106 protein-coding genes, 1 tRNA gene and 3 pseudogenes (1 of these 110 running past the window's edge) are annotated in these 115,343 nt (G+C 42.4%); 48 read left to right on the forward strand and 62 right to left on the reverse strand.

Annotated elements, in window-relative coordinates; genetic code table 11:
* Window positions 1–48: 48 nt before the first annotated feature.
* Window positions 49–291 carry a type II toxin-antitoxin system HicB family antitoxin gene (locus tag HWQ36_RS05500; protein WP_292698912.1) on the reverse strand — a complete coding sequence of 81 codons (243 nt, stop codon included), beginning with the start codon at window positions 289–291 and terminating at the stop codon, window positions 49–51.
* A gap of 39 nt (window positions 292–330) precedes the next feature.
* Between HWQ36_RS05500 and HWQ36_RS05505 the strand changes: the two are divergent.
* Window positions 331–396: pseudogene (locus HWQ36_RS05505) on the forward strand (GUN4 domain-containing protein); the annotation flags it as partial.
* Window positions 397–416: 20 nt separating this feature from the next.
* On the opposite strand, the gene HWQ36_RS05510 reads toward HWQ36_RS05505, so the two are convergent.
* The 3 genes from HWQ36_RS05510 to HWQ36_RS05520 form a co-directional block, all read right to left on the reverse strand.
* Window positions 417–629 (reverse strand): hypothetical protein, encoded by a 213-nt coding sequence (locus HWQ36_RS05510; RefSeq protein WP_292698914.1) that lies wholly within the window; start codon window positions 627–629, stop codon window positions 417–419.
* A 329-nt stretch (window positions 630–958) separates the two neighbouring features.
* On the reverse strand, window positions 959–1,915 hold the full coding sequence (locus HWQ36_RS05515; protein ID WP_292698916.1) for a heme o synthase: 957 nt from the start codon (window positions 1,913–1,915) through the stop codon (window positions 959–961).
* Between the two features lie 207 nt (window positions 1,916–2,122).
* Entirely contained in the window at window positions 2,123–3,052 is a 930-nt protein-coding gene (locus HWQ36_RS05520; protein WP_292698918.1) for a heme A synthase, read from the reverse strand.
* A 404-nt stretch (window positions 3,053–3,456) separates the two neighbouring features.
* On the opposite strand from HWQ36_RS05520, the gene HWQ36_RS05525 reads away from it, so the two are divergent.
* The 5 genes from HWQ36_RS05525 (at window position 3,457) to HWQ36_RS05545 (ending at window position 10,522) form a co-directional block, all read left to right on the forward strand.
* Window positions 3,457–4,539, forward strand: a complete 1,083-nt coding sequence (locus HWQ36_RS05525) for a cytochrome c oxidase subunit II (protein ID WP_292698920.1) — start codon at window positions 3,457–3,459, stop codon at window positions 4,537–4,539.
* Between the two features lie 67 nt (window positions 4,540–4,606).
* On the forward strand, window positions 4,607–6,343 hold the full coding sequence (ctaD, locus tag HWQ36_RS05530) for a cytochrome c oxidase subunit I (RefSeq protein WP_292699340.1): 1,737 nt from the start codon (window positions 4,607–4,609) through the stop codon (window positions 6,341–6,343).
* A 184-nt stretch (window positions 6,344–6,527) separates the two neighbouring features.
* Window positions 6,528–7,154, forward strand: coding sequence for a heme-copper oxidase subunit III (locus tag HWQ36_RS05535; protein WP_292698922.1), 627 nt, complete (start codon window positions 6,528–6,530; stop codon window positions 7,152–7,154).
* 729 nt (window positions 7,155–7,883) lie between these two features.
* Complete coding sequence (locus HWQ36_RS05540) at window positions 7,884–9,167, forward strand: serine/threonine-protein kinase (RefSeq protein ID WP_292698924.1); 1,284 nt, start codon at window positions 7,884–7,886, stop codon at window positions 9,165–9,167.
* Window positions 9,168–9,445: 278 nt separating this feature from the next.
* Entirely contained in the window at window positions 9,446–10,522 is a 1,077-nt protein-coding gene (locus tag HWQ36_RS05545; RefSeq protein WP_292698926.1) for a substrate-binding domain-containing protein, read from the forward strand.
* A gap of 339 nt (window positions 10,523–10,861) precedes the next feature.
* Here the strand turns inward: HWQ36_RS05545 and HWQ36_RS05550 are convergent, their stop codons facing one another.
* The 3 genes from HWQ36_RS05550 to treZ form a co-directional block, all read right to left on the reverse strand.
* Window positions 10,862–12,379, reverse strand: a complete 1,518-nt coding sequence (locus tag HWQ36_RS05550) for a trehalase family glycosidase (protein ID WP_292698928.1) — start codon at window positions 12,377–12,379, stop codon at window positions 10,862–10,864.
* 96 nt (window positions 12,380–12,475) lie between these two features.
* A complete protein-coding gene (gene treY, locus HWQ36_RS05555) occupies window positions 12,476–15,274 on the reverse strand; it encodes a malto-oligosyltrehalose synthase (RefSeq protein WP_292698929.1) in 2,799 nt (932 codons plus the stop codon).
* 671 nt (window positions 15,275–15,945) lie between these two features.
* Window positions 15,946–17,793, reverse strand: a complete 1,848-nt coding sequence (treZ, locus tag HWQ36_RS05560; protein WP_292698931.1) for a malto-oligosyltrehalose trehalohydrolase — start codon at window positions 17,791–17,793, stop codon at window positions 15,946–15,948.
* Window positions 17,794–17,822: 29 nt separating this feature from the next.
* Here treZ and HWQ36_RS05565 point away from each other — a divergent pair, with 29 nt between their 5' ends.
* Window positions 17,823–17,984, forward strand: a complete 162-nt coding sequence (locus HWQ36_RS05565) for a hypothetical protein (RefSeq protein ID WP_292698933.1) — start codon at window positions 17,823–17,825, stop codon at window positions 17,982–17,984.
* A 126-nt stretch (window positions 17,985–18,110) separates the two neighbouring features.
* On the opposite strand, the gene HWQ36_RS05570 is transcribed toward HWQ36_RS05565, so the two are convergent.
* The 3 genes from HWQ36_RS05570 to HWQ36_RS05580 all read right to left on the reverse strand — a co-directional run bounded on the left by HWQ36_RS05570 (window position 18,111) and on the right by HWQ36_RS05580 (window position 19,616).
* Window positions 18,111–18,518 carry a DCC1-like thiol-disulfide oxidoreductase family protein gene (locus HWQ36_RS05570; protein WP_292698935.1) on the reverse strand — a complete coding sequence of 136 codons (408 nt, stop codon included), beginning with the start codon at window positions 18,516–18,518 and terminating at the stop codon, window positions 18,111–18,113.
* A 93-nt stretch (window positions 18,519–18,611) separates the two neighbouring features.
* Window positions 18,612–19,217, reverse strand: a complete 606-nt coding sequence (locus HWQ36_RS05575) for a Uma2 family endonuclease (protein WP_292698937.1) — start codon at window positions 19,215–19,217, stop codon at window positions 18,612–18,614.
* A 255-nt stretch (window positions 19,218–19,472) separates the two neighbouring features.
* Window positions 19,473–19,616, reverse strand: a complete 144-nt coding sequence (locus HWQ36_RS05580) for a hypothetical protein (protein WP_292698939.1) — start codon at window positions 19,614–19,616, stop codon at window positions 19,473–19,475.
* Window positions 19,617–19,740: 124 nt separating this feature from the next.
* Here HWQ36_RS05580 and HWQ36_RS05585 point away from each other — a divergent pair, with 124 nt between their 5' ends.
* From HWQ36_RS05585 to HWQ36_RS05595, 3 genes are all read left to right on the forward strand, one after another.
* Window positions 19,741–20,793, forward strand: a complete 1,053-nt coding sequence (locus HWQ36_RS05585) for an aldo/keto reductase (protein ID WP_292698941.1) — start codon at window positions 19,741–19,743, stop codon at window positions 20,791–20,793.
* Between the two features lie 193 nt (window positions 20,794–20,986).
* Window positions 20,987–21,559 (forward strand): DNA starvation/stationary phase protection protein Dps, encoded by a 573-nt coding sequence (gene dps, locus HWQ36_RS05590; protein WP_292698943.1) that lies wholly within the window; start codon window positions 20,987–20,989, stop codon window positions 21,557–21,559.
* A 599-nt stretch (window positions 21,560–22,158) separates the two neighbouring features.
* The gene (locus HWQ36_RS05595) at window positions 22,159–22,875 is read left to right on the forward strand and encodes a pirin family protein (protein ID WP_292698945.1); all 717 of its coding nucleotides are present in this window, start codon (window positions 22,159–22,161) and stop codon (window positions 22,873–22,875) included.
* A 498-nt stretch (window positions 22,876–23,373) separates the two neighbouring features.
* Here HWQ36_RS05595 and HWQ36_RS05600 read toward each other — a convergent pair whose 3' ends face one another.
* Window positions 23,374–23,550 carry a hypothetical protein gene (locus HWQ36_RS05600; RefSeq protein ID WP_292698947.1) on the reverse strand — a complete coding sequence of 59 codons (177 nt, stop codon included), beginning with the start codon at window positions 23,548–23,550 and terminating at the stop codon, window positions 23,374–23,376.
* Between the two features lie 373 nt (window positions 23,551–23,923).
* Between HWQ36_RS05600 and HWQ36_RS05605 the strand changes: the two genes are divergently transcribed.
* Both HWQ36_RS05605 and HWQ36_RS05610 read left to right on the forward strand, forming a co-directional pair.
* On the forward strand, window positions 23,924–24,628 hold the full coding sequence (locus HWQ36_RS05605; RefSeq protein WP_292698949.1) for a mobilization protein: 705 nt from the start codon (window positions 23,924–23,926) through the stop codon (window positions 24,626–24,628).
* 366 nt (window positions 24,629–24,994) lie between these two features.
* Complete coding sequence (locus HWQ36_RS05610; RefSeq protein ID WP_292699342.1) at window positions 24,995–25,717, forward strand: class I SAM-dependent methyltransferase; 723 nt, start codon at window positions 24,995–24,997, stop codon at window positions 25,715–25,717.
* Between the two features lie 41 nt (window positions 25,718–25,758).
* On the opposite strand, the gene HWQ36_RS05615 is transcribed toward HWQ36_RS05610, so the two are convergent.
* A complete protein-coding gene (locus tag HWQ36_RS05615; protein ID WP_292698951.1) occupies window positions 25,759–26,187 on the reverse strand; it encodes a DUF202 domain-containing protein in 429 nt (142 codons plus the stop codon).
* A gap of 382 nt (window positions 26,188–26,569) precedes the next feature.
* On the reverse strand, window positions 26,570–26,929 hold the full coding sequence (locus HWQ36_RS05620; protein ID WP_292698953.1) for a hypothetical protein: 360 nt from the start codon (window positions 26,927–26,929) through the stop codon (window positions 26,570–26,572).
* A gap of 305 nt (window positions 26,930–27,234) precedes the next feature.
* On the opposite strand from HWQ36_RS05620, the gene HWQ36_RS05625 reads away from it, so the two are divergent.
* Window positions 27,235–27,366, forward strand: coding sequence for a hypothetical protein (locus HWQ36_RS05625; protein ID WP_292698955.1), 132 nt, complete (start codon window positions 27,235–27,237; stop codon window positions 27,364–27,366).
* Window positions 27,367–27,477: 111 nt separating this feature from the next.
* Here the strand turns inward: HWQ36_RS05625 and HWQ36_RS05630 are convergent, their stop codons facing one another.
* The 4 genes from HWQ36_RS05630 to HWQ36_RS05645 all read right to left on the reverse strand — a co-directional run bounded on the left by HWQ36_RS05630 (window position 27,478) and on the right by HWQ36_RS05645 (window position 31,600).
* Complete coding sequence (locus HWQ36_RS05630) at window positions 27,478–27,882, reverse strand: GIY-YIG nuclease family protein (protein ID WP_292698956.1); 405 nt, start codon at window positions 27,880–27,882, stop codon at window positions 27,478–27,480.
* Window positions 27,883–27,975: 93 nt separating this feature from the next.
* The gene (locus tag HWQ36_RS05635) at window positions 27,976–28,137 is read right to left on the reverse strand and encodes a hypothetical protein (RefSeq protein WP_292698958.1); all 162 of its coding nucleotides are present in this window, start codon (window positions 28,135–28,137) and stop codon (window positions 27,976–27,978) included.
* 214 nt (window positions 28,138–28,351) lie between these two features.
* On the reverse strand, window positions 28,352–28,513 hold the full coding sequence (locus HWQ36_RS05640) for a hypothetical protein (protein ID WP_292698958.1): 162 nt from the start codon (window positions 28,511–28,513) through the stop codon (window positions 28,352–28,354).
* Between the two features lie 99 nt (window positions 28,514–28,612).
* Window positions 28,613–31,600: a caspase family protein gene (locus HWQ36_RS05645; RefSeq protein WP_292698960.1), complete on the reverse strand. Its 2,988-nt coding sequence runs from the start codon at window positions 31,598–31,600 to the stop codon at window positions 28,613–28,615.
* A 239-nt stretch (window positions 31,601–31,839) separates the two neighbouring features.
* Here HWQ36_RS05645 and HWQ36_RS05650 point away from each other — a divergent pair, with 239 nt between their 5' ends.
* A complete protein-coding gene (locus HWQ36_RS05650) occupies window positions 31,840–32,310 on the forward strand; it encodes a hypothetical protein (RefSeq protein ID WP_292698962.1) in 471 nt (156 codons plus the stop codon).
* Window positions 32,311–32,323: 13 nt separating this feature from the next.
* On the forward strand, window positions 32,324–33,658 hold the full coding sequence (locus HWQ36_RS05655; RefSeq protein ID WP_292698964.1) for a hypothetical protein: 1,335 nt from the start codon (window positions 32,324–32,326) through the stop codon (window positions 33,656–33,658).
* 234 nt (window positions 33,659–33,892) lie between these two features.
* On the opposite strand, the pseudogene HWQ36_RS05660 reads toward HWQ36_RS05655, so the two are convergent.
* From HWQ36_RS05660 to HWQ36_RS05675, 4 genes and pseudogenes are all read right to left on the reverse strand, one after another.
* Window positions 33,893–34,569: pseudogene (locus HWQ36_RS05660) on the reverse strand (Uma2 family endonuclease).
* 88 nt (window positions 34,570–34,657) lie between these two features.
* Window positions 34,658–36,538 (reverse strand): glutamine--fructose-6-phosphate transaminase (isomerizing), encoded by a 1,881-nt coding sequence (gene glmS / locus HWQ36_RS05665; protein ID WP_292698966.1) that lies wholly within the window; start codon window positions 36,536–36,538, stop codon window positions 34,658–34,660.
* Window positions 36,539–36,931: 393 nt separating this feature from the next.
* A complete protein-coding gene (gene psaC / locus HWQ36_RS05670) occupies window positions 36,932–37,177 on the reverse strand; it encodes a photosystem I iron-sulfur center protein PsaC (protein ID WP_015175986.1) in 246 nt (81 codons plus the stop codon).
* Window positions 37,178–37,772: 595 nt separating this feature from the next.
* Window positions 37,773–38,396, reverse strand: coding sequence for a hypothetical protein (locus tag HWQ36_RS05675; RefSeq protein WP_292698985.1), 624 nt, complete (start codon window positions 38,394–38,396; stop codon window positions 37,773–37,775).
* Between the two features lie 541 nt (window positions 38,397–38,937).
* On the opposite strand from HWQ36_RS05675, the gene HWQ36_RS05680 reads away from it, so the two are divergent.
* Window positions 38,938–39,270 (forward strand): DUF565 domain-containing protein, encoded by a 333-nt coding sequence (locus HWQ36_RS05680; RefSeq protein ID WP_292698987.1) that lies wholly within the window; start codon window positions 38,938–38,940, stop codon window positions 39,268–39,270.
* Window positions 39,271–39,285: 15 nt separating this feature from the next.
* A complete protein-coding gene (locus tag HWQ36_RS05685; protein WP_292698989.1) occupies window positions 39,286–40,338 on the forward strand; it encodes a glycerate kinase in 1,053 nt (350 codons plus the stop codon).
* Window positions 40,339–40,500: 162 nt separating this feature from the next.
* On the opposite strand, the gene HWQ36_RS05690 is transcribed toward HWQ36_RS05685, so the two are convergent.
* The 4 genes from HWQ36_RS05690 to HWQ36_RS05705 all read right to left on the reverse strand — a co-directional run bounded on the left by HWQ36_RS05690 (window position 40,501) and on the right by HWQ36_RS05705 (window position 44,584).
* Entirely contained in the window at window positions 40,501–40,728 is a 228-nt protein-coding gene (locus tag HWQ36_RS05690) for a DUF2839 domain-containing protein (protein WP_292698991.1), read from the reverse strand.
* 53 nt (window positions 40,729–40,781) lie between these two features.
* Window positions 40,782–42,356 (reverse strand): reverse transcriptase domain-containing protein, encoded by a 1,575-nt coding sequence (locus HWQ36_RS05695; RefSeq protein WP_292698993.1) that lies wholly within the window; start codon window positions 42,354–42,356, stop codon window positions 40,782–40,784.
* 123 nt (window positions 42,357–42,479) lie between these two features.
* Window positions 42,480–42,662: a hypothetical protein gene (locus tag HWQ36_RS05700; protein WP_292698995.1), complete on the reverse strand. Its 183-nt coding sequence runs from the start codon at window positions 42,660–42,662 to the stop codon at window positions 42,480–42,482.
* Window positions 42,663–43,024: 362 nt separating this feature from the next.
* Entirely contained in the window at window positions 43,025–44,584 is a 1,560-nt protein-coding gene (locus HWQ36_RS05705) for an ATP-dependent DNA helicase (RefSeq protein WP_292698997.1), read from the reverse strand.
* A 133-nt stretch (window positions 44,585–44,717) separates the two neighbouring features.
* On the opposite strand from HWQ36_RS05705, the gene HWQ36_RS05710 reads away from it, so the two are divergent.
* Entirely contained in the window at window positions 44,718–45,680 is a 963-nt protein-coding gene (locus HWQ36_RS05710; RefSeq protein WP_292698999.1) for a M48 family metallopeptidase, read from the forward strand.
* Window positions 45,681–45,912: 232 nt separating this feature from the next.
* On the opposite strand, the gene HWQ36_RS05715 is transcribed toward HWQ36_RS05710, so the two are convergent.
* Together HWQ36_RS05715 and HWQ36_RS05720 are read right to left on the reverse strand one after the other, a co-directional pair.
* Window positions 45,913–47,697 carry a diguanylate cyclase gene (locus HWQ36_RS05715; protein ID WP_292699001.1) on the reverse strand — a complete coding sequence of 595 codons (1,785 nt, stop codon included), beginning with the start codon at window positions 47,695–47,697 and terminating at the stop codon, window positions 45,913–45,915.
* A 9-nt stretch (window positions 47,698–47,706) separates the two neighbouring features.
* On the reverse strand, window positions 47,707–48,687 hold the full coding sequence (locus HWQ36_RS05720; protein WP_292699003.1) for an ABC transporter substrate-binding protein: 981 nt from the start codon (window positions 48,685–48,687) through the stop codon (window positions 47,707–47,709).
* Between the two features lie 205 nt (window positions 48,688–48,892).
* On the opposite strand from HWQ36_RS05720, the gene HWQ36_RS05725 reads away from it, so the two are divergent.
* A complete protein-coding gene (locus tag HWQ36_RS05725; RefSeq protein WP_366828460.1) occupies window positions 48,893–49,288 on the forward strand; it encodes a hypothetical protein in 396 nt (131 codons plus the stop codon).
* 698 nt (window positions 49,289–49,986) lie between these two features.
* Here HWQ36_RS05725 and HWQ36_RS05730 read toward each other — a convergent pair.
* On the reverse strand, window positions 49,987–51,639 hold the full coding sequence (locus HWQ36_RS05730) for an adenylate/guanylate cyclase domain-containing protein (RefSeq protein WP_292699007.1): 1,653 nt from the start codon (window positions 51,637–51,639) through the stop codon (window positions 49,987–49,989).
* Between the two features lie 989 nt (window positions 51,640–52,628).
* Between HWQ36_RS05730 and HWQ36_RS05735 the strand changes: the two genes are divergently transcribed.
* Window positions 52,629–52,997, forward strand: coding sequence for a hypothetical protein (locus HWQ36_RS05735; protein ID WP_292699009.1), 369 nt, complete (start codon window positions 52,629–52,631; stop codon window positions 52,995–52,997).
* Between the two features lie 95 nt (window positions 52,998–53,092).
* On the opposite strand, the gene HWQ36_RS05740 is transcribed toward HWQ36_RS05735, so the two are convergent.
* The 10 genes from HWQ36_RS05740 to HWQ36_RS05785 all read right to left on the reverse strand — a co-directional run bounded on the left by HWQ36_RS05740 (window position 53,093) and on the right by HWQ36_RS05785 (window position 62,151).
* Window positions 53,093–53,551, reverse strand: a complete 459-nt coding sequence (locus HWQ36_RS05740; RefSeq protein ID WP_292699011.1) for a hypothetical protein — start codon at window positions 53,549–53,551, stop codon at window positions 53,093–53,095.
* A gap of 54 nt (window positions 53,552–53,605) precedes the next feature.
* A complete protein-coding gene (locus tag HWQ36_RS05745) occupies window positions 53,606–54,091 on the reverse strand; it encodes a hypothetical protein (RefSeq protein ID WP_292699012.1) in 486 nt (161 codons plus the stop codon).
* Between the two features lie 7 nt (window positions 54,092–54,098).
* On the reverse strand, window positions 54,099–54,350 hold the full coding sequence (locus HWQ36_RS05750; RefSeq protein WP_292699014.1) for a hypothetical protein: 252 nt from the start codon (window positions 54,348–54,350) through the stop codon (window positions 54,099–54,101).
* Between the two features lie 3 nt (window positions 54,351–54,353).
* A complete protein-coding gene (locus HWQ36_RS05755; RefSeq protein WP_292699016.1) occupies window positions 54,354–55,052 on the reverse strand; it encodes a hypothetical protein in 699 nt (232 codons plus the stop codon).
* A gap of 202 nt (window positions 55,053–55,254) precedes the next feature.
* Window positions 55,255–57,561 (reverse strand): hypothetical protein, encoded by a 2,307-nt coding sequence (locus HWQ36_RS05760; protein ID WP_292699017.1) that lies wholly within the window; start codon window positions 57,559–57,561, stop codon window positions 55,255–55,257.
* Complete coding sequence (locus HWQ36_RS05765) at window positions 57,562–58,062, reverse strand: hypothetical protein (protein WP_292699019.1); 501 nt, start codon at window positions 58,060–58,062, stop codon at window positions 57,562–57,564.
* 6 nt (window positions 58,063–58,068) lie between these two features.
* Window positions 58,069–58,386: a hypothetical protein gene (locus HWQ36_RS05770; protein WP_292699021.1), complete on the reverse strand. Its 318-nt coding sequence runs from the start codon at window positions 58,384–58,386 to the stop codon at window positions 58,069–58,071.
* Between the two features lie 392 nt (window positions 58,387–58,778).
* Window positions 58,779–61,415 (reverse strand): VapE domain-containing protein, encoded by a 2,637-nt coding sequence (locus tag HWQ36_RS05775; protein ID WP_292699023.1) that lies wholly within the window; start codon window positions 61,413–61,415, stop codon window positions 58,779–58,781.
* 131 nt (window positions 61,416–61,546) lie between these two features.
* A complete protein-coding gene (locus HWQ36_RS05780; RefSeq protein WP_292699025.1) occupies window positions 61,547–61,885 on the reverse strand; it encodes a hypothetical protein in 339 nt (112 codons plus the stop codon).
* A gap of 41 nt (window positions 61,886–61,926) precedes the next feature.
* Window positions 61,927–62,151, reverse strand: a complete 225-nt coding sequence (locus HWQ36_RS05785) for a hypothetical protein (RefSeq protein WP_292699027.1) — start codon at window positions 62,149–62,151, stop codon at window positions 61,927–61,929.
* 97 nt (window positions 62,152–62,248) lie between these two features.
* Here HWQ36_RS05785 and HWQ36_RS05790 point away from each other — a divergent pair, with 97 nt between their 5' ends.
* Window positions 62,249–62,602, forward strand: coding sequence for a KGK domain-containing protein (locus tag HWQ36_RS05790; RefSeq protein ID WP_292699028.1), 354 nt, complete (start codon window positions 62,249–62,251; stop codon window positions 62,600–62,602).
* 88 nt (window positions 62,603–62,690) lie between these two features.
* Here the strand turns inward: HWQ36_RS05790 and HWQ36_RS05795 are convergent, their stop codons facing one another.
* Window positions 62,691–63,059 (reverse strand): hypothetical protein, encoded by a 369-nt coding sequence (locus HWQ36_RS05795; protein WP_292699030.1) that lies wholly within the window; start codon window positions 63,057–63,059, stop codon window positions 62,691–62,693.
* Window positions 63,060–63,452: 393 nt separating this feature from the next.
* On the opposite strand from HWQ36_RS05795, the gene HWQ36_RS05800 reads away from it, so the two are divergent.
* From HWQ36_RS05800 to HWQ36_RS05840, 9 genes are all read left to right on the forward strand, one after another.
* Window positions 63,453–63,656: a hypothetical protein gene (locus HWQ36_RS05800; protein ID WP_292699032.1), complete on the forward strand. Its 204-nt coding sequence runs from the start codon at window positions 63,453–63,455 to the stop codon at window positions 63,654–63,656.
* Window positions 63,656–64,696 carry a ParM/StbA family protein gene (locus tag HWQ36_RS05805; RefSeq protein ID WP_292699034.1) on the forward strand — a complete coding sequence of 347 codons (1,041 nt, stop codon included), beginning with the start codon at window positions 63,656–63,658 and terminating at the stop codon, window positions 64,694–64,696. The genes HWQ36_RS05800 and HWQ36_RS05805 overlap by 1 nt, the downstream gene beginning before the upstream one ends.
* Window positions 64,696–64,944 carry a hypothetical protein gene (locus HWQ36_RS05810; RefSeq protein WP_292699036.1) on the forward strand — a complete coding sequence of 83 codons (249 nt, stop codon included), beginning with the start codon at window positions 64,696–64,698 and terminating at the stop codon, window positions 64,942–64,944. Before HWQ36_RS05805 ends, HWQ36_RS05810 begins: the two co-directional genes overlap by 1 nt.
* 93 nt (window positions 64,945–65,037) lie before the next feature.
* The gene (locus tag HWQ36_RS05815) at window positions 65,038–65,229 is read left to right on the forward strand and encodes a hypothetical protein (protein ID WP_292699038.1); all 192 of its coding nucleotides are present in this window, start codon (window positions 65,038–65,040) and stop codon (window positions 65,227–65,229) included.
* Window positions 65,219–65,683 (forward strand): hypothetical protein, encoded by a 465-nt coding sequence (locus HWQ36_RS05820; RefSeq protein ID WP_292699040.1) that lies wholly within the window; start codon window positions 65,219–65,221, stop codon window positions 65,681–65,683. The genes HWQ36_RS05815 and HWQ36_RS05820 overlap by 11 nt, the downstream gene beginning before the upstream one ends.
* Window positions 65,680–66,351, forward strand: coding sequence for a hypothetical protein (locus HWQ36_RS05825; RefSeq protein ID WP_292699041.1), 672 nt, complete (start codon window positions 65,680–65,682; stop codon window positions 66,349–66,351). The genes HWQ36_RS05820 and HWQ36_RS05825 overlap by 4 nt, the downstream gene beginning before the upstream one ends.
* Before the next feature lie 42 nt (window positions 66,352–66,393).
* Window positions 66,394–67,875 carry a hypothetical protein gene (locus HWQ36_RS05830; protein ID WP_292699042.1) on the forward strand — a complete coding sequence of 494 codons (1,482 nt, stop codon included), beginning with the start codon at window positions 66,394–66,396 and terminating at the stop codon, window positions 67,873–67,875.
* A complete protein-coding gene (locus HWQ36_RS05835; protein ID WP_292699043.1) occupies window positions 67,872–68,102 on the forward strand; it encodes a hypothetical protein in 231 nt (76 codons plus the stop codon). Before HWQ36_RS05830 ends, HWQ36_RS05835 begins: the two co-directional genes overlap by 4 nt.
* Complete coding sequence (locus tag HWQ36_RS05840; RefSeq protein WP_292699045.1) at window positions 68,093–69,244, forward strand: tyrosine-type recombinase/integrase; 1,152 nt, start codon at window positions 68,093–68,095, stop codon at window positions 69,242–69,244. The genes HWQ36_RS05835 and HWQ36_RS05840 overlap by 10 nt, the downstream gene beginning before the upstream one ends.
* Window positions 69,245–69,290: 46 nt before the next feature.
* On the opposite strand, the gene ylqF is transcribed toward HWQ36_RS05840, so the two are convergent.
* From ylqF to HWQ36_RS05860, 4 genes are all read right to left on the reverse strand, one after another.
* The gene (gene ylqF / locus HWQ36_RS05845) at window positions 69,291–70,172 is read right to left on the reverse strand and encodes a ribosome biogenesis GTPase YlqF (protein ID WP_292699047.1); all 882 of its coding nucleotides are present in this window, start codon (window positions 70,170–70,172) and stop codon (window positions 69,291–69,293) included.
* 124 nt (window positions 70,173–70,296) lie between these two features.
* Window positions 70,297–70,707: a VOC family protein gene (locus tag HWQ36_RS05850; RefSeq protein ID WP_292699049.1), complete on the reverse strand. Its 411-nt coding sequence runs from the start codon at window positions 70,705–70,707 to the stop codon at window positions 70,297–70,299.
* A gap of 160 nt (window positions 70,708–70,867) precedes the next feature.
* Complete coding sequence (locus tag HWQ36_RS05855) at window positions 70,868–72,532, reverse strand: NAD(P)H-hydrate dehydratase (RefSeq protein WP_292699345.1); 1,665 nt, start codon at window positions 72,530–72,532, stop codon at window positions 70,868–70,870.
* Between the two features lie 35 nt (window positions 72,533–72,567).
* Entirely contained in the window at window positions 72,568–73,302 is a 735-nt protein-coding gene (locus HWQ36_RS05860) for a DUF429 domain-containing protein (protein WP_292699346.1), read from the reverse strand.
* Between the two features lie 151 nt (window positions 73,303–73,453).
* Here HWQ36_RS05860 and HWQ36_RS05865 point away from each other — a divergent pair, with 151 nt between their 5' ends.
* A complete protein-coding gene (locus HWQ36_RS05865) occupies window positions 73,454–74,722 on the forward strand; it encodes a glycosyltransferase family 4 protein (protein WP_292699051.1) in 1,269 nt (422 codons plus the stop codon).
* Between the two features lie 150 nt (window positions 74,723–74,872).
* A complete protein-coding gene (locus HWQ36_RS05870) occupies window positions 74,873–75,739 on the forward strand; it encodes a calcium-binding protein (protein WP_292699053.1) in 867 nt (288 codons plus the stop codon).
* Between the two features lie 120 nt (window positions 75,740–75,859).
* Here the strand turns inward: HWQ36_RS05870 and HWQ36_RS05875 are convergent, their stop codons facing one another.
* Complete coding sequence (locus HWQ36_RS05875) at window positions 75,860–77,050, reverse strand: DNA cytosine methyltransferase (protein WP_292699055.1); 1,191 nt, start codon at window positions 77,048–77,050, stop codon at window positions 75,860–75,862.
* A gap of 724 nt (window positions 77,051–77,774) precedes the next feature.
* On the opposite strand from HWQ36_RS05875, the gene HWQ36_RS05880 reads away from it, so the two are divergent.
* Entirely contained in the window at window positions 77,775–78,539 is a 765-nt protein-coding gene (locus HWQ36_RS05880; RefSeq protein ID WP_292699057.1) for an ABC transporter ATP-binding protein, read from the forward strand.
* 1,082 nt (window positions 78,540–79,621) lie between these two features.
* Complete coding sequence (locus HWQ36_RS05885; protein ID WP_292699059.1) at window positions 79,622–80,818, forward strand: glycosyltransferase family 4 protein; 1,197 nt, start codon at window positions 79,622–79,624, stop codon at window positions 80,816–80,818.
* A 482-nt stretch (window positions 80,819–81,300) separates the two neighbouring features.
* Here HWQ36_RS05885 and HWQ36_RS05890 read toward each other — a convergent pair whose 3' ends face one another.
* Entirely contained in the window at window positions 81,301–81,831 is a 531-nt protein-coding gene (locus HWQ36_RS05890) for an orange carotenoid protein N-terminal domain-containing protein (RefSeq protein WP_292699061.1), read from the reverse strand.
* Window positions 81,832–82,053: 222 nt separating this feature from the next.
* Here HWQ36_RS05890 and HWQ36_RS05895 point away from each other — a divergent pair, with 222 nt between their 5' ends.
* The gene (locus HWQ36_RS05895) at window positions 82,054–82,431 is read left to right on the forward strand and encodes a hypothetical protein (RefSeq protein ID WP_292699063.1); all 378 of its coding nucleotides are present in this window, start codon (window positions 82,054–82,056) and stop codon (window positions 82,429–82,431) included.
* 335 nt (window positions 82,432–82,766) lie between these two features.
* Here HWQ36_RS05895 and HWQ36_RS05900 read toward each other — a convergent pair whose 3' ends face one another.
* Both HWQ36_RS05900 and queG read right to left on the reverse strand, forming a co-directional pair.
* Window positions 82,767–83,402: an HAD-IA family hydrolase gene (locus HWQ36_RS05900; RefSeq protein WP_292699065.1), complete on the reverse strand. Its 636-nt coding sequence runs from the start codon at window positions 83,400–83,402 to the stop codon at window positions 82,767–82,769.
* A pseudogene (queG, locus tag HWQ36_RS05905) lies at window positions 83,377–84,350 on the reverse strand (tRNA epoxyqueuosine(34) reductase QueG). The gene HWQ36_RS05900 and the pseudogene queG overlap by 26 nt, the downstream one beginning before the upstream one ends.
* Before the next feature lie 260 nt (window positions 84,351–84,610).
* On the opposite strand from queG, the gene HWQ36_RS05910 reads away from it, so the two are divergent.
* Window positions 84,611–85,042, forward strand: coding sequence for a ketosteroid isomerase family protein (locus HWQ36_RS05910; protein ID WP_292699067.1), 432 nt, complete (start codon window positions 84,611–84,613; stop codon window positions 85,040–85,042).
* An 84-nt stretch (window positions 85,043–85,126) separates the two neighbouring features.
* Here HWQ36_RS05910 and HWQ36_RS05915 read toward each other — a convergent pair whose 3' ends face one another.
* From HWQ36_RS05915 to HWQ36_RS05925, 3 genes are all read right to left on the reverse strand, one after another.
* Window positions 85,127–85,552: an anti-sigma regulatory factor gene (locus tag HWQ36_RS05915; protein ID WP_292699348.1), complete on the reverse strand. Its 426-nt coding sequence runs from the start codon at window positions 85,550–85,552 to the stop codon at window positions 85,127–85,129.
* 3 nt (window positions 85,553–85,555) lie between these two features.
* Window positions 85,556–87,229 (reverse strand): SpoIIE family protein phosphatase, encoded by a 1,674-nt coding sequence (locus HWQ36_RS05920; RefSeq protein ID WP_292699069.1) that lies wholly within the window; start codon window positions 87,227–87,229, stop codon window positions 85,556–85,558.
* 165 nt (window positions 87,230–87,394) lie between these two features.
* Window positions 87,395–88,114: a response regulator transcription factor gene (locus HWQ36_RS05925; RefSeq protein ID WP_292699071.1), complete on the reverse strand. Its 720-nt coding sequence runs from the start codon at window positions 88,112–88,114 to the stop codon at window positions 87,395–87,397.
* A gap of 635 nt (window positions 88,115–88,749) precedes the next feature.
* On the opposite strand from HWQ36_RS05925, the gene HWQ36_RS05930 reads away from it, so the two are divergent.
* Together HWQ36_RS05930 and ftsE are read left to right on the forward strand one after the other, a co-directional pair.
* Complete coding sequence (locus HWQ36_RS05930; RefSeq protein ID WP_292699073.1) at window positions 88,750–89,505, forward strand: WecB/TagA/CpsF family glycosyltransferase; 756 nt, start codon at window positions 88,750–88,752, stop codon at window positions 89,503–89,505.
* A 346-nt stretch (window positions 89,506–89,851) separates the two neighbouring features.
* Window positions 89,852–90,598: a cell division ATP-binding protein FtsE gene (gene ftsE / locus HWQ36_RS05935; protein ID WP_292699075.1), complete on the forward strand. Its 747-nt coding sequence runs from the start codon at window positions 89,852–89,854 to the stop codon at window positions 90,596–90,598.
* A gap of 70 nt (window positions 90,599–90,668) precedes the next feature.
* Here the strand turns inward: ftsE and HWQ36_RS05940 are convergent, their stop codons facing one another.
* Entirely contained in the window at window positions 90,669–91,466 is a 798-nt protein-coding gene (locus tag HWQ36_RS05940) for an armadillo-type fold-containing protein (protein WP_292699077.1), read from the reverse strand.
* A gap of 179 nt (window positions 91,467–91,645) precedes the next feature.
* Entirely contained in the window at window positions 91,646–92,230 is a 585-nt protein-coding gene (locus HWQ36_RS05945) for a hypothetical protein (protein ID WP_292699079.1), read from the reverse strand.
* A 513-nt stretch (window positions 92,231–92,743) separates the two neighbouring features.
* On the opposite strand from HWQ36_RS05945, the gene HWQ36_RS05950 reads away from it, so the two are divergent.
* Window positions 92,744–93,640, forward strand: a complete 897-nt coding sequence (locus HWQ36_RS05950; protein WP_292699081.1) for an alpha/beta hydrolase — start codon at window positions 92,744–92,746, stop codon at window positions 93,638–93,640.
* A 199-nt stretch (window positions 93,641–93,839) separates the two neighbouring features.
* Here HWQ36_RS05950 and HWQ36_RS05955 read toward each other — a convergent pair whose 3' ends face one another.
* The 3 genes from HWQ36_RS05955 to HWQ36_RS05965 form a co-directional block, all read right to left on the reverse strand.
* On the reverse strand, window positions 93,840–94,427 hold the full coding sequence (locus HWQ36_RS05955) for a Uma2 family endonuclease (RefSeq protein WP_292699083.1): 588 nt from the start codon (window positions 94,425–94,427) through the stop codon (window positions 93,840–93,842).
* Between the two features lie 67 nt (window positions 94,428–94,494).
* Window positions 94,495–94,716, reverse strand: a complete 222-nt coding sequence (locus HWQ36_RS05960; RefSeq protein ID WP_292699085.1) for a pentapeptide repeat-containing protein — start codon at window positions 94,714–94,716, stop codon at window positions 94,495–94,497.
* 378 nt (window positions 94,717–95,094) lie between these two features.
* Window positions 95,095–96,057, reverse strand: coding sequence for an orange carotenoid protein N-terminal domain-containing protein (locus tag HWQ36_RS05965; protein ID WP_292699087.1), 963 nt, complete (start codon window positions 96,055–96,057; stop codon window positions 95,095–95,097).
* 748 nt (window positions 96,058–96,805) lie between these two features.
* Between HWQ36_RS05965 and HWQ36_RS05970 the strand changes: the two genes are divergently transcribed.
* The 3 genes from HWQ36_RS05970 (at window position 96,806) to HWQ36_RS05980 (ending at window position 97,634) form a co-directional block, all read left to right on the forward strand.
* Entirely contained in the window at window positions 96,806–96,982 is a 177-nt protein-coding gene (locus HWQ36_RS05970) for a high light inducible protein (protein ID WP_292699350.1), read from the forward strand.
* A gap of 79 nt (window positions 96,983–97,061) precedes the next feature.
* Entirely contained in the window at window positions 97,062–97,301 is a 240-nt protein-coding gene (locus HWQ36_RS05975) for a hypothetical protein (protein ID WP_292699089.1), read from the forward strand.
* Between the two features lie 72 nt (window positions 97,302–97,373).
* Window positions 97,374–97,634, forward strand: coding sequence for a hypothetical protein (locus HWQ36_RS05980; protein WP_292699091.1), 261 nt, complete (start codon window positions 97,374–97,376; stop codon window positions 97,632–97,634).
* A gap of 457 nt (window positions 97,635–98,091) precedes the next feature.
* Here the strand turns inward: HWQ36_RS05980 and trpE are convergent, their stop codons facing one another.
* From trpE to HWQ36_RS05995, 3 genes are all read right to left on the reverse strand, one after another.
* The gene (gene trpE / locus HWQ36_RS05985) at window positions 98,092–99,621 is read right to left on the reverse strand and encodes an anthranilate synthase component I (protein WP_292699093.1); all 1,530 of its coding nucleotides are present in this window, start codon (window positions 99,619–99,621) and stop codon (window positions 98,092–98,094) included.
* 129 nt (window positions 99,622–99,750) lie between these two features.
* On the reverse strand, window positions 99,751–100,173 hold the full coding sequence (locus HWQ36_RS05990) for a photosystem I reaction center subunit II PsaD (protein ID WP_292699095.1): 423 nt from the start codon (window positions 100,171–100,173) through the stop codon (window positions 99,751–99,753).
* A 152-nt stretch (window positions 100,174–100,325) separates the two neighbouring features.
* A complete protein-coding gene (locus HWQ36_RS05995; protein ID WP_292699097.1) occupies window positions 100,326–102,335 on the reverse strand; it encodes a DICT sensory domain-containing protein in 2,010 nt (669 codons plus the stop codon).
* 834 nt (window positions 102,336–103,169) lie between these two features.
* On the opposite strand from HWQ36_RS05995, the gene HWQ36_RS06000 reads away from it, so the two are divergent.
* The gene (locus tag HWQ36_RS06000) at window positions 103,170–105,452 is read left to right on the forward strand and encodes an amylo-alpha-1,6-glucosidase (protein WP_292699099.1); all 2,283 of its coding nucleotides are present in this window, start codon (window positions 103,170–103,172) and stop codon (window positions 105,450–105,452) included.
* A gap of 379 nt (window positions 105,453–105,831) precedes the next feature.
* Here HWQ36_RS06000 and HWQ36_RS06005 read toward each other — a convergent pair.
* Window positions 105,832–105,904: transfer RNA gene (locus HWQ36_RS06005), tRNA-Arg, on the reverse strand.
* 65 nt (window positions 105,905–105,969) lie between these two features.
* Entirely contained in the window at window positions 105,970–107,175 is a 1,206-nt protein-coding gene (locus HWQ36_RS06010) for a murein hydrolase activator EnvC (RefSeq protein ID WP_292699101.1), read from the reverse strand.
* A 155-nt stretch (window positions 107,176–107,330) separates the two neighbouring features.
* Between HWQ36_RS06010 and HWQ36_RS06015 the strand changes: the two genes are divergently transcribed.
* A complete protein-coding gene (locus HWQ36_RS06015) occupies window positions 107,331–107,681 on the forward strand; it encodes a hypothetical protein (RefSeq protein WP_292699103.1) in 351 nt (116 codons plus the stop codon).
* A 436-nt stretch (window positions 107,682–108,117) separates the two neighbouring features.
* Here HWQ36_RS06015 and glgP read toward each other — a convergent pair whose 3' ends face one another.
* Together glgP and HWQ36_RS06025 are read right to left on the reverse strand one after the other, a co-directional pair.
* Window positions 108,118–110,682, reverse strand: a complete 2,565-nt coding sequence (gene glgP / locus HWQ36_RS06020) for an alpha-glucan family phosphorylase (RefSeq protein ID WP_292699105.1) — start codon at window positions 110,680–110,682, stop codon at window positions 108,118–108,120.
* A gap of 570 nt (window positions 110,683–111,252) precedes the next feature.
* The gene (locus tag HWQ36_RS06025) at window positions 111,253–111,576 is read right to left on the reverse strand and encodes a hypothetical protein (protein ID WP_292699107.1); all 324 of its coding nucleotides are present in this window, start codon (window positions 111,574–111,576) and stop codon (window positions 111,253–111,255) included.
* Window positions 111,577–112,124: 548 nt separating this feature from the next.
* On the opposite strand from HWQ36_RS06025, the gene HWQ36_RS06030 reads away from it, so the two are divergent.
* The 4 genes from HWQ36_RS06030 to HWQ36_RS06045 all read left to right on the forward strand — a co-directional run.
* Window positions 112,125–112,289 (forward strand): hypothetical protein, encoded by a 165-nt coding sequence (locus HWQ36_RS06030; RefSeq protein WP_159402498.1) that lies wholly within the window; start codon window positions 112,125–112,127, stop codon window positions 112,287–112,289.
* A 651-nt stretch (window positions 112,290–112,940) separates the two neighbouring features.
* Complete coding sequence (locus HWQ36_RS06035; protein WP_292699109.1) at window positions 112,941–113,642, forward strand: acyltransferase; 702 nt, start codon at window positions 112,941–112,943, stop codon at window positions 113,640–113,642.
* A gap of 458 nt (window positions 113,643–114,100) precedes the next feature.
* On the forward strand, window positions 114,101–114,217 hold the full coding sequence (locus HWQ36_RS06040; protein WP_041566417.1) for a photosystem II reaction center protein I: 117 nt from the start codon (window positions 114,101–114,103) through the stop codon (window positions 114,215–114,217).
* 196 nt (window positions 114,218–114,413) lie between these two features.
* Window positions 114,414–115,343 carry the beginning of a DUF3769 domain-containing protein gene (locus HWQ36_RS06045; protein ID WP_292699111.1) on the forward strand. Its footprint extends 2,007 nt past the window's final position, so the window shows 930 of its 2,937 coding nt (coding positions 1–930); it begins with the start codon at window positions 114,414–114,416; its stop codon lies beyond the right edge, outside the window.

The following is a 115,343-nucleotide window of genomic DNA, read 5'->3' on the forward strand; positions in this document are numbered from 1 at the left end:
TCAACCCAACCTACGAATATTTTATTTTTTCGGAGTAATAAAAGAGCGTTAGGCAACCTCTTTGGTAAAATTCAGGTCAACACCATCGAGTATTGGTAGAGTATGACCCAAACGCAATCCTAAAATAATCCATCCCTCAAGAGTATCTTGCAAATCCTCTCGACAAGCCTCTAATGTTGCAGCATTTGCCCACACTCCTTGACACTCTGGAATTTCGCCATAGAAAGTTCCATCGTCAAGCAACTCATAAGTTGCTTTGTGCATTGCTGTACGAATGTAATTTGTCAACATTGCCAAGATATCAGCAAGATTAATGAACTTTAGCTAAAGTATAGCAACGGGCGTTTTGGCTTTAGTGTTCAAAGACAAATTTGGTTAAAATTAGGCTGTGATTAAATTAAAGTAGGCGATCGCGCTTATACTTGACCTTCACCGTCCTTACCGATTTTATCAATAAACTCAGGATAATTATCAAAGTCATCCATTGAATTCAAAGGTGGCATTGTTGCCCAATTTCCTTCTGTCTTTGACTTATCCATATAAGCATAGAAAGCTTCATTATCATCTTGATGAGCCAGCACGTAAACTCGTAATTCTTTGAGGCTCATTTCATGAAAATTTGGTTTCATATTTTAAATGTCTATTTCCCATTACGCTGAATCGCTATCTCGGTTTCTTCACCAGCTATGATGACTATTTCGCCTGTGCGTTCATCTAAACGTACTAAATAAACAGGTCGATACATCATAGTTAATCTTCGGCAAACAAGAAAGCACTGTAGAGTTTGTTCTGCTGTCGGAATAATCAGTAGTCCTCAATATGTTGTATTTATGAGTCTAAAACTTTAGAAGTAGTATAACAAGTGCGATGCCTACGGCGGGCTATTTGGCATCGCATCTTTGAGAAACCGGGTTTTTCCCAAACCCGATTTCTTTTGGCTTAAATCCCCAGCTAAGAATTAGCCAATTATGAGATGCAGCTGGTTACTCACCGCACTAATTAAATTATGGGTAACAGGAAGACTATCAACTACCATCCCCAGACACAACAGCATCATGTAGGAGATGGAATAGAGAAACAACTCTTTAGCTACAGCGCGATCCTCTGGATTTTGCAACAAACGCCAAGATTTGTGGATAAATAATCCTCCCAGAATTACAGCGATCGCACCATAAAGAATTCCACTCGCGCCCAAGGGATAAACCAATAACACGGTTGCAACTACTGTCACCAGCGTATAGTACCAAATCTGCTTCACCGTTGCCGTATCACCTTCAATCACAGGTAGCATTGGTATGCCCACCTTTGCGTAATCATCCCGGATCATCAGAGCTAAAGCCCAGAAATGGGGTGGTGTCCACAAAAAGACGATGGCAAAAATTAACCACGCTGACCAGCTTAAAGTGCCCGTGACAGCAGCCCAACCCACTAAAGCCGGAATTGCCCCAGCCGCTCCACCAACAACGATATTTTGGGTGGTGTGGCGTTTTAGCCAGTGGGTATAGACCAAAATATAAAAGACAATGCCAGAGAAGGCTAGCAGGGCGGCTAACAGATTGGCAAATACTGCTAGGAGTGTAAAGGAAATCGTCGCCAGTGCGATCGCAAAAATTAGAGCATCGCGTGGCTGCACCTTACCCGAAGGTATCGGACGATGGCGCGTCCGCTCCATGTCATAATCAATATCCCGGTCATAGACACAGTTAATCGTCTGGGCGCTTGCAGCAGCCAAAGTGCCACCAGTGAGAGTTACTAGCAACAGCAATGGGTCTACTTCTCCCTTAGCAGCAATCCACATACTCCCAGCTGTGGTAATCAAAAGCAACGGAATAATCCGAGGCTTGGTTAGCTGGTAATAACTTTGAACTACCTGTAAAAATGTTTCGTGGTGGCGAGAGACATTAGTCTCAATCATTTTGGCTCTGGTTCCTTATTTTTCAACAACTTATATACAGCCCCTGCTCAAGCTGGCTCTTTCAGGCAAATGAAAACACAGATTTTCTTCTGCACCTGCGTGAGTCGCAATACTCGCCGTTGCGCCTCTCACTGATGAGTGGGGAGTGAAGAAGGGAATAGGGTACAGGTTACAGGGTACAGATTATTCCCTATTACCTGTAACCTGTCACCTCTCCCCTAATTCCACAGCACTAACTGAGTCACGTAGTGATAAAACCGTGAAAGCCACCAAAGTACCCAGCAAAGCTGCTCCTATAGCTTGGTGAGAGACGGTGAGAGGCTCGACTTGGAGGTGTAATTTGAAGGTGGCGAATCCCAACAAGATTTGTAATGTCAACAACCCACCAGCCATATTTGCCAGTCGCCGCAAGGCTGGATGTAGTGCTGGTGTCCGCCAACAGATAAATACCATTGCCAAGGTTGCCACTGTTGGCGGCACCAAACCAGCAATATGGCTGTACATTACAGTACAAAGTTGAGAACCGCCGAGGCATTGGTGTAGCGCCCAGCGAGAGCCTACCAAAGCACCCAAGAGACTTTGCAGGTAAACCAGAATAGCAGCAGTTAAACCGACCCAAGGCAACTTACCGACGGTTCCATTTCCCTGATAGGGGGTGAGTGCTGTGCCAATAATCAAGAGGGTGCTAAAAAATAACAGCGCCGTACCTAAATGAGCGGTAACGATATCAAACCGCAACAGTTCGGTAACGGTGAGTCCCCCCAATACGCCTTGGAAGACGATTAAAAACAGGGCAAATGTGGATGCCCAAGGTAGCCAAGAGGGTAAAAAACTACGACGCCACCAGGACAAACCAAAAAGTGCGATCGCGCTTAAACCAATTAAAGCCGCATCCAATCTGTGAAACCACTCCAGAAACACCTGGAGATTCATTTGCTTGGCTGGCACAAGTTCGCCATAGCATAAAGGCCAGTCTGGGCAAGCAAGTCCAGCATTCATCACGCGGGTGGCACTGCCTATTGCCATCAAAATTAAGGTGGCTATGCACATTTTCCACACCAAGCGCCGAATCATTTCCTTGGGCTTTTGCTGCTGAAGAGCCGCTTCATTTTGTTGTTGTAGGACAAATTCGCTCATGAATGATACCTTCTGCCCGCTCTTGGTGGCTCTCTTAAAATTTTCAATTTTCTTTTAGCGTCCTATCTCCACCCTAGCGTATAGGCTAAGGGTTTATAGATTAGCACTCACTTATACTTTGAATCACTCCAGAAAGGTTTTGCCTGAAGCTTTAGGTATTTTTCAAGATGTGAGAAATTGATTAATCACAATTAATTTAAACATTCTAAATTTTTCCTTAAATTTTTTCACTGATTTACATCTATTTTTGGCGCTATATGATATTAGACTCATACTCAAGATTAGTAAAATAGTCAAAAAAATTAATAAAAATTTCAGACCTTTGTCCCCCATGCCTTCCAGCCTAGACTACCTTAGTAAGTGAGTAGCTTCGAGATAACATAGTAAATTCAATTAAGTAAGCCGTGAAGATTCCAAGTTCAATCTGGACATTACTCATTGGCATCGTGCTAACGCTAGCCAGCCTTTGGTACGGTCAAAATCACGGTCTGTTGCCAGCAGCAGCCACTGATGAAGCCGTCTTGGTGGATGGTCTGTTCAACGCGATGATGATCGTTTCTACAGGTATATTCCTGTTAGTTGAAGGTATTTTGATTTACTCCGCATTTAAATACCGTCGGCGTGCAGGTGACAATGAAGACGGCCCACCAGTTGAGGGCAATATACCTCTAGAAATCCTCTGGACGGCGATCCCAGCAATTATCGTTATCGGCATTTCTGTTTACAGCTTTGATGTTTACAACGAAATCGGTGGCTTTGATCCCCATGCGATCCATCAAGCGCCGATGAATCAGGAATCGATGGCAATGCCTGGAAGTGCTATGGCTGCAACTTTAAGCGATACTCCTCCCAGCACCGAACCCAACCTCAATCAAGAAAAATCTGATGAGGCAATGCAAGACCCAGCTACGGCAGAAGTTCGTAATGCCGATCAAATTCCTCAACTGCGGAATGCCCCAGGTGTAGGTAGTGTTGCTCCAACAATTGGGGGAACTCCTGATAAAGCAGGGCAACCAGCAGAATTACAGGTCAACGTCACTGGTTTACAATATGCCTGGATTTTCACCTATCCTGAAACTGGGATAACTACAGGTGAAATGCACGTCCCCATTGGGCGAGAAGTGCAAATCAATATGACCGCCAACGATGTCATCCATGCTTTTTGGGTGCCAGAGTTCCGCCTGAAACAAGATGCGATCCCCGGTAGGCAAAGCGAGATTCGCTTCACCCCCAAAAAAGCAGGAGATTATGTTCTAATCTGTGCTGAACTTTGTGGCCCCTACCACGGTGCAATGAGAGCGCCAGTAGTTGTAGAGTCAGAAGAAGCCTTTGATAAATGGGTACAAGAACAGCTAGTTGCCAGCAAAGAAACACTAAATCAAGCCGTTGCTGTTAACCCAGCCGATCTATCCCCAAATGAATTTCTTGCTCCTTACACCAAGGACATGGGAATTAAACCAGAAATCCTTCATCAAGTTCACCATTAATCAATATGTTATTTAGTCAAAATCCAATGACTAATGACTAATGACTAATGACCAATGACTAATGACTATGACACAAGCTCAGTTGCAAGAAACGGCCAATATCCCCGCCCTTCTTGAGGAACCAGGGGTCAGAAAATGGCAAGACTTCTTTGGCTTTCAAACCGACCATAAGGTGATTGGGATTCAATATCTCGTCACTTCGTTCATTTTCTACTGCATTGGCGGCGTAATGGCTGACTTGGTTCGCACGGAACTGCGAACCCCAGAGGTAGATTTTGTCACCCCGGAAGTCTACAACAGTCTGTTTACGCTGCACGCCACGATCATGATTTTCTTGTGGATTGTGCCAACCGGGGCAGGGTTTGCTAACTATCTAATTCCCCTGATGATTGGGGCAAAAGATATGGCATTTCCTCGGCTGAATGCTGTTGCCTTTTGGATGATTCCCCCTGCGGGTGTGTTGCTGATCGCCAGTTTAGCGGTAGGCGATGCACCGGATGCAGGTTGGACTTCCTACCCTCCCCTGAGTTTGGTAACAGGACAAGTGGGGCAAGGCATTTGGATTATGAGTGTCTTGCTGCTGGGTACGTCCTCAATTTTGGGGTCGATAAATTTCCTAGTAACATTGCTGAAAATGCGTATCCCCGGCATGGGCGTTCATCAAATGCCCTTGTTCTGCTGGGCAATGTTCGCCACTTCGGCGCTCGTTTTGGTATCAACCCCAGTCCTTGCAGCAGGTTTGATTCTGCTTGCCTTTGACTTAATTGCTGGGACAACATTTTTTAACCCAACTGGCGGTGGCGACCCTGTAGTATACCAGCACATGTTCTGGTTTTACTCCCACCCAGCCGTTTACATTATGATTTTGCCCTTCTTTGGAGCAATTTCAGAAATTATCCCCATTCATTCCCGCAAGCCGATTTTTGGCTATAAAGCGATCGCTTATTCGTCTCTTGCTATTAGCTTTTTGGGGCTAATTGTTTGGGCGCACCACATGTTTACCAGTGGTATCCCCGGCTGGTTACGGATGTTCTTTATGATCACCACCATGATCATTGCCGTACCCACGGGGATTAAAATATTTAGCTGGTTAGCAACCATGTGGGGTGGAAAAATCCAGCTTAACAGTGCGATGCTGTTCGCCATCGGCTTTGTCGGCACTTTTGTAATCGGCGGGATCAGTGGCGTGATGTTGGCAGCAGTGCCTTTTGACATTCACGTTCACGACACCTATTTTGTGGTGGCCCACTTGCACTATGTACTATTTGGTGGTAGCGTTCTAGGAATTTTTGCCGCCATTTACCACTGGTTCCCGAAAATGACGGGACGCATGGTAAACGAATTTTGGGGTAAGGTTCACTTTGCCTTGACTATTGTCGGTCTAAACATGACCTTCTTACCCATGCACAAACTGGGTTTAATGGGTATGAATCGCCGGATTGCCCAATACGATCCCAAATTCACCACATTGAACGAAATTTGTACGTATGGTTCTTACATACTGGCAATTTCGACATTCCCCTTCATCATCAATGCCATTTGGAGTTGGTTATACGGCGAGAAAGCTGGTAATAATCCCTGGAGGGCACTTACCTTAGAGTGGATGACAACCTCACCACCTGCGATCGAAAATTTTGATCAAACCCCAGTACTGGCTACAGGCCCCTACGACTACGGTTTGGAAAGGGCTAATGAAGATGTACCTTTATCTGATCCTAATCCAATCTTGTCTGGCGGGCCGAACTCAGTATTAAGAGCAGAACCCGATCCAGCCTTTGCTGCTAATCCCGAAGACCGACAATAAACAGGTATAGGGAATTGGGCATGGATAAAGAGGACAAGGGGCGGGGGGCAGGGGACAGGGGGAAAACTCTTTTCCCTTGCTCCCTGCTCCCTTGCTCCCTGCTCCCTTGCTCCCTCATCCCCCCACTCCCCATACTTCGACTGCGCTCAGTACAAGTTCCCCATTCCCCACTCATCAAAATTCTATGCAAAGTCAAATCATTGACCCAGCTAAAACCGAACTCAATCATCACCATGCGGCGGAAGCGTCCGTCGGTCATCACGAAGAACATCCAGACCATCGTCTGTTTGGACTATATGTTTTCCTGATTGCTGAAGGGATGATTTTTATGGGACTGTTCGGAGCTTACTTAGCTTTCCGCGCTACCTTACCCGTGTGGCCGCCAGCAGGGACTCCAGAATTAGAACTATTGTTACCTGGAGTCAACACCATCAATCTAATTTCTAGTAGTTTTGTCATGCACAATGCTGACACTGCTATCAAAAAGAACGATGCGCGGGGTGCGCGAATCTGGTTAGCAATTACTGCTGCGATGGGTGCTACTTTCTTAGTGGGTCAAGTATATGAATATACCCATTTAGAATTTGGTTTAACTACCAATTTATTTGCCAGTGCATTTTACGTTTTGACTGGTTTCCACGGATTGCACGTTACCATCGGCGTTTTGGCTATTGTTGCGGTGTTGTGGCGATCGCGCCTTCCGGGTCACTACAGTAACGAAAAGCACTTTGGCATTGAAGCAGCCGAAATCTACTGGCACTTCGTTGACGTGATTTGGATTATTTTATTCGGATTACTCTATCTCCTGTGAGTATTAATTATTTAGTTGTTTACTCCACGCGAACAACTTAATCGGCCCCCAATAGGGGGCTTTTTTAATTAATAGTTTTATTTTTTACCTAGCAAGGTTTATAAAACAGAATTCTGAATTCTGAATTTAGAATACTCTACGCCACTTGCGGGATAGAGTTTTGATTACGAAAAATATTTATTTTACTTTCGCTTAACTTCGGGCGTTAGCGTAGCGGGACGAAGTACGGTTTTAACCAATATTCATCACCCACTCGTACAGAATTCATGCTGTTAGCGGATAGCTAAGGTTTAGCCCATTCTGACTCCTGAGTTCTGAATTCTTCTTATAAAAAATATACTACAACAAGCTTAAACTATTTCCACTATTACTTTTGCTAGATGCAACTGTGTTATTGCAAGTGATACAGACGCAACTAGAAGGTGGGAAAAGTCAGGATATTCTGTGAAAACTATTGAATAAGCAGTTAATATGCTGTGATTTGACATGCAACGGATGGAATAAATTAAAGTTTACAAATTTATTGAACTATTCCAAAAATAAATTTTATATTAAAATACTTACAATAGTATTAAATTAACCAAATCAAAGAGCTAGCTATAAAAATGCTCCAAAGCATAGGTTTGCTTGATAAGCTGACTGCCTCAAATACCTAGAATCTAGCGGTAGGTATTCATCACCTTACCTAAGCTCTGAATGGTCAGTAAATTAACAAGTAGTATATGCCACATGAGCCAGAACCCTCTAGTTAGAAAAAAACTTCGGAGTCGCTTTGAGACTGTCAAACTGCTGGAAAGCGGAGGTTCTGGTAATACTTACTTATTAGCAGGTGCTGGACGTAATAGGCATCAACACTCTCTCACCAGAAAAACACTTCGGAATCGCTTTGAAATTATCAAACACTTAGGAAGCGGCGGCTCTGGTGATACATACTTAGCTGTAGACCTAGATTTACCAGGACAACCTTATTGTGTCGTAAAACATTTTCAACCAAAAGATTCCAATCCTGCTGTTCTACCCATCGCTAAAAAGCTATTTGATCGAGAAGCGGAAGTTTTATACCAGCTAGGCAATGACCACGATCAAATTCCTAGACTGTTTGCCCATTTTGATGAAGATGGAGATTTCTATTTAGTTCAGGAATTTATTGATGGTCATGCGTTAACCCAAGAAATTGTATCAGGTCAGCATCTTAGCGAAAATGCAGTCTTAAGTTTATTAAAAGATATCTTGGAAGTGCTGGCATTCGTCCACCAAAATAACATTATTCATCGGGATATTAAGCCCCAAAATTTGATGCGGCGGCACTCCGATCAGAAGATTGTGTTAATTGACTTTGGGAGTATTAAGAAAATTGGTGCTTTGGGAGCAGGTTTAACAATTGGTGTTGGGACTCTTGGTTATATGCCAAGCGAACAAGCTAAGGGAAAGCCAAAACTTTGCAGCGATATCTATGCAGTAGGGATAATAGGCATTCAAGCTTTGACAGGTTTAATCCCTGAGCAAATAAAAGAAGATCCCAATACAGGAGAAGTTCTGTGGCGCGATCAGGCACAGGTAAGTGATGCTCTTGCAAAGATTTTAGATACAATGGTTTGCGATCGCTACAACCAGCGTTATCAGTCTGCCGCAGACGCTTTGCAAGCGCTTAATTCTGCTCTACCGTTGTCACAGTCCTCACAATCTGCTGGCATCAGCCAAAATGTTGATGATACTTATTTGCTAAATTATAGAAACTTTCTTTTGCTTCTAGGAATAGGGCTTGGTGCTATCACTAGTTTTACAGTATTAATTCTAATCTATACATTTATTAATACAGGTACATCGTCTCCAAACCAACCTACTCAATTCAATAATTTTATAGAAAAATTGCTTAACCCACGGTTGACTAATACTAATGTGAATAGTCCAATAACCAAATCATCAGCTAAAAAAGGAGTCTGTAAAAAAAATTGCATCATTGCAAATACTACTAAAAAGCAAATTGAATTTCATGATGGCAGTCCACTTTGATTTCTGTTCGCACATGGCGTAGCCATATTTGTTTGTGTGGTGCGCGAAGCGCAATAGGTAGGCAAGAGAAAAGAAGCCTATTTTTGTTGTTCCTGGCTTCGCAAAAATCAAATATGAGTCCATCAATTAGAAAAAGTTAATAATCTAATAGCAATCATAAAAATAGCTATTAACTAGCTATTACATATTTGATTTAAATCTAAATATTCTAAAAATTATTCTAGGATAAATACTTAGAGATTCCTGTAAGATAAATACAATAAACAATATTTAAAAATATGGGCAATACAAATCAAAAAAAAGCTTTAATTAACAGCGAAATGGCTCTCTTTCTTAGAGGTTTGATTATTGGTAAAGTGCTGACAGTTATCGTTATTGGCGGGCTGCTTTGGTGGTTACTAAAGCCGAATTTATTGTCCCGTAACAGCGTTAACTCTTCTTCTAATCAAAATTTCAAGACAGTCTCTAATACCGCATCTAGTTTTCAGACAGTTGCAGATGTCCCTACTGCCTCATTTAACTACGGAGGAAGTACAGCTTGGGCATCTATCCGGCAATTAGTAGATTCTCAGATCCAGAGCGATCGCCCGGAAGTACAATTACGTTATGTAGACCCTGTTAATGCTAGCCCTGGTTCTAGCTCAGGCATTAGGATGTTACTTGATGGGAAATTAGACTTTGCTCAGTCTTCTCGCCCCCTTACAGATGAAGAACAAGCTATGGCAAAAGAGCGAGGCTTCACCCTTGAGCAACGTCAGGTAGGTATGGATGGAATAGCAGTGGTAGTCAACCCATCCCTGAAAGTCTCAGGTTTAACTGTTGACCAATTGCAGCAGATTTATTTGGGGAAAATTACTAACTGGAATCAAGTAGGTGGCCCAAATCTACCCATCACACCTTTATCTCAACGACCAGAGGACGCAGATACAGTAATATTCTCTAGCAACAGCGACTTGAAGGGGCAAGCACTTGGCTCGAATGTGCAATATGTCTATTCCACTACAGAGGCAGTGCGCCAACTCAGTAAAATACCTGGTGGTGTATATTACGGTTCTGCTCGTTCAGTAGTGCCTCAATGTAGTGTGAAGGCTTTGCCATTAGGTCAGACTGCTGGTCAGCTAATTCCCCCCTATCGGGAACCGATAGTGTCACCTGAGCAATGTCCACGTCAGCGTAACCAGCTAAATACTGAGGCTATCAAAAATGGTAGTTATCCCATAATTGCTAATTTGTTTGTGATTATTAAGCAAAATAAAGGTCGGGAACAGCAGATTGGGGATGCATACACCAAACTTTTATTAACCGACCAGGGACAAAGGGCAATTGAGCAAGCTGGTTTCGTCGCGGTTAACTAGTACCGCTTCGCGTAATTCGTAATTCGTAATTCGTAATTCGTAATTACCGTTGCGTAAGGATTTTAGACATTTCAAATGGTCTGTTTATTTCCGCCGTACTGTACTAGTAGATTTGGATGACTATTTATGTTAGGTAACACTGTGTGCAAGTTTCTCTCGAACCTAACCCATTTTCTAGATGTTTCCGTACCGTACTGATGTTGATATTCATTGAAAGCGACGAGAAACTCCATCCCTATAGGAATCCTAAATCATTCATGAAAAATTAGATCCCCGACTTCTTCGATAAGTCGGGGATCTGGACACTGCGCAGTTCCACAACTGAACCATTATGATTATTTAAACTTTTTTCCCACCGCCTGCTAGGAGTTCCAGAATAACTCCATTTGTCCAGCCGAAACCAACTTCGTTAGAGCTATATCCAAAGCAGATTTCGTCGGAAACGTTGGCAGAACAGCGTTCAACATCATATTTTTCAACTAGGGTGTTGTGACGCTCGAATTCTTTAACTACCATCGCTAAAAATTTGTTGGCAATGCGATCGCCTTCTGTATGATACCCATAGCGGTGAAGTCCCTGGACAGCAATTAATGTCAATGGTGCCCAACCAAAGGGGGCATCCCATTGGTTGCCGGTGACACGAGTACTGGTAAAAATTCCGCCTGGGGCTTCAAACAAAGAGAGATTTTCAACGACGCGCTGGGCTTGGGCTTGAGAAGCAATTCCTAACCATAGAGGATAGAATGCGGTGGCAAATTCGTAGCGGCGACGTTCTCCACTCTGAAAGTGATAGTCTAAATATAATCCCTGGTCTTCATCCCAGAGACACTGATCGATGCGATCGCGGCGGATATCTGCACGATCGCGCCATTGCTGCTCTAATTCTTCGTTCCCCAAAATCGCGTTAATTTGGGCTAAGTCGTGTTCCACCTGATACAGCAAACTGTTGAGGCACACAGGAGCGTAGTGGAGGATATCAGCACTGAACGGGCCAAAGCGGTTGGTGATATCAAAACCGGACTCGCGCATGGTGCGATCGCCCTTGTAAAATAAATTGGTCAGTTCGTCATTTTCGCGATCGTAATAGAGATTAACGTCATAATCTTCAACCTCAAAGGTTTGATAATATTCCTTGACGCGATCGTAGTGGCTTTTTCCCTGCTCATCTCGCTCGGAAAACAAAACTTCTGGCGCGGGGCCTTCCCCAAGGGCGTAAAATCTAGATAAGCCTGTTGCAGCATTGAGATGGGGCGGTACTACCCAGTAATAGTAAAATTGCTCTAAAAGTGGGACGGTTGCTCTTAACCACTCTTCATCCTTGGTGTGCTGGAATAGCGCCAAAACCATCATGCTGAGAACGGGAGGTTGCGATCGCGACAGCATGTAAGTCCGGTTGGAGTTCAGGATAGTGCCGTAATGCTGGACTTGGTACAATAGTTGGTCAACTTGGCTTTGTGCTAGTTCCCATTCTTCATCGTGCAACAGTCCCAATAGTATAAAATAGCTGTCCCAGCCATACATTTCGTTGAAGCGCCCACCTGGTACTACATAAGGGCCTGGTAGGTATAATAATCCATGTTCTTGAATCCCTTCCACTTCTGATGGTAAAGTGCGAATTTCAATTCTTTGCATATCTTTTGCAGATAGCGATCGCTCTAACACAGCCTGAATATTAGGACAATCTTCTGAGGGGGAAATGTAGACGATCCAGGGAGTTTCGGTTTCGTGGTCTAGTTTGGTATCCTTGGCGGATTGTAATAGGTGTTCGTGCGATCGCGTTAGGGTTTTCCACGTTTTTTTGATATGGGCCCGCACGGTGTCAATTTGGGCGGTGGTGAGTTGTGGGGGAGTGGTCATATTTTCAATGATTTTTTAAACGCAAAGGGACGCGGAGGGAAGCGCAGAGGTACGCAGAGGTTTTATGGGGTTTTCTCTGCGTTTCTGGGTTATATTTTATTCGGCACTACTAACTAATAGGGCGACTGGAAAATGGGCTAGGGCTGATGCAATTGATAGGGTGTCTGTGGCCTGTAAGGGTTGCTCTGTGAGGACGTTTTTCCAGGTGAGGGGAGTTCCTGGGGGTAGTTGTAGGTGTGTGTCTTGCCAAACTGACTCGTTTAAGGGGTTGTCTCCTGGTTGGATGAGGCTGGTTAAGAAGCGTGGGGCGATCGCGATCGCTGTTTGATTTGCTTCTCGCCGCGCAAAGGCGATAATGTGATTGGCGTAGGTTCCCTGAATTTCTAATGGGAGATAATCGCCGTCCTGGAATAATGAGACATAGTTGGTTCTGGCTTTGAGTAGTTGAGCCGTTAAAAACAGTTTGATTCTACCGTCTGTTTTGTCGTTTAATAATTCCTGAATGAGTCCGAGAATATCTGTTTTGGCTTGCTCACGGATGGCGTTTAAGTAAGTCCGTCGCTGTTCAAAATCCACGGGACGGCGATTATCTGGATCGACTAGGCTGAGTTCCCAAAGTTCTGTTCCTTGGTATAAATCGGGTACGCCGGGTGCGGTAATCTTCAGCAGTGTTTGAGAAAGGGAATTGAAGATACCATACTCTGCAATTCGCTGTTGAAAGGGACGAAAGGCTTCTAGAAATTCTTTGGAGATGGAAGGGTCGAGTACCTTTTCAATGAAGGAAGTACAGGCTTCTTCATACTCGCTATCAGGTCGTAGCCATGCTGTATGCACTTTCGCTTCTCGAATTGCTTTAATTATATAATCTTTCACCCGTTCCACGAAGGATGCCTGTTCCTGTTCTGTAAAGGGAAACGCCCCTACAAGGGTTTGATAGAGAAAATACTCATCGTTGCGATCGGGCATAGCAAACCCGTGGCGATGAATGCGACTTCCTCGATTAATGGCACTCCAGGTATTTACCTGCTGATCCCATTCATCGGGGATTTCGGACAACACATTTAACCTAGCCCTCACATCTTCGCCGCGTTTGGTGTCGTGGGTAGCTGTGGTGTTCATTGTATGAGGCCAGGTTACTTGGTGCTGTTTGTTAAAGGCATGAAATTTGGCTAATTCTATACCAAAATGACCGGGATTTCCGCCGACTTCATTCAGCGATAACAAGCGATTGTAAACATATAATGTGGTGTCTTCTACGCCTTTGGCCATTAGCGGACCACTATATTGCTGCATCCGCAAGACAAAATATATCCACTGCTCCCGTTCTGTTTGAGTCAGAGAGTTATCAAACTCTAGTAGCATTAACTTTTCAATAAAGGTCAGTTCGTGCTGCAATAGAGGCGTTTGTTCTTTGGCTTGGTAAATTACTTTTTCAATGGTAGTGCGATCGCTATCCCCAATTCCATCTGGTGTAATATAGGTGCGGTAAATCGGGAACAGGGTCAAAACTTCTGCGATCGCTCTTTTCAAGCCATTCAGTGTAAAATCATTGCCATAACGATATTTGCTGGAAATGTTCTTTAACAAAAGAGCCAAATTGTCAATATCACCGGCTAAATTCTTTTCGAGTATCAGGTGCTTTTTATCTTTTACAACTGATGCATAATCTACTCTTGAACCGATAAAGTTCTGGTAAATTTTATCGAAGGATGATTCATTTTCAGTTTGACAAAATACACCATTTACGTAGTTAAGAAAGTCATATCCCGATGTCCCTTCAATTTCCCAGTTTTCCGGCAGGTCTTCGGTGAGTTCTAAAATCTTTTCGACCGTAATATAAACATCTCCCGTCTTTTCCCGCAACCTTTCTAGATACTGGATTGGGTTATAGAGTCCATCAATATGATCGATGCGTAAGCCTGTAAATTTGCCCTCTTCAACCAGCTTTTGAATTAGGCTATGGGTGTTATTAAAAACCCGTACTTCTTCAACTTTAACGGAAATAAGTTCGTTGACAGTAAAGAAGCGGCGATAGTTCATCTCTTCCGCCCCAACTTTCCAGAAGGCGAGACGGTAAAACTGATCGTTGAGTAATTCATCTAGCAAGTTAAAGCTTTCTGAATTACCTGGTTCTCCGTTGAAGGTTTGGATATTTTCGTCAATGAACTCACGGATAGCATCGTTTGTGGTATAAAGTTCCCAAACCAATCCTTTAATAAATGCAATTTGGTCTTGTCGCTGTTTTCCCGCAACTTCTGAGGGCACACTTTTGAGAATATACAAAATACCCAATAGTTTAATAAAGTCGGGGTGATTGCGTCCGAGTGTGCGTGTGAGTTTGCCCAGATTATGGGTAATAAATTTTGTATAAGACTCTAATCGTAGCGGCAGTTTTAAGCTGTAATAGTTTACGGTTATACCGTTTTGTTCGTATTTTAGTTGAATGTGTCCGTTTTCTAGGGATTCACCATAAAAATCTCCTAGTAGAGGAGCGAGAATTCGCTCTTGGCGATCGCCAAAGGGAGCATTCCAAGAAAGGTCGAAGTAGTCAGTATAGCTGGAATCTGGGCCGTGTTCCAAGATGTCCATTAAGTAATCGTTTTCGCTGCTATAGGCCATGTGGTTGGGCACTATATCTTGTAACCATCCCATATTAAGGGATTGGACTTCCGCAATTAATGCATCAAAGGATTCATTAGTTCCCAATTCTGGGTTAAGTTGAGTGGCATCTACTATATCGTAACCGTGGGTACTCCCAGAGCGAGCTTTGAAAATGGGTGAGGCATATAAATCAGAAATACCTAAATCTGCTAGATAAGCTGCGATCGCTTTAGCATTGTCAAAGCCAAACTGGGGTGTAAACTGAATTCGATAAGTTGCGGTAGGAATTCGCATGAGTTTGTTGTAATAAGAGATGGGGCGATACGCTTCGGTTAACGTGTTTGTCTCTGGAAGATCCCCCCAACCCCCATTAAAAAGGGGGGCTTTTTGTGATATTTACCCCCTTAAGAAGGGGGTCGCCGCAGGCGGGGGGATCTTATCTGAAACCTATTGAGATGTGGGGGAGTTTGAGCCTTTTTACTTGAACGTTGAGCCTTTTAGCTCGAACGTTGAACCTTTTTGCCTGAACGTTGAGCCTTTTTACTCGAACGTTGAGCCTTTTAGCTTGAACGTTGAACCTTTTAGCTTGAACGTTGAGCCTTTTAGCTCGAAACTTTAAGTTTTAACAAATCTTACTCCCCTTCCCTTGCAGGGAAGGGGCTGGGGGTTAGGTCTGTATTGCACTCAACTCAGAAACGCTGTATCTCAATATGGTTCAATTAAGGGCTAATCGTACAAACAAAATTGTGGGTTTTTGAGACGCGATAAATCGCCGTCTCTACAAGTGTTTTGGTTTTACCTGAACTGTATTGCTCTATATCTCCTTTATTTTTGAATTGTTAACGAACTTTGGGGGTTTAAGTCCCCTGTCTCTACAGACAGCGCGTTTTGGGTCGGGGTCTAAATCCCCGTCACAAAACTTAATTACGAATTACGAATTACGAATTACGAATTATTTAACTTCCTCATCCTTTTTCATACAGTACTAAACTAGTAGGTTGCAACTTCACTTCTTTTCCCGCAGACAGATGTTCATCTGCTTCAGAACCAGGCCCAGACCATGAGGTATCAGCAGAGTCTAACAATTTATGAGCATTATGCTGAATTGGCAGAGTTGCTGTGACTGGAGACGAATTGAAATTCATCACAAATATTAGTTCACTTGATTCACACCAACGACGCACGATAACCAAGTGCTTGTCTTCATCGCTAGTCGCTTCGATGAAATTGCGGTCTTGATTTAAAAGTGCTGGATGCGTTTTGCGTAAATTAATTAACTGACGATACCAATTCCACAGAACTTTGTGCTTACCTTCATTGCGTAATTCCCAATTGAGTTTAGACTTTAGGAAAGTTTCTGCTGATTCGGGATCTGGGGGATCGTCTGCATAGTGAAATGCTTCAAATTCTTGTTTGCGTCCGGCTCGAACTGCTTGAATCAAATCAGGATCGGAGTGACTAACAAAATAAATGAAGGGTGCTGTTTCTCCATATTCTTCTCCCATAAATAACAAGGGTAAGTAGGGCGATAGCAACACAGCGCCAGCAGCTAACTTTAATCCTTCAAAAGAGATCCTCTGAGTGAGGCGTTCTCCTTTCATTTGATTGCCGATTTGATCGTGATTCTGAATGCAGACTGTAAACTGTGATAAATTGCGATCGCGGCAACTTATGCCATGAAATCGCTTGCGATCGGGCGAGTGCTTCCAATCGTAGACAAAACTATCATTGTAAGCTTTGGCCAAATCAGCAAGTTGCCCAAAATCTTGATAATATCCTTGGCGATCGCCTGTCAACAGTGTATGCAAGGCATGGTGAAAATCATCACACCATTGGGCATCAAGACCATATCCACCCAATTCTACCGGACGAATGATTTGTGGATTATTCAAGTCACTTTCGGCTATTAAATGGCGTTTCCATTTTTGCCCTTGTTGTGAAAAATGATGAACTGCTTCCGCCAGTTCCCATAAAAAATGCTTCGCCCCCAAGTCGTAAATTGCTTGAATAGCATCCAGCCGCAATGCATCAATGTGGAACTCACGCAACCAGTAAAGCGCATTTTGGATAAAATAATTTCGCACACCCTGACTATGGGCATCGTCGAAATTTAGCGCTTCGCCCCACGGCGTTTTATAGGTTTTAGTAAAGTAGGGCGCGAACTGACTCATATAATTGCCTTCTGGCCCAAAGTGGTTATACACCACATCCAACACCACGGCGATATTATTTTCATGGCAAGCATTCACCAGTTGCTTGAGTTCGGCTGGACTACCGTAAGAATTTTGCACAGCATAAGGATAAACGCCATCATAGCCCCAGTTGCGATATGCAAGAGTTGCTTCAATATGGGTGTCTCCCGGAAACTGGGCAATAGGCATGATTTCAATAGCATTAATTCCCAGTTCCCTGAGTTCTGGTAGACGAGAAATGATACCAGTGAAAGTTCCTTCAGGTGTGAAAGTCCCAACGTGGAGTTCATAAAAAATCATCGACTCCACAGGAATGCCAGTCCATCCTTCATCTGTCCACTCAAACTGATGATCGACAATTTGAGACGGGCCATGCACTCCTTCCGGTTGATACTGCGACGCAGGATCGGCAAAAGCGTCTTGACCATTCAATACATAGCGATAAAGCGTGCCTGGATACACATCGTTCGCTTTCGCGTGCCAGTATCCCTCAGACTGAGGCTTGAGGGGAATAACCTGCTCCTGTGGTGTCAAAGTTTTTACAGTGACGCTATCTAATAACGGCGACCAAACTGTAAATTCACATTCTCCATTACCCAAGTAGTTAGCACCAATTCTCACGCAGTATCCCTCCCGTCAGATTCAATGTTGTGCCGAATTGTCGTGCGATGGCGTACCCGCCCGCCATAGGCGATCGCAATGTCATTGATTGCACAATGTTTACAAACACGCCAGATAGCATAATGGTTCGTCTACCAGGCTTTTTGCTAGCACCCGGAGGCGGATTTTTTACCAGAACAAATTCTGTCTAATGACAAATTTAGTTGCAAAGGAGGCAGAATCATCACAAAACAAAGACGCGATGAATCGCCGATTATTGTAGAGACGGCGATTTATCGCGTCTCTTGCTGGGGATTTATCGCGTCTTGCTTGCCGAATTAAGTTGGTTTGCAAGTACCATCTACACAGTAAGACGATTCATAAGTATTAGAACGCTTACCAAATATGGTGTAACGGTTATCGCGGATTTGTTCGTAAAAGCGATCGCCTGCCCATTTCATCCCCGGTAAAGCTCGATAAGCGTCTACAAATATACTTCCTGCTGGCAATAACCGCCCAATTTCTTCAATTGCGTCACTACCTTGCCAACGTCTTTGAGGTTCATTGCCATCAATTAAAATCACTCCCTGTTCACAACCTTGGGCTGTAATTCCCCACTGTAAAAGTGTCTGCTCATCTTGCATGGGAGCATAACGAAATAGCTTTCCCTTGTCTAAGGTTTCTAGCGATCGCACTAAAGTAACGCAGAGATTACAATTTCCGTCGTAGATTACGTAGTAGTTCATAAAAATAATTATTCTAGCGTAGAAAACTGTAGCGATCGCTCTTACTGAGGTAAGGTAATGGGATTCACTTCAGCCAAAACAAAATTTAAGTTGTTAAATAGGCATGATATCGTCAAGTTTAAGTTGTAAATTTGGCAATAGTTCAGAAGAAATAGTATCTCCTAAATGATATTGTTGTTGCTGGTACACACCGTTAACTAACTGACAAACAGTGAACGTGGGTTGTTTGGGATTGCCAATAAATTGCAAGCCACCCAAGCCCCGGAAATCCACAATCCAATATTCTGGGATATTAAGAAAAGCGTATTCTTCAACTTTTCTGGCATAATCATCTTGCCAATTAGTACTCACAACTTCAGCAACAAGTTTGATTGTGCTGCCGTTACAAATAATAGGTTCTTTTGACCATAGAGGTTCTTTACTAAGTTCAGCTTTATCTAAAACAATTACGTCAGGACGCAGTGCTGTGGCTTCAGCAGCAGGTGCTTTAATCAGACAAGTTTTTGGGATTAGCCAGTTAAAATTAGAATTAAAAATTTCGACATAGATTCTACCAGCAATACTACCTGCAACAGCTTCGTGCGGCCCTGTAGGTTCCATGTCTCTTAGTTGTCCGTCGATTAGTTCGTAGCGTGTATTATCACCATATTGGACTATAAATTCTTCAAAAGTAAGTAATTTGGGTGAAGTGTAGGTCATACATAGGTCTTGTTTTGACTTAACTTAGGCTTATTGTAGCGGCTACCGTTACAAAGTACATTGCATTCACAATGTAGACCTTTCAAGATGACTCGTAAAATCTCTTTTCTTCTCTCTGCGCTGCGCCAGTTGCTTCAAGTCGGGGAACCCGCCCAACGCACTGGCTTCTCTGTGCCTCTGCGGTTTAAAAGTAATTTATCTAACCACTCCAGACGCAGAGAACACAGAGAAAATAGGAATTATTGTCCAAAAATTTCACCACCTTGAAAAGGCTACATTCACAATGCAAGCGATCGCATTCATCAAGCGGGCTAGCGCATTCACAATGCCAGCGATCGCATTTACAATGCAAGCGATCGCTCTTACCTCGCTAAAGTAAGTTGGCGCGAAAAAACCCAATTATGTTACGAAACGTAAAGAAGCTGAAAGCCCTTACTAATGACCAATGACAAAGGACAAATGACAGCCTATCATGCCTTTGGAATGGTATTCGCATTGTTTTTTCGTTAAAGAGAAAATATTCATGAGATACAAACTCTTGGGCAAAAGCGGATTAAGAGTCTCTGAACTCTCCTTGGGAACCATGACTTTTGGTGAAGATTGGGGTTGGGGTGCATCTGTTGACGAAAGTCGTAAAATCTTTGACACATATACAGAAGCAGGGGGAAATTTCATTGACACCGCCAACGGTTATACCGATGGTAGCAGTGAAAAAATTGTCGGTGAGTTGATTGCAAAAGAACGGGAACGCTTTGTAGTTGCGACAAAATATTCCTTTCCTTTGGAGATGAATAACAAAAAGGGCGACCCTAACGCCAGTGGAAACCATCGTAAGAATTTAATTCAGTCTTTGGAAGGTAGCCTGAAACGGCTGAATACCGATTACATTGATTTATTTTGGTTGCACGCTTGGGATTTTACAACACCCATTGAAGAAGTATTGCGATCGCTTGATGATGTAGTCCGTCAAGGTAAAGTACTTTACATCGGGATTTCTGATACACCCGCATGGATCGTTTCTCAAGCAAATACCATCGCCCAGTTCCACGGATGGACGCAGTTTGTGGCGCTGCAAATTGAGTATAGTTTAATTCAGCGAACACCAGAACGTGATTTGCTACCGATGGCGAAAGCTTTTGATTTGGCTATAACACCTTGGTCGCCTTTGGGTGGTGGTGTGCTAACAGGTAAGTATAATCAGCCTCCTCAAGCAGGCGATGAACAAGGACGATTAGCAAATCCAGGCTTAGGAACTATTTCAGAACGGAATTTAGCCATCGCTCAAGTTGTGAGTGAAGTTGCAGCAGAAATTGGCCACACACCCTCACAGGTAGCATTAGCTTGGTTACTAGCTCAAAGTGGTGTGATTATTCCCATCATTGGGGCACGTAAATTAACGCAGTTTCAAGATAACTTAGCTTCTTTAAATGTCAGCCTCTCGCCAGAACATCTGCAACGCTTAGATGAAGTTAGCAAAATTGAATTAGGTTTCCCCCATGACTTTTTGCAGAATGATGTAATTCGCGATCGCCTTTTCGGTGGTACATTTAATACCATAGAAAACCATCGCATCTAAACGTCATTTTTAACTTGACCAATCCAAAATCTAAAACTTGTACTGAGCGAAGTCGAAGTATCTAAAATCTAAAATGGTATAAGCCTTATACAGTAACACATTCAGGCGTTAATACAATCCATCGTCAGAGAGTTTCGCACAGCCAGCCAATATCTGTAAAGTTGGATTTAAAAGGCATTAACAACGTAGACCCATGAGCGACAACAGCATTACATCACGTCTGTACCCTACCCGCATCGACATTCCCGCCGAAGCGCGAGTTCAAATCGTGGTACTTCTCAACCAAACCTTGGCAGCTACTTCGGATTTAAAAACCCAAGCAAAGCAAGCGCATTGGAATGTTAAAGGAACTGACTTCTACCAGCTACACCTATTATTTGATGAACTTGCTGAGGAATTGGAAGGATACATCGATTTAGTAGCTGAACGCATTACAGCTTTAGGCGGATACGCTTTTGGAACAGCCCGCGCCGCAGCTAGTAATTCAATTCTGCCAGAATATCCCTTAGATATTTTGGATGGTAAAGACCATGTGACAGCCTTAGCAGATCGCTTTGGATTCTATGCTAAACATCTTAGAGATGCGATCGCAAAAACTGATGAATTAGACGACCTCGATACCGCCGATCTTTACACCGAAGTTTCTCGTACCATTGACAAACGCCTCTGGTTCTTAGAAGCTCATTTGCAAATAGCAGAAATCAAAGAAGAGAATGGCAAAGCGGGTACTACTAAAACTCAAAAGATCCCTGCTGGTGTAAAATAAGCACTTCTGAGAAAAGTAGTCTTTCTTGAATCTAATATAGAGGTTCTCAGTTGAGTGCAATACAGACCTAACCCCCAGCCCCTTCCCTACAAGGGAAGGGGAGTAAGATTCAAAGCCTCTCTCCTTTTAGGAGAGAGGTTTGGAGAGAGGTCAAACTGTATTGCATCCAATCGAGAACTGCTATAGTATCTTTTTGGTAAGTACGTCACTTTTAAGTGCGTACTTTTCATTTATATGTATATACTTTACTATTGAAATAGTTCAAAACGAAGTCAAGAAATTCACAAATATCTTCAACAAGTAAGCCATCAAAATTAATCCTTAAACTTGAAGAAGTTATCGAACACAATTCAGTTAAGAAGATTTGTAGGTTGGGTTGAACAGAGTGAAACCCAACAAAGCCTTGAGAATGTAGGATTTTGTTCCTCAACCCAACCTACCGTGGAGTGGTTTTTTAGGCAAAACCTACGCAGTATTAAATTCCATTTTGATTCCAACCTCCGCCAAATTTAGATTTTTCCTGCAATCCAAAATCTAAAATCTAAAATCCAAAATTGAGTCGTTTCTAACTAAATACTCATTAACAAAGAGGTAAAATTATGTCTCAAAATACAATTACCCACTTAATTCACGATCGCAATGCCCGTGGTCACGCTAAAATGGGCTGGCTCGACAGCTATCACACATTTTCCTTCGGTAGTTTTTACGATCCCAACCGGATGGGATTTCGTTCTCTGCGCGTGATTAACGACGATCGCATCGCCCCTGGTGCTGGATTCCCTACCCACAGTCATCGTGACATGGAAATCCTCACTTATGTCTTAGAAGGTGCTGTAGAGCATAAAGACAGCTTGGGGACTGGTTCGGTAATTCGCCCCGGTGATGCCCAAATTATGAGCGCTGGAACTGGAATCAGCCACAGCGAATTTAATCCTTCACCAACTGAACCACTACACTTGTTGCAAATCTGGATTCTTCCCGATAGAGAAGGAATAACGCCAAGATATGAACAAAAAGCTTTTCCCCTAGAAGAAAAGCGCGGTAAACTCCGCTTAATTGCTTCTAAGGATGGGCGCGATGGTGCTGTGACAATTCACCAAGATGTTGATTTATATACATCTGTTTTAGAGTCAGGTGATGTTGTTAATTATCAAGTAAAAGGCGATCGCTATGCCTGGTTACAAGTAGCCCAAGGTATAGTTAATCTGAATGGTGAAGAACTCAGAGCAGGCGATGGTGTGCAAATCAATGGCGAAGAACAGCTAGAAATTAGCACTAACATCGGCGGTGAAATATTGCTTTTTGATTTAGGCTAATATCTTCTTTCTCTATTAAAAGGCTCATCTAAATGAGCCTTTTACTCAGAATATTACGTTTACTAATTAACGCTCTTTTATGACTCTCGTCGGATAAAAATCATCCACTCTTATTTTTAAGGACTTTGATGAATTTAGGTGTAGGTTGGGTTGAGGAACGAAACCCAACACCAACAATCCCTGGTTTTGTTGGGTTTCACTAAAGTTCAAACGCCACTTGCTTCAAGCCGGGAAACCCGGACAACGCAGTGGCTCCCCAACCTACGAATATTTTATTTTTTCGGAGTAATAAAAGAGGGTTAAGTATGTTTGCGGCTTCCATGAAGGTAAAGAAAATCACTGGAAATGCTAGCAGAACGTCTCAGAGCGCTTGGTGTAGATCCAGATTCTTTGGTTTAGGATGTGCTTTTGGGTGAATCATGGCGATCGCAATCTCCGACAATCAAGCCACAAATCTAAAAAACTGGTGAACGAGTATCAAAGACTCGCCTACGAGTATCAAAGACTCTCGCACGAAGGATCTACTGCTAACCGATTCAAAATTGCCACCACATCAACAGTTGTATTTTGCAGAATCTTATCCAACCATTCCAGCAAGCGGGGATTACCATCTGCATCTGCAAGTAATACCAATTCACAAAAATCCTGATACATATAGATTTCTCGTAGGGGCATGGCAATGCCTGCCCCTACCAGTGTATTTGTATCATTATTAAAGTGAAATGGTATAACTCCAGGCTTATTTTAAACAACACCCCAAAGCAGTTTCTTCTAAAAATTCCTAATTCTTGTCGTCAAGAATGTCTGAAAACCTAAATTTTCGGTTTTTAGTTCTCAATCAACTTATAACAAGGGGCTTAAGCCCCTTATTTTGTCTTAGTCCGCACAGACGGACTTTGTATGTGTAAAATGAGACTGTTAGAAAACTATATCCAAATCACGGTTATACTTTTTCATAAAACCACCAAAATACTTGGGGGCAATGGCCAAAAAGTTCTTAGTTTGGGAAAGATATATCAGACTTAAATAACTATTAGAGGTGGCTGTAATGCCGACGATTCATTTTGTGGATGGTGAAAAAGGCGGGGTAGGAAAATCTCTCTTTGCCAGGACAATGATTCAGTATTGTCTGGATAAGAGAATCCCATTTGTACCAGTGGAGACAGATAGATCGAATCCAGATGTAGCAGGGGTATATAAGGAAATATGTAAGTATGCTGTGTTTAGTGAGAATGAACGACAGGCAAATAAGGCAGATAGAATATTTGAGTGGGCGATAGAGAGGCCAGTAATTGTGAATTTAGCCGCACAATCCCATAGAGCAGTCCAAGGCTGGATTGACTCTAATCAATTACTTGAACTAGGCAGTTCTCAGGGAGTTCTGTTTTGCAAATGGTTTGTATCGACAGGAGGATACGACAGCATCAACCTGTTTACTCAGTCAGTGAATACTTACGGTGAGAAAATCCCTCATATTCTGGTGAGGAATTTAGGGCTATGTGATGATTGGGAGCATCTAGAGTCAGACTCAAATTATCAGAACATAGTAAATAAATATCAGATAAAAGTTATAGATTTTCCGAAGTTAGCATACAGAGAAAGAAACATAATTGACCAAAATCGGCTGACTTTTGCAGAGGCTAGAGAGTATAAAGAATTTGGGATAATTGGTAAACAGAGAGTAGTGAATTTTCTGAAGCTTGCTTATGGTGCTTTTGAGAAAGTAGGTATCTGGTATGAAAAAGTTGAATAGCAGTCATTAGTCATTGGTCATTGGTCATTGGTACTAATGACTTAGAGGTTGTTTGAAAAGTGGTTGGCTGTGATTTTAGGCACTTATTGATCCCCCCTAGCCCCCCTTAAAAAGTGGGGAAACTTCTTAAAGTCCCCCAATTTATCGGGGAGCCACTGCGGTCTTGGGGTCTCCCCCGCCGCAGGATGCGCGAAGCGCTGTAGTGAAGCAAGTGGCGTGGATTTAGGGGGATCTAAAACGTTTTGCTACCGAGAAGAAGACTTTTCAAACATCCTCTTAGGACAAACCTCAGCAGGAGATTGGATGGGGGTACGCGATCGCAAAGCGAATTTGACTACAATTCTTAGAAAGAGTAGCAAAAACCTAATGTCCAAAAAGTCTGATTCACAGTTCCAAAATCTCTTTAGTTCACCCAAATCAACCAACTGGGACGAAAGATTAGCCCAAATAGCCTATCGCTTTAACCGAGAATATCAACGTGAAACCTTTGAACTCCCAAGCGAAGTCCAGGCGATGCCGATATTCCGCGAGTGGATTGGAGGTAGTTTTTCAGGGAGAATTGCTTCTCCTTTCTGGGAAATTGCTCAACCTCAAAAAAACCAGCACTGTCTAGATATTGGCTGTGGAATCAGCTTTTTAATCTATCCTTGGCGGGATTGGCAAGCATTTTTTCATGGGCAAGAAATCAGTAATGTGGCACGCGATACCCTTAATTCTCGTGGGCCACAGTTGAATTCTAAGCTATTCAAAGGTGTTGAATTAGGAGCAGCCCATCAGTTAAACTATTCACCAGAGCAGTTTGATTTAGCGATCGCAACCGGATTTAGCTGCTATTTTCCACTCGAATACTGGAATGCAGTCCTCGCAGAAGTTAAGCGAGTGTTAAAACCAGGTGGACATTTTGTATTTGATATTCTTAATCCAGAACAGCCTTTAGCAGAAGATTGGGCAGTTTTAGAAACTTATTTGGGGGCTGAGGTGTTTTTAGAGCCTGTAACTGAGTGGGAAAAAGCTATTAAAGCGGCTGGCGCTAAAGTAATATCGCAAAAATCAGGGGAATTATTTCAAGTGTACAAAGTGCGGTTTTGAAAATAAGTAGCTAGGCGTTAATTCTGCCTACCTACCTATCATCACTCAGGGATAAGTGGACTTAATGGATCTAAAGAAGTTGTAAAAACAAAATAGATTACTCCAGTTCCGAGAATCATCACAGCCAGACTGAACAGCAACACCCAACGATCTGTTGGTTCATAAGTATCTTCTTCGATATGACGACGGACAGCGAAATAGTGACTGGTTGAGAGCCACACCGTAATCAAACCTACTAGCGAGAAGACTAAACCTAACTTCCAGCCGTTGCCAGGACGGGGCATCAAAGGTACTTGGAAAGCACGCAAACGCACAATAACGACACCAAAACCTAAAAGGGCGATCCCTGTCCGCATCCAAGCCAGGTAGGTCCGCTCATTTGCCAAGTGATCTCGGATTCGAGAAGGATTGAGTCGTCCTGGCTTTTTTTGATTTTTATCTTCTTCTGTGGATTTCAATTTTAACTGCATCAATAACACCCTTATCCCCAAAGCGGCTCTTATCAAAAAAATGCGAAGGTAGTAGGAAATCTCTTTCCAGATGACTTGCACCCCGCGCAATAATTGCGCTACTGAAATATTGCTTATTGTGATTGTACATTTTTTTCAAAATATATCTTAATGCAGATATATCAATAAAACAAGCCTGACCGAAGAATTCTTAATTCGTATGGTTTTGATTCTTTAATGAGAGAACTAGAAAAGGACAAAACCAGTACTGCGATCTCAAAAAATCAAAATCAATAATTCTAGACCTTGATGGTATCGTTAATTGAATGCGATCGCATCCCAAGTGTAAAGCTGAATCAACAGCTTGAGTTTGCGAGGGATGCGATCGCAGTAATGTGCCTACTTACTTCGACAAAACCACGCTTTGACGCACAGTACGCTTGCGATCGCTTTTCCGAGTACCTCCAGCCATCTGATACTCATGGCTATTATTACCAATTTTATAAGCAATCCCACTTAAGATTTTTTCAGAATAGTCTGCTAAATCTTGTTCATTTTCAATGATTTGGGTTCGTAAGACATCAATAGTAGAGAGAATGGTGTTGTATGCTTCTAAAGATTTTCTCAGACTTGCAATTTTTTCAGTATAATCTTTGACTGTTAATCCTTCTCCAACATCAAGAGTTGGACTAATAGATTTAATGCTTGCTAAACGTACTTCAGCTTTGCCAAGAGTACGTGAGTTGCGTTTTAGTCTCGACATATTTAATACTCATTTTCCAATTTACTGATAACTCTATAGTGGACAATTTTGGAAAGGATTGTCATACGTAAAATTGTTGATTTTTGAGAAAAAGCCTCAGTTAAAGCAGAAATTATACCAATTTAAAAAAAGAATACGACAAATAGACCATTTGTAGAGACGCGATTCATCGCGTCTTTACCCAAGGATATGTTGCTACAAGGTACGCAAAACACGGAAACGTGAAGACGAAAGTTGCTACAAGGTACGCAAAACACGGAAACGTGAAGACGGAAGTTGCTACAAGGTATGCGAAACACGGAAACGTGAAGACAGAAGTTGCTCCAGGGTACGCAAAACACGGAAACGCGAAGACGGAAGTTGCTGCAACGATCGCGGAAGTTGCTCCCTTCGACTTCGCTCAGGGAGCGTTGTTGTGTGAGGGAGCGTTGTTGTGATAATATTTGAGCGAAGAGATGCACTGAGCAGCTGGTTAGCATCTCGGCTTCGGCTGCATCGAGTGAAGTCGAGATGCTCGGTACAAGTCGCTCGATGGAGCCGGGGTGGAACTATGCCGAAGTGTCGAAGCTAGTTAATCTACTGTAATGAGTTTCATTTTGACATTCGGCTAACTTATGCAACAAATTTGTATCCCCTGAAATTAGAGCTTGCTTCTTTTTTCGATTCCAACCTTGCACTTGCTTCTCACGCTCAAAAGCATCTACCACGGACTGATAATACTCGCAGAAAACTAGCTTTACAGGCAACCGTTTTGCCGTGTGATTTGCGCCCTCACCTTGTTGATGTTGCCACAGCCGCCGCTCAAGATCCGTTGTACTTCCGGTGTAGTAACTACCATCAGCACATTCAAGAATGTAGATATAAGCCATAAGTTGATCTGCGCGATCGCTTTCTATTAAAAAAAGTGTTCCCTGAGCGAAGTCGAAGGGAACACTCTCATGCTGAATTTTCATAATTCTTGTAAAATTTGAACAGCAGTTAATGTTTAGATCGGCAAATACCAGTGAAGCGATGCTTGGGTTGGTCTGCGCCTATGCGTATTTTAATCAGTGCATTGTTTGAGTTTTAGAAGCGATCGCACTTTCGGGGCGATCGCAGTAGCAGTAATTAATTTCCCTAAGGGACTGACAAATAAAAAAACATCCCAAATTTTCTTGTGGGATGGGTGTCCGCACCCGTCCCATATTCAGGGCGGGCAGGATGCCCACCCCACAAGATGGAATAATTTATTTCTTGTCAGTCCCTAAGTTGATCTGCGCGATCGCTTTCTATTAAAAAAAGTGTTCCCTGAGCGAAGTCGAAGGGAACACTCTCATGCTGAATTTTCATAATTCTTGTAAAATTTGAACAGCAGTTAATGTTTAGATCGGCAAATACCAGTGAAGCGATGCTTGGGTTGGTCTGCGCCTATGCGTATTTTAATCAGTGCATTGTTTGAGTTTTAGAAGCGATCGCACTTTCGGGGCGATCGCAGTAGCAGTAATTAATTTCCCTAAGGGACTGACAAATAAAAAAACATCCCAAATTTTCTTGTGGGATGGGTGTCCGCACCCGTCCCATATTCAGGGCGGGCAGGATGCCCACCCCACAAGATGGAATAATTTATTTCTTGTCAGTCCCTAAGCAAAACGTTCCCTGAGCGGACTTGTGCTGAACGTAGCCGAAGTAGTCGAAGGGAACATTCTAATTGCTCTTTGTACCAACGCCATCGCAGAGAGTGCGATCGCTCACATTGGGATTTGATTGTAAATAAACACGTAGCCTAGCGCAACTGTAGACAATTAAATCATTTAGATTATTTGAGTACACTTTCCAGAGTTTGACGGTTTTGTCAACACTAGCAGAAGCGATGGTCTTGCCATCGGGGCTAAATGCTACGCTAGAGACCCCGTCGCTATGCCCCTTGAGGGTGGTGATTTCTTTACCTGTAGCCGCATCCCAGAGTTTGACGGTGTTGTCATAACTAGCAGAAGCGATGGTCTTGCCATCGGGGCTAAATGCTACGCTATAGACCGCTTCGCTATGCCCTTCCAAGCGGTTTCGTTCTGGCAAGTAAATTGCTCGCTTGAGTGCTACTACAGCTTGCTGGTTAGCCGTTTGTTCTAAATTGGCATTTTTAATTGGTCTACCTGAAATTTGTCTACCTGACTGTAGAGCTGCAATCACAGCCTCAAGTTGCCTGTCAGACAGTAAGGAGACTTCAAAACTTTGCGCCAGAGCGATCGCACTTTGTTGTGCTGCTTCTTTGGCTTTATTTGTTGCCTCTTCAGCTTTATTGTGGGCATCATACCATTGATAACCCGCAAATATAGCTACTCCAGCTAACCCCATACTAAACATGATGACAACTCTATTTTGCCGCCGTGCTGCTGCTAACTTTTCTTGTTGGCGTTCTTTCTCTCCTTGCTCAAGCCTATTTCTTAATTCTTGACTCTCCCGAATGTACTCTTCGGCTACCCCATTCAGCATTTGCCAATCACTAAATCTAGCTAAATATGCTTCTGCTACTGCTAATCTGTCATCTTTTCTGAGGAACCCTGGTTTATTCTCATTCCTCCCCCATTCTTCCGCCTCCGCTTCAATCTGTCGCTCAATGGCTATTCCCAACTTATATTCCTCTTTCCACTCCCGCAACATTTGCCAGTGGCGGATTAAGGCTTCGTGGACAACATCTAAAATTACATCCTGGGAATCCGGCTCATCTGTCTTTGTAATTAATCGTGCATCTTTATCGGCTAACTTCTCGCTCACCTGTTGCAACAGTTCCAAAGAATGATGGGAATTCACCAACTCGCCCAAACGCACGCGCCGCCGGACATCTGTGGTTTCTCCCATTTGCGTTAATTCTAGAAAAATCCGCCGCGCCACAGTTTTTTCTGTTGCTGAAAGACTTTCATAAACTGCATCGGCGCGTTTTTGTAGCGTTCCTTCCACCCCGCCTAAATCCTCATAAGTTTTCAGGCTGAGAACCTCATCACCTTGATTTCTCGACTCACGCCACAACTCTGTCAGGGTATATTGCAACAAGGGCAAACTTCCGGGGTAATCTTCAACATCATTAATTAGTTGCTGTTTTAACCTTCCCTCTATGCCTAATCCTACCCAATCAGCCGGTTTAGTAATCGCTTCTTCAATTTCCTCACGGCTTAAGTGTTCGACGTTGATGTAAGGTTTATTGATTTTGCCCGCAAATTTGGGATATTCTCGCCATCTCCCCCGAAAATCCGATCGCATCCCAATGAAAATATAGAGGTTATCTGTACAGTCAATTAATTCCCGCAAACAGTCAAAGAATTCTTGGCGCTGGTTGTCATTGCACATAGTAAAGCATTCTTCAAACTGGTCAATAATCAAGATGACTGGTGTGTTTAATGCTTTTAACTCCTCGCCGATAACCTGACAATTCAGGTCATGTGGAAAAGCTAACGCGGAACCTAACCCCCCAGCCCCCAACCCTTGTAGGGAAGGGGGAGAATTCAAAGCCTCTCTCCTCGCAGGAGAGAGGTTTGGAGAGAGGTTTTCCAGATCCCTAACATGGGCAATATCTGGCGTTGTCCTTGGATGGGAAAGATTGGGTAAAGAAAGTGCAAAAGCCTCCTGTAAACTTTTAACAGGAGATTCTTTAGGCGTAAAGGTCGTAATATAAGTCCAGCGATCGCTTTCTGGAATCTCTTGTCCTAATTTCAGCTGGTAAAGTAACCCAGCCCGTAACATAGATGATTTTCCACTACCGGAAGCTCCTAATACAGCAATTAGGCGATGCTCATCTCTTACCTGTTGAATCAACTCTTGAGTCAGCGCACTCCGCCCATAAAAAACCTCAGCATCTTCCTTTGTCTCGGTAAAATACGACAGGGAACGGTAAGGACACTTATCCTGAAAGCTTTTTTGAGAAAACTTAGTTGTCAGCAGAATTGCTCGTGGCGAATTGGCAATTAACGGACGCTGGACTGTATTCGGCATTTGGCTGATAATAAAATCTGCCAATTTGTGGCTATTGATGATCCCATCTGGGTCATTTTCGGGGTTCAATCCTGCAAGTAACGCCTCCGTCAACAACCCCTGCGTGTGGGGAATTTCGACACCAGTTTCGTAAGAACGGGTTGCAGTAATTAAACAGTAGTCCTTATCTGTGGGAATAAATTTCAACAATTCACCGCTATAGCAGCAATCTAGCCAAACAATGACTCGTTTAGCCTCACTTCTTTGCAACTGCTCACCCAACCAACTTAAGGAGATACCATAGATTTCTGCTTCCGGTAGGGCATCACTGGTAGCTAGAAATACTTCTTCTTTGCCCGCCACAGTTTTGCACCATCCATGTCCTGAAAAGAAGAATAACGCTGTTTCTGGGCTGGGGTTTGGATCGGGAGGATTGAAAAGATTAGCGATCGCTTCTCTCAATTCTTGCATCTTTACCGCCCCTTGGCGATCGATTTTACTTTCTCCCTTCTGGTTTAAAGTTTTAGGTAAACACTGAGCGCGAAAAGGTCTATAACCGTATTGTTCTAATTGTTGGGCAATTTTCTCTGCATCCTCTGCTGCTGCTGTTAGCGGCTTTAGAGTAGTGTACTCTGGGTAATAATTAATGCCAATAACTTGAGCCGCCCATTCCGATGCCATTTTTCTTACCTGACTAACCATTAGAACTTTTTGTTGAACTGTAGACACAATCTGTCTATAGCTTCAATACCTAATCCACACCATTCTTTAGTTTCTACGGAAAATAACTAAAAAACGGTGCAATAAAATATCTTCATTTACGCAACTAAAGGTATAATAAAAAACATTTTATTTAAAAAATATTCTTTCTAGACATAGAAAATCAAAACTGAACATCAAATATCTGCTGTAATTATCTCACTGAAATTATGTCTATACTAGTCGTAGTGAGTTTGGTATAAAAACCTATGAAGACCAAGGCTGACAATACGCTCATCGCTTTTCTGTTGGCGTTTCAAGACTTAAAAACCGCCCTCAAAGAACAAGAGAAACAGAACTTAAAAGAAGTTGCCAAACAATTAGATACTCAACCCAAAGCTTGGGAAGACTATATTAAAGGACGTTTATTAGAAATAATAACCCCTAATGCTGACTTAAATCAGTCTTATCAATTTTATAAATCTCAATTAGATAAAGTAGAAAAAATCCCTGATGATTTACTTCCTACTGAAGCTGAAATTACTAGGCTCATTTCTCGTGACAAGGCTCTAATAGCTAAAGGCTTTAAACCCAAATCTGAAGCTACAGGCTACGAAAGCCAACTCAATAATGTTGTAGTCATTGTTGGTAGTTCTGAAAAACCAGAAGAAACAGTTAAACAAGCCACCTTTTTAGGAAAGTTGAAACAATTTTTATCTCACTCCAATTCATCAAATTAGTTTTTCTCTTGTCATGAGCGATTTAATCTATCCTACCCTCGATTTATTTTTATATGCTTTAAAAACATCTTTAAACACAACTGACGCAGAAACAAAAAAAAACAAAGCAGCTTTTTTAGCACAATTCCCCTCTGATACTCAATTCAACGATCCTGACATTGAAACCGAGTATTTAGAGCTTACCCATCCTGCTCAAATTAACTTTCTTTCTCACAATAAAGCTGTAGAAGGATACTATTATCCCGTTAGGTTAAATGATACTTATGGCTTACAAATTGATTGTTCTATTAATAATCAAACCGAAACTCAACCAGCTAAGTTTTTTACAATTTTAAAAACTGAAATTGAACAAAAAATCAATCAAGAACTGGCAACAATTGGACAAACCTGGTTACTGTCTGGTTGGCTACCAGAAAACTCATCTCAGAATTATGAGGATATTGCTAAAGATTGCTACTATACTTTATTTAAAGATACTTATTGGCAACCAGAAAAAGGTAGTTTTTTAGACGGAAAAGTTTTTGAAATATGGCAATCACAAAATATAAATCAGCGCCCAGAAGAAGTAACTACTTCTCTAAAGATTAATGAACGTCATGTAATTATTGCTATTTATAGTAATCGAGAGAGTGCAGAAAAAGCTGCGGAATTTTATAAAGATTGGATGGGATTATTTTGTTATCGAAGTAAGATTTTGTGGGCTTATTGGCAAAGTCGTTTAGTTAAAGAATCTCTGCTCAATCATTATAAACAGATTGAAGAAAATAGAAAAATTACCAACTTAAACAATTCTTGGCAAGAAAAGCAGAGTATTACCAATTCTCGCAAGATTTTAAACAATATTGATAACATTCTCCAGCAATACACAATCGATTTACTCAACCTCTCTTTTCAAAAACAAATCATTGAAATTAATTTATCTAATTATCAACTTCGCTTGGCTTTGATTCAAGAAAAAGCAGGTCAAAATAATCAGTTAGATTTTTTAGAAAAATTTAGCGAACTAGCAAACAAAAAATATTTACCACAAATTACCAAAGATATCGAAAATATGCAGCTTGGGTTGCAACTTTTAGAAGATACAATTAACGCTACTCGCAGTCGCATAGATGTTGAGAAAGCAGAACGCGATCGCAATTTTCAAGAATTAGTCGCTGTCGCCGGTTCAGTAATAGCAACAACATCTCTACTACAATCACCCGCCAAAGATTTTTGTAGTAAAGAAAGTATGAAAGATATTTTTCCTAAAATTCCTTATTTTTGCGACTACCCTTTCAGTTCTAGTCTGATGGTTGGAATCGTTGTTGGTTTTGTGGTTTGGTGGCTGAGAAAACGATGGCGATCGTGAGAGGATATAATATCCTCAGCATTTGAATACTATTTATCTATATAAAAATAATTAAGCCGATGGTAATGTTGCGATAAACCTCGTATTAGGCATCGTTATTTTTTAACCCAATACGGTTCAGTTAAGGCTAGCACTCTTTGTCAAAGTCTTTTTTTTTTACGAACCGCCAAGACGCAGAGGACACAGAGAGAAGAAAGAGAAGGAAAAAATTGCTTAACTGAACTGTATTGTTTTTTAACCAACATTACCCGCAGCTAATACTTGTTCAACTGTAAGCACAATTTCCGGAAAAGTTGCAGACACAATTTGCTGAGTGCTGCTAAACTCTTTTTCCTCGTATAATCCTTCTAACAATAATAAAATCGTAATTTTTGACTCTATTGGGTCTACAATCCAATATTCAGGAATCTCTAACGCTGCATATTCAGAACGTTTATATCGATAATCGCGTTTTACTGAATCAGGACTAACAACTTCCACTACTAACATCGGCGCAGACTGACAAACAGCAGACTCATCAAGGAATTCCATCACCTGTTCAGCCATGACAACATAAACATCAGGCAATCTTGACTTTCGCCACCCCGTTCTCACCCCCGCCTCTCTAAAGCATAACCAAGGTAAACTCAAGCGATTAATTTCTACCTTACAGCGCTTCCGGCTATTATGCAATACAGTTTTTTTCCTTGCCCTCTCCTATCAAAGCTTTCAGATTTGGGAATGTACCTCATAGCTGCCGTAAGTGCTGTAAAGTTATCCTGAATAAAGTCAGAAATCAGTAAATGTCTAAAAGTTGGTGGATTCATGCGTTCTAATTTCCCATCCACCAGTTCATAACGGCTATCAGTACCATCGTCGTAAGTAACATATTCTTCAAAAGAGTATAGACGTTCTGTAGTTGTTTGTGTCATCGCGCTACTTTTAAATAAAGGGTTTTTTTGAGGACTACCTCAAAAAATCATGTAGTAGCGCTTAAACGCTACTACCTCTATAAATAGACTATTCTACCGTTACAGACTTGGCCAAATTTCTTGGCTGATCGACATCCAAACCGCGACGAGCAGCAATATGATAAGCCAATAATTGCAAAGGAACTACTGTCAGAATCGGAGAAAGTAATTCGTCTACATGAGAGACGGGGAGAAGCTCGTTAAAGATTTCCGCAGCTTCGCCATCGTTGACGGGTGTCACACCAATTAACCGCGAATCTCTGGCTTTGGCTTCTTGGGCATTTGAAAGAACTTTTTCGTAAACACTACCAGGAATTGCGATCGCAACTACTGGTACTTTCGCATCTAAAAGTGCGATCGGGCCATGTTTCATCTCTCCAGCCGGATACCCTTCGGCGTGAATATAGCTGATTTCTTTTAGTTTCAACGCCCCTTCTAAAGCAATGGGGAAGTTAATTCCTCTTCCTATAAAAATGAAATCTTGGGTTTCGGCGAATTCGTGGGCTAGCTGTTCTGTTAAACGTTCCTGACTTTCTAAAGTTGCCTCAATTTCTTTAGGAATCTGCCGCAACCCATTAATAATTTTATCTAATGTGTCTTTTGAAACAGTCTGACGACGAGCGGCTAAATCCAATGCCAAAGCATAAAACGCCATCAATTGGGCGGTAAAAGTTTTTGTCGCCGCTACCCCAATTTCAATTCCCGCTAGGGTACTGATGACATGCGGCACTAGATGACCGAGGCTGCTTTCAGGTTGATTAGTAATACCCAGTAGTCGCGCTTGATATTTAGATTCTTTCCCTTGGCGACGTTCTTTTTCCATTGTCAAAGCTGCTAAGGTATCGGCAGTTTCGCCTGATTGGGTAACACCGATAATCAAGGTGTTAGCCGTCACGGGTGATGGTGCATAGCGATACTCAGAAGCGTAATGGACTTGAGTGGAAATTCCTGCTAGTTGTTCAAGTAAATATTTGCCGATTAATGCTGCGTGCCAACTGGTACCACAGGCGAGGATCTGAATTTGTTCTAAATCAGTGTATAAATCCGCAGGTAAGCCAAGATTGATTGGCGATTCGGTAGATTCGGCTGGATTAAAGTAAGCGTCTAAACTCGCTCTGACTACTCCTGGTTGCTCATGGATTTCTTTGAGCATGAAGTGTTTGAATCCCTGCTTTTCTACCATTGCCGGATTGAAGTTGAGTAGCCGGGGTTGTTTTTTCAACCTGTCGCCAGCAAAATTGTAAATCTCAACGCCCAAAGGTGTAAGGCGGGCAATTTCGCCATTTTCTAAAGGTAGCACCGCACGGGTGTAGGCAACGATCGCAGGCGTATCAGATGCACAAAAGAACTCCCCTTGCCCAAAACCAATTACCAAAGGCGCTTGTTGGCGGACAACAATCAATTCATCGGGGTAGTCAGCAGAAATAACTGCGATCGCAAATGCCCCTTGTAAGTGGTTAACGGCTTGGCGAATTGCTTCTAAGAAGGGGGATGAGGGGGATGAGGGGGAAAGATTCTTTAAAAATTCAGCTATGAGATGAGGAATTACTTCAGTATCAGTTTCAGAAACAAACTGGTGTCCTTTTGCTTTGAGTTCTTCGCGTAAGTCGCGGTAATTTTCAATAATGCCATTTTGCACCACCGCCACTCGCTTTGCCGTATCCAAATGGGGATGGGCGTTGTATTCTTCTGGTTTACCATGAGTTGCCCAGCGAGTGTGACCAATACCAATCTGGGCGGGGGTTTCTATCTGTTCTAATTTAGAACGCAGGTTATGCAGTTTGCCCTTTGCCCGCACACAATTAACCTCACCTTCCCAAACAGTGGCGATTCCAGCAGAATCGTAGCCCCTGTACTCTAGTTTTTCCAGCCCAGCCAGTAAAATGTCTGTCGCCGCTTGAGTGCCTATATATCCAACGATTCCGCACATTGTTCACACCACTTTTTTTCAGGATGATTAAATCCAGTATAGTGTTTACCACAAACTCGACGTTTTGCAAAGAAAAAAGGGAGTAATATTACTCCCTCTACCACTAGGTCTTGTTATGGATTTTGGGCTTTTAAAGCAGATTCACCGTCAGCTTTTAACCTGACGGTACAAATACGGCTTCTAGGATTTAAGTACCCAGAGATTTTTATCCCCAATCTAAAATTAAAATTTCGTAAAGCAGGTAGTATCCACTCTACGATGCTAAAGGTGCTTGATATTGACACACTTCAAAGTCTTAAGTTCCGAGTTCCGAGTTCTGAGAGAAGAATCAAGAAATTAGTTTTTTTGATTTACTTCTTTTTGTCTCAGCACTCAGCACTCGGCACCAGCTTTTTAGTAAGCCAGACCCATACTGCGAGTTGTTTCAGCGCCCAGGTAGACCCGGATGCTCAAAAAGTCGGTGGGACAAGCGGTTTCGCAGCGCTTACAGCCCACGCAGTCTTCTGTACGGGGTGAAGAGGCGATTTGAGCAGCTTTACAGCCATCCCAGGGAACCATCTCCAGTACATCAGTAGGGCAAGCGCGGACGCATTGGGTGCAGCCAATGCAGGTATCGTAGATTTTAACGGAATGAGACATTGAAAAAACGGCTCCTTTCGAGTGTTCTTCTCTGCGAAAGAATCATAATCAACGCATAGTTTACCGCAGTGTTTGATAGGCTGTAATCAAAAGGCTACATAACTTCAAACAATGTAATGAGGACGCTTAATAAGTTGTTTTTCCGAGATTGCCCCTATTGCTCTATTTATTAGCAACATCAGATGAGCGTATTTACTCTAGCCCTATACCATAATGGGGTTTAATAGTAAAAATAAATGAAACAAAAGTCAATCTAGAAGACTAAATGCAGAAGTTATCTATGGTAACTATTTAGCAATCCTCATACCGATTCTATGTGAAGCTGTGCTTGATTCACATCCGGGCAATACATAAATTGCCTCTACAGCTTGTAGGTTTTCATAACTCTTAATAAGCGCATTTTCAAACAGAAAATTTAATTCTGATTGCTATAAACCTCGTCTACCTTGAGAACCGTAGTTTTGTAGGTTGGGTGCAGCGATAGCGTAACCCAACATAAAATTTGGTGATAATGTTGGGTTGCGTTTCACTCCACCCAACCTACATAAATATATCTTTTAAAAAACTCTAGGTTTCAACATAGATGAGGTTTAAATTATGGACTTAGCACTAGTTGCCATTCTCTGTTTTGGGAATTCCATTTAGGTAATTGAGTTTCACCGACAACATAGGGGCCCCAATAACTACGGGAGCCATCTTGTGCAAAGGCAACTAAAATATCTCCCTTCTCCAGCTTTAAATTATTCTGAGGTAGGGATAGAATCAGTCCTTTTTCACTACCTTCTTGAGGAGCAAAATCCCAATGTGCTGGTACATCGTAGTTAGTCTGTTTAGTACCGGAGCCTTTTGCTACCGACTGTCGCGCCAGTAGAGCCAGGCGTACAGGTTGATTTGTTTGATTGCTCATCCGCAAAGTCCCTTGATTTTTAGCAATGCTAGCTGATTTATCACGCTCTGCTAAGACAGGATAAGTATTCTCTTTACTACTATGTTCTACTTGATTGCTTGGAGTAGATAGATTAGCGGAAATACCTTTTTCTGGTGAAACAGGTTTGGAGGAAGTTGTCTCCCACTCTTGAGTTTCACTTGGCAGTTGTGAAGATGTATCTGGGTTTGTGGACTCAAAGGATACGCTCACTCCAAAGCATCCCACCATAGCAACAAGCAGTCCCAAGCAACAAGCTGTAACACCGACGTTACGATACACTAAAGATTTCATATTGATAGTTTTTAGAAATAAATATTTTGTCTAGGCTTGACCAAATAGTAGCCCATTATCACGAAAGGAAATCATAGAAAGTAGCTTAAGATATACTTTCTTAAAATTAGGCACATCAATGTATTATAAGTATCATTTTGAGTAGAAAATATTTGGAGGGAATTATTTCATTAATGTCTGAAAAACAACAGTTACAGACACTAATTGCTTTGTGTATTGACCGTAGGCTTGAATAAAAACAAGAAAATTAGATACCGAACTAGTCAATTTATTTGTATAAAAAAATAAAAATATAGTAAAGCTGCTAGCAGAGGCAACAAAGTGTCTTTTGCCAGCCCAGATAATAAATATATTTCATCTTGCGTTAGAATAAGCGCCTTGAAAGCGCCTGTACTTCCTTAAAGATGATAGAATATAAAAATTTCAATCAACGCTGGAAACCCAGCATATATCTATAATATTAACAAATAAGCTTAGGTTACAACCAATATATTTTTTAATAATATAAAGATATCTTGACTTTTTCCCAAAAGTCTATCTGATGCAAAACACTCGTCTGAATAACTTGTTGGATGCCATTGCTACACGCTTGCGGCAATGGTTTTTAAATCCTTGGCGGCGATTATCGTTGCTGATAATTAGTTTTTTGTTTGGTTTTTTTCTGGGAAACGCAGTTTCCACTACTGCTGGTCAACGGGCAGAATTAGACATTGTGGTAGCTGGTTTTTTAGTAGTTTTAACGGAAGTTACTAGTAGGATATTTTACAGTCAAAGCTTTTTTACTAAGCGATCGCTCTTGGTAGACTCACTAAATCTCCTCAAAGTTGGTTTCACCTACAGCCTGTTTCTCGAAGCCTTTAAGCTGGGATCGTAGGGAGATGAGGAATTTATGAATTTGTGGCTGGGTGAAATTTTGGCAACGGATGCGCTGGGGGAAACTTGGCAGCAGCAAGCAAGAGAAGCAGCACTAGCAGATAAGTTAAGGGCTAAAGCTTTTGGGATCGCGCCGGAAAATGTCGATGAAGCGATCGCTTTTCGATCGCATTTACTAAAATCTGTCCTCCCAGGTTTTAGCCAATTCTGCCAAACTACCCTGCAAATCGAACCCAAGGAAATGTTACAGGTATTGTGGGACTTGTGGCTGCCTTTGGGGATCAAACTAGCATCGCAGCGCCAACTGTTGGAACGCCCTCTGATTCAGGGAATATTAGGAGGACAAGGCACTGGTAAAACCACAATGTCTAAGGTTCTCAGTTTGATTCTGAATCAGTTGGGATACCGGACGCTGAGTTTATCTTTGGATGACTTATATAAAACTTACAGCGATCGCTTGGTTTTAACACAGCAAGATCCCCGCTTGATTTGGCGCGGCCCACCAGGAACCCACGATGTAGATTTAGGCTTAGATGTACTAGATCAGATCCGTCAGTCGCAAAGTTCAGTTATGGTTCCCCGCTTTGATAAATCTGCATACAGAGGCGCTGGCGATCGCACTACTTCAGAAATGGTTACAGGTATAGATATTGTACTATTTGAAGGTTGGTTTGTGGGTGTGCAACCAATTAATGCAAATATATTTGATACTGCCCCGCCGCCAATTGTCACAGATGAAAATAGAGCATTTGCCCGTGATATGAATTGTCGCCTCTACGATTATTTACCACTGTGGGAGCGATTAGACAGCTTAATTGTGCTATACCCAACCGATTATCGCTGTTCTTTGGAGTGGCGCAAACAGGCAGAACAGCAAATGATCGCTGCGGGTAAGTCGGGGATGAGCAATGCAGAGATAGAGGAATTTGTCAATTATTTTTGGCGATCGCTTCACCCGGAATTATTTATCAAGCCGTTGGTAAAAGATGCAACAGCAGTCGATCTAGTGATTGAAATTCATGCCGATCATAGCTTTGGTCAAGTGTATTGCGATCGGGCTAATTTGTAATTCGTAATTCGTAATTCGTAATTCGTAATAGAGCCTCCGGCACGCTCCGCGTTAAGCGAAGCTATGCCGCAGGCTTTACGTAATTCGTAATTCGTAATATGCGGTGGAGTTAAAATCCCCATTGCAAAACTTAATTACGAATTACGAATTACGAATTACGAATTATAAGACTACTTGCCACCAACCGAAGGCTGGTCCGATAAAACGGATAGTTGCCCATCCTACAACCATAAGACCAATGCCTATCCAGGCACCACGAGTTGTCCAACTGACAAATTGTTCAGCTTGAGTTTTTGTGATGGGAACCCAAGACAAGATCCGAGCCTCTTGACTGTATATTTCGCCTTGTGTGGTTTTGGTTGAGTCGATGGGGAGTATTATCTCCCGCACCTCTCAGTTAGATCCGTGCGTGCAACTTTCGCTGCACACGGCTCCCGATGTTCTTAGCTTGCGCTTTTGCTCATGTGCTTGTAATCGTGGCAACTCTCGTGAATTGCTTCAAGATTGTTTTTCTTCCAGTTGGCGTGATTTCCGTCGATGTGATGCAGGTGAACCCGTTCCTCATCGATGAACTTTAAGCCGCAGGATGCACATTTATGGTTTTGCTTCTTAAGAGCTTTAGAGGTTTCACCGTTGTAGAGCTTGCTATTACGTTCGCTCCAGTAGGCTGTATCACCGTCATAGGGGGATTTTGTTCCTTTGACTGAGACGTGTTTATTTTCGGAGTAGGGAACTGCTGGAAATGCCTTGTCTAGTAATTTCTTGCTAGAGTAGCGGTTTTGTTTGGTTTCCTTGTTAAATACCTTGTAAGCTCTTGTTTCGATGTGATACAGGGAATTCCTGGAGCCGTCCATCTTGCAGAACTTATGGTAATTTCTCCAACCTCTAACTACCGAGGCTAATTTATCAGCCTTTGTGGTAGCACCATAATTCGAGTTGTTGACGATGTGTTTTACTTTCTTACGGAGCGCTTTGAAGTTGTCCACTGAAGGGATACTTCTGAACTTTCCGTTTTTCTGGATTTTAAAGTGCCAGCCGAGGAAATCAAACCCATCTGTCGCGGCGGTAACTTTGGTTTTCTTTTGGCTTATATTCATTCCGCGTTTGCGGAGAAACTCGTTGATTCTTTCAAGTATCTCTGTTACATCATCTTCGGGTCGAAGTATAATAACCATGTCATCCGCGTATCGGACTGATGGCTCGGTGATATCACTGGCTGAGGTTTTACCAGTGATTCTCTGTCCTTGATTCTCATGATACCTGTGTATACTCTCAATCCCGTTGAGCGCGATGTTTGCTAATAGTGGGCTGACCACTCCCCCTTGAGGTGTTCCCTGTTCGGGAAATTCTGGGTTGACTCCTGCCTTGAGACATCGGAATATTCCGAGTTTTAAGCCTTTAGGGGCAATGAGTTCGTCCATTATTGCTGAGTGATTAATCCTATCGAAGCACTTTTCAATATCGAGTTCGATTACTCGTTTTTCTATTCCATTGGCACTGGAGCTAAGGTTTAAGAAGATGTACTTTTGTGCATCATGGGCAGAGCGCCCAGTTCTGAACCCATAACTCCTGGCGTGGAAAGTGGCTTCGTGTGCTGGTTCGAGTGCATATTTTGCGAGGCATTGCCAAGCTCTATCCGCGATGGTAGGTATCTTAAGCATTCTGGTAGTCCCGTCCTTCTTAGGGATTGGGATTTCCCGTAATCCTTGATGCTTCCAATTTCCACTATTCATTTTCAGTAGTTCTTCAAGATTGAAGCGTTCTTCAAATGAGAGGGATTTCTTCCCGTCGATACCAGCCGTCTTTTTACCAGCATTTAGCTGAGATACAAGTCTAATTGCAAGAAATCGAGCCGAGGTTGATTTAAGAATAAGCTTTTGGAGTGACCGAGCTTTCCGCTTGTCTCCAACTTGAACCGCTTTGTACACGCGCTTTTGAAGGCGGAAAAGATTTCGGCGGAATTTCTTCCACGGTAAAGCTCTCCAAGATTCACTAGTTTTGTAACTGTGTCTAATCATTTTCTCTTCTCTAGTTAGTGTATTCTGAACACCTCAGACCAATTACGGTCTGTCCTACCCTAACTGTGGGGATTCCTCCGCTCGTCTGGTCTACCTGAGATTCGACTGTCTCAAGACCCACAGTTAGTTTTTATTCGTTCCCTCGGAGAGATTGATTGTTCCGTTAGATGTAGCCAATCCAACTACTGGATTCCCTAGACTCTTGCCGATACTCGCCGTGTTTCGGCGGGAATGAACTCCAGTGAGGTCAGGGGTTTGCGTTGCGCCCTGCCTGCCAATAAGTCGTTTTTTTAGGCTCTGTTTCATCGTAGGAACTCCCTGTTAGCGCCAGTGTCAACCCGCAACGGTAGTCTGATTGCGCCCTGTTCCCAGCTTCACTCTACAAGAACCGAGCTTGTTCGGTGTGGGCAGATAAGGAGTCAATTCTGAGTCTGAATGGCAAGTCTTGCACTTGCATCTGACCGAGAGTTCAGCCCTTAATGACAGTAATCTGCTGTCGGACTGGTTTAGTTATGTACGGACTGTTTACCGTGATTCCCTAAACAACGAATCGCACACGACGCTTTGCTTCACCCATAATTAGTAAACCAAATCTACTTAGGTTTTAACTTTATCTTGCCAGGAATTGTGCCTATAGACAATTAAGGAATGGGGAATGGGAAATGACTTTAAGCGGAATTTTCCTCATCGGTATTAGAAAACAAACTTGGGTCAAGATAGTTAATGCGTGCCAGAGGACTTAAGGCAGCAAGAATTTGAGCGCCGTAGCTACGATTAACTACACGACTATCAAGTAAAGCAACGATGCCTTGACTTTCTCGGACTGGCGCGATCGCTCTTTGTAATTCATTCAAGGCTGCTGGCAATAAATATAAACGAAACCAATCTTGATGCGATCGCTTATAAAGAGCTACCCTACCAGCTACCAGGGGATTTTCTAAAGATGGTAAAGGTAAAGTAGCAATAATTAACAGATGGGGTGCTGGCAAGACTCGTTGATGTTCTCGCCAAAATTCCCAACCGCTAATCAAAATACCATTTTCATCTAAACAAGTTTTTTCTACCTGCACCCGTGAACCAAACTCTGATGCCAAAATTGTTGCCACTTGAGCCTTGAGTGGGACATCCCCCACCAAGACAACCGTTAATCCTGGTGCTGTAGCACTTAGACAAACCAGTGTGCGGACTTTATGAATAAATGCCGCTTGAAATTCTGGCGTGTTAGGTAAAGGCAATTTATAGGGTACATACAGTTGAATTGCTTCCGCTTGACTCTCCGAAGAGAACTTCAGACAAGTTAAATCTTCCAAACCAAGGCGCTGTCGGAAAAGAGGAGCCTCTGTTTCCGGTTCTATGGCGCTGCCAATTAAAACTACTGGTTGTCGCTGCCACAAGGGTAAGAGGATTTCTCTTAATTCCATTGGGGCATAGTGCAAAGAAAATAAACCTTGTCTATGGGCTATAGTCGCCCAAAAGAGGGGAGGGGAGGCAGGGGGGGAAAGATTTTCATTTAGGGTTTGAAATTGTTGCCAGAATTGTTTCCAAGGTTCTGGTAGTGATTGTACTGACTCTAAAGCAGAATAGAGACGGCTTAAAATTTCTATTTCTGGCTGGGAAATTAGATAGCACTGATATGGATTAACAGGATGCTGAAAAAGTTCGTGTGTCAGTTGTATCCGTGCTTCGCTAATTGCCTCAGCTTGATTTGGACAAGCCAACATGAGTTCGTCCCAATGATGGGGTTGAATATCTTGGGTAAGTTGCTGACGTACCCAATCTTCGAGATCGTCTACCCCATCAATAATTGTAGGGATGCCTTGGGGAAAGCGATCGCCCCCAGCAAATTGTCCTCTTAACCAAGCTTCTGGGGAGGTTAACAGTAGCCCTTGGAACTCAGCATCAGGCCAAGCGTCACCTGTTCTAATCGATTTATTGGCTGGTAGCCACTGCTGTAGACGAGGAATTTCTATCCGCAGCAGAAGTTGCTGCACTGGTTCTTGAGCAACAATAATTACAGGGCCATGCCACATTAGGGCTGATGCTACAAAACTGGTGCGATACCGTCCTTGATAGCCACAAACCGCTCCTACTTGAATTAGGGCACTACGTCCCAGGCGCAAGGCGCGTGCTACCAACCGTGCCATCGTCAAATGATGGGGCCAGGAAGGGAACCCCGCTTGCGATCGCAAAAAGTTATGTAGTGACAAATGAACTTCTGCCTCAATCACACGCTTTTAATTCCATACAAAGTGATTTTTACTTCCAATTGCCCCATTTCTATTATCTTGTCATTTGTCATTCGTCCAAAGTCCAATTGCTAATGACCAATGACCAATGACTAATCACCCAATACCCTAAATTATGCCAACTTACACAGGAATTTCCAGCGAAGCCTTCAGGCATCCACTAGATCGCCAAGCCGAGCAAGCTTTACGAAATTTACCGGGATTTGATTTAATCGCTCGTAAATTTGTGGAATTTATCTACGAACGCCCTCAATTAGTCTATCTAATGGGTAACACCATCCAAGTCGGGCCGCGTCAGTATTCCACTATTTACCAGATGTTTCGGGAATGCGTCCGAGATTTGGACATTTACCCAGAACCCGCGCTGTTTGTCTCGCAAGATGCCCAAGCAAATAGCTATGCACTGGGGCAAGAGAATCCTTACATAGTAATAAATACAGGGATACTAGACTTACTAGACGAAGCTGAGATTCGGGCAGTGTTAGCCCATGAACTGGGGCATATTAAATGTGGTCATACTATTTTAATTCAAATGGCGATGTGGGCGATGAGTGCTGCTTCTGCCTTGGGAGAATTGACCTTCGGCCTCGGTAATCTTGTAACACAAGGCTTGATTTATGCCTTTTTTGAGTGGCGACGGAAAGCCGAGTTATCGTCAGATCGTGCGGCACTACTGGTGATGGATGACTTGAATCCCGTGATGTCAACCATGATGAAACTCTCTGGCGGTAGTCACAAATATGCCAATGAATGTAGTTTACAAGAGTTTATCAAGCAGTCAGAAAATTATCAGGCACTAGATGAAGATGGACTGAATCAGATATATAAATTCTTGATTTACAATGGCGCTCAGGGTACGATGTTGAGCCATCCTTTCCCAGTGGAACGCCTGCATTACTTACGGACGTGGGCAGTATCCGAAGAATACCAGCAAATTCGCCGAGGGAATTATCAGCGATCGCCTGCTTCCGGCTCAGTAAATGTTGCAGCAGAATCTTCCGCAAATGAAACAGATAATTTGCGCCGTCAAATTGAAGAATTACAACGGGAAATCGACAGAATTAAAAGGTCTGAGTAATTTTGAGTGCTGAGTAAAATTATCAACGGAGGCAGGAGTTAGGAGGCAGGAGGGAAACTGACCCCTAACTCAGTAGTGTGACCAGAGGGAACAGGGGTTTAAGACCCCACTGAACTCTTTTCAGTGGCTCCAAATCATCCGGGGTTGGAATCCGCTTCTGATTTGTCCTCCAGCAAGAACTGCCTTCTGCCTCCTGCCTTCTTCAATTGCACTACGTCGCATACGGCGATATCTAATAAGTACAATAGCGATCGCGCCCATTTTGTTTGGCATTGTACATTGCTTTATCGGCTGAAGCAATGAGTGTATCTGGCTTGATGTCGCAAGTGGGTATGACACAAGAAATACCCAAACTAACTGTGACGATATCCTTAATATCAGACTGTGCATGGGGAATAGCGCGATCGTGAATTGCTTGTTTAATTATTTGTGCTACTTTGATCGCTCCTAATAAGTCAGTATTGGGGAGGAGTACCGAAAATTCTTCCCCTCCGTAACGCGCTACTAGATCGGCAGGACGACGAACAATCTGTTGCACTATTTGCGCTATTTTGATTAGACAATCATCGCCTCCAAGATGACCATAATAGTCGTTGTAAAGTTTGAATTTATCAACATCGAATAAAATTAGTGACAAGGGTTGTTGTTCTCGTGCGAGGCGTTTCCATTCTGCTTGCAGTCGTCCATCGAAGCAGCGACGGTTAGCCACCTGAGTCAAACCATCTAAATTTACCAATTTTTCTAGTTTCTGATTTGCATCTTCTGCTTTTTCTTTGGCAATTATTAACTCTGCTGTTCTCTCTTGCACCCGTTGTTCCAAACTTTCCAAAGATATTTGTAATTGAAGTGCCATATTGTTAAACGATTTTGCCAGTTGACCTATTTCGTCTTTTGAGTTAATTTTGACGCGGATATCTAAGTTACCTGCGGTAAACTGTAAAACTATATTAGTAAGGTAAATCATTCGCTTTGTTAACAGTTGCCCAATAGCAAAAGCGATGATTGCCACTACTGAAGCGATCAAGGCAAATAGAAACATTGCGTCACTAATTTGCTTTTCCACAGGTGCTAGAGCGACAGCAAGGGGCTGTGCAAACAACACAGACCAAGCTTTATATTTTAAATGAGCGATCGCAATTAAATTAACCTGATTTCCAGTTCCTGACAAATATGCAATTAAATACGACTGTTTATTCTCCAATGCTTGCTTAATTTTTTGCTCATTAGTTGCCAATTCTTTGACAGGATAATTAGACAAACGTCTTTCCTGTTGTAGTTGATTTACAACATCATCAGACAGAGACATAATTGATTTAAAAAGCAGTTCTGATGCCGTACTATGTGCCAGATAAATATTATTTTCATCTAACACAATAGCAAAGGATTTTGCCCCAGCGCGTTCAGTTTGTCGAGTTACTAACTGCTGAACAACAGTAGCATTGTATGAAACACGCAATACACCCAATATATCTCCCTTAGCATTGCGAACCGGACTGCTAAAAAAGAGGGTAACAAGGTCAGGAATTGTTGGTGACTGCTTTATGCTAGAAACAAAGGATAACCCAGTTTGGAGCGGTTTTTTAAAATAGTTTTGAACTGATTCATCTTTGCCAATGTTCGGTGTATATGTATCCAATACATTTTTCCCGTTTAGGTCGAGCAAAGAGTATGAGAGAACATTGATCATATCTTTGCGACTGAGACGGATTAATGTTTCTGTCGCCAATTGCATTTCGGGGCTGTCATCTCGCTGTTTTGGAGTTAGGCTGAGGTAGCGTGCCAAACCTGGTAAAATCGCCTCCACGCGCACGGCATTGAGATTTCCATCAATAAAGGCATCTATTTTATTAGCGGTTTCGTTAGCCGCCGCAGATAGGGCTTGTTTAGCATTTTCCGTTAGTGCTTTTTCAGTTGTCTGTTTGTTGATAAATGCCAATAACAGCAACGGAATCAAAGCAACAATGAGAAACGAAGCAATCAACTTTGTACGGATGCTGCCCAAAACAGAATACTGCATGGCTTTAAACTAGGAGGGAGGCTTCAAAAAGGAAGAATTGAACAAACTTTTTAGCTCAGGAATGCGCGTCATGTTTCCAGAGCGAATAAAAAAGTCTGCATATATCTTGGCAGTTTTGTAGATGGAGTTAGGGTTGCTAGATTGAAAGAATTTTTGATTTTCACCTAAATCAGTTAGGTTTACTCCCTCCAGAGAGATTGTATTGCGAGGAATTTTTAACGCTTTGCTGATGATAGCGTTTCCTTCCTGAACATTTGCTTTCCAGTAAGTCGCGGCTTGCAGCCATCCTCGTACAAATGCACGAATGTCTTCGGGGCGATCGCGGATTGTCTCACCGCGAAAGACTATCAGGTCTAAAATCAAGCCAGGGGTTTGTTTGCTGGTAAATAGGATATGTCCCCCTAATTTAATAGCTTCAGAAAGATGGGGTTCCCAAGTGTGTCCGGCTTGAATAGCATTATTTTTCAGCTGTTGAACAATTTCTGAAGCCTCTACTTTAACCAAATTCACATCATCGCTGGTTAAGTTCGCTGTTTTCAACATTTCAGTCACGAAAACTTCGCTAAAACCGCCTAGATTTGCACCCAGCTTTTTCCCTTTCAAGTCAGCGACGGTTTTAATTTGTGATTGAGCAACTACTACATCTGCTCCTGTTGATTCATCTATAACCACCACGCCTTGTATATCTGGATTTGTGGCACTCAAGATTATCAAACTTCCCAAGGTCAATACCATACCATCATACTTACCCGCACTGAAATTTGCTTGTTCCAATTGGATGTATCGTTTATAAATTAGTTCCACATCTACCCCTTGAGCTTTGAAGAATCCTTTTTCTTGAGCAATGATCCCTGAATGCTCCCCAACAAAAGATGTAAATTCTACTTTCAAGGGAGGGCGTTTGAATTCGGTCGGTGCCCAAGCATGACAAGCAAATAGCAAACAGGCGATAATGAGAAAAACGCTAACGGATCTGAGGAGTTTAAACATAAAATATTTTCTCCTATTTTGCCACTCTAGTTTTTTGATTCCCTGAAAGCGGATAATATTTTCTAGCCGAACTACCATCCTTTTGGAGGTAGGATAAATTCAATATTCAAAATTAAAGACTTGAAAATTGCTTCACTATATCTCAGCATTAAATTAGATGTCGGCATTTCTCAATATGGCAATTCACTTGACAAAAAGGCTTTTTGTGTTCGCTGCTATTCTAGCTCTTGTTTTTTCCATGCCGGGAATTACCTTAGCTGCACCGGTTCAACTGCATACTACTTCTGGTGTCATTTTTGCCCAAATTATCAAAACTATAAGTTACTCCACCTTGTCGGAGATTAACCTGACTCCCTTACAAAGCCAGCAACTCCAGGCTGTGCGTCAAAGAAGAAATAGGGAAATTGAGGCAGTTTTAAACACATCACAACGCACCCAACTTACTCGCAATCTTCGGGCTGGTAATAATATGAATCAAGCCCTATTAAAGCTGAATTTGCAACCAGAACAGCAAGATTTAGTAAAGGCGATCGTCCAATTTACTAACTTGAAAATGAAGGCTATTTTCTCTAGACATTCGCTAAAAATTGTACAGAAATAAAGGTTTTATTTTGAGAGTAAAATTTTTAGCCTCCTAACTAAGGCGACTTCTGCTAGCGATCGCTTCAGATAGTCAGATGCACACAGCGTTGTCGCTGCATGGGGGGAATTTTTGGCACTCATGGGGATAAGCCCATCAATCACTTATACCCGTTCATCCTCTGTAATAATACCCGTTTCCAACATCCGGTGATATTCGTTTACAGTCCACAGGCGGACTCTAGTACAGTACGGCGGAAATAAACAGACCATTTGAAATGTCTAAAACCCTTACGCAACGGGAATTACGAATTACGAATTACGAATTACGAATTACGCGAAGCGGTACTAGTGGTCTGTCCCATAAGTTTTGCAAGGTTTGTAGTGAGCGGTTTATCGCTCAATTTTAAGCACTGAAGTGCTTACTACAAACTTTTATAACCCTTCAGAATTAATGGGACATCATACATTTTCATGAACTCGTTGCCCTTCGGGAATGACGCACGCGATATCTGTGCCGTTTGCTCTGGTATCTGCCAATGGTTTTTTGGATGCAGTGTCATATCAACAAGTAAGAAAATACAACTTTTTGAGTATTTTCTTACTCTTTATTCTCCTCTGTTATCGGCGGTCTAACCCATACTAGGTTAGACCCCTAATTCGCCAGCAGTATCCTTCAAGAAGTCGGCGATCTAAATCCAGCGATTTAACGCCCAATCCCTAAAGATTAATGATTGGAGCAATAATAGTTGGCATTGGCTGCAATTGTGTCTGATAAATCTTCACTAATCGCTCAATACCTTTGAAACGATAATCTCCCATTTCCTGGAAGTCTTCAGGCAGTGAAAGCATTTTATGAGTGGCTTGACTAATCACACATTCACTAGGGGGACAAACTCCTTCCATCCGAGCGGCAAGATTAATTGTCGCGCCCAATGCCGTATAGTCTACTCTTTGAGAACTACCGACATCTCCCACAACAGCTTTACCACTGTTAATTGCAATCCGTAATTGTAGAGGTTCGTGCCAAAAACCGTTGGCATTAAGATGTTCGAGACGAGTGAGCATTCCTTTGGCAGCAGCAACGGCGCGATCGGCGTGATCTGTTTGCGGTTCTGGAGCGCCAAAAAATGCCATAATACAATCGCCAATGTATTTATCTAAAGTGCCACCGCAACCAAACACTTCTTTTAGCATTTCTTCAAATAAATTATTTAACAGTTGAGCGATCGCAGTTGGTGTTAACTGTTCAGAAATTGCCGTAAAGCCCACCAAATCTGCAAACAAAATACTGATTTCGCTCTCTGCTGGCGCTAAACGGCCACCCGGTAATCCACCTACAGAAATCAACTGCTGTACAACTGCTGGAGAATGATAGCGTTCTAATCGGTGACGAATCATCTCTTCAGTTTTGAGTTTCTCTACCAATAGCCAACGCTGCACACTCGAAGCTACAAGGTTTGCTAAAGCCGAAAAAAAGCTCAATTCTTCCTCGCCTTCATTTGCCCAATGGTAAGAAGAAAGATTGGCATCGGCATAGAGTACGCCTACAACTTTATTTTCATCCCATAAAGGCACTGCCATCGCGCTGCGAATGCCTTTAACCAAAATACTCTGTTCACTAGCAAACCGTTCATCTTGATGGGTATCGGCGGTTTGAATGACAACTTTTTCGTCAAATACTTTTTGACAGATACTCCGACTAATCCAACTGCCATCTGAGGGGAGATGTTTTTGTTGGGAAATATTTCTAGTAGCAGCATTGACTAATTCTAATTGACCGCAACCATTAACATCGATTAATAATGCCAAGCGCTCGATACTATCAAGGTAACGAAAAACCACTTGCTGTACTTGAGAAAAAATCTCTTCTATAGATGCCGCCGCACAGAGATTTTTAGCTATATCCACCAAGTCTTTGAGACGAGCAATGGTTTTGTCTTTATTGCTGATGTTGTCATCTTTGCTATCAGCTGCGATCCATTGCTGTTGTAATTGTTCGACATTGTGCAGAATTGTTCTCTGCTCATTATTTTCCGAACTTGCGCCATACTCAGGTGTCGGTTGGTAAACAGGGCTTGTGAGCATTACTACCAGGCTCACATTGCCCAACCAAACGATATCACCATGATGTAACTCTTGGGGACAGTTAATAAGATATTTATTGACTTGCGTCCCGTTTTTGCTGCCTAGATCCTCAATAGTCCACACATCGTCTGCCGTTTTCATCAGGCGAGCATGGTTGCGGGATACTCCAGCAAAAGGTAAGTACAAGTTACATTCCGGCAAACGACCAATTGTAAATATATCTTGATCGACTGCGATCGTTGTTTCCGTATCTCCCTCTTGTAGGCGCAGCGTGAGTTCAGTCATGAGTGTGATCCATCAAAGCTAGAGGTGCAAGCAACTCTCAGATTAAGTTCTACCTACAGGTTAACCTTCACCTTTTCTTTATGACACTGTTAACTGCATTCCGACAACTGTATGTGACAGATATTACATTGAATCAGGCTATTTTGCTGGAGGTTTGTAGGCAAGTGGCTGAGGGTTAGGTCTGTATTCCATACAATTGAGACCGCTATAAAGAGACTTTGAATTTCCCCCTTCCCGCGTCGGGAAGGGGGTTAGGGGGTTAGGTTTTTGGTGGACTTTTCCACATAACCTGAATTGTCAGGTCTAAATCCCCGTTACAAAACTGTACTTCCTCTCTTCTCTACGAGACGCTCCGCGAACGTAGCGGGGCGTAGCACATTCCGACTTTCGATTTCCGACTTCTTTAAATGCTACTCAGAATAGGCTGAAAATCCTTGTAATCTAGTTGGGTGGTAATTCTAAACTAGTGTCCATCCTTCTAATCTACACAAGGCTTTTCCATCTGTATTACGACTTTACTACTCATTTGCTACTCAATTGAGTATTTTTTATCCCGATTTTTAGTGATCGCCAACTGCGATCGCGCTACTCAAATGCTACTCATTCAGAGCAATGGACTCTTAATCTATTGGTTCTGAGTTCGAATCTCAGGTCACCCATTGTTTCTAGCCGCTTCAGAATTTATCCTTGCCTAAATCTTGCCTAAATTGAGCAAATGCCATCGTCTGAAAGCCTCTATTTTCGGGGATAAACGGCGATAAAGTTATGACTAAATCAACTAAAAACCCTCTTGCTTTTTAGCAGTCCAGTGGAAACGCTCACTGTGTCCACTGGACGCTTAGAATCTAAGTTGACCGCAAGATAATTGACTGCCCTCTAACCTGAATTATTAGAGTGAATCCCCAGTAAGAATCAAAAGCGCAAGTTATGTATAACTAAATACCACGTAATGGGCAATATAAGCTTGGCATTTATTTGGTTATACTAAAATGAAAAAAATAGCAACACTAGCAATTGCAAGTGCAGTATTGACGGCATGTACTCCCTCAATCAACTCAAATTCTTTCAGTGGCTCAGATAATTATGAGGTTGAATGGACTGGGGCTAATGGAAGCAAGTTATTTGGAAGCTATGTTATGGGTTCTAAGAATCTCAGTACACCTTCAAAAGTAGAAAAGGTCACAGCAACACTTCCTTATAAAGTCAGCTTTTCTGCTCCAAAAAATACCCTAATTTCTGCGGCAGGAGCAACAGTTCATCAGGGTACAGTAGAAATCAAAATTTTTAAGAATGGCTCAGAGTGCGGAAAAGCAGCATTTGTTGGAACTGGAGCTATGGCTAATAAAGTTTGCCAATAGAATCAAGTCCAGTAATTAAAGCAATGTACTAGTTATATCCCCTGCAAGCCAAGTTTGTAGGGGATTTGTAATTGAAAAGTGAATCCCCCAGTGAGTTATTCCCGGATTCTAAAATTCTCCTGCTTCTGGAGGAACTGTTGGAGGTCTTTAATATCGGTCTTGTGTTCTATGAAGACTTTCTCCGTTTTATTCCATGTATGATTGATCTTCTCGTTTAAATTATTATTTTGTAGAAGATTAGCGTCTTTGTAATTAGTATAATCTTGCAAATGAACGTCAAACCTTTTGTCGAAAGCTATTACATCTTTTTGTAATAGCTCAACTTCTTTTAGTAACTTCTCATGTCCCTCAGAATTTGCATGGGTATTCAAGTCTTCCCTTAAATCCCTAATCTCGTTGGTGATTGTATTAAATTTAGAAACTACCTTTACCCCGATACCTATCAGTGCAAAAGTTGATAGCAAAATACCAAGAAAAAGACTAGTGCCTTCTAAGGTGACAACAAACCCTGCTTGAGGCACAGTAACACCTATTACCGACTTTATGGTAGTCATTTAAAGAGCATCACTTTTACTGTTGTTAGTAAGTATTCTGCATTGCTTGTCCTACTAATGCAAAGCATCAATCTTGCTTTCAATTCGAGGTAAGTCTACATTTTTGATTTGGTTGATCAAATCCTCTGTAGAATCGCTTTCAATTCCCGTATACTCAAATAAGCTAAAAGTTACATTTTGGAACCACTTAGGAACATCAATACTTACAGCATAAGTAGGGACTAACCTTGGAAAAACAATCAACGTCAGCCGATTAAGGTAGAGTCTACGTTTTTGTACCGCGTCTGAATCTGGAAGTCCACCAACAGTCAATCCTAAATTAATACGCTGATTTATAAAACCACCAAAATACCATGTCGGTTTACTATTAGAGCAACTAACAGACGTTGCAATAATATGACTCTCCAAAAGAGTAGGAACAGTAATAGTAGGTATTGGAGTATAAGATTCTCCATTACTACTAATTACTGCCTCAACAGTGGTGCTATAGAATAAATCCCAGTTAGCGGAATTGCCCAACTGCAAAACTGGATTACCCATATCAACCCTAAGCTAGATAAATTTCTATCAAGTTTTCTTCAACTTCTTGGATGTAATCGTCCATATTTTCAATAACAGGCTCAACCATCTCTAACAATTCTTCAGGGGAAATCTCACCCGAAAGCATCTGTTTTACAGCTGACTCAACTAGCATTGAATTGCTGATTGCTTCTTGCATCTCTAGGAAAGGATCGTTGGGGATAAACAGATGAAAACATTCCCCAACTGATCGCTGAAATTGTACAATTTCTTGTAGCATTTACTAATTTGTTGGTATATCTGTCGGAACGCCTGTCCCTGTTGGTTTAGCAACACCAAAGAAACCTGCTTCTGGGTGCAATTCCGGCGTAAAGCTGACCCCAATGCACTTAAAAGAATTTGCGGTTATGCCTTTGAGGGCAATCATAATATAAGCTCGTGAGTCTTCTTCAGTTTCCTTCGCTATATCCGTAATTGCAGCTCCACTAGGGTCTTTCACTGTGGTTGTAGTCCGACCATAGGGGACACCACCTGTACGCGTAGGATAGGCTTTATAAGCTCGTTTTGTGATACCAGAAGTTTTAGCAGCTTTCTCAGTCGTACTCGATGGGATAACTGCAATGTGAGCCAACGCAGGATAAAAACCTGGTACTTCTTTGGTTTTGGTTAAGTCTCTTTCAATTCCGAACAAAGCATCTGTTGCTGTTGCTGAAAATTTTGTGAAAATGTTATTTGCAACAACTGTCATAGTTCCTTGATAAGCATTAATAGCACCACTAGTACTACTTGGCTCAATATCAAAGGGAATAACACCAACGTTAAATCTAACGAGGTATTTAGAATCAAGCTTACGGGCAACGACTAATTTATTTTCCCCTTTCAGATACTTGAGATACTCCCCAGCCGCGCCGCTAGTCGCTGAAAAATTCGTATCTTTGAGGGTTTTGTGTAGTGCCCCAAAGCGTCTATGCTTTTTAGCCATAAAGCAATAATTTTGGTTTAAAAGATATTGCTAATCTAATCCAACTTTCACCTGAAAAACGTTGATACATAAGCTTTCAAGAGCTTACTTAATTTATGCTACTCTATGCGACCCCTTAAGTCTCGCCAGAGTCTACAAAGCTCTATACCGCTTTGAAAAAATCCGTGTAAATCAATCTTAAGTCCTCACCTAACTAGTAAAACTACTTAAAACTATCCGTCCAATCCGGTTTAGTTTTTTTCAGTCCTGTAGAGAAATACTCTACACGTTTAGGGTGTACTGTAATAGTTAGAAGTTCTACACCTCTTCTCTGTGCAATCTTTTGTATTGCTCCTTCCAAGAATTCAGGGATTATTATTTCTTTAATGGCAGTCAGCACTCTTTCTGCTTCCTCCGTAGAGATAGCATTAATTATGATTTTGGAATTATCTTTGAGAATTACAATACCTTCATACTGTCCTTTCTGATATGAAGGTAAAGGGGAAGTTTCGTAATGTTTTGCAATAGGATGAGGCACTGTTATTGGATATTTAGCCGAATCAAAATTCCCTTCGCCTAAATCTTCCGCAAACATAAATATCATTTGTGGTCTATTGCTTTCTATGCGAACTTGCCACCATTCGGGAACTGCTGCGTAACATTCAACTTTAGAGCTATTTTGTTGTTTAACTTGACATTCTAAGCTTTCAATCTGGCTCAGATGCGTAAATTTTAATAACTCTTGGGCTTCAGTCCCTTTAATCACTGATATATTTAGCCCACTAAAAATAGCCGAATTAGTAACTGGATCACATCCTGCAAAAACTGGAACTGTAATAGTAGAAAATTCCATAATTTCACTTTCTCCTTTTTCTCCCGGTTCGCCTTGAGGTCCTGGTTGTCCAGGTATGCCGGGTTCGCCCTGTGGTCCTGGTTGTCCAGGTGTGCCCGGTTCGCCTTGAGGTCCTGGTTGTCCTGGAAGTCCTTGTAATGGCGGTAAAGGTATTCCGGGTTGGCCTTGAGGTCCTGGTTGTCCAGGTGTGCCGGGTTCGCCTTGAGGTCCTGGTTGTCCAGGTGTGCCGGGTTCGCCTTGAGGTCCTGGTTGTCCAGGTGTGCCGGGTTGGCCTTGAGGTCCTGGTTGTCCAGGTGTGCCGGGTTCGCCTTGAGGTCCTGGCAAGGGAACACCAGGAAGACCAGGTTCACCTTGAGGACCTGGTTCTCCTGGAAGTCCTTGTAGTGGAGGTAAAGGTATTCCTGGTTCTCCCTGTGGTCCTGGTTCTCCCTGTGGTCCTGGTTCTCCCTGTGGTCCTGGAATAATTGGTTTAAGTAATGATGCCTCTGCTGTAGCTAGTGCAACCTCGGCAGTTGCAAGAGCCACGGCGGCTTCTCCTTGTGCTACCGTTCCAAGTTGCAATGCTGAGGCTGCTGTCCCTTCTGCCAGTTCCGCAGTTGCAAGAGCCGCGGCGGCTTCTCCTTCCGCTACAGTCCCCAAACTGATAGCTACTTTTACTTGTGGTTCGAGAAATGCAAGTTCTGCTTGTTGAAACTGAACTTGCGCTGCGATTGGTTGCAATTCTGCGATCGCTGTTTCAGCCGTAAACAAAGCTGTTGTCGCAGTAGCACCTGCTGTAATAGCTGTTTCTTCAGCGGTGCCTGCTAAAATTTCCGCAATTTGAGCAATCGATAGCGCTGATCCAGCTGTCCCTTCGGCGGTGCCTGCCAATGTTAAAGCAGACCCGGCTGTTGCTTGTGCGGCTAGGGCTTCTCCCTCCGCCACAGTTCCTAGCTGCAATGCTGAAGTTGCTGTTGCTAACGCAGTTCCAGCTGTCCCTTCGGCGGTGCCTGCCAATGTTAAAGCAGACCCGGCTGTTGCTTGTGCGGCTAGGGCTTCTCCCTCCGCCACAGTTCCTAGCTGCAATGCTGAAGTTGCTGTTGCTAACGCAGTTCCAGCTGTCCCTTCGGCGGTTCCTGCTAACGCTAGCGCTGACCCGGCTGTTCCTTCGGCGGTTCCTGCTAACGCTAGCGCTGACCCGGCTGTTCCTTCGGCGGTTCCTGCTAACGCTAGCGCTGACCCGGCTGTTGTTTCGACAGATACAATCACAGCTTCTAGAGACGTAGCAAAGCCCAAGGCTTCTGCCGCTGTTGCTGCTGCTGCCGCGATCGCTGCAAATACACCCTCAAGTGCTGCTGCAATTAGGGGGGCTGCTACTATTGCTACTAATGCAGCAATCCCAGCCGCAAAAGCAATCAATTTTGCTTCTAAATCATGCAATTCACTTTCTATTTGTCCGATATGAATTTCATCTTGAGCAAGTTGACGATACACATCTGCTAGCTGAGATCGCAAAGCTGCTATTTCTGCCTCTAATCTTTGATAATCGTTAGAATTGTCAGGTCTTTTTAAAGCTGCAATTTCATTGGCTAGCTGATTTATCTGACTCTGTAATTGTTGACAACAATCACATTGATGTCCAGCACAATTACTAATATTTGACAAAGACGAAATAAGGGATTGACCAGCACCTGACATCTAACAAACCTCACTACCAATTTTAGAAATCAATGCTTCAATTGAGGCAAATTCCCCTTGATCAATGCATACCTTCCCATCTGGACAGAATGTTGTTGGATCTACGCATTGCTTACCCGATCCACAAGCGCCGCCATTAGCACAAACAGCTTGACAATCAGCAAGAGAGTTGTAAATTCCTGGGGTGTTATATGTATTTTTTAGGATGCATTGACCATTGATACAATCGTATCTAGGAGCGGTAGGAGGCTTACCAGTATCATTGTCAATAATTTCTAAATGAACATTTTTTGCTGGACTGGTTGAAGTATAAATAACCGCCCCAGAATTATTATCAGTGACGTTAAAACTGTAGCCACCACAAGCAAGCCCGGTTCCTGTGACATTTAATGAAAAATTGGGATGAGATTTATTTCCTAAGTCTGCATAAATATCATCCTCTGGGTAAGCATAGCAGCCGCCTCCATAACTCGATCCAACTACTTTTAAGTGGTAAGTCATTTATTATCAAACAACATTCGGGTCAAAAGTTGGTGCAGTATAAGTACCGTAGAATCTTGATGAATACTGGAATTGAGTTTTAGTGGTAGCGTTCCGAGTTATTGGAGAAGAGATAGTCAAATCAGAACTTGCCATTACAGAAGCGTCTGTATTGGCATTTATCCAAGTATGGGCGTAAGAAATAATTGCTGCATACAGTTCTAGTGCAGTTGGGTTACTACCTGTCAAAGCAGGTAAAGAGCTAAGAGGAATTTGCAGTATTTTTGGTGAACCGGAAAAAGTGGAGTTTGCGCCAAATAAATCAGTAATTGTAGGCTGACTCATAAATTGAATTAATGAAGAGTAATAAATTAGTTTTATGAGCAACTGTTTAACTTGTAAATGTTCTACTTTTATGTAAAAGAGGAAGTAGTTTCACTATCCGTATGTATTGCTGCGATTAAGTTACAGAGATATTGAATATTAGTCAGATAAAAAGTATACCTATTTAGCCCTCATAGCAGGTAAAACAGGAACTCACAAGAAATTTGATGCAGATGTGTTAAGTATCTGTACTGAATTTAATAACAAAAGAATTTATACAATCTTTAAGAACGATCGCACTTGCCTTACCCCTCTAGGGCGAATACCCTGAAGGTGAAATATTCAAAGCTATTGGCGCGATCGCACTTCTACCTTGAGTGCGATCGCGTTTTACTCTGCCTAAAAGGTTTTGATCATGGTTTACTTAGCTGATTAGCTCTCACGTACTGGAACCGCCCAGAAGCTAATTCGACTTGCCATTTCCCTTCCCAGCGTCCAACTATTTTGACAAGTTCGCCGCCGTACATGGCATCAAGGTGTATTTGCGGTTTCCACGGCTCCTGTTTTTCAAGCCACTCCTTAGCTATTTTCTTAGCTCCTTCCTCAAAATCACCTGCTTGAGTAAGTCCTACCTTAATCGTGGCTTGTCCCCCAGTGGGCCAATTCCATACCATTGAGCATTCGTAACCAGCAGGATTCTTAGCTGCATCCAAAATGGTTGATTCTGGTTTGGCAGTACAGATTATGTCCCCAAGGTGGGTAGCGATATGAAGGCTAAGGGATGTTGGGGCTATCAGCCAAAAGTCAAAATCTTTTTTGGAACTAATAGTATTGGGTTTTTGGGTTGGTTCATGTTGCACACTCTTTTTTTCAGAAAAGTTGACCAAAATAGGTGGATCACGTGGATCAAGGTGGATCAAGTCGCTCCCAGCAAGGGTTTGAGTTTGATCCACCTCTGAATTTGTAGGTGGATCAAGGTGGATCACGTGGATCACTGAATTGTCGTTATACTCCTGAATGCTCTCAGTGATCCACCTTGATCCACCTTGATCCACGTCCGATTCCGTAGGTGGATCATACTCAAACCCTTGCTCTGAGCGACTTGATCCACTTGATCCACCTTGATCCACCTTTTTTCCCAACTTTCTTGCCCAAGTTTGTAATGCATGACCCTCTACCCACTTTCTCTGTTTGTGCCAGCCGTTTATCTTCATAATGGACGCGACCCTTTTCTGGGACATCATGTCTTGGCGGCCTGTCTCTATACCCAATGCGGTAAATAAGATGTCGTGGGTTGTCACCCAATCACGTCCCCGAACGAATGACAGTACTTTCTCTTCCCACGGGTCGGAGGTTTGGTAATCCTTGTTGGCTTCAGCTTGCAGATCCTTCTCTGCCGGCGTTAGCCACCACTGATGCCCCATTTGGTAAAGATGGTTGGCCGCGGCCCAAATTAAATCTCGTTCGCGGATCAATTCTTCGATCGGAATTTCTTTAAGGACTGGGACGACAAAAAATCGGCGGCTGCCTGTGGGGTCGTTAAGTAATTCCTGCTCATTTGAGGTGGCGACTAATAGGCAAGCTCTAGGATGCTCTTTGATTTCTCTGTCGTAGGGAATCCGAAACGGATCAACGGTGTTGCTCAAAAATTTCTTGAAGGAGCTAACGTCTTTCTTCTTATATATGTGTTCGATTTCTGCTAGTTCAATTCCCCAGAAGTAATGAAGCTTCATTAACTCGTCCTTTTCGCTGCTGTCGCTGAGTTCGTCGGTAAACCAGTCTGCGCCAAACAGTTCTTTCCAAAATGTGCTTTTCCTTAGTCCCTGTTCGCCAACTAAGACACAAATATCTTCCGCTTTCTCACCTGGTCGTCTCGCTCTAGAGACTGCGGCGATGAGTGATTTTTTGATGTAAGTGTTGTGCAGAGGGTCGTTAGTGCCAAAGTATCTAAAGGCTAGGTTGTCCAAAATGGATAAATCTGGACTAGGAAATCTAGCTTCAAGCTCGTCGAGATATTCTACTACTGGGTTGTAAGCGTTTGTTTTAGCAATCGACATAACTATTGAGTGAGCATCTTCTTTTGAGATGTCCATGTCAAACTCTAGTGCGATGTAGAGTTTTAATAGGTCTAAGTCCATTCGAGAATTCTCAAACTCAATATATTTTTTGAGGGTGTTTAATCGAATCGAATCACCCCATCCCTGGCTGATAATTTTGTGGGCACGAGACATCCTAGATTTCCTCTCTTCTTCATCAAATTCGTTTTCTTGAGCCTTTCGCTTTTCATCCAATTCTTTTTTCCACTCTTCGATAGTGGAGGCTTCATCGACTAGCTTCTTAAATTCATCACCGCCTTTGGCGGCAATAAAGTCATCCATTCCCTTTAGTTCAAGTGATGGCAATGTGACAATCATAACTTTGGAGCCAGTTGCAGATAAGTCACGAGCTAGGGATATTAGCGCATATTGAACTGGTCGTTTTTCAATGATGTCGGCATCAAAAACTAAGTAAAAAGTCCGACCAAATCCCGCGAATGCTTCTAGCCAATAATGTAATCTGCCGTTCTTTCTACATGTGGCAACACCAGGAAGACTGATAGTAGGAATACCCAGAGCTAGTCCTGCACCAGCTTTTTTAGCACCTTCGGTTATTATAACTGGCTGACTTTTATCCTCTATGATTGCTTTCCAAAAGTTCTCGATACCAGTATTTAAAAATAATGGTGCTGTGTTGGCTCCTGTTGCACCTATGTATTTTTGAGGTTTACCTTTTTTATCAGATGTGGGTGTATCTGGTTTTACTTGAACGCCTTCTAATGTGTTTTCTCCAGTCAATGGGTCAATTCCAGAAACACACCATGCAGGTACTAGATGGTCAGAATGCTTACGGCGGCTTTTGGTGTTTCGATTTAAGACTCTATCGAGTTCCCTGGAGTCTTCAATTGTTCGGAAGTTCAGGTCGATTATTGCATCAGAAATAGCACTAGATTTGAACTCTTTCCAGTGGCGTTCTAGTACACCATTGACAACACTAAGGGTAGATAAAATCATTGTTCTATCCTCCAATTAATGTTAGAATGGTTAGCAGAAAGAGAAGATTCCTTAATCTTCCTTTGAAAGTAATTTTTCATACATTAAATCCTTTTTGGCTCTAGTTGATAGCTGGGGTCTTTTTTTGATTGTTAGAAAGGGTCGATAGCGATCTCAAGGCAATCATTAATCCACTGGCTGATGTCTGCCACGCTAGAAATTGAATTAGCTGATTCCCGCAGCGCTGCTAGCTCATCGGGGAATCCTCCGGTGGCATCCCAGCAAGGGCCATTAATGTAATGTCGGCAGTATTCGGCTAAAAGAGCGATTTCGTTAGTGGTGAGGTACTGGGAACTAAAGAATTTAAAAACTACACGGGGCAATTCTCCTGATGTTTCATCCTTCCAGTTCAGAGGCAAGCCCATTGGTGGGCGGTAAACATTAGGTATTCGCCTGGGATGGTAGATAGTTACTCTAATTTCGTCACTCATTGGTTATTAGTCATTGGTCATCGGTCAACAGTGATCGCACTTCACGCAGCAGTGAAGTCAACGTAATAGGCAGTCCCAACAGAGAATTGAGACGATGCCGCAGGGTTGGTAATTTGGAGTGTGATGTTACCGGCTGGTGTCGCTTGCCAGAAGGTTAAGTTTTCTTCGCTCGGTGGATTGCTGGTTACTGGGGTGAGGATAACTGTTGCTGTTTTGGTTTCGCGGTCGGGGAGATTCTGTTGACAGATGAATTTAGCTCTGATCATTGGTTTTATTCCTTGCTGGTCTGTGGGAAAGATTAGGGAAGGCGGATCAAGCTGCAAACTTTATCCGCCATGCTGTGTACCGAAAGAAAATGTCGATATGAGTAATAAATACGAGCTTGGCTACCCTGAAGACAGGGCTGGCTTGAGCGATGAAGATGTTGTTTGTGCTTCTGGCGGACTTTGTTTTGGAACCCCCGACATGGCTAAGTTAAAAACATTAACAGAACATATTCGTTCTTGGGCACATGGGACGGGCAGGTATTCTAGCGCCGAACTCAAATGGTTTACAGAAGAAGGGTTTAAGTGTGAGGTTTTGCAAGTTAAGGGCGGGGGCTGGATAAAAGGAAGATTCCGGTTTCGACTTGAGTTTGTTCCTGACGAGCCAGAAGTGACCCAACCGAAAGATCCAAATTCACCACTTGCTGATCTCCGATCGCACCTCGATGTCTAGTCACAGATGCATCGCCTGCTACCAGACAAGACAGTAGGCGACATATCTATGAATAAAGCCGTTCTGCCTGCGAATGGGTAGAACGGCTTTATTGTGTATGAACTATATCTGCTAAGGTTTCAGGAATCTGTCTTAGTCTTTCAAGTGTATCTTGTACCTTCTGGGCTTGTGTCTGGTGGTAATAACATTGTTCTTGGTGGTAAGCCAGCTGCTTTTCGTTTTCATCAATTAGCTGGCCGATGAGTTTCCCAGAAATTCCACCATCTGTCCATTCTCCTGGGGAAACGGCATCTGGTTCGTTGCTATCTTTTCGACTAGTTCCGATCTCGTAGTCCCCAGGTTTTCCGCCAAAAGCCGGAATAATTCCCATGCCTCTGGGTTCACTTTTAACGTGACTAGTTTGGTTACTCCCCTTTTGTTGGGGCGTCCTCTGCTTACCATTGGTTATTTTTTCCATGCTCGACACCCTATTATTGCATATCCATAAATACGATATTGACTAGTATATACGAATATACTATTGTAGTAAGCATAATGTATATATGTAAATACGTTATTAAAATACCCCAAACCAGGCAGAGATAGCAGCCTGCCAGCACTGAGCAAATACCAAAGACCTGCTGGGGGAAATACCCGATAAAGGACAACTGCATTCACCCGTAAGTCGTAGCGTCGCTGGGCTAGCAGTACTTAGCTCTCATCCATGCTGAATGTATTAATTAAAAACTGTCCTTACCCGTAAGTCGTAGCGATCGCGGGGTTAGCGGTTCCAAGTAAAAAGGCGATAGCCCATATCCCAAGAGCGATCGCCAAGTGCAAACTGAATTTGAATAGTAAGGAGATTTTAGCAATGACAGAAGAGATCAACAAATCCTACGTCCAGCGCTACATTGCCAAAGCCAAAGACGCAGACAACGAACACCTAAAGAACGATTGTCTTTACCGTGCTGGAACGCAAATGGAAGTAATCGAGGTCAACAGCGACGGACAACTCAGCCTAGAACAACAGCAAAGGGTATTAGATGCAGCGTCTAAACTGCTAGGGGGACAGTAGTGAACACTAACGCATACTTACAACCGCAAAACGGATTCCACAGGAGCGAAGACGCTGGCTTTCTGTGTCCGCAAGCAGGACAGACAAAAGCGCGAATTGTCTTTGACGGTGGCAATCGCTTCATAAAATGGCTAGATCAGGACAACAAACTGCGGTGTATCCCCAGTTGTGTCAAAGAGCTTTCAGAATCCCAGTGGAAGCGATTGAAATACGATTATCAGTCAGTCTTCCTTGAGGTCGATGGCAAGCGTTTTGTAATTGGCAGACTAGCCCAAGAACTAGGTGGTGAACCAACTTTTCAAAAAGATAAGTGTGAATTAGCAGAAATATTGGTACTAGTTGCCATCAAACCTAGTTCAGGCTTTAACCATCTTCGAGTTGAGAAGTTGTGCATAGCTTTACCCAACTCACTTAACTCTGATGACGTGAACGCGGTGCGACGGATCGCTAACCATCCATTAACTCGTGAATTTGTCCGCAATGGACATGAAATCAGCTACACAGTGGCAGATGTAGAACCCATCGATGAGACTTACCCCGCCTTCCTTTACGCCCAAAAACAAGGCTTCTACCAATTTCCCGAAGCCAAAAACGCAGTTTGGGACATCGGTGGTGGCACTTCGATCGCAAGGCTTTACACCCCCAACGGCACGCTGATCCACGAGGCTGAAGTGATTTTACCGGGAACAAAGCAGTTAGCCCAGCAGATAGCCGCCGAACTCAAGGAAGCCTACAACCTTGACTATTCACCAGGTCTGCCCGAAATCATGGACGCAATCGAGCGCCGGGATTACCTCTACGGCATTGACTCGCTGGACTTTTGGGAAATTTACGATCGCAGTGCCTCCCACTGGGTAGAAGCTGCCCGTTCAGAAATTCGTTCCAAGTGGGCCAGTCATACGCCCCAACTCGGACACGTTTTAGTAGTCGGTGGCAGCGCCGAACTGGCCCGTCCAATTTGTGAAGCCACCGGCGATCGCTTTTTCATCCCAGACCAACCGCAATTCTTCAACATCATAGCGATGGCACACATGGACTAATGACACAAACCCGTATCGTGCTTGAGACAAAGCACAAACCCAAAGCTGACCAGATTATGGAAGAGACAGGAATTAGCACCTTATCTCAGCTGTTCTCAATATTGTTGGTTTGTTACGGCGACCACCTAGTTAGCTCTATGAAGTCGCCAACTGTGCAGCTACCGACCGCACAGGCTAGCTCTGACTTACCGAAACTTCAGTCTAAACCAGCACAAACCAAACAATTTGCACCGCTAAGTGGGATTTAGGAAGCGATAGCCATTCCGCACAGGTACACAATCGCCTCAATTCCACAGGGATGCACCTACACCGCAATGTAGATTACAAAAGGATCTTACCAAATGACTAACGCCAACACAAACCCCACGGCTAAGTATTATGTCTGTGAGGGCAGCGCCAACGCGGGAGTAACTAAAGTAACTCCCACGAACGATCCAGAAAAGGCACTCTCTATCGCCCAAGCCAGCACCGAAAAAGTTCACTTTGTCAGCACCGTTAACCCATTAGCTGGTGAGGTTGACGATGAAACTTGACCCCATAACACTGCTGCTAACAGCAGGCACGAGTATAAGTTTACTCTTCGGCGGTGGCAATGTGACTAGCACTTTCAATTCTCTTGGAAATGCCAGAGAAATGATGCAAACAGCCACAGCCAAGAATAACGAGCTACGGGCAACCCAGCAAGCTGCAAAGAATCAAGCCGCGATCGCAGATGAACGCTACAGGAGTGGGTGTCTAATTCTGCTGTACAAAGGACAATTAGTTGCGATCGCTCAAGGTAAACCAGCCTACGACCCGACGACAAAACAACCACTTCCCAAAGGAACTGTAGTTTGCGATGGGTACGGAACCACCGCAATTTTAGAACCGCGAGATTTTGACGGTGATGGCAAGTTTCAGCCCGTCGTAGCATCGGAGGCTTTTACAGGGAACAACCAGCTAATCAAGCAATCCCTTGAAAACAACAGGAGGGCGGCGTACCAATGACCACGTTTTTTAGACGCAAGAAAATCAAATTCAATCCTTCCAAAACTGCTCTAAAAATCGCTTGGTGGGGTGCAATTGGGCTGGGTTTATGGATTTGTTACCTGAACATTGGGCCTTATGCCTATGTAGTCAAAGTCCTTTCCAGTCGGGTAATTGATACCACACTCATTCAAGGTTTCTACGCGATTCCTCTATTGGGCAAATTATTTCAGGCTATCGGTTTGGTCAGCCATTGGGGAATAGGTTTGCTGATTTGGGCAGTAATTCAAGTGTGCCAAATTCTTCCCATACTCCTGAAACACAACAGGAGATACATGAAAAATGTACTGGACGAAATTACCAGTGGGGGAGTTTACCAAGTCGGGGAGAGAGACGATCCGGTAGTCAAGCAACTCAAGCGGCTGTATAACTTGCTGCCACTGCAATCAATGCGGAAAGCGAGAATCTACGCCAAGGTTTCCTATGGTGTTGATGCCGTGTTCTGTGCCATTGCTTATCCCCCAATTCCTGGGGGCGATATCGGACAATTATTTTTTGTTCTGCTAACAGGGCAGTGGCATTTAATTGACTGGGGTGCTGTTGCACTGATGGTAACTACCATGTTTGCAATTGAAATTTTGGTGAATATAGCGCTTTGGTGGGCAGAAACCACCAAATACCTGAAGTAGAGGCGGGGAGGGTATCGCCCTCCCATTATTTTTGGATGTTTTATGACTAATTTCAAACCGGAAAAATCTCGCAGTCCTGAAGACTGGCAAGAATTAGCTGTTGAGCGGGTTGATTCAAAAGATAGCAACCTTGGTGTCGGAGGTGCAATCATTGCCGGCTTGGTTCTGGGTGCGATCACGTCTCCACTGACTGGGGTGCTGGTAGGAGCGCTGATCCTATACCACTCTTTCCGCAAAACTCATTCAGTCAATTCGGCTGAGGAGGCAATCAGAGATTATGGCTGTGTCGCTGCATTTCTTGAAGGTAACGACCTTAAGGATTATGTTCAACAAGTTGGCTTACCAGAGTGTGTAAGCCAAATTAGCTGGGCCATCGACCGGGGGCATAACCCAAGTGCTGATGCCCAATCTCTGATGCCGAAGCAATCCCCGGCTGCCATCCCTGCGACCCAAAGAGTTTCCGCACTTGTGGGAAGTGCAACCAGTGCAGTAACCCGATTGCGCGGGGTAATTACCTCCCCTGCTCCCCTGCTCCCAAAGCCCAAGGATTTAATTGGTGCAATGAGCGATCGCATTCGCAACCACCTAATAATTGGGGCTCAAGGAAGCGGCAAGGGACTAACTATTAGCAACGCCCTGGACGCAATTAAAACTAAACATCCAGACACTACCATTTTTTACATCGACCCCAAAGGGGATGAAAAAGAAACTGGTTATTTTACTGGTAGAGTAGACATTCTCAAACGCACCAAGGCACTAGAGCAGAGACCATCTGCGGTGGTTGAATGGTTTAAGGCAGCCATTAAAGAATTTCAAAGTACGGCTGGGCAGAAGCTACTAATTTTGGACGAAGCAACATATTTATCTAGTTTGATGAAAAGTGCTGGTGAAGGTAGCTGGTTTAAATCAGTGATTATTAGCTTGGTTAGCGTTGGCGATTCCCAAGGTTGGAACATTTGGATTGTGGCCTTAAATCCAAATACTGATGATATTGGCGTTAGCGGTGGAGTGCGATCGCAATTCATGCCACTAACTCTAATTACTGCTGAAAGCTTAACTACCTACACCGCCTTAATTGCAACTAAATGGTTGCCAGTAGATCGGAAATTACCATCAGAAGATATTCACGATTTATGTAAAGAATCTCCTGTTAACAGATGCTACTACTACGGACAATTTAATGACTGGTTTCCACTGCCAACCCTGTCTAATTACTCTGGTTACGACCGCGACAATAGAGCGAGGCTAGAAGGATGCTTAGACATAATTGAATCTGAACCATCTGAACCAATTTCTGAACCACTGAACCAACCATCTGACAGGGGATACAGCGATTCTGGCAACGGTTCAGAACCACGGTTCACGCCGATGAACCTAACACGTTCACAGGTTTTAGCGATGATTAACCTGAACCCTGAACTGAACCAAACCGAGATTATAGAGCGGCTTTGGCAGTGCAAGAAGGGCGGTTCAGCCGCTTGGAAGGAAGCTTACGCCCAGTTCAAACAAATTTTAGAGACATGACTAATAAAGCGTGCCCAAGATGCGATTGCACACGACTGCAATATCAAGAAAATTATGGTTACGGGGAGTGTTTAGACTGCGGTCACACCTGGGGTTTTGATGAAGACGATCCAGATTATGACGACATCGAACTGTGTTCCAAGTGCCACGGCAAGGGGTTACTTGCCTTTGGCGATGTGAATTACTCCTGCACCCTGTGCGATGGGAGAGGATCGGTATGGCAGTAACCGTAGACCCTAAAACGCAAAAATTAAATATTCGTTTTAGAGTTAATGGCTATAAAAAGCAGTTCTTTTTGGCTAGTAAGCTTAACGATTTAGTCAAAAATAGAATTATTGTAGAATCTCGTTGGGAAGAAATTCAGCGAGATATCGCATTAGGGCGTTTTGATTCCACACTAAAATCATATAAATTTGGAAATTATCAAAATGCTGTAGTAGTTCCGACAGAGAAACTATCTCTAGATAAGTTGTGGGACAAGTTTTTAACTTTTCAAACTCAACATCTAGAGCGCTCAACCCTAGAAAGTGATTACAAGCAAATAACTAAAATTGTTGTGGAGTTATCAGGTCAATCGCTTGAAGATGCTCCAACAATTCGAGACTGGCTGCTAGCTAAGTACAGCTACCATACAGCACACAAAACGCTTGCGGCTTTTTCTAGGTGCTGTAAATGGGGTATTGATTCGTGTCTGGTTGATTTCAACCCTTTTGAAAAGATCCAGTTGCCAAAGCCCAAAAATCCCAGCATTGAGAATGAGGTGAAAGCCTACACGCTGGAGCAACGGGATTTAATCATCACAGCTTTTGAGTCTCACCTAAAATTTTCACACTACAGCAGCCTAATTAAATTTTTATTCTGGACTGGATGCCGCCCCGGAGAAGCCTTTTCCCTATTGTGGGGCGATGTAAGCCGCGAATGCACACGCATCTCTATCACAAAGGCTTATGCATCTCGTGTTTGCGTTCTCAAAGGCACAAAGAATAACAGACGGCGGGTGTTCCCCTGCGGAGAAAGATCAAAACTGCAATCCCTGCTTCTAGAGATTCAACCCGATTCCCCTGACCCAAAAGGACTGATTTTTAAAAGTAGGTCAGGGCAGAGACTGAATCTAAATATTTTGGATAAATGCTGGAGGGCCCACGACACGAAAGGTTATCGCTATAACGGCGTAGTTTCAGAATTGGCTGATCAAGGCATAGTCCCTTATTTAAAGGCTTATAGCACTCGGCACACCTTCGCTACCTGGGCGATCGCATCTGGGGCATCGCCGGAAAAGGTAGCCTACTGGATCGGCGATAACGTCCAAACAGTTTTGAGGTACTACTGTCACCCAGATGTCACCAAAGCCGAGTGCCCAGATTTTTAAACGCTACTCACCTGCTACTCAAAAATGGCCTAAAAATGCTTGTAATCTAGTTGGGTGGCAATTCTAAACTCATTTCACCTAACAACCCCTTACGAAAATCTGTTAAAAGTTGCCTTGCAGCACGCTCTACATCACCTTTGTAACGATGCTCTGCCAAGGCATGTAAATAAGTATCTCCGGTGTCTGATGTCGAATCAAGTTGGTAACGCGACTGTAATGGTTTCTTCGGTAACAAATCTGTAGTTACAGCTTCCAAGTAGTTGAATAAATCCACTAGGGCTGCTGCTACTAACTGATTATCGTAAGATGCTTCACCGATATCATCACAAATGGCTAATTTCAATGCTGCGTCTTGGTCTTCTAACCTTAGAGGGATGACACCAGGAGCATCTAGCAATTCCAAATGTTCGGAAATTCGCACCCAGCGCAATTGGCGAGTTACCCCAGGACGGGCTGCACTTTCCACTACTCGCCGTCCTAAAAGGCGGTTAATCAAAGCTGATTTACCAACATTGGGAAAACCAATGACCACAGCCCGGACTGGACGAGGCAACATTCCGCGATCGCTTCTTCTTTGATTGAGTTCTACTCCGGCCGCCTGCGCTGCCCGCGCCACTTCTGCTATACCTTTACCATGTTGAGCGTTGGTAAAATAAGGGAATTCCCCTTGACGTTTAAACCAATCTATCCATAGCGATCGCATTTGCGGCGTAATCATATCGACTCGGTTAAGTATCAATACCCGTGTCTTACCCTCTACCCACTCACCTATTTGGGGATGATGAGTCGCTAAGGGAATTCGGGCATCTCGTACCTCAAATACCACATCTACACGCTTAAGCTGTTCTTTGAGCTTCCTTTCAGCTTTAGCAATGTGACCTGGATACCATTGAATTACGTTTAATCTATAGTTTTGAGTTATAGCCATTTTTTTTATTTGTCATTTGTCCTTTGTCAGTTGTCCTTTGTCAGTTATCAGTTGTCCTTTGTCAGTTGTCCTTTGCCGTTTGTCCAAAACCAATGACAAATGACCAATGACCAATGACAAATGACTAATGACTCCCCGTAACAGCTTGATGTAAAATCAGACGATTGCCATCAGGGTCATAGGCATAAATTTCTCTGCCGTGGGAAGCAATAGAAATGGCTCCTGGTGGGGGATAGCCTAAAGCTATGAGGTGAGCGATCGCATCTTCTAAGTTACTCACTTCTAAACACAAACTTATCTTACTTTTGGCGTATACACAAAGTGGCTTGTCGTTAGACATTGCTTCAAATTCCGATTCGCTTGTGTTCTTGGGTTTAAAAATACCTAATCGCATCCCAACCAAATGAAACTCAGCATAGACATTGGGAATCAAAATAACTGGTTTTTGCTCCAGAAATTTAGTATAAAAATTCACTAATTTCTCAAAATTAACCGACCCTATGGTGACAAATGCGTTAGTGTACTGAAAACCCATATTTGCCTATCGCCCTTTAAACTTTTAAAAAGGAGTCAGAAGTCAGAATCCAGAAGTCAGAATCAATTAGTGGAGGATTTAGACCCGCCACTTTATTGTTCCCCACCAAATTGAAAATTTGGTGGGGAACTTAAACCCCTCTATTCATCCACTTTTTCGTTCAAAATTCATTCTGTTCGCGGATGTCGGAGGCATTATTCTGGCGACTGACTCCTGAATTCTGTTTTGTTAAAACTTTGAGCAAATATTGTGTCAATGTAAACGCATCTACACCCAATTCAGTCCGCTCTTGGGCGGCTATTATACCGGCTTGTGAATGCCACCAAGCGGCAGTTGCCACAATATCTTCTACAGGAATCTGTTTAGTTGCTGCTTGTGCCAACAATCCACCTAGTAGCCCAGTTAATACGTCACCGCTACCTCCACGTGCCAGGGCGGGTGTGCTTTCAGTAATTATCCAAATGTCACCTTGAGGGTTTGCGATCGCAGTTCTCGCCCCTTTCAATAACACTACAGTCCCACTTTGTCGGGCTGCCTCCTGTACTGCTTTCACTTTGTCATGTTTAGCATCAGCGATATCAGGAAACAATCGCTGGAATTCGCCAGTGTGGGGTGTGAGTACAGTTACGGCAAGACGTTTTTTTAATGTGGCGATCGCTCCCATTTGTGCCAAAATATTTAAACCATCGGCATCAAGAATCAGAGGGCGATCGCTTTCTATGACTTCTTGCACAATGGGAGTAGCATCTCGTGTTAAACCGGGGCCACAAGCGATCGCATTAAAGGAAGTCAGATCGGTTTTTTCTGGTAATTGCAATTGAGCTATGGCTCCACTTTCCGTCTCTGGACAACCGACGATTAGCGCTTCTGGTAAGTGCGATACCAAAAGAGATTTCAGCGATTCGGGTACAGCAATAGAAAGCATCCCCACACCACTAGCCCTAGCACCCAAACCAGTTAAAATTGCTCCACCTGCATAGCGGCGCGAACCGCAAATCAGGAGTAAATGTCCTTCCTTATATTTGTGGGTAACTGGTGGGCGAGGTAAAGGTAAAGTAGCCAGTGCCGTTGCTGGTGTAATACATTTAATGCTGGGTGCATCTTTAAGAACAGCTTCTACATCAGTTAAAGGAATATCAAAATCGATTAACTCAGCTTTGCCAAGATATTCTAGCGCCCGATCTTGGAAGAAAGCTAGTTTCCATAAACCCAAGCAAAAAGTGTGAGTGGCGCGAATAGCAGTTCCTAATACAATGCCAGTGTCTGTGTGTAAACCTGAAGGTAAATCGATACTATAAATCGGCACAGACAATTGATTTAGCTGATTAATTGCAGAGACGATGGGATCAGTCAGGTTTCTTTCTAAACCAAACCCAAACAAGCCATCAATCAACAAATCAGAATCTGGTAGTTGCTCAATTGTTTGATAAATTGGAATACCCAAACTTTGGGCAAACTGCAAGTGCTGCGAAGTTAATTCTTTAAACTTAGAGAAAGGAGAATAAATCCAAACCTCATACCCGCGAAAGTGTAATTCACGGGCTACTACTAGTGCATCCCCACCATTATGACCAGGCCCGACAAGAATTCCAACACGAGATCCCACCGCCTGGGGCAACCCCTTTTTTAAGAGGGTGTTTGAAGCAACATAACCATTTTTAAGTGTGATTGGGGGGATCTCTTGAATCCGACGGGCAATTAATCCCGCCACTTTTTCCATTAAAGCTACTACAGGCATTCCTGCTGCAAAGATCCGATCTTCAATGTCGTGCATCTGCCCAGCAGTCACTATTACTTGTGAAATTTTTTCTTGCCTTTGCATCAGCCCTAAGTCCTGTTAGCGATCTTACAATTTTAGGCTCAAATTCTTTGGGGGATGATAATGTAGCCTGTGGTGCGATCGCCTAATACTAAGTTACGTTCTTCTCCCCAATACCACCAGTATGCAGCAACATAGGCGCAAACTAAGCTATCTAGTTGATCTTCAGTTGCTTTGAGGGCTGCGCCTGTGGTGGGAATTTCAAGAGGAAACGAACCGCCAAGACGCCAAGGACGCAGAGGAGGAGAAAGAGAGGGGAGGATATGGAGAAGATAATTTTGGAGTTTGATTAGTTCTAGGCGACGCTCACTGAGTCGTCCTTTTTTGTATTTGAGGATGCGTTCTAAGTTGAATAGGTTAACGATTGCTGGGTGGGGGAAGACTTCTATTTGATATCTGCTAAGTTTTTGCGGTTCAATGGTGGGTGCGTGGGCAAAACCACGTGATTCTAATTCTAAGCCAAAGTTGATGGTGCGATCGGCGAAGGGTAGGTTTTGATTCGCTGGGTAGCAACCCGCATGATATTTGCCAAAGTACTTGTGGCTGAGTTTGTCGGGGAGGCGACTCCCGGTAGCATTGGGTATGAGGGTAGGTGCATCTACGGCGATGATGGCTGGTTCGTCTGGTTGGACACTGCGATCGATCCAGGTGAGGATGTCTGCAATGGCTTCTTTGTGGTCTAAATCGAGTAATTGCAGTTGTTCGTCTATCCATTCTAAAGAGCATAATCCACTTGGTTGCGATCGCCAGCCTAAATCAATGCCAATAAATTTCATTGTCATAACATGAATTTGCGATTATTTTCGCATTTTCAGGCTACCATTTACCTAAATTTACTTGCTAAAAATCGGGATAAATAATCTTATAATCTTAAAAAGATTGTCTTAATTTATTTTATCTCACAATAAATTAATCAAGATTATTCCAATGAAAATCTTATTTTTACATCCCAATTTCCCCTCGCAATTTCGCAACCTGGCGACAGTTTTAGGTCAAAATCCTAATTGCAAAGTCGTCTTTGGAACAAACCGTCGTGAAGGGGAAATACCTGGCGTTTATAAAGCTATTTACACTCCTTCTCGGGAAGCTGCTCCCCAAACCCACCATTACGTTCGCAGCCTGGAAAATGCTGTTCTCACCGCGCAGGCTGTCTATCGTGTGGCAGAAAAATTAAAAGCTGAGGGTTTCTTTCCAGATATAGTTTATGGCCATTCTGGTTGGGGTCCGACTTTATTTATGAAAGATGTTTTTCCCAAAGCAGAATTATTGTGTTATTTCGAGTGGTTTTATCACGCTCACGGTTCCGATGCAGATTTTGATCCCAATGAACCACTCAATGCAGATGATGAATGCCGTATCCGCGTGAAAAATACGCCGATTTTGACTGATTTATATAGCTGCGATCGCGGTCTTTCTCCCACTAATTGGCAGCGTCACCAGTTTCCTAAAGAATATCATAGCAAAATCACTGTACTTCATGATGGTATTGATACTAATTATTTTGTTCCCAAGCCAGACGCAAAGTTAGTTTTACCAAGAATAAATCTTGACCTTTCCCATGTCGAAGAGTTAGTAACTTATGTGGGACGGGGGATGGAACCTTATAGAGGATTTCCACAGTTTATGGAGACGGTAGCGCTAATTCAGCAGCGAAGACCTAATTGCCACGTAGTAGTTGTAGGAGAAGATAGAGTGGCTTATGGGAAGAATCTCCCCGATGGTCAGACTTATAAACAATTAATGCTAGAAAAATTAAAATCATCCTTGGATTTATCGAGGCTGCACTTTACAGATAGACTACCTTACAATGAGTATCTTCAAGTTTTGCAAGCTTCTTCTGCTCATATTTATTTAACCCGTCCTTTTGTTTTATCTTGGTCAATGTTAGAAGTAATGGCAGCAGGATGTTTACTAATAGCTTCTAAGACTCCACCAGTATTGGAAGTTGTACAGGATGGGGTAAATGGACTGCTGGTAGATTTCTTTTCTCCCCAAGATATTGCTAATCGGGTTGAAGAAGCGCTGAATAATCCTCAAGAGATGAAAAAAATTCGTGCGAATGCGCGAGAGACAATTTTGAAGCGTTATGATTTAGCCAAACTGTTACCACAGCATTTGCAATGGATGTTTGCTGGTAAAAATTCTGATAGTTTAAAAAAGCCCTCAGTTTCTAAAGGATTTGGAAAAAGTCATTAGTCATTGGTCATTGGTTATTAGTCTCTTGAATAAAGACTTTTTCCCTCAAGCAAAGGTGGAAATAAAAGCCTGAAAATAATGAATTGTGTAAGAAGTGTATTAATCATTAGTTCTTGGCAAATGACAAATGACAAATAAACGATATTTAAAATGCGAATTATTTTTACTATTGCCCATTTTTTCAAACCTAGCAGTGAAGCTCGTCATGCTTCCCAACACAAAGACCCACAACCCCGCTTGCAGGCGTTAACTAAAAGCCTTACTGCTTTACACGAATTATTTGGCAAATCTCAAAGTATCATCAATATTGCTCAACGAATAGCTTTACCTGCTAATCAACCCCAGTCGCACGAACTAGATATTGTTATTTGCACAACCCAAGATAATCATCTTCTGAATCAGCTTCCCTTACCATCTCATTTATATAAGCATCATTCTACTAATGTAGAACCTCTGCTTTTGGGGTTTGAATGCCAAGCTGTTCTGCAAAGTTGTCTCGGTCAGTATGATTACTACTGCTTCCTTGAAGATGACCTAATTATCCATGACCCTTGGTTTTTTATAAAATTAAATTGGTTTACCCAACAAGCGGGTGACTTAAACTTGCTCCAGCCAAATCGTTATGAAGTTTCCCCCCACGGTTTGGTTCACAAAGCTTACATTGATGGAGATTTAGCTTTACGAGTAACTGCTCCCTTTCAAAATGTGCAGGAGCAACAGGAACTCAAGGGTACAATCATGAATACACTAATTACCTTTCGTCGTGCCCTCAATCCCCACTCAGGCTGCTACTTTTTGAATGCAAATCAGATTGCTCACTGGGCTAATCAACCTTATTTTATTGACCGCGATATTAGTTTTGTTAGCCCTCTAGAAAGTGCCGCTACTTTGGGAATTATGAAAACATTTCGGATTTATAAAACCTCACCTGAGCAAGCAAGTTTTTTGGAGATTCAGCACTCTGGAACAGGATTTCTGGGGCTAATTGGAGGACAGGTAGGTTTAGCAAAAAGGTAAATCTAATTTTAGGATTTGGTGGCAAAGATTACTGCGATCGCTATCTTTAAAAACAAAGAACAGATACACTAGAGACAATTCAGTCTCAGTTTAGAAAAGACTCAACTCAACTACAAGTCTTTAAACTTTTATCAGATCAAAAGTCTGCTCAAGATGACTAGCATTAACTTTATTTCTATTAAGAGCAATATCATTTAGATAAGGAATAAGCGCGTAACCAATACATTCTGCTAAACGTGGTGGTACAGCATTTCCAATTTGCCACATAGCTTTTTTCATAGAACCTTCAAAAATAAATGAATCTGGAAATGTCTGTAATCTTGCCATTTCACGAGCGGAAATAACCCGATTAAGATAAGGATGAATATGAGTACCGCCGTGATTCTCTTTAACAGTCATACTTGGTTTATTAGGATATTGTCGTTTGAAAGCATCAACGTATTTTGTATATAAAGAACCACCTGGAGGTACTTTAGCAATTCGCTCCATATACTCAGGTGAATGCTTAGTCCACTGATGGTTTATCTCTGATATTGGGGTATATGCTGGTAAATCGGAAATAGCTGATTCAATAGGTTTGTATTCTTCAGGTAACAACTTAGCTTTGGGATAGGGATTTGCCATTCCAAATCTGTTGGCTATAAAGATAGCTCTTGGTCGAATTTGTGGTACTCCATAGGCAGCAGATTCAAGAATTGCAACAGATATATTAGGATAACCAATAGATTCAAAAGCTTCAATAATTGCTTTTTTTACATCTCCGTTTTGTATAGTCAGAATGCCTGGAACATTTTCCATAACAACATACCAAGGACGTATTTCTGAGACAACACGCACAAATTCATAAAATAAACGATTACGAGGATCTTTATGGTCACGTTTTCCTGCTACGGAGAAACCCTGACATGGCGGCCCGCCTATAACAAGATTTACTTCAGGTAAGCCGATTTGTTGTAGCCAATTACGGGGATCAAACTGTTCTATATCTCCACAAAAATGATGACATTGTGGAAAATTATTTTTATGGGTAGCAGAAGCAATTGGGTTGATTTCAACGCTAGCTAAGGGTTTAAATCCAGCTTGAACTAGTCCTTGTGTTATGCCTCCTGCTCCACAAAAGAGATCCATGAAAGTGTAATTAGATGCTGTATTTGGCACAGAATCAACATCAATGAATATTTTGTATGGATCGGAGTCATTTTGATCTAGTTCTCGTTTGATACGTTCATAACGTCCTAACTTGGGTTTTTTTTGCTTTGTATTAGAGTGATTCTCCTCGTTAGGAAAAAAAGAAAGTTGGGTTCCTTGCATTTTTTGTTTGATATTGATGTCGGCTTTAGTGTGACATATAGCCTACGATATATCAAACATGGGGAGCATCCACTTTTGGAAGAAACACCGGGCGATTGGAATAGAGCCTCCGGCACGCTGACGCGCTAAGCGAAGCTATGCCAAAGGCTTTACGCGGCTACACAAACGAAGTCCGCCTTCGCGGACTCTCTGAAACCCGCTTTCGCGGGTTTAGTTTGTATAGCCCCAGACTTCTAGTCTGAGGGCGATCCGCCAAAACGGGATGCTCCCCAATCCTCAAACATGGTGCAGTTTTTTCTAGAAACCCACAAAAGCAATGTCTACGACGGGCTACGCCTACGCTTACAACTTATCTCTTCAACTAACAGGTGACAAGCGATAACTTGCTTCGTGAGTCTCCTCTACTTGGTGTTGCTATATAGTCTCCAATTGTGCCTCTAGTACAGTACGGCGGAAATAAACAGACCATTTGAAATGTCTAAAACCCTTACGCAACGGTAATTACGAATTACGAATTACGCGAAGCGATACTAGTTGCACTTTCATTTCATAACGGATGAAGAAGTCTGCACCAAAGCCTAATGCTACAAGGTAATCATCCAATGAATGCGTTTTTTGGAAGGCGATCGCTAATTCCTTCCCGACAATTTGCCTTGTGAGGGTAGTTATTATAGTTACAACTGGGAAAAAAGTAACTTACCAGCCTAAGATTACCTATATCTTTATGACAAACACTATTTCAATTACCGATTCCCTGGTTCCTAATCCTGTACCGAAACCAGCAATCATCCGACTAGAAAACATTTTCAAGATTTATGGTAGTGGCGAAACAGAAGTACGAGCACTGAATGATGTCAACTTAATTGTGGAACAGGGCGAATATTGTGCAATCATGGGCCCTTCAGGTTCTGGTAAATCCACAGCCATGAATATTATCGGTTGTTTAGACCGTCCTACAACTGGACATTATTACTTAGATAATCTTGATGTAGCCCAAATGGACGATCGCTCATTAGCGCACATCCGTAATAAAAAGCTGGGATTTGTGTTTCAACAATTCCACCTATTGCCCCAACTAACAGCATTAGAAAATGTGATGCTGCCAATGCTGTATGCTGGTGTGAATTCAAAAGAAAGAACCGATCGCGCCACAGTAGCATTAACGCGAGTTGGTTTAGCCAATCGCCTCAACAACAAACCAACTCAACTATCTGGTGGACAACAACAAAGAGTAGCGATCGCCAGAGCTATTGTCAATCACCCTGTAGTCCTCCTAGCCGATGAACCCACAGGCGCACTTGATTCGCGCACAACCCAAGAAGTCTTAGATATCTTTGGCGAACTCAATGCCAGTGGAATCACCGTTGTCATGGTGACACATGAGCCAGAAGTTGCCCGTCAAACCCAGCGCATCGTTTGGTTCCGTGATGGTCAAGTAGTACACTCTAACCTCACCCCAGCCGACTTGAGTCAGTTAGCTGTCTCATAGGTTCTTGGAGTCCGCGTAGGCGGACTTTGTTTGTAAAAAGCATGAGTAAGCTCCCACTGTAAGCGATCGCCTTGTAAATGTTTGTATAAATTGGGATTGAAAGCTTTTCATAGCGAAGTCATGATTTGGAGTAGGGAGATATTTCGACAATTTGTTGGACTTGGAATTTGTCGAAATTAGGGAAAAGAGGCAAATTATCCAGTACTAATAAAAATTTGACAAGTTCATCAAAAGATTATTCATTGCAATCGCAGCTTACATTCTGTAAATTTTAAATTGTAAGACGAATTTTTGTTATTTAGTTTCAAAATAGTTGAATTATCCTTCATATAAAATAAATTATAAAATTCAAATAAATTAAGGGATTTTGGAAAAAATAATAGATTTCAGAAAATTTAATACTAAGCTTTTGCCAGACTCAATAATTCATATTTACTTTCCATCATGTCTGCTTTTGTATTATGTAGCATAATCGACGACTAGTTTATTTACAAAAGAATCAAATTTTCTGAAACTGACTAAAAGTTTACTGATAGTATTAGACGATTAATGTTGCATTTACTTATGTCTTTTGTTAGTATTACACTTTATCTATCATTCGCAAGTTGTTTGTTAAATCAATGGTTATTTTTCTTGCTTAATGATAGAGATATGAGTCGAAAACAGCGCCTTTTGTCTAAAATAATTTTAGCCTTAATCACTATTTTTTGGCCCATAATAGTACCATTTGCTTATCTAGAATTACTAAAGTTTCATCGCAAATATAATGAAGAGATTGATTTATTAAGAGATTAAATAAGTATGTAGTACAGTTGAAGTATAGCTTTTCCTAATCAAATGAGGTACTTCATAGCCCCCTATCGAAGAGCGGGGAGGGGGTTGGAGGTGGGGTTTTTGTACCTCACTCAACTGGAAACCGCTATAATGAAATTTAAAAACCAACATTTTTATAAGCAAATCACTGGGTTAGGAAATTTTTTGACGAGTCGTTGCATACCCATAATCATCATTTGGCTCTCCACAATGTAGTTTTTTTGATTTAGCAAATTTTTATCAATTCATAATTACCAAGTCTCATCAAAATGAAAACTAAGTTAAAAATATCGCTGCTTGTATGGAATTTGTCTACTAATGATGGTTTCATTCGAGCATCTTTGTTAAAAACAGCATTAGAAAAATTGGGTAATGAAGCAGAAATATTAGGATTTTTATTTAACAAAAATCTATATGCTGCTATTCCATCCGATACTAAAGTTTTTGCTATAGAAGGTGCAAATTACCCGAAATTTTTTCAAGCAGCCAACAAAGTTTTAAAACATATTGATGGAGATATAATTTATGCAATTAAACCACAGATAGCGAGTTTTGGAGTAGCGCTGTTAAAGAGCTTATATAGCAGAAAACCAGTGATTTTAGACATAGATGATTGGGAACTTAGCTGGCATGGTGGTGACAACTGGCGTTATTGTCCAACACTGAAGCAATTAGCTAGGGATTTATTGAAATCAGACGGCGCACTCAGGAGACCATATCATCCTTTGTACGTTAAATGGATGGAAGGTTTGGTAAATCATGCCGATGCTGTGACGGTGCATACTAAATTTTTGCAGCAGCGTTTTGGTGGTATGTTGGTTCCTAATGGCAAGGATACCTCCTTATTTGATCCGGCTCGATATAATCCTGATTCCAGTAGAAGTCGCTATGGTTTATCTAAATACCGAATTTTAATGTTTCCTGGCGCACCTAGACCTTATAAAGGTTTAGAAGATGTTCTCATAGCGCTAGATAAAATTAATCAGCCAGATTTAAGACTAGTAATTGTAGGTGGCAGTCCTTATGATGATTACGATCAACAACTTCAACAGCGTTGGGGACGCTGGATTATCAAACTACCAAAGTATCCATCTGATGCCATGCCCGATCTTGTTTCTGCTGCTCACATTGTTGTCGTTCCCCAGCGAGATACTTTAGAAACTCGTGCTCAATTTCCTTTGAAGTTGACTGATGGAATGGCAATGGCTAAACCTGTATTATCAACACGTGTTGGAGATATTCCCGAAATTTTAGGTGATACTGGTTATTTAGTTGAGCCTTCTTGTCCTGAACAAATTGTTAAACAAATTCGATTAATATTCGAGAATTTAGAGTCAGCAAACCAGCGAGGTATTAAAGCCAGACAAAGATGTGTAGAACAATACAGCATAGAGGTTATGGCTTCTAGACTCGCGCCGCTAATTACTAGTCTCCAAACTCCAGGAAGGAGCAAGGTTCCAAAGTGAGGTGTGAAAAATTATGGATAATTATGGATATAAGATATTCTTTTTTGCCATGTTTCCCATCTCCAGCTTTTAAAAAAGTTCAATGCCTATGTCTTGTGCTGAGAAAACCTTGCAGCGTTCATCGCTTTGATTTTGGGTAACGGTGAAAACGGGAGCAATGCTCTAACAGTGAGATGGGTAAGCAGGAGAGGCTCTTGAGGCAGGGGAAGAGAAAGAAATAAGTGTATAAGTAGGTCGGCATAAATGATTATCGTTGGGATAACGCAGGGGGCAGGGAGCAGGGAGAAAGAGAGTTTGAGCCTTGTTTACTTTTCTTTACACAGTTTGGTTTTATCGTGCCGACTTACTTAAGTAATCTATTTCAGTAGTAAAAAGTACTCTTATTTGTCTCTTTACTCCCCCTGCTCCCCCTGCCTCAAGAGCAAGGATCTCACTTTTTCGCGTTGCTCCCGTGTAGCTGCGACTTCTAGTCGCCAGGCTAATTACAAACTCGACGTTTTACCAGTTTCTGCTTGTGTTGCGATCGGCTTAACATCGGTGTAACCCACTTCACCAGCTATTGTCCGAAACACCGAAATTTGCTCGTCAAAATCTAGTCCTTCAATCTGGGAAACCAGATCGTTAATTGCCTTACTTGGCTGGTAGCTAGCTGGTAAGTCAACCACCTGATTCCCCATAGCTACCGCCCAAGCATACCAAACTAACAGTTGATTGTTTTCTTTTATCGCCCCATAAGCACGAGAATATTCTGTATCTTTGCGGTTCACAATATCCCGCATAATATCTAGTTGTTGCTCATCTGATAATTCAAAATAGTCTCCTAAGAGAAGTGGTGATAATTCTGGTTCAGCAGCATCAGGTACAGCTGGCGTGATAGAATCACCCATTTTTTTATAAACCAAATAGAACCATGCTAATTTGGCATCGGTATCTAAATTGTTAAACGTATCCACCAATTTTTGAGTTTCATTGCTCTGGGCTTGAGAAATAGTTTTATCGTAACTTGCAGTCATAATTTTATTTCCAAAGAAACTTTACACGCTAAACTAAGGCCTACCAAAGTTTGAGTATCAGCTTCTACTATCGAGAGAAAGAGTTATATTAATTGCAATTTACAGCTTTAATCTATCTTTTAATAGAGGTTAAGTCTCTCCCAAGGGAGCATACAAATAGCTAATTACCTTTGTTATGCTTTTCAAGCAAGCAATAAAAAATTTAACTTAAGGATTTTAATTATGTCTGATGAAGTAAAGCCCAATGTTAATGAAGCTCCCACCCATGATGCTCAATTAGCTGCCGAAAGCATAGCTAGTGGTGAAGAAAAAGCGCCAAAAGTAGATTTTGATGCCGATTATGCAGCTGCACAAAAATTTAGCGTGAGTGAAATTGATCGCACTGGTGAAGGTGCAGCAGCAGCCGAGGCAGCTACTGCACCTCAATACAAAACCTCTAAACCAGAAGAGACAAAAACTTTTCAAGCACAGTCAACTGGTAATCCTGATGATTTTATGGAATTAGCAAAGGAAGTTGGGAATTCTAAAACTGAGGGTGTAGGTAATGTTAGTGATGAGCTATTACAACAAGCTTTGGAAAAGGGCCAACCGAAAAAGTAAGTTTTCCTAATCCAACATCTAGAAATTTGGCGAAAAAGAATGTAGAGACATAGCATAGCTACGTCTCTACAATGTTTATAGATAACGCATATTTAATAAGAAAGAATTCAGGAGTCAGGACGGGCTAAACGCCCCGCTATCGCTAACAGAATAATGCCTCCGGCACGCTCCGCGAACAGAATGAATTCTGTATGACTGGCGGATGAATAAGTGGGTTTAAGTCCCCCACCAAATTTTTAATTTGGTGGTCAACAAGAAAGTGGCGGGTCTAAATCCCCCACTAAATTGATTCTGAATTCTGAATTCTGGTTTAATTAATGGAGATGTTTATATAATTAACAACCATTCATTACTTCTAGCAGTTCGCTAGGTTGCTGAATTAAATAATCTGGATTTTGTTTAGCTAGTACTTCGGATGAGTTAAAGCCCCAAGTTACTGCAATTACTTGGATATTTGCTTTTTTGGATGCTTCTATATCTCTGGTTTCATCTCCGACATAAATAACTTCTTGAGGTTTGAGTTGCTTTTGCCTCAAGACATTATTAATTATGGTTGTTTTGCCAAAAATTGTAATTCCTGAATAGATAAAATCAAACAGATGATTTAAATCATTGATTGTGAGAAATTGTGTAACGTTATCTTTAGAATTAGAAGTGATAATGCCCAGTTTATATCCTTGGTTTTGCAGTTCTATTAATGCTTCTTTAATTCCCGGAATTGGTTTTAATTCGGGAATTTTGTCTTTTAATTCTCCTTTAACTTTTTTGACTAAAAAAGGTATTTTAAATAGAGAAACTCCTGAGAACTTAATAATTTCCCTAGATGTTAAGTTTTTAAGGAGGGCTAATTGCTCTGGGCTGATGTGTTTATAACCAAAGTCTACAGCTAGACGATTGGCAATACTTACAAGGGCATCTACTGTATCAGCAATTGTGCCATCAAAATCAAAAATAATTACTTTCGGGGTCATTATTTGCCTGGATGCGTCAAGATTAGCTAGGGCGTTGCGTCGTAACATTTCTGGCTTAATCCGCCGCAAGGCAGATGCTCGAAATCGTTTATCCCACTCCTGATCTGAGATTTGGGCTAATTCTAGCAGTTTGGGAGCAATATTCCCAGGATAAGGATGAAACTCTGCAATATCAGTTGTAGTGGCAAAACGTTGATTCCAAGGACAAACGTCTTGGCAAATATCACAACCAGCAACCCAGCCTTGCAAATGGGGTGTGAGTGTCTGTGGCAGTTTGTCGTCCCGATTTTCAATTGTATGATAAGCGATGCAGCGATTAGCATCTACAACAAAAGGCTGAGTAATTGCACCTGTAGGACAAGCCTGAAGACAACGAGTACAGCTACCGCAGTGTTCTGTATGTGGGCGATCGCTCTCTAGCTCCAAATTGGTTAACACTTCTCCCAAAAACACCCAAGAGCCATATTCCCGTGTAATCACATTACCATTCTTGGCAATCCAACCAATTCCGGCAAGTTGAGCCAATACTTTATCTTGCACTGGGCCAGTGTCTGCATAATAACGAACTCTTACACTTTCATCGAGTGATTCTAGCCATGTAGATAGCTGCTTGAGTTTTTTATGCAGCACCTTGTGATAATCCCTTCCCCAACCATAACGGGAAATTTTGGCATATTCTTCGCCTTCTGGACGTTGATGTGGTGTGTAGTAATTTAGCGCCACACACACTAGCGATCGCGCTTCTGGCATCACTAAGCGGATATCTTGACGTTTTGGGTTAGCCATCCATTCCATATCGGCGTGATAACCCAGTTCAATCCATGCTTGTAACCTCTGCGCTTCTGTGGCATCTATGCTATCTACAGCAGCAATTCCAACTTTGTGAAAGCCCAACTCGCTGGCTTTTTCTTTCACCACACTACTGCTTGTTACGGAATACTGACTCATTTTTTTATTTGGATTTTGCCTAAATAAAGGCAAATAAATTATACATTACCTAGTCAATACCTTTAATTAATATTTGTTACTTACCCTAGATATAAATTTTATTTCCTGCAACACCAATGTAGAGACGTTGCATTGCAACATCTCTACATCTATCGTGAGGAAGATTTACCAATATGTAGTAATCTATCTCAAAAGCAGCTTTCTTTTGAGCGATTTTTGTATTGAAATGAATATGCAGTTAGCATAATACAGAAAATTTTATGACCTCTGCTGAATTTATATCTCCAGCGCAGTTGAAAGAAGAATTCCAGATTGAGGGAATTACAGAAACAAGCATACTGCGTTATTTTGAAACCTTAAATGCGGGAGAATTTGAGGCAACTGCTGCCTTATTTGCGGTAGATGGTGTGATGCGTCCACCATTTGAATCTGATATTGTGGGGACAGATGCGATCGCAGCCTACTTAAAAAAAGAAGGCCAAAACGTTAAAGCTTACCCCAACACAGCAATAGCCGAGACTTTAGAAACGGGTGAAATCCAAATTCAGGTGACAGGCAAAGCCCAAACTTCCTGGTGTAGTGTGAATGTCTTGTGGCTATTTATCCTCAACCAACAACAGCAAATTCTCTATACTAGGATCAAACTTTTAGCTTCTCGCCAAGAGTTACTTTCTTTACGTCGTGAAAAGTAGTAAATAAGTATAATTGTTTAGGAAATGTTTGATATTACCCAAAACAAAATCTAGGCATCAAAAATTCCTATAAATAACTTTTGTCTATCTGACTAATTCGGGTAAAGTAGCTTGTAATTTGAGACAGTTTGCACCATCAATCTGCAATTCATAATCTACTTTATCCATCAGACGATTCATAATCAGCCAACCATAACCACCTTCTTGTTTTTCCAGAGGGTTGGGAGCGTAGTAGTTAGACATATCAAAGCCTTCGCCGTAGTCCCAAACTTCTAAGGCCAGATCGCGGTCTTTCACTTCCAAACGCAGTAAAATTGGTAAATTTGGTTTGTCCTTGTGGGCATGACGGACTGCATTTGAGTAGGCTTCCACCAAAGCCAGTCTCAAACGACTTGATTGCCGTGACCAATCCACAGATTCTCCTAGCTGAATTTTCAAACATCCCAGCAACCAGTTTTCGACAATATTCAGAAAATTCAAGTCACTTGGTACATGAAGCTCACTTTTCATCACTTATAAAATCTCCAGTGAAAGTATAGTTTGATCGTCTTCTTGAACGTGGTTATCTGCTTGGATGCGAGCTAGTAAATGGTTGAGAGAAAGCGGTTGTTCCTCTTGTTGTAACAGTTGCCAAAGACCATCTTGGTTCAGCATAGAACGGTTAACTGCCTCAGCACTAGACCCGTTTTTTACTGTTAAATCAAAATCATTTGAGATCGTTGCTTCTGTAATACCATCACTGGCTAGTAACAATGTGTCTCCAGTAGCGAGAACCAAACGACCAGACTGTGCCTGCCACTTGGGTAATATTCCCAAAGGAACGCTGCGGACTTTCAGGTAATTAGGATTGTCGCCTAAAGCGTCTTGGCGTGACCATAAAAGTGGATAAATATGACCGGCATTAGTGTAAACGAGTTCCTTAGTACTAGGGGTATAACAGGCTAACACAAGAGTGATGAAATAATTGTTGCTAACTAAATCTTCACTTAGAGCATGATTGAGGTTTTGCATAACCACATTCGGCTCGGCTGGTGTTTCTTGAGATAATTCTCGGCGCAAAACTGAAATAATACTAGCCATAAATAAAGCAGCTGGGACACCCTTACCAGAGACATCACCGACTGCCAACCACAAGTCCCCTTTGGGATGAACAAACACTTCAAAGAAATCGCCTCCTACTTCTCGCGCCGGGTAGCAGCAGGCTTGCACTTTCACACCTTTGATATCAGGTAAACTTTGGCGTAGCAAGTTATATTGAATTTGCCGAGCCACTTCCAACTCATTATGAATCTGCTGTTGCTTTTCTTGAAGACGCTGATAGAGTTTTGCTTGAGAGAGAGCTAAGGCTGCTTGTTCGGCAACACCTGCAATTAGTTGGATGTCTTCGTCTTGCCAGGGGCGATCGCGTCCCCATTGGTGGAGGGCCAGCACAGCCAACAAATGCTGCTGGTAGCTAAGTGGCACAACCAAATGATGACAGGGGTTGCCCTCGTATATTTCTTGGGCAAGTTGATAATGACCCGTTTCCAGCACTTTTTCAATTAAAACACTGGGGTCGAAGAAGCAATCTAATACATTGGATTTAGGATCGTAGTATGAAAACTCGTCTTGTATTAGGCGATCGCCCTCTACCGGTCTGAGCAAGCAACTGCTAGCGTCAAATGTTTGTCCAATGGTTGCTACAATTTTTTGCAGCATACTGTCGTAGTCTAAAGACTCCCGAATTGCCGTTGTTACGGCATTAAACAAAGATTCTCGCTGTAGGGCCCGACGCAACTCTTGGGTGCGTTTCTTAACTACGCGATATGTATCAGTGGCTTGCTCAACTAATGCCCTGAGTTTATCTGGATTCCAGGGTTTGGTAATATACTTAAATACCTGACCAGAGTTAATGGCATCCACCAAATCTTCGACATCAGTAAAACCAGTTAACAAAATTCGGATCGTATCTGGAAAGCGCTCTACTGTCCGACTAAAAAATTCGGTTCCATTCATTTCTGGCATTCTTTGGTCAGAAATAATCACCGCCATTTCGCCAAATTGATCCAAGATTTCCAGAGCGCCAAAGGCATGATTGGCTTTATATACTTGAAAATCTCGTCTAAAAGTGCGGTAGAGTAAATCTAGGTTGTCTGGCTCATCATCTACCACCATGAGCTTAAGTTTTTCGACCCCTGTCTCAGCCATATTTGACTTTACTTTTGAGATGTTTGAATGGCGATATAATGTGATGTTTATCCCACATAATAAATCATAGAAAATTTAGAGAAGCCATTCACTTTGAAAATATCACTTTCTCAAAGTTGTAAGTTTCCCTCGATCGTTCTCAATTGCTCCACATTAAAATTACCTTTACCCAACTAAACCAGAACGCAGGGCGCGGACTGCTGCTTGGGTACGGTCATCGGCACATAGCTTATTCAAAATATTGCGAACGTGAGTTTTAACAGTCCCAACAGTGATGTAAAGTCTTTCCGCAATTAGTGCATTACTACAACCTTCGACAATCAACTGTAGCACTTCCAATTCCCTTTCTGTCAGGGTGTAAGGTTGGATTCCTTCCAGATTCTCGACATAATCAGGGTTAGAGGCAATAGTCTTGGTATCTACAAAAGCCGATTCCAACTTTTGAGGATTTTGTTGTGCTTGTTGTAATACAATTCGAGCGATCGCTGGATCGATCCAGGCGTTGCCATTGTAAGTTACTCTCACTGCTTCCAGCAAATTATCAAATTTGATATCTTTCATACAGTAAGAGTCTGCACCAGCAGCAAAAGCTGCCAACACAGCTTCTTTGTTATCCCGCAGCGTCAAAATTAACACCTTTGTGGATAGCTGCTGCCCATTCGCAGTAGATTTTACCTCCCGTGTCAGTTCAATACCATCTTTATCCGGTAAACCAATATCTACGATGGCAATATCAGGTTGTACCATTTTTAACATTTTTAGCCCCTCGACAGCATTGGCAGCTTCACCTACAACTTCAATTTCATCCTTTTGCTGTAGTGCCGTCCGAATACCCACGCGAGTGAGGTCATGATCTTCAATTAAAGCAATACGAATTTTACTCATAGCCAACTTCAGCCCGTTACACTACCTTAACCATAAAGTCGAGTTTCGTGACATCCTCCCACACTAACTGTAAGCAGTATAGTGGGGGCTTCTGTTCCCGGAACCAGAGTTGCGAGTCGAGCTTTTTATACTGAGTTAATATTACACTTTAACAATAAAGTTTGCACTGATTCAGCCCAAGTACAAGCGCTCAAGATTAATAGACATCTGGTGAAAATAATTATGCGTTATCCAGAACCCTTGTAGAGACGTAGCAGTGCTACATCTGGTGCATCCCAAGACTAAACCCGGATTTCTCACCACACCCCTGCACCCCTGCGCTTGTGCAGGGGTGCAGGGGAGCAGGGGAGAGTTCAAATACCAAGTTCTTTTCTTTCCCCTCTGCCCCTCCGCCCCTCCGCCCCTCTGCTCCATCAAACGCCTGAAGCTTGTGATAAATACGGGTAAAGCCTCTGGGTTTTCTGCTTTCGACATTATTAGGACTTACGCACAAGATGATCCCCCAACCCCCTTAAAAAGGGGGGTTAGGGGGGATCGAGGTTTCAGGTTTTCAATGCGTAAGTCCTGACTCTAAAAAAATTTGATAAACTTAACATTCAAGAAAATCTGGCGTGAGGGTTACTCAAGAATAAGCTATGTCTAAAGGCAATCAAGTATTTTCAGTATTGGGAATACCAGTTCATGTGATGGCTAACTATCCAGGCTGGTTGTTAGAACGCCTAGAACAAGGCAGAGGAATTCATGTAGTAACGCTCAATGCAGAAATGACTATGCAGGCAGAGCAGAATCAATTCCTCGCTCAGATAATTAAAAATGCTGAACTCGTGATTCCAGATGGAGCGGGGGTTGTTCTGTATTTACGGTTATTATTATGGCAAAAAGTGCAGCGTTTTCCGGGAATTGAATTAGCAGAAAAACTTTTGCAAGAACTTGGGCAACAGCAGAAAGGGGCAAAGGTGTTTTTTTATGGAGCAGCGCCTGGGGTGGCCTCAACTGCGGCAGACTTTTGGCAGCAGCAAATTCCAGATTTGAATATAGTAGGCACTCACTCAGGCTACCATTCCCCAGAAGAAGAAGCGCAATTACAACAAACTCTTGCTCAATTGCAGCCACAAGTGATTTTTGTCGGTTTGGGAGTGCCACGTCAAGAGTTATGGATTGCCGAAAACCGCCATTTGTGTCCTCAAGCAATTTGGATTGGCGTTGGTGGTAGTTTTGATATTTGGTCAGGAACTAAAACTCGCGCTCCCGCCTGGTTAGGAAATAATAATTTGGAATGGTTGTATCGGCTGTATCAAGAACCTTGGCGTTGGCGGCGAATGTTGGCTTTGCCAGAGTTTGCTGTAAAAGCTTTTGTTTATCGTTTGACAGCAAAAGATGCAATTAATTAAGTAGGTTGGCGCAATTAAAGCTAACTGTCATTTGTCCTTTGTCATTTGTCACTTGTACTGAGCGTAGTCGAAGTATTGGTCATTAGTAAGGATTTTAAGCCTGTTTATGTTTCGTAACATAACTTTGTTTATTTCTACCAACTTACTTGGTTAAGAGTTTTGCTAGCGGATAGCTAGGGTTTAGTCAGTGTTATTACTTAGTTAATACTGAAGTCTTCAAAAAATTTTAAATTTTCTTTGTTGAATTTTAAATTCCCAGGCGAAACCTGGGAATCCTTATTTTTAATAGGAATGTCACATCTAAGCCGACAAACTGTTTGGTTGTGGGTATGAGGAAAATTTAACAATGCCAGTATTAACAACTCAAGTTAAGACAGAAAAATCCGTTCATAGAGAGAACTGTGCAACTCAACAGCATGGTAGAAATACTCCTGCAAAGGTGACATTGCAATCTGTAACCAAGACTTATGCTAACGGCTCTCACGCCCTGTTGAATGCGAACCTTGAGGTAAAAAAGGGAGAATTTCTGTTTATCACCGGGCCAAGTGGTTCTGGTAAATCAACGCTCTTGAAACTGTTGTATGGCCAGGAGTTGCCTACAGAGGGAGAAGTAATTGTTGATGAGTGTAATATAGCGGGTTTACGGGGCGATCGCTTGTCATTATTCCGGCGACAGATTGGCATTGTGTTTCAAGACTACAAACTGATTAGCCAACGAACAGTAGCAGAAAATGTAACTTTTGTGCTGCAAGCTCAAGGGTATACCCGTAAAGAAATTCAACGACGTTTAGAACCAACTTTAAAGCTGGTGGGTTTGCTAAGTAAAGCTGACTGCTTCCCAGATCAACTATCAGGGGGAGAGCAACAGAGGGTGAGTATTGCCCGTGCGATCGTTGGTACACCACCACTACTGTTAGCAGACGAGCCTACTGGAAATCTCGATCCTGATAATTCCTGGCAAGTAATCCAGATTCTCCAGAAGTTAAATTCCTTTGGAGCTACGGTAATTGTTACCACCCATGATGAACAATTGGTGCGGCGATGCAATCATCCGGTAGTGCAAGTTCGCAATGGACAGTTGTCTCGAAAATAGTTATTTGTCATTAGTCATTGGTCATTGGTCATTTGCAAAGGACAAAGGACAAATGACAAAGGACAAATAACTAATAAACGTGGTGTTTGACTTTTGCTGATACAGGTGTGAAAGTTGCTGCTGTTTTGGGGGGTAGCACTTGTAGGCGATGATCTCCGACAGACCGGAGGCGATCGCAAGCTTGTAAACTTTTAAAAGCTGCCTCTCGGATTGCAACTTCTTCCTCTCGACTGAGTAAGAGTTGCAAGCATTCGACCACATCTTGCTGCACTGAAGAATCAACTCGCTGACGGCTGATGAATTTAGTTAGTTGACGTAGGGCAATCAACCGTTTTAATGGATCTTTGTCTGTTAAATTGACCAACAACCGATCGAGGTAGTCTTCTTCTCGATTTTCATAGAAGTTGACAACTTGCCAGACCAATAAAATTAAAGTTAACAGGGTTCCCACGCCTTGAATAATAGCACCAGCCGCAATCCAGGAACTGTGAGAGTCAACCCAAATTGCCGCGGCCATATAAGTGCTGACAGTAGCAACACCACCACTAATGACTGCTAAGACTAATCGACGATTTGAACTGTTTAAGAACTTACGGATCTTAGACCAGTGCAATTGCCAGTCCCATTTCTGCATTGAGTAAACCAATACCATTACCCCAATGCCCATTAAGATAGCCAATAGCAGCATCCAGTTCCACAACAACATACCAACGACGATTGTCAGGAACCCAAGAAAGCCTCCAGGCCCAGAGAAACGCTTAAATGTTTGCTGCTTTGTAGCTCCTTTTGTCTTGAACTTTGTCAGCGACCAGTTCCAGTCGGGGATCTGGTTGATTAATTGCTGCCAAGAAGACGAAGCCTGTGCCACAGTGTTTACCTACTTGATTACGAAATTACCTATTGTATAAGTTTTACTTGGGAATGAAGAAAAGGTGAAGACCCAAACTACAAGATGCCTGATTTGCATCGACGGATAGTAGACTAGTACAGCACGGCGGAAATAAAGATACCATTTTAGATGGCTCAGAGCAAGGGCATAAAGGCTTTTTAAAGGCAAAAACGAAAGTTATCAATGGTGAATTGACCATCAAAAGCACAGAAGGTAACGCTGTAGATGTTATTCACATTTATAAATAATAAGGTATTGGGGGAAATTGCCGAGTCTGAATTGGCAAGATTAGAGCCTGGTAGTGCAGTTTGACCGAGCAATTGGCGATCGCGATCGTAGGCAGAAAGCACTAGCCGTTGCGAACTAGTGACAAAGGCACTAACCGAGTTAACCGGACGCAAGAAAGTAGCTTCTAAAAATCCGTTTTTGGGCGCTCCCATTAAAACTGTTAGCCCTGAATAGGTTGGAAATGCCGGATTTGATGGTTGTATTGCTAGAGAATTGTGAAAAATTACTCCCCAGCGTTCATACTGGCGCTCTACTGCTTCAAAACATTTCAAGTCTTCTAAGTCTAAACAAATACAAGTAGGTACGGTAATTCTGGCAGCGTCAATAGCTGAATCTACCTGATCCCTACAAGCTGAAGCTTTAATTTCATTTTGTATATTAAGCTTGTCAAGCGCAAATTTAGCGTCTTCAATCGTTGGTAGTTTATTTGATTGAAGAGTAGCCTGCTTTACCATGACATCCCGCCTTACCATTACTTAGATAATAATCAGATTGGTTATAATACATCAAAAGCAATTTATTTTACATATAGAAGTAGAATAAATAGCTAATTAAAATCAGCGTTTCAACTGTTTTTAACGCTCAAAATTATTTATGAGTTTTTTGATAGATTACCATAAAAACTTATGCCAGATTCAGGCTTTAGTGATACTCGCTACCATAAAAAAACCTTGTACAACAGTAATTTCAAGGTTAATTTCCTTTTTATTGTGAAAAAAAATCACCAAATCTTTACAAGTAATCCAGTAATTTTACATCTACTTAATCTGACGGTGGTGAGAAGTCTTAGAGTGATTGATTCGCTAATAATAACAATGAGTGGAAGTTTGAACTAAACACGTAAGCATTCAGTGTGACTAAAAAGACTTGGGGACGTAAAGACAGGATCAAATTCTTTTTGTGTGTACCCGTGTCATTGCTTTCACTTATGCAAACAAATGTCTACAGTCAACAAAAAATACTTACTTATGTTTCAACCACAAGGATTTGACCAACGCTCCGTAAATACTTCACTAGGTAGAATGGTGTATTATACTGCTGATGGAGCGCCTTGGCAGGATAATGTAACTGCTAGAGATGATCGGGAAACTTTGGTGTTCCTGCACGGCTTTGGTGGTGGATCTTCTGCTTATGAGTGGTCGAAAGTTTATCCGGCTTTTGCCGCCGAATATCGGGTCATTGCACCTGATTTGATCGGTTGGGGTCGGTCTGGGCATCCGGCACGGAGTTATAAGATTGAGGATTATTTGACCACAATTCGGGAGTTTTTACAGCAGACTTGTACTCAGCCAGTAATAGCGATCGCTTCTTCTTTAACCGCAGCATTTACAATTCGAGTAGCAGCAGCTTATCCTGATTTATTCAAGGCTTTAATTCTCACCACCCCCGCCGGACTTTCCGACTTTGGCGAGGACTACTCGCGTAGTTTTTTTGCCCAGTTAGTCAGTGTTCCTGTTGTTGACCGTTTAATTTACAGCACTGGGGTAGCCACCAGTGGGGGTATTCGCAGTTTCTTAGAGCAACGGCAATTTGCTAAGTCTAATCGAGTGTACCAAGAAATTGTAGATGCTTATTTACAATCCGCCCAACAGCCTAATGCTGAGTATGCAGCACTGTCCTTTGTCCGTGGCGATTTATGCTTTGATTTATCCCTTTATATTCAACAATTGACCACTCCCACCGCCATTATTTGGGGACAAAAGTCAGAATTTACAGGGCCTTCAATTGGTCGCCGCCTTGCCGAAATGAATCCCCAAGCAATCCGATTTTTTCAAGAATTGGAAGATGTAGGGTTAACACCACAGTTGGAATTGCCGGCAGTCACAATTGGGTTAATTCGCCAATTTTTGCCTTTGCTTAATTAGTGGTTTTTTCATTATTCCTAGCCCTGTCTAATACCATTTTGGATTTTAGATACTTCGACTTCGCTCAGTACAAGTTTTAGATTTTGGATTGTAAAAAAGTTAGTGAATAAGCTTTTTGGTAATCCATCTGTCGCAATCATTTTTTAAATTGGTATAATTTCCTCCCTTTGCCTGTCAAGGCAGGGCGTAATCGATAAAGCTACATAATTTGCTGTAAATTCAACACAAATCCAGGTAAGATATTTTCTCCTGATAAACTAGCAGGATTGTCTAATATCTCTACATCTTTACCTGGACGATAAATTTCTACTCGCTTGTTTTTCCGGTCAATTAACCAGCCTAGTTGAGCGCCATTTTCTATATATTCTTGCATTTTCTCTTGTAAGTCTTTGAGGGAATCACTAGGAGAACGCAACTCTACTACAAAATCAGGACAAATAGGAGCAAATTTTTCTTGTTGTTCTGGGGTTAAAGCATTCCAACGCTCAATTTTCACCCAAGAAGCATCAGGAGAACGTTCTGAACCATTGGGTAGGGTAAAGCCTGTTGAAGAATCAAAACCTTTGCCTAATTTAGTCTGTTTATTCCAGATTCCTAATTCAACAACCATATCAAAATTACGGTTGCCAGTATCACTACCTGTAGGTGGCATAATTAATAATTCCCCTGATGCTGTACGCTCAAATCGATAATCGCGGTTTTTCTGACACATCTGGAAAAATTGCTCATCAGTCAAGTCAATTTTCAATTTGAGTGTAGAAGGTAAGGTGGTTGTCGTGGCGTTCATAGGCTATTCTGAGCATCTTACTTCTAGTTTAGTGCTGTGTGAGGTGCGATCGCCCTTGTCCAAAATGCTATTCCCGCGCCAACAATAAGCTTCGTTCAGGTAGGGTGACTCCGTTAAGTAAGCAGTGGTGCAGATTGACCCCATTCAGGTCTACTTCGGTGAAATCAATGTCAATTAAATCCGTTTTACACAAAATAGCTTTGGTGAGACTGGCATGACTCAGGTCTGTATTGCTCAACTTTGTGCCAGAAATTTCTCTCTCCTGCACAATAGCGTTTGAGAAGTTCATTAGCATCCATACAGCCTGCTTTCCAAATTTCCATTTCTCACCTGAAAATACTTCTTAATTAACAATACCTTCGCCATTTTTTGTAGGTTGGGTTGAGCGAAGCAAAACCCAACGTATTTGTTGGGTTTCGTTCCTCAACCCAACCTACGAATCGAGACATTTTTCGATTTGGCGAAGGTATTGAATTAAGAGACTTTTAAACTCCGCACCAACATTAAAATTATTTAACAATCTTTTACAATATTGCCGATGAGACTGGTTGCTTTCAAAAAGTATTAGAGAAGGAAGCCGTTATTCTGAGAAGTTTCTTTTGCTTAAGCGTGGCGAGGTGGCTCGCTCCTTGACTCATCCACGCTTAAGCAGCGACTAATCTGGCTTTTACTTACGTACTAAGTTCAGCAGTTCTTTAGGAGAAGCAAGTAAGTCAATCGCTACGAAGAAAATTTTGCCTTGGGGATCGAGCAAAAACCGCCATGCAATATTCATTCCCACACTCGCACCGAACCAAGGGGTTTGGACTTTGCCGGTGACTTTAACTTGGGTATAGCCATCTTCTACTGGCTCGGATATACCACGTTCTGGTATCATTCTTAATCCCTGGCATTCTTCACGCATATAAGCGCGGATTGCATCTTGACCAACAATCGGTCTTTCAAAGGGAGGCTGCAAAGCACCTTCAGAACGAAACAGAGCAACAGCAGCATCAAAGTCGTTAGCATTCATGTTGTTGATATAGCCAAGCACTGTAGGGTTACTGATACCCTCAATGGTGACTTTAGTCCGAAACGCTGGTGCTGTGGGTGGAGCCACGGGTTCTGAGACTTTTTTGTAACTACCGGGAGCGTTCGGGTCAAATCCCATGCTCACTACGGTATTGCGGAGAATTGTGATTTGTTGACCTGAATCAGCATTCCTGATTGCTTCTAACACATCAGCAGCCTTGGGAGAAAGCTTGTAGCCTTCTGGAATAGGAGCAACGATTCCCTGAGCCATCCATTCTCCTAATTGATACCAGAAGCCCAACTTGATGTTGACGGTGAAGGATGCATAAGAACGGCAGAGGGGAGTGTCAGCACGGTTAGCTAAATCGTACATAACTCGTGTTTGAGCCTCGAAAGGCATCTGCTTAATTTGTTCGAGTAAGCCTTGTGCAAGTACCATGTTGGCTGCTCCGGGAGCGGCAACCGTAATACTTCTACCCATCTCGGTATAAGCAAACCAGAGTAATGCTAGTTGATCTTCAGCATTGAGTTGAGAGAATGATTCGACAACAGTTGGAACAACGTCAGCAACTAGCGTGCCGGGAAAAATACTTTGAGCCGATTTGATGGTAAAAGACATAGCAGATATTCCCTAAAAAAATTACAGTTCTATCGAATGTGGAAATCAAAAAATCAAATGTGCAAAGACAGAGGAGAAATGCGTTTAGCTGTTAACAAAGGCACTCAGTAGTCTTGGTATAGGTGTAGTCCGCACTTCGACTTCGCTCAGTGACCGTCGTGGACATCGCTTTACCAAAGACATCGCAAGTTAATTAACTGCATAGTTATTTAGAAAACTTTGCTTAGTAGTGGTTTAACGCATTTATCTGGCTCTTGTATCTTTATGTAAAGAAACATAACAATTTCGTTACAAATAAGCAATACTTTCTCAGCTATAAAATGATAACTTTTGTTTATGTTAGTGATAAGTTTTACTGAAGTTACATTAAACGCAATTAATGCTTTGTGTGTAGTCACTCCCAAGAGCGTAGACATCACACGTCTCTAGGTGTATCAAATTTGTACAAACAATCTTTTACCAAACTTATTGTGTCGTCGTACACATCGCTTATCTTTAAAACTTATGCAAAAGTACACGCTGTAGGGGCAATGAATGAATTGCCCCTACCTAAAAATAAGGGTTTCGGCTAAAGTTTTGCGTAAGTCCTGAGCTATTCGCATGAATCCAAAATACCCTACCTGCTTAGTACGGTTCTTGCTACCTTTTTTGACGTGTCAAGTACTTGCAAAAAATATTTACAATAGGTTACATTCATTTACAGTTCACAACAATAAAAAGTAAAAGATGACGATATAAAGGCTTTACTATTAACGAACGCGGTCAACTCAACAGATTTGCGATTGAACCCAAAATTTATGTTGATGAAACTCCACGGACAGGCTTCACCGAATATGCCGGAAAACTCAATGGTTGTTTGGCAATGATTGGTTTTATCTCACTCATCGCGTTAGAAGTTTTCACCGGACACGGTTTGATTGGATGACTAACTAGTTTTTAGAGAAAACACTCCTGATTTACGAATTTTCTCCAGTTGACAAATAAAACAATTTAGAGGCAAACTTATGAAAACGGATTCTGATTATCCTAAAAAAGATTTGATTGGAACAGTCGTTTTTAGACCTGATTTCAACAACTTTGAGACCATCAATGCAAATCAAGCGTGGTCATTGTTTTTCAGTGCCGGTCAAGATGACAAGGGACTGGGACAAGAAATTGAATTCGGCAGATTTTTCACTAATCTCTTAATCGCTATTGGAGTAACTGGAATGCTTTGGGCGATTTATTTCAGCCAATTAGGATGAGCAAGTTGGTTCATTTTTCTAGTAACTATTCAATACGCCTAAAAAAGTCTCTTTAGCTTTGGAAAAAGTTCGATGTTGATTGGATTTATAAAGCTTCCTAATTTGTCACGATATTGTGGATATATGGGCTTAGAAGTAGCAGAAATTGTTTCCAAATATCTTGCAGTTCAAAGTAAAACCTATGTAATTCAAAATAGAAGAATATTGATCAATCAACTTTTAAAGTCTGGTCTAGATTCTCATACAGCAAATCGAACTGTTACTGTACTTATATCAAGCCCAGTTTTACAATTAACCAATAAAAACCAGTTGGCAATTAATTGCAAGCGATAGTAACTGTGATAGTCAAAAGTTAAAGAAGTCGGAAGTCGGAATGGGCTACGCCCCGCTACGTTTGCGGAGCGTCTCGTAGAGAAGAGAGGAAGTACAGTTTTGTAATGAGGATTTAGACCTGACTTTTCACGGTATCTGGAAAACCTCTCTTCTATTTCTCTCTCCTAAAAGGAGAGAGACTTTGAATTTTCCCCCTTCCCGCGTCGGGCTAGGGGGTTAGGTTTTTTGTGGGCTTTTCCACATAACCTGAATTGTCAGGGATTTAGACCCCGCCTAACATACTTGCGGCTTGGCTTAAAGCAACAGGACTTAAACCAGCCGAAGTTTGTTAAAAGTTAAAAGCTAATTCCATAAATTTAGGGGCTTAAAAACCTTTTTCTTTTTCTTTCTTTTGCCTTTTAACTTTTAACTTGCTCGGTTAGATACAGGCAAACTTCCGTCACTACTAGTCCCCAGTTCAACGCAAACAGCGAATTGCTTCTAATAAACCTCTAGCTTTATTCAACGTCTCTTCGTATTCTTTTTCTGGCTCAGAATCAGCCACTAAACCTGCACCGGCTTGGACGCTAACGGTCTTGTCATGTACTACCATTGTGCGAATTGCGATCGCAGTATTTAATTGTCCTTCAAAATCGTAATATCCATACACACCCGAATAAACACCCCGGCGGCTAGACTCTAACTCGTGGATAATTTCCATCGCCCGAATCTTGGGTGCGCCACTTACCGTACCTGCTGGGAAGCAAGCTTTCAATAAATCCCATGCTGTTTTATCTAGTGCTAATTTACCAACAACATTGCTGACAATGTGCATGACATGGGAGTAGCGCTCAACTACCATTAATTCATCAACTTTGACGCTACCATTTTGACAAACCCGCCCCAAATCGTTCCGCCCTAAATCTACAAGCATCACGTGTTCGGCAACTTCTTTGGGATCTTCGAGTAAATCTTGAGCGAATGCTGCATCTTGCTGGGTAGTTTTACCCCGTGGACGTGTCCCAGCAATGGGGCGTACCGTTGCTATAACTCCCCCATCTGGAGCAGTTTCGGCTTTCACCATCACTTCCGGACTGGAACCGATGATTTGCCAATCTTGGAAGTTAAAGTAAGCCATGTAAGGCGAAGGATTTATCTGACGTAGGGAGCGGTAAAGGGCAAAGGGGTCGCCTGTGTATGTTGTTGATAGTCGCTGAGAAATTACTACTTGAAAGATATCGCCTGCTTTGATGTGGTCTTTGGCCTTTTGGACACTAGCGCAAAAATCAGGGCGGGTAAAATTACTTGTATACCCCTCTGCCCCTCTGCTCCCCTGCTCCTCTGCCCCTCTCCTCCCTGGCGGTTTCCATTCCAATCGAGTTTTTTCGGGCGATAGAGGGAGAGATAGCTTTTCGAGCATTTGGGTGACGCGATCGCCCGCTTGTTGATAGGCTGCTTTGAAATCTACATTGGGGTCACGTAAATCAGCATAAGCGATCGCCCAAATTTTTCGCTTCACCTGGTCAAAAATCAACAGGTGGTCTACTTGCATCCACAAGCCATCAGGGATATTTCGCTCATCTGGTGGATAGATTGGCACGCGCGGCTCAATCCAGTTAATCAATTCATAGCCCCAAAACCCAAACAACCCGCCAATTCCTGGCGGTAGCTGTGGTAGTTTGACTGGGTGATAAGGTGCTAAACATTCGGCTAAAGTTGTAAAAGGGTCGCCTGAAAAAACGACCTGCGAACCATCGCGGTTTAATTGGGTAGTGCGATCGCCCCTTGCTTCCAAAACCCAAAGCGGATCGCAGCCCACTAAACTATAGCGTCCTAGTTTTTCCCCACCTTCTATCGATTCCAACAAAAAGCTATAGGGCTGACCTGCACAGACTTTATACCAAGCTGATACGGGCGTATCTAAGTCCGCTACCCATTCTTGATATACGGGAACAAAGTTGCCTTGTAGAGCTAGCTGAGAAAATTCAGAGAAATCGGGGAATACCATAAATAGCTAAGAGGTTGGGCATGGGGCATGGAAAAGAGGCAGGGGGGCGGGGAGCAGGGGGCAGGGGGGAAACTTTTCTCCCTTGTTCTCTGCTAAGAGTTCCCTTGCTTCTTCCCCAGTCCCTAGTCCCTATGCTTCGTGGGTAGCTTTACCACTGAACTTGAGTTGTGATGGATTGGGGTTTTGCCCAATACCGCGTGGGACATAACCCACTTTTCCACGACCTTCATTCACCTTTTCGGGGAAGACACCATCAGCTGGGTGCAGTAAAGTAGTTTCTCCGTTGGGTAAAATCCGGTAAACTTTGTAGTCTGTGATTTTGAGTTTGCGAAGTTGCTGACCGCCTAAAGCGATGCCATATTCTTTACGAGCTATATACAGCAGGTTTTCGCCTTTCCGCATAGTAGCAGCACCACCTGTAGGCAGTTCAAATACTTGCTCCTTCGGGCTAGTCCAAGTGATAGCGTACTTTTCTTCAACTTCTGCTTTCTTTAGCAAGCCACCAGTGCTGCCAGGAAATAGTGGAGTTTGTCCAGAGAGTGTTTCTGCCATAAAGATGATTCTCTCAACGTTTTTAGGGAATCCTAACACCGCAACCAGGATCATATTGCGATCGCGTCATAGACTGTAACAGTTTTTAGTCATTTGTTCTTTGTCATTTGTCATTTGTTAAAAACCAATGCCCCATGCCCCATACCCAATAACTATTTAGTCTTGACTTTTGTCCGCTTTTCCTCATGGCTAGTCTGAACAATGGGGATGGTGAAGTGAAATTGGCTACCCTGGTCTTTGCCAGTTGACTTTGCCCAAATTTCTCCACCCCAGCCATTAACAATTTGACGACAAATAGCTAAACCAAGTCCAGTTCCGCCAGTGGTGCGGCGTAGCGCTCCCTCTTCTTGATAGAAGCGGTCAAAAACTACTTCTAAACGATTGGGTTCAATGCCGCGTCCAGTGTCAGCCACAGTCACCTCAACCATTTGATGGCTGTTGGAAATCGCTTTAATGGTGATTTCTCCTTGGGGTGGCGTAAATTTACAAGCGTTGTCGATAATTTTTGCCAGTACCTCTACTAACCAATCACCATCAGCCCTTACCAGAGGTAGATTTTCGGCAATTTGAGTTTTGATTTGGGGTGGCTTTTCCGTTGAAGAACGTGTGCGATTGCGACTAAGTGCTAAATCCACACACTCTTGTAATGTGAGGGATTCTGGATGCCATTGCACTCGACCGCTTTCCAAGTTGGAAAGTGTGAGGAAATCTTGTACCAATTTTCGCATCCGTTCTGAGTCGGAAAGAGCAGTGTTGAGCATAATTTGCTGCAACTCCAAGGGCATATCCGGCTCACTAGCAAGACTTTCTAGACACACTTGAATGGTGGAAAGGGGGGTACGCAGTTCGTGTCCAGTGATGGCTATAAGGTTGCTGCGGGTGCGGTCTAGGGCTTCTAGCTGCTGGTTAAGTTCTTCTAGGTTGGCGTAGGCTTCCGCTTGGATCAGGGCTGCTCCTACCTGGGTGGCGATCGCTTCTACCAAATCCAATTCCCCAGGTTGGCACTCGTGCGGCGGCATCCCACAGTAATGTAACTCCACGATGCCCAACAACCGCCCCTGATAAAATACTGGTTCCATCAGCCAAGAACGAATGGCAAACTTTTTGGCAATCAAGGAAAGTCCTGGTGAATTGTTAACACGAGGGTCATTCAGCGTATCGCTAATACAAACACCTTCGCCTTGTTGCACGATGTCCTGAAATAGGGAATTTTTCTGTAACTCCCAAGTTTGCCCACGAACTGATAAAATACCGGGATTCAAAAACTCGTGTTCGATTATGGCTTGTTTATCTGTAGCTTGAGCGCGGTAAATTAGACAGCGACAAGCTTCTAGGTGTTGTCCTAATTCTTGTGCTGCCACCTGGAGAACTTCGTGAGGATCGAGCGATCGCCGAATCGCAGTGCTAATTGAGTTGACTAATCGTTCTTTTCGTGCTTGGGCAGCAATGGAACGGTAGGCTTTATGCAATTTGTACTGACTAGCTTGTAAATAAGTTACTAATCGCTGCACAAAGGGATCTGTATCGATGTCACAAGCATATTCGTTCACCTGTTCTGCCCCAGAAAGGCTTCGCGGCTGTCCGATGCCAAACCTCTGATGTGCCTCCTCAATTTTACTTGCTAGTTCGGGTCTATAAATCAAAATTCTGTCTAACAGCAATTCGGCTGCTTTCAGGCTAACTCCCCTCTCCGATGTCCAAATTCCCTCAAATCTTCGCGCTGTGTCTATATCCAGATTAGGGCTAAGTTCTGGTAGTTGCTTGTTTTTAGCAATAGAACCAAGGTTTTCTCGACAAACTAGACAAGTTGCATAATTATCAGCAATCACTACCAAGTGCCACTCTTGACTTAAGCCGTCCTTTGGCTCAAAAGCGATCTTTTCGTAGTGTTCCGAACTGTTGGTAAAATCCGTTTCTGGAGCAGATAACACGTATATTTGATTACTCCGCAAGGCAAGTCGCTGGTAGCGATGAGCTTCTTGACGGTAGAATCGCTCTCGCTGAAAACTGGCAATTACAAGGGGTTGGGCTAAAGTCGCAGCCAAAACTTGATCTTCCATCGCGTGGGAGAGCGCCGTTAGTGAAGCCTTAAAATATAGCTGGGGCCGCAAGTATGGTAGGGACTTTAGCAGATCACTCAGCACAGAAGTCGAAATGCTCATGAATTATTGTTAAACGCTCAACCTCGACAAGATCCACGTCACAGCTGCATTGTACAAATTCCAAGGCACTCTCAAGTTAAATAGAGAGTTGCAATATGTAAAGAACGCTAAAATGCACTTTTCGCCCAAGCAGGCGCAACATTTTGTTACCAAATTGATTTGTTGATTGACAACCTATTACGCCCAATATACATTCTTGACTAACTTGGAAATATGCTTGCACAGCTAAAATCTTTCATCACTAAGTAGCAGCTAAATAATTTTTGTATTGTTTTAACTACTAAATTCACTAATATCTACTGAACATTGATTGATAGTCCACGCGACACCGAATAGCCCGTCGTAATATTTACACTCACTAAATAGAATTTTCTTACCAAAAACCATTACTGCTACATACCATATAATTTAATCAGTAATACTTGATTAAAATTAATCAATCAATTGAATATCATAAATTTGTCTAATCCAACGCCAAAGATATTTAAAACAAAATCGTATAATAGTTTAGTCAATAAATGCTAGCTTTACCCAATAAAATTGGGAACTTCGCATTTTTGCTGAGTATACTATATATCTTGCTTGTATCTTAAGAAAGTTCAACAACTAAGGACTTATCTAAAAATTATCAGTTTTCAGTCTTGAGTTTAGACTTATACAATACTTATATAGATTTGGGCGCTGCTACTTTGTCAACAGTACGTAAAAGTTATTTTGGCTAGAATAGCTCAAACAAGTTTTAGAAAGAGTCTTTTTTCTGCAAGTTGTGAGGGTTAAAGACCTCTACTCCGAATACCACAAACAATCTACGACCTGTACACGGAACTTTGGCTAATGACACCGGATACGCTAATGACCCCGGAAAAAATTTTCCTGGATGGAAAAACTTTTATTCCTGCTGAACAATTACCTATCCCGGAGTGGCCTTGTGTTGTGAGTGAAAGACCACAACCGACACTGACGGTTAAAGATGATGATTTATTTTTCGTGACAGATACTATCGGGAATATTTCTGGCTGTTCCCTCAGTGATGGTAATCCCAGTATGGGGCTGTTTTGCTGTGATACGAGATTTCTCAATCGCTTGGAGTTGCAAATTGAAGGGCGATCGCCTGTACTCCTCAGTAGTACTGCCGAAAAAGGGTTTTCACTCTCAGTTTTGTGTACCAACCCCAGAATTGACGATCGCCTAAGAGCCGAAACTATCGGAATTCGACGAGAAATAGTACTCAATGGCGCTCTATTTGAAGAAATAGAAATATCTAACTACAGCACAACAACTGTCAATTTTGAACTAAGTATCAGCTTTGATGCAGATTTTGTTGATTTATTTGAAGTCCGGGGTTATGACAGAGAAAAACGAGGTAGACTTTTACGTCTAGTAGAACCGACGACTGAAGAAGGAATCGTCGATGGCGTTTCACCAGTACCTAAAGACCCATCAACTTTTAGGGAAGAATCCTTAACACTTGCCTATCAAGGTCTGGATGGTTCGGTGATGGAATCTCGGATTTCATTCCAGCATTGTCAACCAGACTCTTTCAAAGGTTACACTGCGGTTTGGCAGCTAGAGTTGGCTTCTCACGAAACCCAAAAGCTGGGTTATCGGGTGAATATGTTGAAAAACAACCAATCTAGTTCAACCGTAAGCGCCGCCATCACTTTAGGACAGGCGAAAGCTGCTGAGTTGATGGAGGAGAAAAACTGGGTACAACAAATTACCCGCATTAGCTCAGATAAAAGCACTTTCAATCGAGTGATTGAGCGGGCCGAGCAAGATATGTATTTGTTGCGCCAGTCTTTTGGTAAGCATAAGACAGTTTCGGCTGGAGTGCCGTGGTTTTCTACACTATTCGGGCGGGATTCGCTGATTACAGCTTCCCAAACCCTAATGTTAAACTCGCAAATCGCCAAAGAAACCCTAATATTACTGGCGACATACCAAGGCAAAATCGATGACGAATGGCGCGAAGAAGAACCGGGTAAGATTTTGCACGAGTTACGTTTAGGAGAAATGGCTCGTTGTCAAGAAATTCCCCATACACCATACTACGGTACAGTTGATGCGACTCCCCTGTGGTTAATGCTGTATGCCGAACATTATGCTTGGACTCACGATCAAGAACTCCTAGAGTTACTTTGGCCAAATGCTCTAGCAGCAATGGACTGGATCGATCGCAATATCAAACAAACCAACTACCTCAGCTACTTCCGTACATCTAAACGCGGTCTTGCTAACCAAGGCTGGAAAGACTCTGGCGACTGCATCGTCAACCACAAGGGAGAATTAGCTAACGGCCCAATTGCCCTTTGTGAGGTGCAAGCTTACGTCTATGCGGCAAAAATGCGCCTATCAGAAATAGCGAGGATGAAAAAGCGCCTTGATTTAGCAGATCGGTGGCTAGAAGAGGCTAGAAGTCTCAAGCTTCGTTTTAATCGAGATTTTTGGGTAGAAGACCAGGATTTCTGCGCCTTGGCTTTGGATGGAGATGGTAAACCTGTAGACAGTATTACCTCAAATCCTGGTCATTGTCTGCATTTGGGTCTTTTCACCCACGAGAGAGCCTATAGTGTAGCAGAACGGTTGCGGGCACCAGATATGTTTAATGGTTGGGGCATTCGGACTCTGAGTAGTTTATCACCCGCTTACAATCCAATGGGTTATCACATTGGTTCGGTTTGGCCCCATGATAACGCTCTGATTGCAATGGGATTGCGATCGCTGGGTCTTATCGATCAAGCCCTAGAACTTTTCCAAGGTTTATTTGACATGACCAGTCAGCAGCCTTATCAACGTCCTCCAGAACTCTTCTGCGGCTACGAACGGAACGGTGATAATGCCCCTGTGCAGTATCCAGTTGCCTGTACTCCCCAAGCTTGGGCTACTGGTAGTATCTTCCAACTGCTGCAAATGATGGTTAACTTAGTGCCTGATGCTCAAAATAACTGCTTACGAATAATCGACCCCGCTTTGCCAGAATCGATTAATCGCCTGTCATTTCATAATTTGCGAGTCGGCCCCACCATCCTCGATTTAGAATTCGAGCGTTCTGGTACTACAACTGCTTGTCGCGTTGCCAAAAAACGGGGCAATTTGCGGGTAGTTATCGAAGCATAGAAAGATCAGGGAGTGGTAAATTATCCACTCCCTATTTTATGCTGAGTGCGTAGGTGTAGCCCGCACTTCGACTTCGCTCAGTGACCGTCGTAGACATCGCTCGTTGAACGCAGAGATAGCACTATTATAAAATCAACATACTGTCTATACACAAAATCTTAAAAAGTCAATCTTAGTATAAATTATATTACAGCTATTTTCAGGTAAATAGACTATGCAGGTAGGGGCAATTCATGAATTGCCCCTACAACAGATGTCAATACGGTTCGGATAAAGTTTTTGATGAAAGATTATAGATCGCAAAGACGCGATAAATCGCCGTCTTTACAATAATCAGTCCTTTGTCTTCTCGATTTTTTGGTTAATCTTATAAAGGTAACGAGCGCGGAGGGATTTGAACCCCCGACCCACAGAACCGGAATCTGTTGCTCTATCCACTGAGCCACGCGCCCTTATTCTCGACCATTATAGCACATCTATGATAAAGTTTGCAGCCTAGAAAAACTAGGTTTATAGTTTACAGATAATTAGCTGGGTCTACTGGTGTACCATTCCGACGGACTTCAAAGTGGAGGTGGGGCCCAGTTGAGAAACCTGTAGAACCCACAGCAGCGATCGCTTGTCCGCGTTCAACTGCTTGTCCTTCAGAAACATACAACTCGCTGGTATGTCCGTATAGTGTAGTCATGCCATTGCCGTGGTCAATAATTACCGCTCTGCCATAACCACCATACCACCCAGCAAAAATCACTCTGCCCGAATCGGCTGCCCGAATTTTACTACCATAGCTAGCGGCAAAGTCCAATCCAGCATGAAAGCGGCGATAGCCAAGGATTGGGTGTACCCGCCAGCCGAAGGGACTACTAGTAGGAGCATCGCTAGGATATGCCATGACACCAGTTCCCCGAATGATAATACTTGTCCGGCTGTTGGTTTTTGTTTGCGCCTCTTCTGTGGCTCTGGCTTCTGCTACCTTTTGTTGAATCAAGACTTCCAGATTTTTGGATTCCCTCTCTAGCTGGTTTTGCGCCGCTTCCAAGGCTAGGCGATCGCTATTGAGGCGTTGAATCAATTCTGATTGTGACTGTGCCTGAGTTTGATAATCGGTTTTTTGTGCCAGTAGTTGCTCACGAATCAAGGCAATTTCGTTTTTTTGTTGTTCTACGCCCGTTTTTTGTTGATTTATCAGGTTTGCTTGTTGGTTGAGTTTCACCAAAATTTGTTCGTCTGCCTGATACACTAACTTCAACTGATGACGACGGCTGATAAAATCGCTGATATTTTCACTTTGGAGCAAAACTGCCCATCCAACAGATGCAGGCGATCGCTGGAGATAACGCAATCGTGCTACTGTTGCTATTTGCCGCTCCTCGTAGGAACGTTCTGCTACAGCTAAATCAGTTTCTAACTGCTGGAGACGTTGAGTCGCAAGTTGTAATCGTGATTCGCTCTCTTGAATGTAGCTATCTGTAGTTTGCAGATTTTGCTTTAAACCAGTGAGATGTTTTTGAGCCTCTTGTTGGAGATTTGTTAAGCGATCGCGATCATTAACCACACTCTGACGCTGCTGGTTCATTTGTTGCTGCTGTTGTCGCAGAGTATCAATAGACCCTGTGGAAGTTGCGTGTACTGGAATTAATGACAAACAAATCCACAAAATGCAGCAAAATGCCAGAGATAAACAGCCAAAAATCAGATTTTTACCTAGAAATCGCGCTCTCATAGCGTGAGCCTAACTAAAACGATGCTTTCAAACACTATGAGGATTATTCCCAAAATTTGATTCACCCACTCCATGTATCAAATTGATCTGCCAAGTTGTAACACAAAGATTCTTGCTATGTCAGCATTGAGCAGGTATATCAGGGAGTAAAGTAAATGAACACACGCAAAGCAATTCTCTTAATTACTTTGGTTTTTCCTGGGTTGGCGGTGGTGGGAGTATCGCTTTATTGGTTTAACCTGGATTATGCAGCACTGATCAAAGCTGAAAACTATGTGACAAACCTAGTAGAGGTGGGAAAAGTTAATGATAGGCAGTTAGAGTATGCCTATCATCGCACCTACATTCATCGCATCAATGTATTTGCTGATGGAACTTGGGGATTACTGGGAGGAGTAATTACAGCGCTTGGGATACATGGATTAGTTACGGTTAGGGATTGTTCAAGAAATGAATTAACCACAGAGGCAAGGCAGCGCGGTCTTGGGGGTTTCCCCCATGAGTGACTGCCGCGCAGAGAACACAGAGTGAGGAGAGATAGAGAATATTTTGGCGTTAGTTTTGGGATATTTTTTTATAAGAAGAATTCAGAACTCAGGAGTCAGAATGGGCTAAACCTTAGCTATCCGCTAACAGAATTGAATTCTGGACGACTGGGTAATGAATATTGGTTTAAAACCTTGCCCCTTGTGGGCAAAAAAAATTAAAATATTATTCCTAATTAAAACTCTATCCCTTTATGGGTAGAGTATTCTGAATTCTGAACGCGAAGAGCGTGCCGGAGGCATTATTCTGAATTCTGACTCCTGATTTATTTAGAAGTACCTTAAAGATAATTGTGTGAAATCTTTTCAGGGCATGACTGCATGGCATAATAAAAGGCGTTGCTAAACTTAAATCAGCAACGCCTAATCTTGAGTATTTAATAACTACTCAGCCCTCTTATTCTGCCCAAGCAATCAACCTTGGTTCATAAGCATTAGCCAGATTTTGATTTTTTGGTAATACACGCAAAGACAAGCCTTGCAAACCAGAAGCGGTATAAGTAATATTACCCGTGTAAATGCTCAATTGCTGTGAATCCTCACCTTGGTAATCCATCACCACTGTTACAGCGTTGACAATCTCACCATTGGCATCGATCGCACCTTGATATAACTCTACCTGCACATCATTATTGGTCAAAGTTGCTAAGTCAACCTTGGCAATGACCGCAACGGTTTGGTTCACCTCAATGTCTGAAGCTGCCGATACGTCAACATCTTTGATTCTGATATTGAACCAGTGTCCGCTCAGTTTTTCTTTCCAAGCGGCTAGTTCTTTCGCTGGGGCATAGTTATTAACAGTCAGGGTATGATAGCGATCGCTAGCTGGGAAATAAGCTCGCCCGGCATATTCTCCTACCATCCGCGCTGTATTAAAGAAAGGACAATTCAACCGAATTGCATCCTTCATTTTGGCAACCCACGGACGAGGTAAGCCATCACTATCCCGATGCTCATAAAATAACGGTACAACTTCCTTCTCCAGCAACTCATAGAGAGCATTTGCTTCTACTTCATCTTGGTAGTTAGGATCGTCGTAATTCTCGCCATGTCCAATTGCCCAGCCTGTGCGGACGTAATCAGCTTCATCCCACCAGCCATCTAATACACTTAAATTTGGCAATCCATTCATTGCCGCTTTCATGCCACTTGTACCAGAAGCTTCCCGTGGACGACGCGGTGTATTTAACCAAATATCGCAACCCGCAACCATCAACCGGGAGATGTGAATGTCGTAATTGGGGACAAACACTACCTGTTTTTCTAAATGTTGTTCGCGGATAAAGTGATTGATATCGCGGATGAGTTCTTTACCGGGAATATCCTTCGGATGGGCTTTCCCAGCAATTACGAATTGTACTTTCCGGTCTTTATTAGCCAGCAAAAGCCGCTTAATGCGATCCAAATCACGCATCCAGAGGGTGGCGCGTTTGTAAGTGGCAAACCTGCGGGCAAAACCAATGGTGAAAGCGTAGGGATCTAAAACTTCTTGGGCTTGGACAATTTCAGAAGCGGAAGCGCCGCGATCGTGTAAATGCTTTACTAAATGCTCCCGCACATACAAAATCATATCTAAGCGGCAGCGTTCGTGATTGCGCCATAACTCCTCATCGGGTATAGCGTCCATCCGCTCCCACAATGGGCTATCTGGTGGTGCTGATGACCAATTTGGGCCTAGATAGCGATCGTATAATTCTTGAGTTGATTTGGCAACACAACTGCGAGCATGGACACCATTAGTAATTGCTGCGATCGGTACTTCTTCTACTGGTACTTTTTGCCACAAGCCCTGGAACATTTGCCGTGACACTACGCCGTGCAGTTGTGCGACACCGTTAGAAAATGTTGCCATTTTCAACGCCAGCACCGCCATACTGAAAGGCCCGGATAAATCGCCTGTATTCTCGCGCCCCAATCCTAAAAATTGCTCTTTGGGCAACCCAAATATCTCTGCATAGTACCCCAGGTAGTACAGCATTTTGTCGGGAGCGAACAAGTCAATTCCCGCCGGTACTGGTGTGTGGGTAGTAAAAATATTACTGGAAGCCACCACCTGTTTTGCTTGGATATAACTCAGCCCTTCTTCCTGAATCAGCAAGCGGATGCGTTCTAGAGCAGAGAAGGCGGCGTGGCCTTCATTCATGTGGTAAGCGGTGACTTTCAGCCCCAAAGCTTTGAGCATTTGCACACCACCGATCCCCAGCATGATTTCCTGGTGGATACGCATATCGATGTCGCCACCATACAGCTGATCTGTAATGTCGTGGTCGTAAGTGTTGTTGGGTTCAATATTGGTATCCATCAGATACAAGGGTACTGTTCCCACCTGTACGCGCCAAACTCTGGCATACACCTTGCGTCCGGGATAATCTACCGCAATCCGTAGTTCTGAACCATCGGCATTGCGCTCTAGATGCAAGGGCATATTATAGAAATCGTTGAGCAGATAGCGTTCTTGCTGCCAGCCATCAGCATTGAGATACTGGGCAAAGTAGCCTTGCTGATACAGCAAACCTACACCGACAAGCGGTAGCCCCAAGTCACTAGCAGATTTGAGGTGATCCCCCGCCAGAACGCCTAAGCCGCCAGAATAGACGGGTAAACAATCGACAAGTCCAAATTCCGCCGAAAAATAGGCGTAGCATTCTTTTGGTTTATCTTCCCGTTGTTTTTGATACCAAGTGCGCTCTTGCAAATAATCGTCTAACTGACGGTCAGCTCGATCCATTTGCGCTAGAAAGCCTTCATCTTCGACAACTTCCAAAAGCCGCGATTGAGAGATAGTACCGAGCATCAACACTGGATTGTGATGGCTAGACTCCCACAGATCAGAGTCTAAGCGACGAAATAAATCTTTGCTATCAACATTCCAATCCCAGTGCAAGTTATATGCTAGCCGCCGCAGTGGTTCGAGTCGCGGTGGTAGTGAAGGGGATACGTTAAATGTGCGAATTGGCTGCATAGGTTGGCAAAACTCCAAGTTTAGTTATGGTTATTGTTTACTGTCTTTACCAATGTTGCCAATTCTTTATACTGTAGTTTGTGAAGAAGCGATGACTTTGTTAAGCATTGAGAATTCTTTTTAACATCGTTGCTAAAGTTTACACCAAGGTGTTTCTAATTCTATGCGTTACTCTCAGCCATATACTTGGTATATTAAGATTTAATCATTGAGTGGCATGTATCACTTAAAAAAAATCTAGTTTTGAATAAATAATTTATATTTATTTTAGTATTGCTTCCGGGGATCGGTTCTATTGTCTTGGCTGAGGGTGAAATTTCCTCATAGCTGTTTCCAGAAAGGTTAAATTTTTAAGTATTTTTTAATAAAATTGCGCTAGTAAATAAGCAGTTATGATTTTTAGGTTAAGGTTAGTTCAAGGAGATGCGATACAAAATAACCCATGTAGATATCACTTAAAAGAGGAAGGCGTAAAAATAATACCAAGTAGTTTGCGACGCTTTTCTTAGTCAACTACTTGGTATAAATTTTTGATACTAAATCAGAAAAATAACTTCTTAGTGTGTTATCTTATGAACCTAATGAAGGCTGGTCTTTGGTATTTTTTGTCATTGACAAAGCTACAGCAGCTGCATAAGCAATCTCCGCTGCCATTTGATAAGCAAGTTTGATACTTGATGAAGCGTCCTTGGCTTTAGGAGAGACAGAAGCTTTTTTTCGACGCGACTCTTGTTTGACATCACCCGCTACAACAGATCGCTGTAAAATGATCCAGGCATCTAGGTCTTCTGAGTCATAATTACTTTGAAGTTGCGATCGCAGTTGTTCTTCGGCTACAACACTCAGATAGCCGCTAGTTAGAGCTTCTTGGACAATTTCTTTAATTAAAGCCATAATTTGAACCAAGTGTGTGAGTTAAAACCGATACCTCAATGTGGGCAATTTGATATTTTTTTGTGGACTTCTCCTGGAAACTAAGCTAAGTTTTAGCTTTCTTTATAATAAAATTAAATTTATAATGAGTAGCACCAAGCACGCATCACCCGCTTGGCTCACCCGAATGGGTGATTTACAAATTTTTAGATATAAGTAATTAGAAAGAAGAAAATTTTGAGCTTTTGAAGGAAGAGGGTGTCACCAGTATAGTAGATATCATTCTGAGTTTAACGCCTAATTATAAAATTACTTGGACAAGCAAAGGTAGAAATATAGACAAAAATGACAATTAACAACTGAGAGCATTTTTAAAATTACCGTCCTCAATGAATTTTATCTAAGTGTATAAAATTATTTAAGAGTAGCGATTGCTCCATAAAAAAAGTTAGCTAATTTACAATATTCTCATCACCAATCAACTTATTTATTGAGAGTGTTCCACTAAAAATAAAATGTGTTATTGTTAAAAGCAACTGTTATTAAAAACGATTCATGTAATTACAAGCATGAATTTGCTAGTCTGTAAATCATCTGTGTGCAACATGATTGGAGCAGCATACTCTAGAAATTCGTTGCAAGAAAGCCGTCATAGCAGTCGGGGAAGCGCTTACTTGTTTGCACCGATGGTTAACTTCAATGTGATGGCTGATGTGGGAGATAATCCACCCTAATTGGGTTTTCTTGGGGCAATAATGCCCAATTAGACCCAACAATAATTACATTGTCATGCTAGGCAAAAATTTAGATAAAATTTTTGAATATAGTCTAGTTGAATGTATTTTTTGTTGCAAACTAGCTTGTGGATCTGAGTTGTTTCAAAAGACTAAACCCGCCTGAGATAAAGTAGCCTCAAGGCAAACAACTCTATCCATATTTGCGTAACAAGCTTTGCAAATTTGCCGCATAACCAAAACAGTAACCTATCTAAACCAACCAATTTACCCATCAGATAATTTAATAGTCTGGGGTTTGACCCTGCAATACACTAAGATTTTTTGTTAATTGATCTGGTGAAAAAGAAGCAAAGTTTTTACGTGCCTTGACTGGTACAAAAGCTTCTATAAATCCAAGGTAATTGTGCATATCATAGTGAGTAATTCTAACATACTTAAGTTCAAGAGTTGCTCACATAGTTAAAGCCAGACTAGAGGTTTTCCAAATTTTGGAAACCTATCTAAAAATATGGGTAAATTTCGGTAATACTGCCAACTAAGTTTAAGGTATTAAGAAATACAAGACTTCTTAGTATTAGCAGAAGATTAGGATACAGGCAAAAAACTTTCAATACTGTCAACAACAATTAATTGAAGAGACATATAGCCATGTATAACGAGCAATATTTTTCAAAATTGCAGCGCGTGCAAGAACTTGTAGTAACTACTGTGTTAGGGGATATTCCTACACTTATTCTAGGGCCAAAGTTGCGTAGTTTAGGATATCGGAGTATTTTTGCCCAAATAGGTAGCCCAGTTTATATTCAAAATGGTGTTGAATTTAACGGGACTTCTTGTATTGAGATAGGCAGTGGAGTCTATATTTTCAAGGGTGTACGGATGGATGCTAGAGGACACAAAAATAATAAAATTCATCTAGCAAATAGAGTAGCTATTGAGCGTAACGTTGATATAGGTTGTTTGGAAGATACGTGTATACATATTGACGAAGACACCTTCATTGCTCCCAACGTGTGTATTGAGGGGCCAGGAGACATTAAAATTGGCAAACACTGCATGATTGCCGCCCACTCCGGGATATATGCCAATAATCATAATTTTGCCGATCCGATGGAGCTAATTAAATACCAAGGTGTTACTCGCAAGGGAATTGTGATTGAAGATAATTGTTGGCTAGGTCATGGAGTAACGATATTAGATGGCGTTACCGTCGGTAAAGGTAGTGTTATTGGTGCGGGAGCAGTTGTCAATAAAGATATTCCTCCTTTCTCCGTTGCTGTAGGTATACCTGCACGAGTAGTCAAAAACCGAATTGGCAAAGACCTAGCAAAAGTTCAAACTGAGAAATAGGGGATTGGGAATTGGGAATTGGGCATGGGGCATGGGGCATGGTAACTGTTTCCCATAAAGTTTAATGCAGCACTTTGCCTTTTAAGTGAGGTACAAATGCAGGACTCACGCATTAGATAGAGTTTCTACCTTCTGCCTCCTGCCTCCAAACCCTTAGTTCTTTGTACTTCATGCAAAAGAAAACTGCTGTATGTTGCCTTTTGGAAGAAACTTTAGCCGTCAGTTAACGTCACAAACTGGAGTAAGCAGTTTATGAGTTATTTTTAAGGGCATCTAAAAGTCAGACAAGTGACATTTTGCACTATTCTCAATAAGCGTAGAATAGGCATCACCAATCCCCAGTTCCCACAGTCTTCTAAAAAAGGGGCGAGATTTGGGTAATATAAAGTAGCTCTCTTTTCTGCATGGCAGATCCTCAAAGAAAAGCTTTCTTTGTTTTACCCCTTGGAGATATTTCTATGCTGACTTTAAAAATCGCTGTTTATATTGTTGTTGCCTTCTTCGTAACTATCTTCATCTTCGGATTTTTGTCGAACGATCCTGCTCGTAACCCCGGCCGTCGGGACTTAGAGTAAAAGGGCGATAAATCATCCGCGACTTTGGAAGGCGGAAAATACTAAACGCCACAGAAACTTACTAAATTTAGCTTAGTAAGTTTCTTCCTCCAGGTAGCTTGCTGTAGGTAGCAGAAGGCGACAGTCGGAAGGCAAAATGTATAGTTTATCCTTCCGTCCGTCATTTGGCTGTTTGTTAGCCCGATTTTGCTCACTTATGCTTCATCCAGTTCTGCCACCCAATCCGCCTCATATCCTCGAATCTTTACAACCTGTAAATCCCACCTCATCTGCTAGTCATACAAAGTTTCTTTCAGTTGTAGAAACTGGAATGCAGGAAAAGACAGACAAATCCAAGCAGTCTCAGGATTTGGCTGAGTTGTCAATTACGGGTGATACCAAGAGGAATTGGCCATTGCCAACTTCCATCAACTCAACTCAGGATGACTTGGTAGTTGCCGAAACTTCCTCTGTACCCCATTCACCAGAAACCTTTCCAACAGAAAATTCCCCCATCACCGACTCTGGAAGTGCTGTACTTTTGGGGCGATCGCTAATGGTTGGTTATCCCACGCAGGAGATTAAAATTTCTAATGACCAAAGTCCGAGCGAGCGCCGCTCAGAACTTCTCCTAAGAGCTGCGTTACGCAAACGGGAGACGCGAAAAGAAGCCACTGCATTGCCAAAAAAAGTTGGAGCGGAGCCTTCCCTAAATGCCAAACCTGAACCTTCTCAAAAACTCGGTGAACGATGTCTGACGCCAAGCCCTTCTCTACGAGAGGCTGCGCCAACGGGTTCGGGGGATCGCAATCGACGGGAACCGCCAAGACTGCGACCCCCTCACTGCTTTGCGTCTACGCTAAATCCCAATATTGCTAGAGAAAAACAAACCTTTTTGGACTCTCCACGGTTTAGCTATAGAGTCACCCCAAGTCCCCTTGTCGCCCAATCCCTGCCTTCTATTCCAGTTGTCCCAAGGGTGACAACCAGCAACAAGTTAGTTGAATCTAAGGCGGAAATTTTAGCTAAGAAGTTAACCCAGCAAAAACAGCTAAGTGACATTACTGCACCACAGTCTTCAGAAAGAAACAATATCTCTCTATCTGCTGCCGATCTTGCACCAAGTTCTCAATCAGTACAAAATTTT

Source organism: Nostoc sp. NMS2 (assembly GCF_017115105.1).
Taxonomy (GTDB): domain Bacteria; phylum Cyanobacteriota; class Cyanobacteriia; order Cyanobacteriales; family Nostocaceae; genus Nostoc.

Coding starts and splice junctions, on each gene's coding strand:
- HWQ36_RS05925 (WP_292699071.1), bottom strand. CDS start 88,114: ATGAGTAAAATTCGTATTGCTTTAATTGAAGATCATGACCTCACTCGC.
- HWQ36_RS05685 (WP_292698989.1), top strand. CDS start 39,286: ATGAATTTGTGGCTGGGTGAAATTTTGGCAACGGATGCGCTGGGGGAA.
- HWQ36_RS05650 (WP_292698962.1), top strand. CDS start 31,840: ATGAAGACCAAGGCTGACAATACGCTCATCGCTTTTCTGTTGGCGTTT.
- ftsE (WP_292699075.1), top strand. CDS start 89,852: ATGCCAGTATTAACAACTCAAGTTAAGACAGAAAAATCCGTTCATAGA.
- HWQ36_RS05840 (WP_292699045.1), top strand. CDS start 68,093: ATGGCAGTAACCGTAGACCCTAAAACGCAAAAATTAAATATTCGTTTT.
- HWQ36_RS05575 (WP_292698937.1), bottom strand. CDS start 19,217: ATGACCTACACTTCACCCAAATTACTTACTTTTGAAGAATTTATAGTC.
- HWQ36_RS05995 (WP_292699097.1), bottom strand. CDS start 102,335: ATGAGCATTTCGACTTCTGTGCTGAGTGATCTGCTAAAGTCCCTACCA.
- HWQ36_RS06010 (WP_292699101.1), bottom strand. CDS start 107,175: ATGAGAGCGCGATTTCTAGGTAAAAATCTGATTTTTGGCTGTTTATCT.
- HWQ36_RS05620 (WP_292698953.1), bottom strand. CDS start 26,929: ATGTCGAGACTAAAACGCAACTCACGTACTCTTGGCAAAGCTGAAGTA.
- HWQ36_RS05760 (WP_292699017.1), bottom strand. CDS start 57,561: ATGTCAGGTGCTGGTCAATCCCTTATTTCGTCTTTGTCAAATATTAGT.
- HWQ36_RS06030 (WP_159402498.1), top strand. CDS start 112,125: ATGAATTTGCTAGTCTGTAAATCATCTGTGTGCAACATGATTGGAGCA.
- HWQ36_RS05990 (WP_292699095.1), bottom strand. CDS start 100,173: ATGGCAGAAACACTCTCTGGACAAACTCCACTATTTCCTGGCAGCACT.
- HWQ36_RS05755 (WP_292699016.1), bottom strand. CDS start 55,052: ATGGCTAAAAAGCATAGACGCTTTGGGGCACTACACAAAACCCTCAAA.
- HWQ36_RS05520 (WP_292698918.1), bottom strand. CDS start 3,052: ATGAGCGAATTTGTCCTACAACAACAAAATGAAGCGGCTCTTCAGCAG.
- HWQ36_RS05835 (WP_292699043.1), top strand. CDS start 67,872: ATGACTAATAAAGCGTGCCCAAGATGCGATTGCACACGACTGCAATAT.
- HWQ36_RS05750 (WP_292699014.1), bottom strand. CDS start 54,350: ATGCTACAAGAAATTGTACAATTTCAGCGATCAGTTGGGGAATGTTTT.
- HWQ36_RS05830 (WP_292699042.1), top strand. CDS start 66,394: ATGACTAATTTCAAACCGGAAAAATCTCGCAGTCCTGAAGACTGGCAA.
- HWQ36_RS05740 (WP_292699011.1), bottom strand. CDS start 53,551: ATGACTACCATAAAGTCGGTAATAGGTGTTACTGTGCCTCAAGCAGGG.
- HWQ36_RS05610 (WP_292699342.1), top strand. CDS start 24,995: ATGTCCAAAAAGTCTGATTCACAGTTCCAAAATCTCTTTAGTTCACCC.
- HWQ36_RS05800 (WP_292699032.1), top strand. CDS start 63,453: ATGACAGAAGAGATCAACAAATCCTACGTCCAGCGCTACATTGCCAAA.
- HWQ36_RS05820 (WP_292699040.1), top strand. CDS start 65,219: ATGAAACTTGACCCCATAACACTGCTGCTAACAGCAGGCACGAGTATA.
- HWQ36_RS05810 (WP_292699036.1), top strand. CDS start 64,696: ATGACACAAACCCGTATCGTGCTTGAGACAAAGCACAAACCCAAAGCT.
- HWQ36_RS05920 (WP_292699069.1), bottom strand. CDS start 87,229: ATGGCTGAGACAGGGGTCGAAAAACTTAAGCTCATGGTGGTAGATGAT.
- HWQ36_RS05880 (WP_292699057.1), top strand. CDS start 77,775: ATGACAAACACTATTTCAATTACCGATTCCCTGGTTCCTAATCCTGTA.
- HWQ36_RS05825 (WP_292699041.1), top strand. CDS start 65,680: ATGACCACGTTTTTTAGACGCAAGAAAATCAAATTCAATCCTTCCAAA.
- HWQ36_RS06040 (WP_041566417.1), top strand. CDS start 114,101: ATGCTGACTTTAAAAATCGCTGTTTATATTGTTGTTGCCTTCTTCGTA.
- HWQ36_RS05680 (WP_292698987.1), top strand. CDS start 38,938: ATGCAAAACACTCGTCTGAATAACTTGTTGGATGCCATTGCTACACGC.
- HWQ36_RS05745 (WP_292699012.1), bottom strand. CDS start 54,091: ATGGGTAATCCAGTTTTGCAGTTGGGCAATTCCGCTAACTGGGATTTA.
- HWQ36_RS05945 (WP_292699079.1), bottom strand. CDS start 92,230: ATGGTAAAGCAGGCTACTCTTCAATCAAATAAACTACCAACGATTGAA.
- HWQ36_RS05700 (WP_292698995.1), bottom strand. CDS start 42,662: ATGAAACAGAGCCTAAAAAAACGACTTATTGGCAGGCAGGGCGCAACG.
- HWQ36_RS05865 (WP_292699051.1), top strand. CDS start 73,454: ATGAAAATCTTATTTTTACATCCCAATTTCCCCTCGCAATTTCGCAAC.
- HWQ36_RS05695 (WP_292698993.1), bottom strand. CDS start 42,356: ATGATTAGACACAGTTACAAAACTAGTGAATCTTGGAGAGCTTTACCG.
- glmS (WP_292698966.1), bottom strand. CDS start 36,538: ATGTGCGGAATCGTTGGATATATAGGCACTCAAGCGGCGACAGACATT.
- HWQ36_RS05545 (WP_292698926.1), top strand. CDS start 9,446: ATGGGCAATACAAATCAAAAAAAAGCTTTAATTAACAGCGAAATGGCT.
- HWQ36_RS05895 (WP_292699063.1), top strand. CDS start 82,054: ATGTCTGATGAAGTAAAGCCCAATGTTAATGAAGCTCCCACCCATGAT.
- psaC (WP_015175986.1), bottom strand. CDS start 37,177: ATGTCTCATTCCGTTAAAATCTACGATACCTGCATTGGCTGCACCCAA.
- HWQ36_RS05615 (WP_292698951.1), bottom strand. CDS start 26,187: ATGCAGTTAAAATTGAAATCCACAGAAGAAGATAAAAATCAAAAAAAG.
- HWQ36_RS06015 (WP_292699103.1), top strand. CDS start 107,331: ATGAACACACGCAAAGCAATTCTCTTAATTACTTTGGTTTTTCCTGGG.
- HWQ36_RS05710 (WP_292698999.1), top strand. CDS start 44,718: ATGCCAACTTACACAGGAATTTCCAGCGAAGCCTTCAGGCATCCACTA.
- HWQ36_RS05550 (WP_292698928.1), bottom strand. CDS start 12,379: ATGACCACTCCCCCACAACTCACCACCGCCCAAATTGACACCGTGCGG.
- HWQ36_RS05965 (WP_292699087.1), bottom strand. CDS start 96,057: ATGTCTTTTACCATCAAATCGGCTCAAAGTATTTTTCCCGGCACGCTA.
- HWQ36_RS05785 (WP_292699027.1), bottom strand. CDS start 62,151: ATGATCAGAGCTAAATTCATCTGTCAACAGAATCTCCCCGACCGCGAA.
- HWQ36_RS05775 (WP_292699023.1), bottom strand. CDS start 61,415: ATGATTTTATCTACCCTTAGTGTTGTCAATGGTGTACTAGAACGCCAC.
- HWQ36_RS05780 (WP_292699025.1), bottom strand. CDS start 61,885: ATGAGTGACGAAATTAGAGTAACTATCTACCATCCCAGGCGAATACCT.
- HWQ36_RS05585 (WP_292698941.1), top strand. CDS start 19,741: ATGAGATACAAACTCTTGGGCAAAAGCGGATTAAGAGTCTCTGAACTC.
- HWQ36_RS05770 (WP_292699021.1), bottom strand. CDS start 58,386: ATGAGTCAGCCTACAATTACTGATTTATTTGGCGCAAACTCCACTTTT.
- ylqF (WP_292699047.1), bottom strand. CDS start 70,172: ATGGCTATAACTCAAAACTATAGATTAAACGTAATTCAATGGTATCCA.
- HWQ36_RS05930 (WP_292699073.1), top strand. CDS start 88,750: ATGTCTAAAGGCAATCAAGTATTTTCAGTATTGGGAATACCAGTTCAT.
- HWQ36_RS05510 (WP_292698914.1), bottom strand. CDS start 629: ATGAAACCAAATTTTCATGAAATGAGCCTCAAAGAATTACGAGTTTAC.
- HWQ36_RS05915 (WP_292699348.1), bottom strand. CDS start 85,552: ATGAAAAGTGAGCTTCATGTACCAAGTGACTTGAATTTTCTGAATATT.
- HWQ36_RS05540 (WP_292698924.1), top strand. CDS start 7,884: ATGAGCCAGAACCCTCTAGTTAGAAAAAAACTTCGGAGTCGCTTTGAG.
- trpE (WP_292699093.1), bottom strand. CDS start 99,621: ATGGTATTCCCCGATTTCTCTGAATTTTCTCAGCTAGCTCTACAAGGC.
- HWQ36_RS05910 (WP_292699067.1), top strand. CDS start 84,611: ATGACCTCTGCTGAATTTATATCTCCAGCGCAGTTGAAAGAAGAATTC.
- HWQ36_RS05600 (WP_292698947.1), bottom strand. CDS start 23,550: ATGCCCCTACGAGAAATCTATATGTATCAGGATTTTTGTGAATTGGTA.
- HWQ36_RS05535 (WP_292698922.1), top strand. CDS start 6,528: ATGCAAAGTCAAATCATTGACCCAGCTAAAACCGAACTCAATCATCAC.
- HWQ36_RS05730 (WP_292699007.1), bottom strand. CDS start 51,639: ATGACTGAACTCACGCTGCGCCTACAAGAGGGAGATACGGAAACAACG.
- HWQ36_RS05595 (WP_292698945.1), top strand. CDS start 22,159: ATGTCTCAAAATACAATTACCCACTTAATTCACGATCGCAATGCCCGT.
- HWQ36_RS05860 (WP_292699346.1), bottom strand. CDS start 73,302: ATGAAATTTATTGGCATTGATTTAGGCTGGCGATCGCAACCAAGTGGA.
- HWQ36_RS05605 (WP_292698949.1), top strand. CDS start 23,924: ATGCCGACGATTCATTTTGTGGATGGTGAAAAAGGCGGGGTAGGAAAA.
- HWQ36_RS05900 (WP_292699065.1), bottom strand. CDS start 83,402: ATGACCCCGAAAGTAATTATTTTTGATTTTGATGGCACAATTGCTGAT.
- HWQ36_RS05980 (WP_292699091.1), top strand. CDS start 97,374: ATGTTGATTGGATTTATAAAGCTTCCTAATTTGTCACGATATTGTGGA.
- HWQ36_RS05870 (WP_292699053.1), top strand. CDS start 74,873: ATGCGAATTATTTTTACTATTGCCCATTTTTTCAAACCTAGCAGTGAA.
- HWQ36_RS05570 (WP_292698935.1), bottom strand. CDS start 18,518: ATGAACTACTACGTAATCTACGACGGAAATTGTAATCTCTGCGTTACT.
- HWQ36_RS05955 (WP_292699083.1), bottom strand. CDS start 94,427: ATGAACGCCACGACAACCACCTTACCTTCTACACTCAAATTGAAAATT.
- glgP (WP_292699105.1), bottom strand. CDS start 110,682: ATGCAGCCAATTCGCACATTTAACGTATCCCCTTCACTACCACCGCGA.
- HWQ36_RS05715 (WP_292699001.1), bottom strand. CDS start 47,697: ATGCAGTATTCTGTTTTGGGCAGCATCCGTACAAAGTTGATTGCTTCG.
- HWQ36_RS05500 (WP_292698912.1), bottom strand. CDS start 291: ATGTTGACAAATTACATTCGTACAGCAATGCACAAAGCAACTTATGAG.
- ctaD (WP_292699340.1), top strand. CDS start 4,607: ATGACACAAGCTCAGTTGCAAGAAACGGCCAATATCCCCGCCCTTCTT.
- HWQ36_RS05675 (WP_292698985.1), bottom strand. CDS start 38,396: ATGAAATCTTTAGTGTATCGTAACGTCGGTGTTACAGCTTGTTGCTTG.
- HWQ36_RS05875 (WP_292699055.1), bottom strand. CDS start 77,050: ATGCAAGGAACCCAACTTTCTTTTTTTCCTAACGAGGAGAATCACTCT.
- HWQ36_RS06035 (WP_292699109.1), top strand. CDS start 112,941: ATGTATAACGAGCAATATTTTTCAAAATTGCAGCGCGTGCAAGAACTT.
- HWQ36_RS06000 (WP_292699099.1), top strand. CDS start 103,170: ATGACACCGGATACGCTAATGACCCCGGAAAAAATTTTCCTGGATGGA.
- HWQ36_RS05960 (WP_292699085.1), bottom strand. CDS start 94,716: ATGAACTTCTCAAACGCTATTGTGCAGGAGAGAGAAATTTCTGGCACA.
- HWQ36_RS05515 (WP_292698916.1), bottom strand. CDS start 1,915: ATGATTGAGACTAATGTCTCTCGCCACCACGAAACATTTTTACAGGTA.
- HWQ36_RS05815 (WP_292699038.1), top strand. CDS start 65,038: ATGACTAACGCCAACACAAACCCCACGGCTAAGTATTATGTCTGTGAG.
- HWQ36_RS06025 (WP_292699107.1), bottom strand. CDS start 111,576: ATGGCTTTAATTAAAGAAATTGTCCAAGAAGCTCTAACTAGCGGCTAT.
- HWQ36_RS05735 (WP_292699009.1), top strand. CDS start 52,629: ATGAAAAAAATAGCAACACTAGCAATTGCAAGTGCAGTATTGACGGCA.
- HWQ36_RS05950 (WP_292699081.1), top strand. CDS start 92,744: ATGTTTCAACCACAAGGATTTGACCAACGCTCCGTAAATACTTCACTA.
- HWQ36_RS05790 (WP_292699028.1), top strand. CDS start 62,249: ATGAGTAATAAATACGAGCTTGGCTACCCTGAAGACAGGGCTGGCTTG.
- HWQ36_RS05655 (WP_292698964.1), top strand. CDS start 32,324: ATGAGCGATTTAATCTATCCTACCCTCGATTTATTTTTATATGCTTTA.
- HWQ36_RS05850 (WP_292699049.1), bottom strand. CDS start 70,707: ATGGGTTTTCAGTACACTAACGCATTTGTCACCATAGGGTCGGTTAAT.
- HWQ36_RS05975 (WP_292699089.1), top strand. CDS start 97,062: ATGAAAACGGATTCTGATTATCCTAAAAAAGATTTGATTGGAACAGTC.
- dps (WP_292698943.1), top strand. CDS start 20,987: ATGAGCGACAACAGCATTACATCACGTCTGTACCCTACCCGCATCGAC.
- HWQ36_RS05890 (WP_292699061.1), bottom strand. CDS start 81,831: ATGACTGCAAGTTACGATAAAACTATTTCTCAAGCCCAGAGCAATGAA.
- treY (WP_292698929.1), bottom strand. CDS start 15,274: ATGCGAATTCCTACCGCAACTTATCGAATTCAGTTTACACCCCAGTTT.
- HWQ36_RS05885 (WP_292699059.1), top strand. CDS start 79,622: ATGAAAACTAAGTTAAAAATATCGCTGCTTGTATGGAATTTGTCTACT.
- HWQ36_RS05765 (WP_292699019.1), bottom strand. CDS start 58,062: ATGACTTACCACTTAAAAGTAGTTGGATCGAGTTATGGAGGCGGCTGC.
- HWQ36_RS05720 (WP_292699003.1), bottom strand. CDS start 48,687: ATGTTTAAACTCCTCAGATCCGTTAGCGTTTTTCTCATTATCGCCTGT.
- HWQ36_RS05795 (WP_292699030.1), bottom strand. CDS start 63,059: ATGGAAAAAATAACCAATGGTAAGCAGAGGACGCCCCAACAAAAGGGG.
- HWQ36_RS05630 (WP_292698956.1), bottom strand. CDS start 27,882: ATGAAAATTCAGCATGAGAGTGTTCCCTTCGACTTCGCTCAGGGAACA.